Source organism: Bacillus sp. UNC437CL72CviS29 (genome assembly GCF_000482345.1).
In the GTDB taxonomy this organism is placed as follows: domain Bacteria; phylum Bacillota; class Bacilli; order Bacillales; family Bacillaceae_G; genus Bacillus_A; species Bacillus_A arachidis.
The window spans coordinates 1-85,079 of sequence record NZ_AXVB01000022.1 but is presented as its reverse complement, the minus strand read 5'-3'; the positions used below and the strand labels follow the sequence as shown (position 1 = coordinate 85,079).

The 85,079-nt window shown below is 35.7% G+C and carries 82 protein-coding genes, 8 tRNA genes, 2 pseudogenes and 1 riboswitch; of the genes and pseudogenes, 23 read left to right on the top strand and 69 right to left on the bottom strand.

Translation table 11 applies throughout. The features are described from left to right. Positions 1–18: 18 nt before the first annotated feature. From M014_RS0116825 to M014_RS0116810, 4 genes are all read right to left on the bottom strand, one after another. Positions 19–93, bottom strand: a tRNA-Glu gene (locus M014_RS0116825). Positions 94–100: 7 nt separating this feature from the next. Further along, positions 101–191 (bottom strand) — tRNA-Ser (locus M014_RS0116820). Positions 192–194: 3 nt separating this feature from the next. Next, a tRNA-Asn gene (locus M014_RS0116815) sits at positions 195–269 on the bottom strand. Positions 270–352: 83 nt separating this feature from the next. After that, positions 353–838, bottom strand: coding sequence for a SprT family protein (locus M014_RS0116810; RefSeq protein ID WP_026592776.1), 486 nt, complete (start codon positions 836–838; stop codon positions 353–355). Positions 839–1,093: 255 nt separating this feature from the next. On the opposite strand from M014_RS0116810, the gene cmpA reads away from it, so the two are divergent. Next, positions 1,094–1,210, top strand: coding sequence for a cortex morphogenetic protein CmpA (gene cmpA / locus M014_RS29275; protein ID WP_090694145.1), 117 nt, complete (start codon positions 1,094–1,096; stop codon positions 1,208–1,210). Between the two features lie 102 nt (positions 1,211–1,312). Here cmpA and M014_RS0116800 read toward each other — a convergent pair whose 3' ends face one another. The 6 genes and pseudogenes from M014_RS0116800 to acpS form a co-directional block, all read right to left on the bottom strand. Continuing rightward, entirely contained in the window at positions 1,313–3,481 is a 2,169-nt protein-coding gene (locus M014_RS0116800) for a Tex family protein (protein WP_026592775.1), read from the bottom strand. A gap of 65 nt (positions 3,482–3,546) precedes the next feature. Then, complete coding sequence (gene ndoA / locus M014_RS0116795) at positions 3,547–3,897, bottom strand: type II toxin-antitoxin system endoribonuclease NdoA (RefSeq protein ID WP_000635965.1); 351 nt, start codon at positions 3,895–3,897, stop codon at positions 3,547–3,549. A 4-nt stretch (positions 3,898–3,901) separates the two neighbouring features. Then, the gene (locus M014_RS0116790; protein WP_000004571.1) at positions 3,902–4,189 is read right to left on the bottom strand and encodes an antitoxin EndoAI; all 288 of its coding nucleotides are present in this window, start codon (positions 4,187–4,189) and stop codon (positions 3,902–3,904) included. Positions 4,190–4,502: 313 nt separating this feature from the next. Continuing rightward, positions 4,503–5,123: pseudogene (alr, locus tag M014_RS27115) on the bottom strand (alanine racemase); the annotation flags it as partial. Positions 5,124–5,243: 120 nt separating this feature from the next. Beyond that, on the bottom strand, positions 5,244–6,191 hold the full coding sequence (locus M014_RS0116775; protein WP_026592772.1) for a LolA family protein: 948 nt from the start codon (positions 6,189–6,191) through the stop codon (positions 5,244–5,246). Positions 6,192–6,347: 156 nt separating this feature from the next. Next, positions 6,348–6,707, bottom strand: a complete 360-nt coding sequence (acpS, locus tag M014_RS0116770) for a holo-ACP synthase (protein ID WP_026592771.1) — start codon at positions 6,705–6,707, stop codon at positions 6,348–6,350. A gap of 92 nt (positions 6,708–6,799) precedes the next feature. On the opposite strand from acpS, the gene M014_RS28555 reads away from it, so the two are divergent. Beyond that, the gene (locus M014_RS28555) at positions 6,800–7,360 is read left to right on the top strand and encodes a rhomboid family intramembrane serine protease (protein WP_081811071.1); all 561 of its coding nucleotides are present in this window, start codon (positions 6,800–6,802) and stop codon (positions 7,358–7,360) included. Between the two features lie 3 nt (positions 7,361–7,363). Here the strand turns inward: M014_RS28555 and uvsE are convergent, their stop codons facing one another. From uvsE to M014_RS0116695, 14 genes are all read right to left on the bottom strand, one after another. Continuing rightward, positions 7,364–8,326 (bottom strand): UV DNA damage repair endonuclease UvsE, encoded by a 963-nt coding sequence (uvsE, locus tag M014_RS0116760; RefSeq protein WP_026592770.1) that lies wholly within the window; start codon positions 8,324–8,326, stop codon positions 7,364–7,366. 93 nt (positions 8,327–8,419) lie between these two features. After that, a complete protein-coding gene (locus tag M014_RS0116755) occupies positions 8,420–9,964 on the bottom strand; it encodes a DEAD/DEAH box helicase (protein ID WP_026592769.1) in 1,545 nt (514 codons plus the stop codon). A 305-nt stretch (positions 9,965–10,269) separates the two neighbouring features. Beyond that, positions 10,270–11,646: a UDP-N-acetylmuramoyl-tripeptide--D-alanyl-D-alanine ligase gene (locus M014_RS0116750; protein ID WP_026592768.1), complete on the bottom strand. Its 1,377-nt coding sequence runs from the start codon at positions 11,644–11,646 to the stop codon at positions 10,270–10,272. A 62-nt stretch (positions 11,647–11,708) separates the two neighbouring features. Continuing rightward, entirely contained in the window at positions 11,709–12,797 is a 1,089-nt protein-coding gene (locus tag M014_RS0116745) for a D-alanine--D-alanine ligase (protein ID WP_026592767.1), read from the bottom strand. Between the two features lie 309 nt (positions 12,798–13,106). Beyond that, positions 13,107–14,381: an MDR family MFS transporter gene (locus M014_RS0116740; protein WP_026592766.1), complete on the bottom strand. Its 1,275-nt coding sequence runs from the start codon at positions 14,379–14,381 to the stop codon at positions 13,107–13,109. Positions 14,382–14,490: 109 nt separating this feature from the next. Beyond that, on the bottom strand, positions 14,491–15,906 hold the full coding sequence (locus M014_RS0116735) for an amino acid permease (protein WP_026592765.1): 1,416 nt from the start codon (positions 15,904–15,906) through the stop codon (positions 14,491–14,493). 329 nt (positions 15,907–16,235) lie between these two features. After that, complete coding sequence (locus tag M014_RS0116730; RefSeq protein WP_026592764.1) at positions 16,236–17,408, bottom strand: homogentisate 1,2-dioxygenase; 1,173 nt, start codon at positions 17,406–17,408, stop codon at positions 16,236–16,238. Further along, positions 17,374–18,330 (bottom strand): fumarylacetoacetate hydrolase family protein, encoded by a 957-nt coding sequence (locus M014_RS0116725; protein WP_026592763.1) that lies wholly within the window; start codon positions 18,328–18,330, stop codon positions 17,374–17,376. Before M014_RS0116725 ends, M014_RS0116730 begins: the two co-directional genes overlap by 35 nt. Before the next feature lie 79 nt (positions 18,331–18,409). Next, on the bottom strand, positions 18,410–19,528 hold the full coding sequence (gene hppD, locus M014_RS0116720; protein ID WP_026592762.1) for a 4-hydroxyphenylpyruvate dioxygenase: 1,119 nt from the start codon (positions 19,526–19,528) through the stop codon (positions 18,410–18,412). 364 nt (positions 19,529–19,892) lie between these two features. Continuing rightward, positions 19,893–20,006 (bottom strand): DUF3948 family protein, encoded by a 114-nt coding sequence (locus tag M014_RS0116715; RefSeq protein WP_035415253.1) that lies wholly within the window; start codon positions 20,004–20,006, stop codon positions 19,893–19,895. Positions 20,007–20,044: 38 nt separating this feature from the next. Then, on the bottom strand, positions 20,045–20,155 hold the full coding sequence (locus M014_RS0116710; RefSeq protein ID WP_026592760.1) for a DUF3948 family protein: 111 nt from the start codon (positions 20,153–20,155) through the stop codon (positions 20,045–20,047). Positions 20,156–20,231: 76 nt separating this feature from the next. Further along, positions 20,232–20,342, bottom strand: a complete 111-nt coding sequence (locus tag M014_RS0116705; protein WP_026592759.1) for a DUF3948 family protein — start codon at positions 20,340–20,342, stop codon at positions 20,232–20,234. A 77-nt stretch (positions 20,343–20,419) separates the two neighbouring features. Then, the gene (locus tag M014_RS0116700; protein ID WP_026592758.1) at positions 20,420–20,530 is read right to left on the bottom strand and encodes a DUF3948 family protein; all 111 of its coding nucleotides are present in this window, start codon (positions 20,528–20,530) and stop codon (positions 20,420–20,422) included. A gap of 301 nt (positions 20,531–20,831) precedes the next feature. Beyond that, on the bottom strand, positions 20,832–21,008 hold the full coding sequence (locus tag M014_RS0116695) for a hypothetical protein (protein ID WP_155924338.1): 177 nt from the start codon (positions 21,006–21,008) through the stop codon (positions 20,832–20,834). A gap of 75 nt (positions 21,009–21,083) precedes the next feature. Here M014_RS0116695 and M014_RS0116690 point away from each other — a divergent pair, with 75 nt between their 5' ends. Further along, positions 21,084–21,956: a Cof-type HAD-IIB family hydrolase gene (locus M014_RS0116690; protein WP_026592756.1), complete on the top strand. Its 873-nt coding sequence runs from the start codon at positions 21,084–21,086 to the stop codon at positions 21,954–21,956. Positions 21,957–21,994: 38 nt separating this feature from the next. Here M014_RS0116690 and M014_RS0116685 read toward each other — a convergent pair whose 3' ends face one another. The 5 genes from M014_RS0116685 to M014_RS0116665 all read right to left on the bottom strand — a co-directional run bounded on the left by M014_RS0116685 (position 21,995) and on the right by M014_RS0116665 (position 27,671). Continuing rightward, positions 21,995–22,960, bottom strand: a complete 966-nt coding sequence (locus M014_RS0116685) for an ABC transporter ATP-binding protein (protein ID WP_026592755.1) — start codon at positions 22,958–22,960, stop codon at positions 21,995–21,997. After that, positions 22,960–23,937, bottom strand: a complete 978-nt coding sequence (locus M014_RS0116680) for an ABC transporter ATP-binding protein (protein WP_026592754.1) — start codon at positions 23,935–23,937, stop codon at positions 22,960–22,962. The genes M014_RS0116685 and M014_RS0116680 overlap by 1 nt, the downstream gene beginning before the upstream one ends. A gap of 10 nt (positions 23,938–23,947) precedes the next feature. Next, positions 23,948–24,865, bottom strand: coding sequence for an oligopeptide ABC transporter permease (opp4C, locus tag M014_RS0116675; protein ID WP_026592753.1), 918 nt, complete (start codon positions 24,863–24,865; stop codon positions 23,948–23,950). 12 nt (positions 24,866–24,877) lie between these two features. Beyond that, complete coding sequence (locus M014_RS0116670) at positions 24,878–25,834, bottom strand: ABC transporter permease (protein WP_026592752.1); 957 nt, start codon at positions 25,832–25,834, stop codon at positions 24,878–24,880. A 109-nt stretch (positions 25,835–25,943) separates the two neighbouring features. Continuing rightward, positions 25,944–27,671 carry an ABC transporter substrate-binding protein gene (locus tag M014_RS0116665; RefSeq protein ID WP_026592751.1) on the bottom strand — a complete coding sequence of 576 codons (1,728 nt, stop codon included), beginning with the start codon at positions 27,669–27,671 and terminating at the stop codon, positions 25,944–25,946. A 436-nt stretch (positions 27,672–28,107) separates the two neighbouring features. Between M014_RS0116665 and M014_RS0116660 the strand changes: the two genes are divergently transcribed. Further along, positions 28,108–28,305, top strand: a complete 198-nt coding sequence (locus M014_RS0116660) for a hypothetical protein (RefSeq protein ID WP_026592750.1) — start codon at positions 28,108–28,110, stop codon at positions 28,303–28,305. Positions 28,306–28,321: 16 nt separating this feature from the next. On the opposite strand, the gene M014_RS0116655 is transcribed toward M014_RS0116660, so the two are convergent. The 7 genes from M014_RS0116655 to M014_RS29710 form a co-directional block, all read right to left on the bottom strand. Beyond that, positions 28,322–29,467, bottom strand: coding sequence for an ABC transporter permease (locus tag M014_RS0116655; protein ID WP_026592749.1), 1,146 nt, complete (start codon positions 29,465–29,467; stop codon positions 28,322–28,324). Between the two features lie 11 nt (positions 29,468–29,478). Continuing rightward, entirely contained in the window at positions 29,479–30,675 is a 1,197-nt protein-coding gene (locus tag M014_RS0116650) for an ABC transporter permease (protein ID WP_026592748.1), read from the bottom strand. Positions 30,676–30,690: 15 nt separating this feature from the next. Next, the gene (locus M014_RS0116645; RefSeq protein WP_026592747.1) at positions 30,691–31,623 is read right to left on the bottom strand and encodes an ABC transporter ATP-binding protein; all 933 of its coding nucleotides are present in this window, start codon (positions 31,621–31,623) and stop codon (positions 30,691–30,693) included. 139 nt (positions 31,624–31,762) lie between these two features. Beyond that, complete coding sequence (locus tag M014_RS0116635) at positions 31,763–32,425, bottom strand: response regulator (RefSeq protein WP_026592746.1); 663 nt, start codon at positions 32,423–32,425, stop codon at positions 31,763–31,765. Then, a complete protein-coding gene (locus M014_RS0116630) occupies positions 32,422–33,615 on the bottom strand; it encodes a sensor histidine kinase (protein WP_026592745.1) in 1,194 nt (397 codons plus the stop codon). Before M014_RS0116630 ends, M014_RS0116635 begins: the two co-directional genes overlap by 4 nt. Positions 33,616–33,787: 172 nt before the next feature. Then, the gene (abc-f, locus tag M014_RS0116625) at positions 33,788–35,662 is read right to left on the bottom strand and encodes a ribosomal protection-like ABC-F family protein (protein WP_026592744.1); all 1,875 of its coding nucleotides are present in this window, start codon (positions 35,660–35,662) and stop codon (positions 33,788–33,790) included. 124 nt (positions 35,663–35,786) lie between these two features. Then, the gene (locus M014_RS29710; RefSeq protein WP_016132219.1) at positions 35,787–35,921 is read right to left on the bottom strand and encodes an RAxF-45 family protein; all 135 of its coding nucleotides are present in this window, start codon (positions 35,919–35,921) and stop codon (positions 35,787–35,789) included. A 417-nt stretch (positions 35,922–36,338) separates the two neighbouring features. Here M014_RS29710 and M014_RS0116600 point away from each other — a divergent pair, with 417 nt between their 5' ends. Continuing rightward, positions 36,339–36,467, top strand: coding sequence for a hypothetical protein (locus tag M014_RS0116600; RefSeq protein ID WP_026592742.1), 129 nt, complete (start codon positions 36,339–36,341; stop codon positions 36,465–36,467). A gap of 164 nt (positions 36,468–36,631) precedes the next feature. Continuing rightward, positions 36,632–37,405: a DUF4931 domain-containing protein gene (locus tag M014_RS0116595; protein ID WP_026592741.1), complete on the top strand. Its 774-nt coding sequence runs from the start codon at positions 36,632–36,634 to the stop codon at positions 37,403–37,405. A 40-nt stretch (positions 37,406–37,445) separates the two neighbouring features. Here the strand turns inward: M014_RS0116595 and M014_RS0116590 are convergent, their stop codons facing one another. After that, positions 37,446–37,979: a transglycosylase SLT domain-containing protein gene (locus M014_RS0116590; RefSeq protein ID WP_026592740.1), complete on the bottom strand. Its 534-nt coding sequence runs from the start codon at positions 37,977–37,979 to the stop codon at positions 37,446–37,448. Positions 37,980–38,263: 284 nt separating this feature from the next. On the opposite strand from M014_RS0116590, the gene M014_RS0116585 reads away from it, so the two are divergent. After that, positions 38,264–39,910: a DUF2334 domain-containing protein gene (locus M014_RS0116585; RefSeq protein WP_026592739.1), complete on the top strand. Its 1,647-nt coding sequence runs from the start codon at positions 38,264–38,266 to the stop codon at positions 39,908–39,910. A 67-nt stretch (positions 39,911–39,977) separates the two neighbouring features. On the opposite strand, the gene M014_RS0116580 is transcribed toward M014_RS0116585, so the two are convergent. Both M014_RS0116580 and M014_RS0116570 read right to left on the bottom strand, forming a co-directional pair. After that, positions 39,978–40,742 (bottom strand): TatD family hydrolase, encoded by a 765-nt coding sequence (locus M014_RS0116580; RefSeq protein WP_026592738.1) that lies wholly within the window; start codon positions 40,740–40,742, stop codon positions 39,978–39,980. A gap of 562 nt (positions 40,743–41,304) precedes the next feature. Continuing rightward, positions 41,305–41,676 carry a YxeA family protein gene (locus M014_RS0116570; protein ID WP_026592736.1) on the bottom strand — a complete coding sequence of 124 codons (372 nt, stop codon included), beginning with the start codon at positions 41,674–41,676 and terminating at the stop codon, positions 41,305–41,307. A gap of 249 nt (positions 41,677–41,925) precedes the next feature. On the opposite strand from M014_RS0116570, the gene nirB reads away from it, so the two are divergent. The 5 genes from nirB to M014_RS0116545 are packed head-to-tail and all read left to right on the top strand — an operon-like array spanning position 41,926 to position 47,294. Beyond that, on the top strand, positions 41,926–44,331 hold the full coding sequence (nirB, locus tag M014_RS0116565) for a nitrite reductase large subunit NirB (protein WP_026592735.1): 2,406 nt from the start codon (positions 41,926–41,928) through the stop codon (positions 44,329–44,331). A 12-nt stretch (positions 44,332–44,343) separates the two neighbouring features. Then, positions 44,344–44,661 carry a nitrite reductase small subunit NirD gene (gene nirD, locus M014_RS0116560; RefSeq protein ID WP_026592734.1) on the top strand — a complete coding sequence of 106 codons (318 nt, stop codon included), beginning with the start codon at positions 44,344–44,346 and terminating at the stop codon, positions 44,659–44,661. A 59-nt stretch (positions 44,662–44,720) separates the two neighbouring features. Continuing rightward, complete coding sequence (locus tag M014_RS0116555) at positions 44,721–46,145, top strand: uroporphyrin-III C-methyltransferase (RefSeq protein ID WP_026592733.1); 1,425 nt, start codon at positions 44,721–44,723, stop codon at positions 46,143–46,145. Beyond that, positions 46,142–46,852 carry a sirohydrochlorin chelatase gene (locus M014_RS0116550; RefSeq protein WP_026592732.1) on the top strand — a complete coding sequence of 237 codons (711 nt, stop codon included), beginning with the start codon at positions 46,142–46,144 and terminating at the stop codon, positions 46,850–46,852. Before M014_RS0116555 ends, M014_RS0116550 begins: the two co-directional genes overlap by 4 nt. Continuing rightward, on the top strand, positions 46,845–47,294 hold the full coding sequence (locus tag M014_RS0116545) for a precorrin-2 dehydrogenase (RefSeq protein ID WP_026592731.1): 450 nt from the start codon (positions 46,845–46,847) through the stop codon (positions 47,292–47,294). Before M014_RS0116550 ends, M014_RS0116545 begins: the two co-directional genes overlap by 8 nt. 37 nt (positions 47,295–47,331) lie before the next feature. Here the strand turns inward: M014_RS0116545 and M014_RS0116540 are convergent, their stop codons facing one another. Together M014_RS0116540 and M014_RS0116535 are read right to left on the bottom strand one after the other, a co-directional pair. After that, positions 47,332–48,423 carry a hypothetical protein gene (locus tag M014_RS0116540; protein ID WP_026592730.1) on the bottom strand — a complete coding sequence of 364 codons (1,092 nt, stop codon included), beginning with the start codon at positions 48,421–48,423 and terminating at the stop codon, positions 47,332–47,334. A gap of 115 nt (positions 48,424–48,538) precedes the next feature. Next, positions 48,539–49,039: a YybH family protein gene (locus M014_RS0116535; RefSeq protein WP_026592729.1), complete on the bottom strand. Its 501-nt coding sequence runs from the start codon at positions 49,037–49,039 to the stop codon at positions 48,539–48,541. Positions 49,040–49,226: 187 nt separating this feature from the next. Between M014_RS0116535 and M014_RS28550 the strand changes: the two genes are divergently transcribed. Beyond that, positions 49,227–49,322 carry a DUF3948 family protein gene (locus M014_RS28550; RefSeq protein ID WP_081811069.1) on the top strand — a complete coding sequence of 32 codons (96 nt, stop codon included), beginning with the start codon at positions 49,227–49,229 and terminating at the stop codon, positions 49,320–49,322. A 70-nt stretch (positions 49,323–49,392) separates the two neighbouring features. Here the strand turns inward: M014_RS28550 and M014_RS0116525 are convergent, their stop codons facing one another. Continuing rightward, the gene (locus M014_RS0116525) at positions 49,393–49,998 is read right to left on the bottom strand and encodes a lysophospholipid acyltransferase family protein (protein ID WP_026592728.1); all 606 of its coding nucleotides are present in this window, start codon (positions 49,996–49,998) and stop codon (positions 49,393–49,395) included. Positions 49,999–50,291: 293 nt separating this feature from the next. Here M014_RS0116525 and M014_RS28545 point away from each other — a divergent pair, with 293 nt between their 5' ends. Further along, positions 50,292–50,387 (top strand): DUF3948 family protein, encoded by a 96-nt coding sequence (locus tag M014_RS28545; protein WP_081811068.1) that lies wholly within the window; start codon positions 50,292–50,294, stop codon positions 50,385–50,387. Positions 50,388–50,459: 72 nt separating this feature from the next. Here the strand turns inward: M014_RS28545 and M014_RS28540 are convergent, their stop codons facing one another. Together M014_RS28540 and M014_RS0116515 are read right to left on the bottom strand one after the other, a co-directional pair. After that, positions 50,460–50,600, bottom strand: coding sequence for a YrzO family protein (locus M014_RS28540; protein WP_081811067.1), 141 nt, complete (start codon positions 50,598–50,600; stop codon positions 50,460–50,462). 27 nt (positions 50,601–50,627) lie between these two features. Continuing rightward, positions 50,628–51,596 (bottom strand): DMT family transporter, encoded by a 969-nt coding sequence (locus tag M014_RS0116515; RefSeq protein ID WP_026592727.1) that lies wholly within the window; start codon positions 51,594–51,596, stop codon positions 50,628–50,630. 138 nt (positions 51,597–51,734) lie between these two features. Between M014_RS0116515 and M014_RS0116510 the strand changes: the two genes are divergently transcribed. Then, positions 51,735–52,601, top strand: coding sequence for a LysR family transcriptional regulator (locus M014_RS0116510; protein ID WP_026592726.1), 867 nt, complete (start codon positions 51,735–51,737; stop codon positions 52,599–52,601). 257 nt (positions 52,602–52,858) lie between these two features. Continuing rightward, the gene (locus M014_RS28535) at positions 52,859–52,963 is read left to right on the top strand and encodes a DUF3948 family protein (RefSeq protein WP_081811066.1); all 105 of its coding nucleotides are present in this window, start codon (positions 52,859–52,861) and stop codon (positions 52,961–52,963) included. Positions 52,964–53,027: 64 nt separating this feature from the next. Here the strand turns inward: M014_RS28535 and M014_RS0116495 are convergent, their stop codons facing one another. Continuing rightward, positions 53,028–53,975: a substrate-binding domain-containing protein gene (locus tag M014_RS0116495; RefSeq protein WP_026592725.1), complete on the bottom strand. Its 948-nt coding sequence runs from the start codon at positions 53,973–53,975 to the stop codon at positions 53,028–53,030. Between the two features lie 133 nt (positions 53,976–54,108). On the opposite strand from M014_RS0116495, the gene modA reads away from it, so the two are divergent. From modA to M014_RS0116460, 7 genes are all read left to right on the top strand, one after another. After that, on the top strand, positions 54,109–54,915 hold the full coding sequence (gene modA, locus M014_RS0116490) for a molybdate ABC transporter substrate-binding protein (protein WP_026592724.1): 807 nt from the start codon (positions 54,109–54,111) through the stop codon (positions 54,913–54,915). Positions 54,916–54,920: 5 nt separating this feature from the next. After that, a complete protein-coding gene (gene modB / locus M014_RS0116485; protein ID WP_026592723.1) occupies positions 54,921–55,598 on the top strand; it encodes a molybdate ABC transporter permease subunit in 678 nt (225 codons plus the stop codon). A gap of 509 nt (positions 55,599–56,107) precedes the next feature. After that, on the top strand, positions 56,108–56,959 hold the full coding sequence (locus M014_RS0116480) for a GRP family sugar transporter (protein ID WP_026592722.1): 852 nt from the start codon (positions 56,108–56,110) through the stop codon (positions 56,957–56,959). A gap of 159 nt (positions 56,960–57,118) precedes the next feature. Next, positions 57,119–57,922, top strand: a complete 804-nt coding sequence (proC, locus tag M014_RS0116475) for a pyrroline-5-carboxylate reductase (protein ID WP_026592721.1) — start codon at positions 57,119–57,121, stop codon at positions 57,920–57,922. A gap of 264 nt (positions 57,923–58,186) precedes the next feature. After that, a riboswitch (SAM riboswitch) is annotated at positions 58,187–58,291 on the top strand. A gap of 142 nt (positions 58,292–58,433) precedes the next feature. Continuing rightward, positions 58,434–60,074, top strand: coding sequence for a peptide ABC transporter substrate-binding protein (locus M014_RS0116470; protein ID WP_026592720.1), 1,641 nt, complete (start codon positions 58,434–58,436; stop codon positions 60,072–60,074). Positions 60,075–60,548: 474 nt separating this feature from the next. Further along, positions 60,549–61,016, top strand: a complete 468-nt coding sequence (locus M014_RS0116465) for a YusW family protein (protein WP_026592719.1) — start codon at positions 60,549–60,551, stop codon at positions 61,014–61,016. A 143-nt stretch (positions 61,017–61,159) separates the two neighbouring features. Beyond that, positions 61,160–61,375, top strand: coding sequence for a DUF3951 domain-containing protein (locus M014_RS0116460; protein WP_026592718.1), 216 nt, complete (start codon positions 61,160–61,162; stop codon positions 61,373–61,375). Between the two features lie 17 nt (positions 61,376–61,392). Here the strand turns inward: M014_RS0116460 and M014_RS0116455 are convergent, their stop codons facing one another. From M014_RS0116455 to M014_RS0116345, 24 genes and pseudogenes are all read right to left on the bottom strand, one after another. Continuing rightward, the gene (locus M014_RS0116455) at positions 61,393–61,896 is read right to left on the bottom strand and encodes a hypothetical protein (RefSeq protein ID WP_026592717.1); all 504 of its coding nucleotides are present in this window, start codon (positions 61,894–61,896) and stop codon (positions 61,393–61,395) included. Between the two features lie 301 nt (positions 61,897–62,197). Next, complete coding sequence (locus tag M014_RS0116450) at positions 62,198–63,760, bottom strand: LPXTG cell wall anchor domain-containing protein (protein ID WP_026592716.1); 1,563 nt, start codon at positions 63,758–63,760, stop codon at positions 62,198–62,200. Between the two features lie 278 nt (positions 63,761–64,038). Then, on the bottom strand, positions 64,039–65,298 hold the full coding sequence (locus M014_RS0116445; protein ID WP_035415248.1) for a multidrug effflux MFS transporter: 1,260 nt from the start codon (positions 65,296–65,298) through the stop codon (positions 64,039–64,041). Positions 65,299–65,516: 218 nt separating this feature from the next. After that, complete coding sequence (locus M014_RS0116440) at positions 65,517–66,176, bottom strand: 2OG-Fe(II) oxygenase (protein ID WP_026592714.1); 660 nt, start codon at positions 66,174–66,176, stop codon at positions 65,517–65,519. Between the two features lie 679 nt (positions 66,177–66,855). Beyond that, entirely contained in the window at positions 66,856–67,281 is a 426-nt protein-coding gene (locus M014_RS0116435; protein ID WP_026592713.1) for an ester cyclase, read from the bottom strand. Positions 67,282–67,315: 34 nt separating this feature from the next. After that, entirely contained in the window at positions 67,316–69,289 is a 1,974-nt protein-coding gene (locus M014_RS0116430) for a S9 family peptidase (RefSeq protein WP_026592712.1), read from the bottom strand. Between the two features lie 56 nt (positions 69,290–69,345). Continuing rightward, positions 69,346–69,536, bottom strand: a pseudogene (locus tag M014_RS30485) (TnsA endonuclease N-terminal domain-containing protein); the annotation flags it as partial. Positions 69,537–69,628: 92 nt separating this feature from the next. After that, entirely contained in the window at positions 69,629–71,431 is a 1,803-nt protein-coding gene (gene glmS / locus M014_RS0116425) for a glutamine--fructose-6-phosphate transaminase (isomerizing) (RefSeq protein ID WP_026592711.1), read from the bottom strand. A gap of 487 nt (positions 71,432–71,918) precedes the next feature. Continuing rightward, complete coding sequence (gene glmM / locus M014_RS0116420) at positions 71,919–73,265, bottom strand: phosphoglucosamine mutase (protein WP_026592710.1); 1,347 nt, start codon at positions 73,263–73,265, stop codon at positions 71,919–71,921. Continuing rightward, on the bottom strand, positions 73,258–74,694 hold the full coding sequence (locus M014_RS0116415) for a CdaR family protein (protein ID WP_026592709.1): 1,437 nt from the start codon (positions 74,692–74,694) through the stop codon (positions 73,258–73,260). The genes glmM and M014_RS0116415 overlap by 8 nt, the downstream gene beginning before the upstream one ends. After that, on the bottom strand, positions 74,687–75,514 hold the full coding sequence (gene cdaA, locus M014_RS0116410) for a diadenylate cyclase CdaA (RefSeq protein WP_026592708.1): 828 nt from the start codon (positions 75,512–75,514) through the stop codon (positions 74,687–74,689). Before cdaA ends, M014_RS0116415 begins: the two co-directional genes overlap by 8 nt. A gap of 575 nt (positions 75,515–76,089) precedes the next feature. Then, entirely contained in the window at positions 76,090–77,475 is a 1,386-nt protein-coding gene (locus M014_RS0116405; RefSeq protein ID WP_026592707.1) for a glycoside hydrolase family 1 protein, read from the bottom strand. A gap of 58 nt (positions 77,476–77,533) precedes the next feature. Further along, positions 77,534–77,851: a PTS lactose/cellobiose transporter subunit IIA gene (locus tag M014_RS0116400; RefSeq protein ID WP_026592706.1), complete on the bottom strand. Its 318-nt coding sequence runs from the start codon at positions 77,849–77,851 to the stop codon at positions 77,534–77,536. Between the two features lie 56 nt (positions 77,852–77,907). Then, complete coding sequence (locus M014_RS0116395; protein ID WP_026592705.1) at positions 77,908–79,209, bottom strand: PTS sugar transporter subunit IIC; 1,302 nt, start codon at positions 79,207–79,209, stop codon at positions 77,908–77,910. Positions 79,210–79,233: 24 nt separating this feature from the next. After that, complete coding sequence (locus M014_RS0116390; protein WP_026592704.1) at positions 79,234–80,025, bottom strand: histidine phosphatase family protein; 792 nt, start codon at positions 80,023–80,025, stop codon at positions 79,234–79,236. A 267-nt stretch (positions 80,026–80,292) separates the two neighbouring features. Continuing rightward, a complete protein-coding gene (locus tag M014_RS0116385; protein ID WP_026592703.1) occupies positions 80,293–80,595 on the bottom strand; it encodes a PTS sugar transporter subunit IIB in 303 nt (100 codons plus the stop codon). 432 nt (positions 80,596–81,027) lie between these two features. Next, positions 81,028–81,846 (bottom strand): MerR family transcriptional regulator, encoded by an 819-nt coding sequence (locus tag M014_RS0116380; protein WP_026592702.1) that lies wholly within the window; start codon positions 81,844–81,846, stop codon positions 81,028–81,030. Between the two features lie 339 nt (positions 81,847–82,185). After that, on the bottom strand, positions 82,186–83,079 hold the full coding sequence (rocF, locus tag M014_RS0116375) for an arginase (RefSeq protein WP_026592701.1): 894 nt from the start codon (positions 83,077–83,079) through the stop codon (positions 82,186–82,188). Positions 83,080–83,296: 217 nt separating this feature from the next. Next, positions 83,297–84,442, bottom strand: a complete 1,146-nt coding sequence (locus M014_RS0116370; RefSeq protein ID WP_026592700.1) for a glycerate kinase — start codon at positions 84,440–84,442, stop codon at positions 83,297–83,299. A 164-nt stretch (positions 84,443–84,606) separates the two neighbouring features. Next, positions 84,607–84,679: transfer RNA gene (locus tag M014_RS0116365), tRNA-Ala, on the bottom strand. A 10-nt stretch (positions 84,680–84,689) separates the two neighbouring features. Beyond that, positions 84,690–84,761, bottom strand: a tRNA-Gly gene (locus M014_RS0116360). Between the two features lie 5 nt (positions 84,762–84,766). Next, positions 84,767–84,842: transfer RNA gene (locus M014_RS0116355), tRNA-Lys, on the bottom strand. 5 nt (positions 84,843–84,847) lie between these two features. Then, positions 84,848–84,922 (bottom strand) — tRNA-Gln (locus tag M014_RS0116350). Between the two features lie 65 nt (positions 84,923–84,987). Continuing rightward, positions 84,988–85,071 (bottom strand) — tRNA-Tyr (locus tag M014_RS0116345). Between the last annotated feature and the right edge of the window lie 8 nt (positions 85,072–85,079).

Below are 85,079 nucleotides of genomic sequence, written 5' to 3'. Positions count from 1 at the left end.
GAGCTAATCCTCCAAAAGTGGTGACCCGTACGGGATTCGAACCCGTGTTACCGCCGTGAAAGGGCGGTGTCTTAACCACTTGACCAACGGGCCAATAAAATGGCAGAGAAGAAGGGATTCGAACCCTCGCACCGCGTTAGCGATCTACTCCCTTAGCAGGGGAGCCCCTTGAGCCACTTGGGTACTTCTCTGTATGGCTCCGCAGGTAGGACTCGAACCTACGACCGATCGGTTAACAGCCGATAGCTCTACCACTGAGCTACTGCGGAATAAGAAAGACAATTTACATCTTATAAAAATTCATATTGTAAGTCAAGTCATTTATACAACATCTTGTACAAACGTGACATGTTTATAATATACTGGATTGATTTTTAACTGTCAAGGTGTTTTTTATCTCTTTTAATTTCCCCTTACACTTTCCGCAAACATATCTTTTTGTATTGATTTGACGCCTTCTTAAATATTGAAGCGTACATTCCATGCATTCATACACATGTGTTTTAGGCTCTGTTCTCTCACCTGTTATTCTCTTACAAAATCTAGGGGCTCCAACCTCTTTTAATAACTGACGAAAATCTCGATCTCGATGTTGATACCCTCTCCCCATAATGTGCAAATGATAATGGCACAACTCATGCTTAATAATGCCAATTAATTCTTCTTTTCCATACACTTCGTAATGACGATAGTTTAATTCTATATTATGACTTCTGAGCAAATACCTTCCACCAGTTGTACGTAGTCGTTTATTGAACATTGCTTTATGTAAAAAAGCCCTCCCGAAATATTGCAACGATATTTCTTCTACAAGTCTTTGAATTTCTTTTCCATTCATTTTCATCCCCCTAAAAACTAAAAATAAACTTACACTTTTCTTCTTTCTTATACATATATTAAGTAGTACATATACCCATCCTCATTCAAAAAGCGCAACTTCTATGAACTAGCCTCTTCCACATCTATTCATGGAACTTCGCTAACCAAACTCTTATAAGCAGTTCCTAAGATTGAGCTTTTCACTTACTTTGAATCTTATCTTAGTGTGTAGGGAGCTGCTTGTTAGAGCCGGATTAAACAAGGAGGGATTCTTATGCCTACATGGCTCCGAAAACAAATGCAACGCGCATATTTCGAAAAAAACCGGTATCAAATTAAGTTGTTAAATGAGTGCTGGTTTTATTATAGCAGAACGCATCAAAATTCCTGATAAAGTGAATGTTTAATCAGTGGGGGCTGAAGAACCCCCACTATTTAAATTTTTACTAACATCCGTTCATGAAAAAAAGCAATGTTATACCTACTTCCATCATTATTCAATAGGTAACATCGATAAGGCAACACGCCCTTTCTTCATATCAACATCATCTACCCATACTTTTACAATCTGCCCGACAGACACCACATCTAACGGATGCTTCACAAACTGTTTGCTCAGTTTAGAAATATGTACTAAACCATCTTGTTTCACACCAATATCAACAAATGCACCGAAGTCAACAACATTTCGCACCGTTCCTTCTAACTCCATACCGCGCTTTAAATCTTCTAATTTGAGAATTCCCTTTTTCAAAAGTGGCTTTGGCAATTCATCACGCATATCTCGTTCTGGACTAATTAAAGCATCTATAATATCGATTAATGTCGGCTCACCAATATTCGTCGCTTGAGATAATTTAGAAAGCTCCACTCCTTCTAAACACTTTTGCAAATGCTGTTGTCCTACATCATCAATCGATAATCCTAAACTTTTTAATAATAATTCAACATTTTTATACTGCTCTGGATGAATACTTGTTCTATCAAGTGGATTTTCACCTTCTAATATACGTAAAAACCCAATACATTGTTCATACGTTTTAGCACCTAATCGTGGTATTTTCTTTAATTCTGTACGCTTAGTAAATTTCCCGTCTTCTTCACGTTTGTTTACAATATTTTTCGCAACTGTTTTTGATAATCCAGAAACGTATTGTAATAGTGCTACAGAGGCCGTATTCACGTTCACTCCTACTTGGTTAACAGCTGTTTCCACAACAAATGTTAATGATTCATTTAATCTCTTTTGTGATACATCATGTTGATATTGTCCTACCCCAACTGATTTCGGATCAATTTTCACAAGTTCTGCAAGCGGATCTTGTAGACGTCTTCCAATCGAAACGGCACTTCTTTCTTCAACTTGCAAATCCGGAAATTCTTCACGAGCTAAATCAGAAGCTGAATATACACTAGCACCCGCTTCGTTGACAATAATATAAAATACATCTTGTGGCACTAATTGTAAGACATCCACTATAAACTCTTCTGTTTCCCTAGAGGCTGTACCATTTCCAATCGCAATCATCTGAACTTGATATTTATCTATAATAGAAATAACTTTTTCTTTTGCATCTTCATACTTCCGAACAGGTGGATGCGGATAAATAACACCAATATACAGAACTTTCCCTGTATCATCTACCACTGATAACTTACAACCTGTTCGATACGCAGGATCTACCGCTAATACCACTTTCCCTTTCATTGGTGGCTGTAATAATAAATTACGTAAATTCTCAGAGAAAATATGAATTGCTTGTTCTTCTGCTGTTTCAGTTAATTCTTTTCGAATTTCCCTTTCAATTGATGGCTGTATTAACCTCTTATATCCATCTTCAATCGCTAATTGTACATATTCTGCACTTTTAGAAGAAACATCCCGAATCACCTTTTTATGTAAAAAACGAACAATCTCTTCAACCGGTGAGACAATAGAAACTTTTAGAACCTCTTCTTTCTCACCACGATTCATGGCTAATACACGATGAGGTACAACCCTTTGCAACGGCTCTTCATAGCCGTAATACATCTCATATATATTTTTTTCATCTTTTTCTTCATCTTTTACAGAAGACGCAATCATTCCTTTTCTAAAGGTAACATTACGAATCCAACTACGATACGCCGCATCATCTGATACAAGTTCTGCAATAATATCCTGCGCACCTTGCAATGCTTCTTGGACAGATTGCACTTCTTTCTCAGCATTAACAAACTCTTTCGCCTTAGCTTTTGGGTCTTCTTTCGTAAACAGAAGTAACCATTCAGCTAAAGGCTCAAGCCCCTTATCCTTAGCAATCGTCGCTTTCGTTCTTCTTTTTTCTTTATACGGGCGGTACAAGTCTTCCACTTCTTGTAGTTTTGTTGCAGATATAATATGCTGATGCAACTCTTCAGTTAATTTTCCCTTTTCATGAATGAGACGAAGAACCTCCTCTTTTCGATCTTCAAGTTGCATCATATATTGCCATCTTTCTAAGATGGCACGAATTTGTACTTCATCTAAAGAGCCTGTCCATTCCTTTCGGTAACGAGCAATAAATGGAACTGTGTTACCTTCTTCTGTTAATTGAATCACATGACGAACCTGCTTTTCTGTAAAGCCTAATTCTTTCACTAACATTTTCATTAACCCTTGCCGATTATCTACCATTTCCATATACAACCGAAACCTCCTCTAATAAAAAAAGTTGCCCCTAAAAAAGAGCAACTTAAACTGCCGATTTAAAAATCTATTAGTCCTAAACTAATTTGTAAAGCTTCATCTACACGACTCATCATCACCTCATCTAAATGAGTGATTTTGTCCGTTAAGCGTTGCTTATCGATTGTTCGAATCTGCTCGAGCAAGATAACAGAATCCCTCTCAAACCCGTACTTTTTCGCATCAATTTCCACATGCGTGGGCAATTTTGCTTTCTGAATCTGTGCAGTAATAGCCGCTACAATCACAGTCGGACTAAAACGATTCCCGATGTCATTTTGAATGACAAGAACCGGACGAACGCCTCCTTGCTCAGAACCAACAACTGGGGAAAGGTCTGCAAAATACACGTCGCCGCGTTTTACAATCAAAATATTACCCCCCGCTAACTAAGCGTTCTACTGTATGAGCTGCTTCATACTCTGCTAAGAAAGCTTCAGATGCAATACCAAGATTAATTTTTCCCATTTCAATGTACCCACGTCGCATTGATTCATGTTGGTAGCGTTTCTTCGTCTTATGTTGACGCAATAACAGTTGTGTTGCCTGGCAAATTAGTTCATGGCGATTCTTATTCTCTTGTTTTCCAATTCCGTCCAATTCCGTTACCACTTGCTTCGGCAACCGAACCACGATTTCAGTAGTTACACTTGATTCGGACACAAAAATACACCTCCACCGTCAACTACACACCCAAATATATATGACACCTATTGTAATAATACCATTGTATGGAGCCTGTTGCAAAGACTTCCTTATTCCCTGTTTATGTTTTCCAATTCCCCAACAAAACATTCACTTTCATTTACTTTTTATCTCTTTCTTAACAGAAAACAATGCGAACCTTCCATTAATGGAGGCCTGCAACATTCACCGATAGTCAACCCCCCACGGATTATTTTTATAGGTCATAACCATTATTAAGATGTTTATTTATATATCATTTAAATAGTTTATTACTTTTACCACTTCTCCATGCCGTATGAATAAATGTTGGGTTCATCCCAAATGCTTTCAACCAACTCAGTTGCTCTAAAAAAGTGTTATACTGCTTATCAAAGTAAGATATCTCCACTTCATCCGCTGTTGCAAAATGCGTATATACCCCTTCCAATTCTAAAAACAGGGCATCTTCTAAGCTGTTCAAGAATTCCTTTAGCTCTTTACATTCACGAATCCCAATCCTACCCATACCACTATCGAAATTAATATGAAACTTCATAGGGAACGGGCTATCCCAAATTTCTATCGCCTCTTCAACCCATTCCTTTTGAAAAACAGTTAGCGCTACATCATTCTCAGCAGCAACATTCACATCACATGGCGGTGAAGGACCTATTACTAAAATTGATGCAGTAATCCCAGCTCACCTAAGCACTAGTGCCTCATCTAAAAAAGCAACTGCTAATCTTGTTGCACCTGCTTCTAGCGCTGTTCTTGCTACTGGAACATGGTCATGTCCATATGCGTTTGCTTTCACTACAGCAAAAATCTCTACATCTTCTGGTACAATTTCTTTGATGTTTGTTACATTGTTATAGATTGCATCCAAATTCACTTCTACCCACGTATCACGGTAAAATGCTGATTCTTCCATAAAAAGCACTTCCTTGTATACGATATGCGAAGCTCATTCTTTTATATTCATCTTTTTATGAAATCCATTCCCAAAGACAAAAAAAAACGTGGCGCATATATATCACCACGTCTAAAAAGTTTATTTCACCTGCTTTTCTGCAACAGAACGAGCTACCATTAACAGCTCATCTGTTTTCAAACCTTTAGACACGAGCATATATTCCACTCCATTATGAGACCATGTTAGTGAGTCTTTTGTTAGCGCTCCAATTGTAAAGCCTAGATCAACTAACTCTCCACTTACACTTATTGACGCTGAAGCTTCAGCAACCTTCGCCTTTTCTTGTATCAATGTAAAGGATTTCTTGTTTCCAGTGTATGTGAGTATCGCACGCTTGCCACTTGCCGTCTTTAACTCTTTCTCTTCGTTTAAAACCATCCCCTGCGGAGTATCACTTGGATATAGAACAGCAAATGGTTTATCTTCTTTCGCAGTCGTTTGCACATCTACTTGTGCCCGAGACATATTTTGTTTCGTATCAAATGCACCCTTATCAAACTTTGTATCAAACTTCACTTTTGAGAATTCTACTTTCACAAAAACATTTTGATCATTATCCATCAATTTTACCGAAACAGGAGCTAAATCACTTTTATTAAATTTAATTTCTTGCCTCGGTAGCATATTTTGATGGTGATAATTCGTTTTTGTCTGAAACACATAATATTTATCCGTTTTCTTAAATGAAAGATTTTTATCAGTTAAAATATCTCTTACAAGTGATTCATATAAATAAGCCTGACTGCTATTTTGCGGCCAGTCGCTTTGGAACCGAAAACTTTTATTAAGGGATGGTGTTAATACAAATACACCTTCATTATTTCTTAAAATGATTTGACTCTGATCCTTCTTCGCATTCTTCAAATTCACACGATAATAAGAAGGTTCCTTATGCCACACTTCCACATTATACTCTTGTGGTTCATTCCCCGTTTTAATAGATAATTTTGCTTCAGCTTGATAACTCTTCATATTCTTAACCTTCGCTTCTAAATCTCGCAAAACATCTTCCTGCTTCTTTTCCATACAACCTGCTAACACGAAAACGGTCAATAAACCGACAATAACTAAAAATAGCCGCCTTTTCATCATTTCATCCCCCTTGCCCCTATAAATGAATGGAAGATACTTCTTCCTTATCGCTAACTCAAATATATGAGACAAAGATATAAAATATGCAGACTAGCGTGACGAGCTTTCTAAAACAACCTGAGCCACTGCAAATTCTCTACTATGGCTAATTGATAAATGAACGATATGCTCCGTATTCGCCGTGAGAACTGGTTTACCTCTTTCATCATTTTTTATTTCAATATCTAAAAAACTCACCTCTTTCCCAATACCAGTTCCAATCGCTTTAGAGTATGCTTCTTTCGCTGCAAACCTTCCCGCTACAAATTCTACAAGACGATTTCCTTTTAATTCAGAAGCAACATTACGTTCTTCCTCAGTTAAAATACGTTCCATAAATTTAAGCTTTCCATCTAGCATTTTTTCAATTCGATTTAGTTCGATAATATCAATCCCAATCCCTATAATCATTTCAACAGTCCCCTTCTTCTATTTATCTTCCTTCATTCATATTGTAAGAATAACAGAGAATCTTTCTGATGCAAAAGGAGTGAAAATATAAAATGCCCATGACACGTATTCGGACTACCTTACAACCTGTCGTTCTCGCTTTACTTTGCTTGCAACTCATCATGATGATACTAGGAAATTTTTTCTTCTCTACTTTAGCTGCTTACAATGAATATATTTCTAAGGGAGAATGGTGGCGATTTATAACCTCACTATTTATACATGTAGATTTTCAACACTTTCTTTCTAATAGCATTTGTTTACTTCTTCTCGGTCAATCTATCGAAGAACAGCTAGGTAGCGTTCGCTTCCCTATTTTATTTCTCACAGCTGGCATTAGTGGCAATATTTTTTCTTATATGATTATGCCTATCGGGTATATTCATGCCGGTGCATCAGGTGGAATTTTTGGGTTACTTGGTGCACAGCTTTTCCTTTTATATAGCCGCTCTCAATCTTACCAGCCAAAAGAGTTAGTTTTCTTTTCTGCAATTATCTTTTTATTACTTCTTTTCACCTTCTTTAATCCTTCCGCTAACCCTATTAGCCATTTAACTGGATTACTAATCGGTGGCATTTGCACCCCATTTTTAACAAAAAAATCGATGGTGTAGAGCTTATTTAATAAAAAAGCTCCCACCATCGATTATTTCCACCTCTGGTTTTGTACCAAGATCTCGTACTAGTTGAAATACCGACTCATCCTTCTTTTTGGCTTCAATCATACAATCAATTCGCGAAACGCTACCTTTGATCTTCTGTAAAAATGATAAAAATGTGTCTACATTAATAAAATCTGCGTGTGCTCTAGGGTCATTTCCTTCTCTCGGGCTGGAAATATGCATTTTGATTGGCAATAAAGATGTTTTCCAAGTATCCACTACACGTTCCCAATTTTCATACCAATCTTCTTCATCGTTATTCATCATATGATGATGCAAATCAAACACAACCGGAACTGCCAATTTTTCACCTAAATATAATGTTTCTTTTAATGAAAAGGTCGTATCATCATTTTCTAACATAATCATTTCTTGAATACTCACAGGAACGTTTGACCAATTTTCAATAAAACGTTCTAACGCAAGCTCTTTATCATCATATCCACCACCAACATGTAACACACAGCGATGCCCTCGCTTTATCCCCATTCCTTTTAGCAACTTTCGATGCATTTGAAGCGTCTTTATTGACTGTTTAAAAATGTTTTCTTGCGGAGAATTCAATACAACAAAATGATCTGGATGAAAATCGAGCCTCATCTTCATCTGATGTGCAAATTCACCTAACGCTTTTAAATTCTCCTTTAAGGGACGAATATAGTTCCAATCCAGCAATTCTTCATGATTTGCTAAAGGAATTAATTTTGAGCTAAGCCGAAAAAAAGATATATCATGCCCCTTATTATGTTTTAATAGCCGCAAACAATTCTCTAAATTAGAATTAGCAATTCTCTCAAGTTTATGAATCGCCGCTTCTCGATCCTTCATACGCTGAAACTGCGCATATGTCATTGTTTGAGACGGAGATGCATTTTTCAAGTGTACACTCATTGCCACATAGCCAAGTCTTACAAGCATAAAACACCTCTTTTCTATACAACTTACTATGTAGTATGTACAATTACATAAATAAAAAAAGAGAATGTCCTTTTGGGACATCCTCTTTTTTTATTAAGCTTGTGGTTTACGGCTATGATGTTTTCTTTCGCCACGTCCATTTGAAGATCCTGGGCGACCTTGACCTTCACCTTTACGACCACCACGGTTGCGGTTACCATCACGGTTACGATCACGATTACGACCATCTCCGCCGCGTCCATCACGACTACGGTTACGGTTACCATCACGGTATCCACTTCCGTTACCACCGCGTTTTTTAGAACCGCCACCTCTTGAAACAACTGGTGGTTCTGATGTTAAAGCGATTGGAGTTGTATCTGGCTCTTTTGTCATCATTTTTAAAGCAGCAGCTACTACTGTTACAGAGTCATTCTCTTCTAACATTTCTTCTGCAATACGCTTGTAGTATGATAAGTTATCACTTTCAATTGTGCTTTGAAGTTTTTCTGCAATTAAACGCTGTTGACCTTCTAATGCTTCGTCAAGTGTCGGTGCATTCATGCGGTCCATTTTACGTTTTGTTGTACGCTCGATATTTTTTAATTGTCCTGATTCACGTGGTGTTACAAATAACATTGCAATACCTTTTTTACCAGCACGACCAGTACGACCAATACGGTGAACATATGATTCTGGATCTTGTGGAATATCGAAGTTATATACGTGTGTTACACCTGAAATATCAAGACCACGCGCCGCAACGTCTGTTGCAACAAGCACTTCAATAGAACCTTCTTTAAATTTACGTAATACAGACATACGTTTCGCTTGTGTTAAATCACCATGAATACCTTCTGCTGCATAACCACGTAAGTTTAATGCTTCCGATAATTCATCAACACGACGCTTTGTGCGACCAAATACGATTGCAAGCTCTGGAGATTGAATATCTAATAAGCGTGTTAATACGTCAAACTTTTTCTTTTCTTGCACTTCTAAATAGAACTGCTGAATGTTTGGCATTGTTACTTCTTTTGCTTTTACTTTAATGTGTTGAGGTTCAGTCATGAAACGCTCAGCAATGCGACGGATTGGGTCTGGCATTGTTGCTGAGAATAATAATGTTTGGTGTGTTTCTGGCACATCTGTTAAAATTGCTTCAATATCTTCAATGAAGCCCATGTTTAACATTTCATCTGCTTCGTCAAGAACAACAGTTTCTACGTTTTGTAGACGAAGTGTTTTACGGTTAATGTGATCTAAAATACGTCCCGGCGTACCAACAATAATGTGTGGGTGTTTTTTTAGAGCACGAATTTGGCGGTTAATATCTTGGCCACCATAGATTGGTAAAATACGAACGCGTTTATGCTTACCAATTTTGTAAAGCTCTTCTCCAACCTGAATTGCTAATTCACGCGTTGGCGCGATAACAATACCTTGAACTGATTCTTTATGTGTATCCACTTTGTCTAATAGTGGCAATCCAAATGCTGCTGTTTTCCCTGTACCTGTTTGCGCTTGCCCAATAATATCTTTACCTTGCAATGCATGTGGAATTGTTTCAGCTTGGATCGGCGTAGCCTCTTCAAAGCCCATACTTTCAACAGATTGCAGTAAAGACTCACTTAATCCTAATTCTCGAAATGTTGTCAATGTTACTTCTCCTTTTCTATCCTATACTTATCATTTAAAAAAAGGCATTTTCCGAACTTGCGGAAAAGCCCTTTTCCTGAATTCTCACGTATATAAACGGGCGTATATTCTTCACGAAAATACTTCTAAACGTTATTACACTTTATCAATTATAAGTTTTGTATGTGCAAAAAGCAAACCCAACTGTTACCTTATTTCATATAAAGAGCTTTTTTCTTTACTTTTATTTTTCATTTTTTTACTGTAAGCGCTTATTAGCAGTTTCCACTATTTTTGTATCTGTCATCCCTATTTACACACACCAATTATTTCAACATCGTAATAACTTCTTCTAACTTCATTCCACGAGATGCTTTCACTAATACAACGTCTTTCACATCAATGATTGCTTTTAAATCTTTCACAAGTTCTTCTTTATTGTCATATGCTTTTACACGTTCATTAGGGAAGTTAATTTTTGCCCCTTCAGCAATTTGAGTACCTAGTCTACCGTACGTAAATACATAGGAAATTCGAGCTGGATCAATTAGCTTACCTACTTCGTAATGAAATTGCACTTCTTGGTTTCCAAGTTCTAACATATCACCAAGAACAACAACTTTTTTAGAAAATCCATCTAAACCATTCATTAAATGAAATGCAGCTTCCATAGCTGTTGGACTTGCATTATATGCATCATTAATAATTGTTAACCCATTTTCTGCTTTCACAATTTCCATACGCATGCCTGTCATTTGAAGTGTTACTAAACCCTGTTTCATTTCTTCCCATGTTACACCGAAGTATTTTGCAATCGCCATTGATGCGAGCGTATTATATACATTATGTTTCCCAAGAACCGGAAGATAAAATACAATATTCTCATCCTGATTCATTTTAAAATACGTCCCCGTTGCTTGCAATGTTACTGAAGTGGGATAATAATCATTTGCTCTCGCATCACCAAATGTAACAGTTTCTGCTGATAGATTCATCTGTGGAACACGATTTGTTAATAGAGGTTCATCCCCATTGTATACAAATACTCCACCTTCTTGTAAACCAGTCACGATTTCAAGCTTCGCCTCAGCAATCGCATCACGAGAACCTAAATCCATCAAATGTGCTTCCCCAATATTGGTAATAATCGCAGCATTAGGGCGAGCTAACTTAGATAAAAATTCAATTTCACCTCGGCTAGACATCCCCATCTCCAATACAGCCATTTCTGTATTTTCTTCTAAGCTTAAAATAGTAAGCGGCAAACCGATATGGTTATTAAAGTTTCCCTCTGTTTTTTGAACCTTAAATTTAGTTGCAAGGAGGCTTGTTACAATATCTTTCGTAGACGTTTTACCATTACTTCCTGTTACACCTATAACTTTCACATCTAGCTGATCACGATAACTTTTCGCTAATGTTTGCAACGCGGATAGAGTATCCTCTACAAAAATCACCGGTATATTAGTAGGTGGATTTTGTACATCCTTTTTCCAAAGTGTAGCTATAGCACCATTTTCAATTGCTTTCTCTACAAAAGAATGTCCATCGAAACGCTCGCCCTGAATCGGAACATATAAATTACTCTTTTCAATTTTTCGTGTATCAATTGATACGCCCTGTACTATAATTTCGGCATATTCCTCTACTAACCCTGTACCATTCGTCATTTGCTCAATTTGTTTTAACGTTCGTTTTATCATAAAAAAACACTCCTTACATAGAAGAAACACTATTCTCTTGAATAGTGCTTCCCCCTTTTTTGTTAGATTGTATATTTAATTTTTTTCTTTTCTTCATGACGCTCAATCGCCAAACGAATTAATTCTTCAATCAACTCTGGATAAGGTAAGTTAGTATGTTGCCATAATAATGGGAACATACTAAATGGCGTAAATCCCGGCATTGTATTTACTTCATTAATATATACTTCCCCATCTTTCGTTAAGAAGAAATCCGCTCGTGTTAATCCAGCACCATCTAATGATTGGAACGCAAGAATTGCATCTCGTTGAATCGTAGCTGACTCTTCTTCTGTAATTTCAGCTGGAATAATTAGCGCTGTATCACCATCAATGTATTTTGATTTATAATCATAAAATTCTTTCTTAGGTACAATTTCACCTACAACAGAACATTTCGGCTCATCATTTCCTAAAACGCCAACTTCCACTTCACGACCAACAATATTTTCTTCTACAATAATCTTGCGGTCAAATTGGAACGCTTCTTCAAATGCTTTCTCTAATTCTTCACGATCTTTACATTTATTAATCCCAACACTTGATCCAAGGTTTGCTGGTTTTACAAAACATGGGTACCCTAGTTTTTCTTCTACTTTATCATAAGCTACTTGACGGTTTTTCTCCCATATACTACGAATGAAAGATACGTACTTCGCTTGTTTTAATCCAGCTTCCGCAAAGATATTTTTCATAACAACTTTATCCATACCAGCAGCTGATGCTAATACACCATTACCAACGTATGGAATGTTCATTAATTCTAACAGCCCTTGTACCGTTCCATCTTCACCATTTGGTCCGTGTAACAATGGGAAAATAACATCAATTGCCTCTTCTTGCTTAGAAGAAGAAACAGGGATGATTTCTGAACTTAATGATACTGGAGAAATTGCATTCTCCTCTCCGTTCATTTGTAATGCCTGCACACTCGTTACTTCACCTTCAATGCGCTCACCACGCATCCATTGGCCTTGCTCTGTAATATAAATTGGATGAATCTCGAATTTTTCTTGATTTAATGCTTTAATCGCAGCAAGAGCTGTTTGTAATGAAACTTGATGCTCTGCTGATTTTCCACCATATAATAAACCTAATTTAATTTTAGTCAATGAAATCACCCTAACCAATTGTTTTCATTTTTCTATTTTAGCACTTTTTATAAAAATAGGCAGTCCTATTTAAAATAAAGTGAAACTTTTCTCAGCATTGACCTTACTTCCCTTAAATAACAGGATAAAATGCCAATCCCTTGAATGACAGAACTCACCAATCGGAATTTTACGGGCAACCCGCTACAAATAGCGGGATAAACAGTTATTCTAATTCCATATCTTTCCTTGCAACAAAGTTATGACCTATTCTAGTTATGCACCTATATATATGAAGAAATACCGCTTTATGTGTATGTCACCTATTAATTATGAGGATTGTTTCACCACATCTTCCTTTTGTCTTTGTTCCACAAGGCGATCTAAAGAAATATATACAAGACCTGCTATTACACATCCCACTCCTAAAACCGTGAACAACAAGTGCCCTAGCAATCGATCTAGTAATAATCCGCCAAGAAGCGGGCCGAATGCATTCCCTGTAATCCACTGTAAGCTCGCCGCCCCCATATATGTTCCACGTAAATGCTCTGGTGCTAAATTTGCAACAAATGTCATTTGTACAGGCGACATAATCATTTCACCTAGCGTATATACTGCATAAACAACAAGTAATGTTATTAAAATAACCGTAGCATTTGCTCCAGATTCACCAAACCACTTAGGTAACCAACCAATGAAAAGCAATCCAATTCCAAATAAACAAGCTCCATATAACATCGTCTTTCCAACCGGTTTATCTGTTGCCCATTTTGAAATTTGAAATTGGAATAAAACAACTAGAAGTCCATTTAAAGCCATTAAATATGGATATGGGTTGTTTTTACCAAATATCTCTTTCATTTCATTATCAAAATGAAGAGGGAGCATACCTTCTGTTTGTGAAAAACCCATGGAAACAATAATACCCGCCAATAAATAAATTATGAGTACCTTATCCCTCAGAACAATTTTCCAAACCGATTCTGATTCCTTTTTCGTATCCCCTCGCTCTTTCAATGCAGCTTTTGGCATGGTTTCTTGAATAAGCATTAACACAAGAAGTGCATAAAATAGCATTGTAGATGAAGCAATAATAAACACTAAATTTTTGGAAAGCACAACTACCGAAGCCCCCATAATCGGCCCGATTGCTGCCCCAATATTATGTCCCATTCGTAATAAACCGTACGCCTCTGTTCTCTTGTCAGGTGCTGTCACGTCCGCTACCATCGCCGATGCTGCTGGATGGAATAGCGAGTTACTTAATCCTAAAAAAATAGACAGAATAGCATAAGGAATAAACCCTTCTATAAATAAAAAACCAAGCATTAACAATGCATTACTCGCCATCGAAAATATCATAATGGGTTTTCTACCATATATATCAGCAATTCTCCCCCCTATTAGAGAACCAAAACTTGCTGCAATGGGAGAAAGTGCCATAATGACCCCTACTTCTAATAAAGAATCTACTTTATCTTTTAAATATAATGCAAAAAACGGCATTAACATCATCATTGCAATTCCATTCAACGTTTCCCCTATAAAACGAATCCACACGTTACGATCCATCGCTTGTAACTCACGCCACGTCTTTTTCATTTACAACACCCCTTTAATCAGCCACTCCTTATCTTATATCAATATTAGAAAACTGTAAATTTTCAAAATAAAAAGATCCGTTCTATTCTATTTAGAACGGATCCCTCTCCTATAAATTTGCTACATCTTCCTTATCTTCTTTATTATTTAAAACACTATGCTTCCGACTATATAAGAAGTAAACCGCTACACCAATCACCATCCAAATACCGAAGCTCATCCATGCGGTTCCTGATAGTTGAAGCATTAAATATAAACAAAAGATAACTGTTAACGCAGGTAAAACTGGCACAAGCGGCGCTTTAAAAGCACGTGGTAAATCTGGGTGTGTTTTTCTCATTACAATAACAGCAACAGCTACAAGTGCAAATGCGGATAATGTCCCCATATTTACAAGATGGGCTAGTACATTTAAATCAATAAGACCTGAAATAAGCGCTGCTATAATACCTGTTGTCCATGTATTTAAAAATGGTGTTTTAAATTTCGGATGAACTTTCGCAAGACGCTTCGGCAGTAATCCATCACGACTCATTGCATATGAAACACGTACCTGCCCATACATCATAACTAACATTACAGTTGTAATTCCTGTAATTGCTCCTACCGAGATAACACCTGCTAAACCATCTTGTCCAATAAACTGAAGTGCAAAAGCTACCGGATCAGAAATATTCAGCTCACCATAAGGTACAATCCCTGTCAAAATAAGTGAAACAACGATATAAAGAATGGTACAAATGAGTAAGGATGCTATAATACCAATTGGTAAATCACGTTGCGGACGTTTTACCTCCTCCGCTGCTGTCGATACAGCATCAAATCCAATGAATGCAAAGAATACTGTTGCAGCCCCAGCCATTACGCCATCGAGACCAAACGGCATAAACGGTGTCCAGTTTTCCGGCTTTACATAAGTAAAACCAGCAAAGATAAAGAGTAATACAACTGCTATCTTAATAAAAACCATAATATTGTTTACGCGAGCACTTTCACGTACACCTCTAGATAAAAGAACAGTCATAATTAAAATGATAATGACAGCTGGTAAATCAATAAGGCCACCCTTTCCCGTTCCAGGAGCAGAAGATAGAATGGTCGGAATGTGAATTCCAAAGCCTTTTAATAAAGATTGGAAATAAGCAGACCATCCATTAGCTACCGCAGATGTTGCTAATAAATATTCCAACATTAAATCCCATCCAATTAAAAATGCAAATATCTCTCCCATCGTCGCGTATGTATACGTGTAAACACTTCCCGAAACGGGAACAGAAGATGCAAATTCTGCATAACAGAATGCAGCAAAAGCACAAGCTAATGCAGCTATAGCGAATGACAAGATGATAGCTGGTCCAGAATGTTTCGCTGCCACAACACCAGTAAGAACAAAAATCCCCGTTCCAACAATAGCCCCAATCCCAAGCATTGTTAAATCTAGCGCTCCCAATGTTCTTGCTAATGTTTTCTGTTTACTTTCCTGCAGTAATTTTGCAATTGGCTTTTTCTGAAAAATTTGCTTCATAGCATGCACCTCTAAGTTTCAATTTTCTGAAATTTAATTATTTTTATTTTACTTACAACACACTTCTTAGTCAATACCTTTGTCGGAATAAACAGAAAATTATATAATCAACAAGCAATAAACAATATGTAAATACTGTATATAACTATATCTCTATATCTTTTTATGATTATTTTTGATATTCTATAAATTGTCGATTCCAACTAAAGAAAGAGGCAAACTCATTTTATGAGTATGCCTCTTCTTATCTAGCCATTTGCGGGCAGTATTGCTACCCGTGAGAGCTAATAATCAACTGGGAATAGACTCCCACTGATTAGAGTTTCACTTTATTTCGTATTATATGAACCCTCTTCAATCCAGCTATACATATACTTCTCATCTTCCGTCGCATGTGCTTGTTTCACAATACGGAGCGGACGGAATGTATCGATCATAACCGCTAATTCAATTGTTTCTTTTTTCCCTAAGCTTGCTTCTGTTTTTCCAGGATGCGGTCCGTGTGGAATACCACTCGGGTGGAGTGTAATTGAGCCTTCTTCTACGCCTTTTCTGCTCATAAAGTTCCCTTCTACATAATAAAGAACTTCATCACTATTTACGTTACTATGATAATACGGTGCCGGGATTGCCTCTGGATGGTAATCATATAAACGCGGCACAAAAGAACAAATAACAAAGTTATGCCCTTCAAAAGTTTGATGGACTGGCGGTGGCTGATGAACACGGCCAGTAATCGGTTCAAAATCTTCTACATTAAAGACCCAAGGATATAAATATCCATCCCAACCGACAACATCTAACGGATGATGCTGCATAACATGCTTATGCATATAACCTCTCGACTTTGTCATCACGACAAACTCGCCTTTTTCATCGTATGTCTCTAACTTCTCTGGCCCCCTGATATCTCTTTCACAGAAAGGACTATGTTCTAACAATTGACCATACTCATTACGATAACGACGCGGTGTTGTAATTTGGCTATTTGCTTCTACAACAAGAAACTTAGACTCTCCCTCATCTGGAATAACTCGGTAAATTGTTCCGATTGGGATTGTTACATAATCACCTTTCCGGTAATGAATCGTTCCGAACATCGTCTCAATTTTCCCAGTTCCATAATGAACAAATAACATTTCATCTCCATCACCATTACGATAGAAATAATCCATTTTTTCTGTTGGGTTAACAACACCAATTAACAAATCTTCATTTCCTAATATAAAATTCCTTCCGTTTATCACATCTCCAGTTTTCTTGTTTTCTTTCGTACGAAAGTGACGATGGGCGAGCGCTACGTCTTCTTCATACTGCAACTGACAAGAATATGCTAATGCAGCATGCCCTACTTCTGTTGGCATATAATGATGATACAAAATAGATTGTGTACCAGAGAAACCTTTCGTTCCCATCACCTGTTCACGATAAAGTGATCCATCTTCTTTACGAAATTGTACGTGTCGCTTATGAGGAAGCTCCCCCATGTGACGATAATACATGCCCATCACCTGCTTTCATTTCTTTTTTCACTGTATTACGCATTGTGCCTAGCCCAGTGATCGTAAGTTCTACAACGTCACCATCTTGTAACCACTTTTCTGTACCAAGTTCTAAAATACATCCAGTTCCAACCGTGCCAGAACCGATTACATCTCCTGGGTATAAGGTAACATCCTCTGAAGCACGTTCTATCATTTCTGCAAACGTATAGTAAATGTCTCGGAAATTCCCTTTAGACAAAAGTTCTCCGTTCACATGAGCAGTCATTTCTAAGTTATAACGTTCACCAGTGCGATAAACATCTAATTCCTCTTTTGTAACAAGATAAGCTCCTAATGAAGTAGCGAAGTCCTTTCCTTTTGCTGGACCGAGTCCTACTTTCATCTCCTCGGCTTGCAAATCTCTTGCACTCCAGTCATTCATAATACAATAACCGAAAATATATTCTTCTGCTTGTTCACGTGAAATATTTCTTCCTTCTTTCCCAATCACACAAGCAATTTCTAATTCGTAATCAAGCTTTTGGGATTGTTTCGGGCAAGAAACAGAAGCTTCCGGCCCAATAACGGCACGGTGATTTGTAAAATAAAAAACAGGAATATCATACCACTCTGGAACGACATCTAAACCACGACGCCCACGAGCCGTTTTGACATGTTGTTCAAACGCATAAAAGTCACGAATACTACCTGGATTTGGAATGGCTGCACAAAGCTCCACATCTTCCAGTGAGTACACACCACTTGTTGGTTCTCGAATACCACGCACTATTTCTGCATACTCATCCGCTTTCTCTAAAAAAGCGAGCATAGATGAAGGAAGAGTGCCATTACTTGCTATATTCATATCAATTACTTTGTCACCTTCAAGCCAACCAGCACGCATTCCCTCTGAAGGAAGACGAAATGTAATAAATTTCATCACTTTCCCTCCTTACTGTTCATATAAAGTACAACTTGAATCAGTGGGAGACATAGCTCCCACTGATCAGTAAAAAATTTTATAGATTTCCACGTCGCTCTTGTTCTCTTTCAATGGATTCAAATAATGCTTTAAAGTTTCCTTCGCCAAATCCACGAGAACCTTTACGCTGAATAATTTCGACAAATAATGTTGGGCGATCTACAATTGGCTTTGTGAAAATTTGTAGTAAGTAGCCTTCATCATCACGATCTACAAGAATCTTAAGCTCTTTTAACTTGTCAATTTCTTCATCGATTTTCCCAACACGCGCCGTTAACTCTTCGTAATACGTATCTGGTGTATCCAAAAACTCCACTCCGTTTGAACGAAGCGCTTCAACTGTTTTCACAATATCATTTGTTAATAACGCAAGATGCTGTACACCCGCACCATTATAAAACTCTAAGTACTCCTGAATTTGTGATTTTCGCTTTCCATCTGCCGGTTCATTAATTGGAAACTTAATACGACTTCCATTTGTCATAACTTTTGACATTAATGCGGAATACTCTGTGCTAATATCATCGTCATCAAAATGAATCATTTGTTTAAAGCCCATAACGTTTTCGTAATAGCTAACCCACTCTTCCATTTTTTCAACGTTGCCGACAACGTGGTCTACAGCGATTAATCCTGTTTCTTCACTCGGAATATTAAATTCAACTTCTTCATAACCAGGCATAAATTTACCTTTATAATTTTTACGCTCCACAAGGGTATGGATTGTATCACCATACGTACCGATAACCGCCTTTTTTAATGTCCCATGTTCATCCGTTAATTCTTCCGGTGGAGCAATCGCAACAGCACCTCGTTTTACAGCCTCTGAATAGGCCTTTTCAACATCATCAACGAGTAAAGCTACATCTTTTACTCCATCACCATGGATCTTTACAAATTCCGCAATACGGCTATCACTATTTAAAGTCCCAGACACAACAAAACGCATGTTTTTTTGCACAAGAACATAAGAAACCTTTTCACGGTTTCCTGTTTCTAATCCAGAATAAGCAACAATTTTAAATCCGAACGCTCTCGCAAGGTAATAGCTTGATTGCTTTGCATTTCCCACATAAAATTCTAAATGATCAACATCACGTACCGGAAAGAAATCTTCCATTTGTGCAGCTAACGTATCCATAGATTTTTGTTTCATAAATTCCTCATCCCCCTGTAAATAAATTGAATGTTACATACTGAGAACTAATCGAAAGCGCTTCCAAATACCACTTAAAAAATAGTTAGCAAGCTAACAAATTTCTAACTTTTAAAATTTTCTATCTTTTCTGTTAAATACCTCTTTTTTCTTCCATATAAAATTCGACTTTTTTCTCTTTAAGATAACAGGGAATCCATGCATATAAGGATATAATTTACTGATGTGGATCTAGAACAAATAAAAAACGATTAGAATACAAAAAAGACCCTAACATATTAACTACCTATAATATGTTAGAGTCTTTATTTTTTTTGAATAATGGTACGAATAATATATGAGAATTCCCTCTTATCTATACCTATCATACTAATACATTTGCAAGGAATACAATAAGCGCTGTTAATACTGCTGCTCCACCTGCTGCCCCTAATAAATCCATCTTTGTTACTTGTAATACCTGTTCCATACTCCTCATTCTCCTTTCAGCTTTTTGTAACTCTTTATACTATTCTATTATACTAATGCACTTGAAAGAAATACGATCAATGCTGTTAATACTGCTGCTCCACTCGCTGATCCTAATAAATCCATTTTTGTTAGTTTTAATACTTCTTTATTTTCCATTTCTCTTATTCTCCCTTCAATTCACAACTATTTTTCCTGTTGTAATACTTATTCCACTCTCTGTACAAAACCTCTATTATACTAATGCATTAGCAAGAAATACGATCAATGCTGTTAATACTGCTGCTCCACTCGCTGATCCTAATAAATCCATTTTTGTTACGTGTAATACTTCTTTGTTTTCCATGCTTTTCATTCTCCCTTCCGTTCACAACTTTTTTATTTGATACAATAATCCGTTCTACTGCTTGTACAAAGTTTCTATTATACTAAAACGTTAGAAAGAAGTACGATCAATGCTGTTAATACTGCTGCTCCACCTGCTGATCCTAATAAATCCATTTTTGTTACTTGTAATACTTGTTCGTTTTTCATGGTTACTCTCTCCTTATCAATCGGTATTTATATGTAATTTCTAAGAAATGATTAATTCATAGTTTTTATCTTAACGTTACATTAAATTAATTCGTGTAACGTTTGTAACATTAATGTAACATAACTTTTTTCATACTGCAATATAAATACATAAAATTTATTACATTTTTTTTACGATACGATCAAAAAACATTTATAAATCCCTTTGTATGGCGTTTTCTAACACGCACACGTTTGTAACATTAATGTAATATTTGAGTTACAAAACGCAATAAACGTAGCAACAAAAGTATGGAGTATCTCATCTACTACTTTTTGTTACAAAAATATCATCCTTATATTCTCTTTCTACACTATTTGAGATCTTATCCAACGGAATATCTATCTTCTTCATAATTTGCAAGAATGAACGCTCTTCCATTTTTTCTATCTCATCATACCCTTTCGAAATCGTTTTAAAGATTTGTTTCATTAACATTTCCATAAAGCCCAAGATAAGTTTATATGTTTCCTCAAGATAACTATGTATAATAAAAGCAAAGAGGTGGTCAGTTTGAAATTAATCGCACTAGATATGGATGGTACACTATTATCATCTAACCTTGAAATCTCCAAAGAAAATTTACAAGCTATTCTTGATGCTAAAGCAGCCGGTCATGTTGTCATGATTTGTTCTGGTCGTGCAAAAGAAGATGCCTTAAAACTATTGGAAGAGTACCAATTATCACTTCCAGTTGGAGCAAGCAATGGAGCAATTGTTTACGTTGATGGAAAAGTAATTAACGCACGTTGTTTACAAAATGATAAAGTATACAAGCTTGCTAAATTACTAGAATCTGAAGGTTTTCCATATAAGCTGTACACAAATAAAGGCGTTTATTCTCCTGATAATTGGAAAGAACAAGTAATGCATGCATTCGAAAAAAATAAACATACGCTGGATGTTACAATTGAAGAACTTGAACGGATTACAGAGAAGCAAAAAAAATCGAAATTAATTACCGATTTTCAAAAGATCGAAGACGTCGTAAATAATCCCGAATTAGAAATATCGAAATTCTTTATTTTGACGTTTGATGCAGAGCATCGCTCACAATTACTGCAATCTTTACAAGAAGATAAAGAAATTATGGTTACAGCATCAGCTCCGACGAATTTAGAAATTATGGACAAACATGGTCATAAAGGAAATGGATTACAAGAAATGGCATCTTATTTCAATATTCCACCTCAAGATACCATTGCCATTGGGGACAACTTTAACGATGTACCAATGTTAGAAGTAGCCGGCTTATCGGTTGCGATGGGGAATGCTGAAGAAGATGTAAAGAGATTATGTGATGTTGTTACATTAACAAATGATGAGCATGGTGTTGCACATGCAATTGAGCAGTATGTACTAAAACAGCCATCAGCAAGTAAATAAGAGAAAAGGACTCTTCCGTATTTGGAAGAGCCCTTTTTTTACACATGATGACAGGCAACAAGATGTCCTTCTCCAACATCACGGAATTCCGGCACTGCCTGCTTACAAATATCTGTTACAAACGGGCAGCGTGTATGAAAACGACAGCCTGATGGTGGATTTACTGGACTTGGAATATCTCCTTGAAGAATAATTCTTTCACGCTTAACAGTTGGATCGGGAATTGGTACAGCTGATAACAACGCCTTCGTATATGGATGAAGCGGATTTGCAAACAATTCATCACGATTGGCTGTTTCCACGATGGTCCCTAAATACATAATCCCAATTGTTGTACATAAGTGTTCGACAACACTTAAATCATGTGAAATAAATAAATAGGATAAACCCTTTTTTTCTTGTAATTCACTAAACAAGTTTATAATTTGTGCTTGAATAGATACATCTAACGCTGCAACAGGTTCATCAGCAACAATAAATTCTGGATTTAGTACCATCGCTCTTGCAATGACGATACGCTGACGTTGTCCCCCAGAGAATTCATGCGGATAACGATCAATATGATATGGTGCTAAACCACATAACTCTAGTACTTCTAGCACTTTTTCACGAACATTCTCTTTCGTAGCTAAACCATGTGCTAACATTGGTTCACCAAGTGCTTCTCCAATTCTCATTCGTGGATTCAATGAACTAAATGGATCTTGGAATACAAGTTGCATATTAGGACGATGCTTTCGCAATTCCTCTTTTGATAACACGTGAACATCTTGCCCTTTAAATTTTACTTCGCCCTCTGTTTTTTGAACAAGGCGCAGGATAGTTTTCCCAATCGTCGTCTTTCCACTTCCCGATTCACCTACTAGTCCAAACACTTCACCCTTATTAATAGTGAAGCTTACCCCATCTACTGCTTTTACATGCCCAATTGTTCTACTAAATATGCCACCTTTAATTGGAAAATACGTTTTTAAATTCTTTACCTCTAATAATGGTTCACTCATTACTCAGCACGCTCCTCATATAACCAGCAAGCTACTTTATGATGATCTTCATGTATCAAAAGACCGGGTGCTTCATTTTTGCATATTTCCATGCAATGTTCACAGCGACCACTAAAGTAGCAAAATTCCCCTAAGCCAACTAAGTTTGGAACTTGCCCTGGGATAGAATAAAGTTTATCTGTTCGCTTTCCCATTACTGGTTTTGATTTTAGTAGACCTTTTGTATATGGATGTTTAGGATTTTGAAATAACTCTAGCACAGGCGCTTCTTCAATTACTTTACCACCGTACATAACTACAACATAATCTGCCATTTCTGCTACAACACCTAAATCATGTGTAATTAATAAAATCGATGTTTTAAATTCTTCTTTTACCTGTCTCAGTAAATCTAATATTTGTGCTTGGATTGTAACATCAAGAGCCGTTGTAGGCTCGTCAGCAATTAATAGTTTAGGATTACAACTCAGTGCAATCGCAATCATAATCCGTTGCAACATTCCACCACTTAACTCGTGTGGATATGAATGCACAATTTCATCGGCACGTGCAATACCGACCTTACGAATCAATTCAATTGCTTTTTTATACGCCTCATTTTTACTAAGCAATTCATGTTCCCTTAACGTTTCTACAATTTGTTCTCCAACAGTAAATACTGGATTAAGAGATGTCATCGGTTCCTGGAAAATCATCGCAATCTCATTTCCTCTTAAACTGCGAAGTTCCTGCTCTTTCATTCCTAAAAGACTTTTGCCTTCATAAAGGATATCACCACCAACAATACCTCCAGATTCAGCAATGAGTCCCATAATAGATAAAGCCGTTACACTTTTTCCGCATCCTGATTCCCCCACTACACAAACCGTTTCACCTTCTCGTACAGAAAAGCTAACATGATTCACAGCTTTTACTGTACCTTCCTCCGTATGAAAGTGGGTTTGTAAATCCTTTAACTCTACTACTGCTCTACTCACGCTTCCTCACCTACCGCTTCATCTTTGGATCCAATGCATCACGAAGTGCATCACCAAGTAAGTTAATTGATACAACTGTTATAAAAATCGCAAAACCGGGCGGAATCCATAACCATGGACGTTTTTGGAAATCAATTAATGAGTTTGCCGCACTAATCATATTTCCCCATGATGGTGTTGGTGGAACAACCCCAAGGCCTAGATAACTTAATGCAGATTCACTTAAAATAGCTCCCGCTACGCCTAACGTTGCCACAACAATTAATAAAGGGAATACATTCGGAATTAAATGATGTAAAATCTTTCGATAATCCTTTAATCCTAATACATCAGCAGCTTGCATAAATGATTGTTCCCGAAGTGTTAAAATTTGCCCTCGCACTAAGCGTGCAAGCCCCGGCCATCCAATCAAACTTAGCATAATCATAACAACATAAAGTCGATATTCAGATGGAAGTTTCCATTCTGATAAAATAGCACCCATAATGATAAGTAATGGCAATCCTGGAATAGACATTAACACATCCGCAATACGCATAATAATATGATCTACAACACCACGATAAAAACCAGATATAGCCCCTAATAACGCGCCAAGTATGACAGATAGTACCATCGAAGCTAAACCAATTGTTAATGAAATTCTTCCCGCCTGCATCAATCGTGTTAAAATATCTCTTCCAAGCGGATCTGTACCAAGCCAATGAGAAAAACTTGGTGGCTTATTAATTTGTGTTACTTGAATTGTTCCAGAAACATATGGTGAAAAAAATGGCCCGATAAAACAAAATACAAACATAAAAATCAAAATATAAAATCCAAATAGCGCTAATTTATTTTTCTTAATTCTAGTAAATGCCTGTCGCCATGGTGAAGTTACATTTCCTTTTTTCTTATTTTTCTTCTTTACTGTTACAATAGTCTCCATCTTTCTCCCCCCTTACTTTAATCGAATACGCGGATCGACAATCGCATAAACGATGTCCGCTAAAAAGTTTGCGATAATTGTTAGGCAAGAGAGAAACATTGTAAATGCCATTAATACTGTATAATCTCGAAAACTCAACGCTTCTAATTGAATGGTCCCAATTCCTGGCCAATTAAAAATTTGTTCAATAATAATTGCACCAGAGAACAATCCTGGTAATTCAAATGCAAGCAATGTGATTGCTGGTAAAATCGCATTTTTTAGTGCATGTTTATAAATAACGACTCTTTCTTTCAACCCTTTTGCCCGAGCAGTTCGGATATAATCTTGTCTTACAACTTCAAGCATTCCCGTTCTAAAATAACGAGTCAATGAGCCGACACCAAGGAGTGTTAAAATAAACACTGGCAAAATCATGTGCCTAAGTACTTCCAATATGTACGTAAAACCTGTCGAATTACTTCCTATATTAATCATCCCACCAATCGGTAATACATGAAGATCAACAGCAAATACTTTAATTAAAAATAGACCGATAAAGAATGATGGAAATGACATCGCTGCAAAAACACCGATTGTTACCAGTGCGTCAAACCATGAATGTTGCTTTGTTGCTGAAACAACCCCAACAATAAGTGCAATAATCCAAGTAAAAAATAAAGCTGCAGCAGCAACAATGAAGGTATTCCAAATAAATTTATTAAGCAATGATGTGACAGGTTCTTGATATTGCAACGAAAAACCAAAATCACCATGTAGTGCATTACCTAACCAATGAAAGTATCTTTCTAGAATAGGTTTATTTAATCCATACAATTCTCTTAATTCCTGTGCGCGTTCTGGTGTTAACTTTGGATTCGAATCAACATAATCGCCTGGCAGGAGGGCAAATAAGAAAAAGATAATAATAGATGTACCAAGCAATGTAGGAATCATTTGTAAAAACCTACGAATGATATATGTTTTCACCTTTTGTCTCCCCAATCATATTTACTTAAAAATAGAAGAACATTTTTTCAAAACAGCAAGAACTAACAACTGTATGAAAAAACGTCTTCTATTCATTAATTACTTATCCCTATTGTTCAATAGATAAAACAGGTAAGTTTGAACTAATGCTATCGTATTTTTCTGGATTAATTCCTTTTACACGTGAATTGTGTGCTGAAATGCTTTTACGGTAATTTAATAAAATGACAGGGGGATCATCGCTTAATTCTTTATATAATTCTTTATAAATAGGTTTTCTTTTTTCAATATCTACCGTTTCAATACCTTTTTTAATTAATTCATCTACTTTGGGATTACTATAACCAGCCGAGTTATCTGGATGCGTAGATTCAAACTCATCTACAGTTTCACTCGGATCAGAAATAATAGGTGTCGCAACAGCTGCTAAATCATAATCAAACTTTTTAAGCTTCGAAACAAGTGTATTAAAGTCCATGATTTCCGGATTAAACTCCACACCTAACGCCTTATAATTCTCTTTCGCAATTGGTATAAATACCTCTTCTTGCTTTCTTCCACTTGCCGCATAATAACTCAACTTTAATTTCTGTCCATCTTTTTCACGAATGCCATCAGATCCAACTTTCCAACCAGCTTCATCTAACAATTTTTTCGCTTTCTCTAAATTGTACTCATATTGATTTATACCCTTATCATCATATGCCCATGATGTCGGTGAAATCGGTATATTCGCAACAGAAGCATTCCCTTGGAAGTATGTATCTACATATTTTTTACGATCTAATCCGTAAATAAGCGCTTGTCGTACTTTTTTGTCTTTTAAATATGGCTTCTTATTATTAAGGTAAACGAATGAGTATGAGCTCACTGTTTCAATATTGAAGTTAGCAAAGCCTAAGCTCTTTAATTGTTCAATGTTGTCATTATTAGCAGCAAACCCATCATAGTCGGTTTCTCCTGTTTGGAATAGCTGGAAATTCGTGTCTGGTGTTGTAATTTTATAAATAAAGTTTTTAACTTTTGGTTTACCAGCATAATAATGTTCATTTGCCACAAATCGTACTTCTTGACCTGGGACATACTTTTCAAATTTATAAGGCCCTGCCGCAATTGGTTTACCATATAAATCTTTTAAATAGTTTAAGCTTGTATTTTGCTTATAATCTTTTCCATAATAATCCTTAGATAAGACAGGTCCCCCCAAGCTTACTAATGCTTGTGAGTTTACTTTTTCTGTCGTAATTTCAATTGTTTGTGGATTAACTACTTTAATTCCTTCAATAGACGTAGCTTTTCCTTCTTTATAATTTTTTCCGCCTTTAATTGCATATTGTAAAATATCTGTACCACCCTCATAAGCCTTATCATGTAGCAATGTTAATGTAAATGCCACATCATCTGCTGTTAACGGTGAACCATCACTAAATTTTAAATTTTTTCGTAAGTGGAACGTGTACTTTAATTGATCAGAAGATACATCCCATTTCTCTGCAAGCTCTGGAACTGGCTTCCCTTGTTTATCTGTTGATACAAGAGACGCAAATATAACTGATGTTACGTTACCGTCCCAACCATTCTCTTGGAAATATGGTAAGAACACACCACCAGGCTTTGAAATTCCTACAATAAGTGTATTTTTTCTCTGCTTCGCTTTCTCAGGATTTTTCGACTTATCTGTCGCTGTAACCTTCTCTATCTTTAAATCTTTTACATCCTGTTGTTTTGCTGGTTCCGTTGAAGCCTTATCCTCCTGTCCCCCACAAGCAGATAACACAAGCGAACTACTCAGTAATACTGAAAATACACCAGCCCATTTTTTTGTCTTTTTCTTCATTGTCCCCACCCTAACTTTTTTTAATAATTACACTTTATGAACTGCTTGCCTTATGTATACCTCCCACAGCAACATTTTATAACACATCGGAAAAGTCGGTTTTAAATACAAAAAAATAGATATTTATGAGGGGTAACATCTTTATTCCAACTTTTCCGGTAGACTTTATGGTTATTAGATTATACCCTTCATAATATTTTGTCAATTCTTTCTACACTAAATATTTCAATAACCTTCACGAAAATGTTGTTAAATCTTTAATTTGGGTAAATTTAATAATATACCATATATTTTCTACCTATATAACGAAGTAGTAGCCCCCTTTACCCTGTCAATTATTCATTTTATACGCACGAAAGAAACTGTTTAAAAATCAGTCTATTATTCCATCGACAGGCATAGGCTAATAACAAATTACCAAAAAGGGGGCGAAAATATGGACAAACTATTCCTATATGTCTTGCACTATGTTGCTTTGACATTCATGATAGTCGGGGCATTGCTACTGTTTCCGTTCTTCCCAAAGTTCGTCCTCTTTTTAGCATTTCTCTTTATGCTCGGAATTGCAATTAGCATTTCTATAGGAGAAGACGATACACAAAAAGAAAGCAGAGTTCAGCGTTCGAAGCTGTAAACTCTGCTTTCTTTTTTCAATCATAACGTATTCTTGTTAAACCAACTATGAAGAATACACCAGCAAATAGCATAAGTATACCAACATATCCTGCTATATCTGCTAACGTTCCTCCTCTTGCAATCAATTCGGTAAACCCGCGCATTGCCCAAGTTTGTGGAACAAAGTTTGCTACTTTTTGCATCCATTCAGGTTCAATTTCAATAGGCCAATACAACCCACTAATCATACAAGTTGAAACAACAACGAGATTACCTGAAGCTGACTGCTGATCCGTTGTCTTCACAATACTGGCTAAGAATAAAGCTAAACCAATGACTGCTAGTAATAATACCGAAACAAGTATGATCGTCCCTAATAAATTTCCCCACTGTACACCGAACAGGACATTCGTTAATACCATTAAAGTACCAAATTGAATCCATCCGATTAAAAAGAAAGAAAGTATATATCCTCCTAGTATTTGAGCCTTTGAAACAGGCGTTCCTAATAGACGATACCAAACGCCCAGTTGTCTTGCTTTTAAAATTGTTCCTGTTGCACTTAGCATTACAATCATTACAAAAAGAATAGAAAATCCTGCAGCCCGCCCTGTTACGTTATTCATTTTTTTCTCCCCTAGTGCAATGGATTCTTTTTGAAGTGAAACCGGTTCTACCTTTGTATGAATCGTTTCATACACCTTCTCCCAAGACATCCCCCCTATTTGCTCTGAATCTCTTGCTGCCGCTACTTCTATTTCCATCTTTTTTATTGCACTTTGTAATATCTGTTCTACAGATGCTCCCCCGGTAAAATCAGCGCTCGATTGAAATTTAACCTTCTCTATTTTCCCGGCTGCCATACTCTTTTGAAAATCTTTTGGAATTGTCACAATACCTGAGGACTTCTTCTTTTCAATTTTCTGTTTTGCTTCTTCATACGTTACCTTCTCTATAGAAATTAAATCACTTTTCTTTATTTCTTTATAATAGGAGTTAGATAATATAGATCCATCTTGATCTACTAAACTAATATTCACTTTCGTATTTCCACTCTCCCCTAAAAGCCCTCCAAAAATAATTGTAAAAATAATAGGCATTCCGAACATAAGCATATAGCTTTGTGGCTTAATTAAGATTTGTTTTAACTCTAGCCAGCAAAGCGCCCAAATTTTTTTCATGATTTCTCCCCCTATCTCATACGCAAACGGAAAGTTCCGATGATAACGGATATAATACCCACACTAGATAAACTTAAGATAACTGGAAATAACGTATACCACGATGTACCCGACATGATATTTAAAAAACTTGTAAGCGCCCATTTATTTGGAGCGATATTAGCAATGGTTTGCAGGATATCTGGAAATGTATAGATTGGTAACATAGATCCTCCTAGTATGGCTAACAACTGAATTCCGATTCCCCCCATTAAATCCGCTGTTTTTTCCTCACGAATAAATGCTGCGATGAGCATAGATAAACCTGCTACGCAGATCCCATAAGAAATTCCGACTACGGTAACCTGGGAGATATCTTCTCCCCAATTCACATCAAAAGCATAATGAGTAGCAACTACAAATACCTCAAATTGAAGGTATGCGAACAATAACGTTCCAAAAAACTTCCCTATGAGAATGGCAAATGAACTTGTCGGTGTACTTAATAGCCTTGCTAATGTTTCCGTTCGCTGCTCTGTTATAATAGATTTTGCTCCAACTGTTATGTTAAATAATAAAAACATGACTAACATTGCCGCAGCATAATATTGCATCGCAGCAACTGTTTTTGGGCCGACTGTTCCTTTTTCAATTCCCTCTATATTTGAAGTCGCTACTGTTTGTAGATTAGCGCTTACCTGTTTTGCAAACTGTTCAATATTCTCCGGCCGTGATTTTGCTAGATCTGTTACGACGGTCTCAGTAGAAACTGCAACTGTTTGCACACGCTCTGAGAAAGAACGGATAAACGTTTCAGCTATTTTTGCTTGTATATCTTTTGATGGATCTGTAATTAATTTTGCTTCTTTTAATTTTCCGTGTTGTATATGTTCACTCCACCCATTCGAAATCATAATTCCAACATCAATTTTCTGCTCTCTTATCATATCCTCTAACTCTTTTTGTGAGGTTACGACTTCTATCTTTACATCATCTTTTATTTCCTTTGACTGCAATACATCTTTTTGAAATATATCTGCAAACTCATCTGTTCCTTCTTGATAATAACCAATTACTGTTCTAGGTAATCCTCCACTATCGAATGTGTTACTTAGTGCTGATCCTAAAATAGCCGTTAATAGAAGTGGCATAAGTAACATCATCATAAATCCACGTCGGTCTATTAAACGAATTTTTAAATCTTTCCATGCAACAATAAAACTTTTCATGAGTTCCTAACCTCCTTAATCACGAAGTGAACGCCCTGTTAACTGTAAAAAGAGAGCCTCTAAATTTGGTTCTTGCACTTCAAGCTTTAAAATTTGCACATGATTTTCTACAACTACCGAAACAACTGTACCGACAGCTTCTCCATTCTGTAGTCCAATATCAAACGTATTTGTATCCTCTTCGATGACAATCCGTTCTACAGTTGGTATTTCTTTTATTTTCTGCAGCAGCTCCTCTTTATAACGATTCAGTTGTAACTTCACCATAAAGCCATCAGCAAGACGATTACATAGCTCCATTTTCGTTCCTAATGCAATCACCTTTCCATGGTCAACAATAGCAATTCGTTCACATAAATACTCCACTTCTTCCATGTAATGGCTCGTATAAATGACCGTCATACCTTTCTCATTTAATCCTTTTACCGTTTCTAGAATATGGTTCCGTGATTGTGGATCAATCCCAACCGTCGGCTCATCCATAATTAATAACTCTGGTTCGTGCATAAGTGCCACACCTATATTAATCCGGCGTTTCATTCCACCTGAAAATGTTTCAATTTTTTCTTTTGCTCGATCTTGTAAACCAACATATACTAATACCTCATCAGCTCGTTTCTTCGCAATCGCCCCACTTAAACCATACATTTTTCCCCAAAAGATTAAATTTTCTTTGGCTGAAAGTGTAGGGTATAAGGCAATATCTTGCGGAACAATACCAATCTTCCTTTTCGCATCTAATGGATATTCTTTTACGGACTTCCCTCCAACTTTGATGTCGCCACCATCATATGGAATCAGCCCACAAATCATTGATATTGTCGTTGATTTCCCTGCACCGTTTGGGCCAAGCAAACCAAACGTTTCCCCCTTCTTCACTTCAAAAGATACATTCTTTACAACTTCTTTCTTCCCAAACGATTTTGTAATATGATCTACGACTAACATGTCGATTCAGCCCCTTTACATTCATCTTCAATCTCATTGTAAAAAAACATCCTCTTTCTTCCATCATCCTTAAGATAGAAATACAAAATAAAAAAAGTAGCGTAATCTGCTACTTTTTGATTCTTCTCTATGCCAAAAGTCATGTGTATGTTGTAATACCATATCTCACCGCATATATAGCGGCTTGTGTCCGATCCCTCAGCTCTAGCTTACTAATTAAATTAGAAACATGATTTTTTACAGTCCCCTCTGTAATGAACAATTTTTTAGCAATTTCTTTATTGCTCAATCCAAATCCAAGCTCCCTTAATACATCTACTTCGCGCCCTGTTAGTTGTTCCATTTGCTTCGGCTGATTTTCCTCTGATATATCCATTGTTTTTGTTCTTTTTAATTCCTTCACAATTTGAGCTGTTGTATCCTGCGGAAGAACAGCCCCTCCTCCATAGACTGTCAATATTGCCTGAACTATTGCACCTGTCTCCATGTCTTTTAATAAATAACCGCTTGCTCCTTGTTCCAAAGCTTCAAAAATAAGTTCACTATCATTAAATGTCGTTAACATAAGAACCTTCATGTCAGGAAACCTTTTCCTTATTAAACGAGTCCCTTCGACACCATTGATACGAGGCATTCGAATATCCATCAAAATAATTTCAGGTTGTAATTTTTCTACCTTGTCAACCACTTCATCTCCATCACTAGCTGTTCCTACCACTTCAAGTTCTGGACGTAAATTTAATAGCATTGCTAAACCATCACGAATAAGTGACTGATCATCAACGATCATAATACGAATCATCTTGTTCCTCCTACTATCCATATCTTTTCCTTCAGTGGGAACTCAATCTTTAATCGAAATCCCTTTTCCTTTTCGCTCTCAAATCGAATCATGCCGCCATGTTCCTCTACACGTTCTTTCATATTCATTAATCCAAAACCAGGACTCACTTCATTTACACCGATGCCATTATCAGAGATTGATAATACCACTTTCTCATCCAGGCAAGATAACTTCACTTCACATAAACTAGCTTTTCCATGGCGTTTTGCATTCGTTAATGACTCTTGCATAATACGCAACAAGGTAGGCTGTAATGACAACGGAATGATAATTGGATCTCCTTGTAAATGAAAAGCTACTTGTACTTTTGTTACCTTTGAAAAATCATGTAGCATCCCCTTCATACCTTCTATGATGTTTCCTAAATCCTTTTCTTCCTTCAGTGCACGGACTGACGCCCTTACTTCTTGCAGGGATTTTCTAGCTAATTCATAACATGTATGTAAAACTTCTTCTGTAACATCCGATTTTTGCTTCCATAAGGCTTCCGCAAGTTGTAACTGAACAAGTAAAGCTGTCATATTATGACCAACTGTATCATGAATTTCTCGGGCAATATCGTTCCTTTCCCGTACTGCGGTTAATTCTTCCACTTCCTTCGCATATAGCTGTAGCTGTTCATGTGCTTCTTTTAAAGCCTTGTGTGATAATGTCAATTTTTCGTATTGATCATCGACGGTTTGATGGGCCACTGTCAGCTTTTTAATTAGGTTCCCGGCTAAAGCACTGAAGACAACGAACATAAAATTAATAGCATTACTATCCACTTCTATCTTTCCAGTATGTTGATACGTATATAGTAAAATAGCAAACCAACAAACAAAGAAAAAAACAATAAAAAAATATACAACTACTTTCCGCCAGTTATGAATAAACACACCTACGGCATCAATCCCAAATATAATTAAATATAAACATGTCTCAGGAAATAAGAAACCTAATAGTGCTGTAACTACCCCGTTTGAAAGGAATACATAAAATTCTCCCCTTCTCCCTTGATGTGGTTTGATCAGTAAAATGTGATTTATAACATAAATTAAACACGCAATTCCAACAAAGATTTGTAAATTTTCTGTTTCACGTGAAACATGAGTTATATATACCATGCAAATCATAACAATTGTAATGATACGTGCGTATCCTAACATAAAATTCTCCTCGCATTTTTGAAATATTCTTTCAGTCACACCAACATTTTGAAAAGTGTTTTCATAATATAACTGCAAGAAAATTATACTATTTTCATTTTAAGCTAAAGGGTAGTCATACAAAACAAGCCACCCTCGCATATTCTACAGGGATGACTTGTTTTCCTTTTATCTATTCCATCACACTATCCAATCGATTATATAATTCCGCCCGTAATCGTTCTTTTTCCTTTTTTTCTTTATATAACTGTTCGAGTATTTCAACATTGCTTGTTTCTTCCATTGCACACTCCAGCATATATATATCTTCTTCTATATATATTAGCTTATCTTCAATTTCTTCTACACTACTCGCTTCTTTCTTCTTTACATTCATCACCTTTATTTTTGGAACCTCTTGTCGTTTCACTTCTTTTTTCTCTATTCTTTCTGCCCATTTCTGACGTGCCCAAGCATAATTCCCAACAAATTCAAACAATGTGTGCTCATCAATCCAATATGTTTTCTCAAACAATTTATTTAAAAAGTAACGATCGTGTGAAACAGCAAGGACTGTTCCATTATATTGTTCGAGAGCTTCTTCTAGCACTTCCCTTGATTCAATATCAAGATGGTTTGTCGGCTCATCTAACACAAGGAAGTTTACATCTTGATACATAAGCTGTGCCAACCGTAATCTCATTCTTTCACCACCGCTAAGCTGATTAACCTTTTTAAAAACAGCTGGACCATAAAATAAAAAGCGAGCTAATATATGGCGAGCTTCTCCTTCTGTTACAACTACATGCTCCCTAAATGCTTCCAATACATTATATTTCACGTTCTCATATGCATGCTGCGATAAATAACCGATCTTCACACCACTACCAATTCGAACCTCGCCAGCATCCGGTCTCATTTCCTCTAACAATAGCTTTAATAATGTTGTTTTCCCTGTACCATTGCGCCCAACAATAGCTGCTCGCTCTTGAAAACGAACATGTAAATTTGCTTTCTGGAATAAGGTACGATTAGCAAAACCTTTACTAACTTCTTTCATTACAACAACATCTTTTCCACTTCTCTCTTGCCCTTCAAACTGAAGTCCCATCTGCTTTCTTTCTAAAATTGGCTTCTTCAATTTTTCCATCCGTTCTAACGCGCGCTCCATATTTCTAGCACGTTTATGCAATCCTTCATTCGGCGGATTAGCTTGATTCGCCCATTCTCTTAAGCGTTTAATTGCTTCTTTCATTTTCTTTATCTTCTTTTGTTGTTCCTGATAAGATTGAAATTCTTGCAGTAGCCTTTCTTCCTTTTCCTTCACAAACTGCGAGTAATTGGTTTGATACACATGAAGTTCTCCATCTTCTAAATCAAAAATTTTCGTAACAACTTCATCTAAAAAATAACGATCATGCGAAATGATCACAACTGTTCCCGTATACTCTTTCAAAAATTGTTCAAGCCACTCTACCGCAAATAAATCTAAATGGTTTGTCGGCTCATCTAACAGGAGTAAGTCCGGTTTCTGTAATAGCATATAAGCAAGACTTACTTTCGTTTGCTCCCCACCGCTCAACTCAGTGAAAACTCGAGAAAATAGCTCCGTTACTTGTAAACCATTTGCTACCTTCATAATATTTGCCTCTATTTCATAACCGCCTAAAAACGAAAATTGCTCTTGTATTGCCCCATACTTCTCCATTAACCTTTCTAAATCTGTTGAATCCTGTTCCTCTGCCATACGTTTCTCTAAACTACGCATTTCTATCTCTAGTTCTTTCTCTTTTACAAAGGCAGAGCTTAATACATCATATACAGTTATTTCATCATCAAACTTCGGAATTTGTGCTACGTGACCAATACGAGTTCCTTTCTTCATATGAATTACACCAGCATCTACGCCCTCAATTCCTGTTAACAACTGAAAAATCGTTGTCTTTCCACTACCATTTCGTCCAACTAATCCAATTCGTTCGCCACTCTTTATTTCAAGCGATATATTTTCAAATATGATGTTTCCACCAAAAGATTTCGTTACATTATTTACATTACAGATTGTCATTTTCCATACTCCTTTCAACGTAAAAAACCATGAGGAAAGAAACTTTCCCCATGGTTTTTGGCATAGAAAAAGGAAGCAAAATAGCCCCCTTTTCACACGTCTTATAAAATGGGTGAAGAGATTTCTATCGTTCAATAGCTACTATGCAATTACTAAAAAAGGGCATACGTATCCCGTTAGCAATCACATCATGAAAAATCGCACGACAAAAATAGATAAAATCTAAAAATTTTGCGCGCGCAGCTAAAGAACGTTTCATCTCATTCACTCCTTTCGTACGGAATTTAATACTTACTTCTTTATTATACTTTCCCATTTGATGTTTGAATAGTCATTTTTCTGAAAATAATGAAGATAGACTAAACATTTCAACAAATTACATCCAATCTTACAAAACTGTTATGTTCACGTAATGGAAAGCGATAGTACGAAATGACTCCTCCTTATACAATAAAGATGTAAACAAGAGACAGATAACGGGAGGAATTAATCATGATAAAAGATATCGTAAAAGCAATCTTCGAGGTATTAGTAAATGGACAAGCAGTTGTAAAAGAACTAAACCTACTATAAAAAGGAGTGAATGAAAATGATGAACATGGTAAAAATGATTCTACATGCTTTAATTGACGCCAAAGCAGTTAGCCAAGAATTAAATGAACAATAGAAAGGGGAAATGAATATGAAGAAAGCCATCTTTACAATTGTAGGTACAATCTTTGCCTTACACACACTGAAAAATAGAAAAAAGAAACAGAATGAAAATACGCTATATTATCCATACACATTATTACAGAAAAAATAAAAGACCAGATACCCTCATATAATTAGGATATTTGGTCTTTTGTTTTTTCTATTAAAAGTTGTGGCCCCTTCCTTCTCATTTTCTCACTATAAAGGATTTCTCCTTTCTTTTCACGAATATAGTAGACGGGAATTTTACATATACTTTCAAAGGGGCATATACGAATGGATACACAACAACTTTATTTTTTAAATGATATCGGCAAGCAAAAACCGGAAAGCATCCGTAATAAAAATACAGCTTGTCCTTTTTGCGATACGGAAAACCTTACTGATCTTTTAGAAACAGACAGCTCTATCATCTGGTTAAAAAATAAATTTCCAACACTGAAAGATACGTTCCAGACAGTTCTTATCGAAACGGATAATTGTGATGATCATATTGCGACCTACACATCCGAACACATGAGAAAGTTAATTCGCTTCTCTATTAAACATTGGCTAGCGTTAGAAAATAGCAATAAATTTACATCTGTTATTTTGTATAAAAATCATGGTCCATTTTCAGGTGGAAGTTTGCATCATGCGCATATGCAAATCATCGGAATGAAATATGTAGACTACCAGGAAAACATAGCACCTGAAAACTTTCAAGGCGTGACTGTAAGAAAAGACGACCAAATTGAACTTAATATCTCTACACGACCAATTATTGGTTTCACCGAGTTTAACATTATCATTGAAGACATAAAAGCAATCGATATGATGGCACATTATATTCAGCAAACTGTGCGTTACATACTAGCAGATTTTCATAAAGGATGTAGCAGCTATAACTTATTCTTCTATCATCTTTCCGGAAAGATTATTTGTAAAGTGGTTCCTCGTTTTGTTGTTTCACCATTATATGTCGGTTACAAAATTCCACAGGTTTCTACCAAATTAGAAGATGTAAAAGAGCAACTTGAACGATATTTTATACATACAGATAAAGAATAATGAACTTTCTTCATAAAAAAACAGAGTAGGTGTTTTGCACCTACTCCTTCATTGTCCCTTTATTTCGATAGTACACGTCCTCTAGCCCAACGTTATACTTCATATTTTGATCCGTCCACTCAGTCCCTAGATTGCCAGGCCAACCGGACGTATTTGCTATATATTTTAGTAATTCAAGGTCTGTCAGTCCTTTTTGTACACCTCTTTTATACCCTTTCATTAAATGAGGCATTGCAATTTGGGCATTTGTCCGTGGATCTTTCAACTGCTCGTCCGTTAAGTTATCAGGAGCAAGCCCCCCACCTCTATGTAACTGAAACAATCCAAAAGAAGTGCCATTGTCTCCAACACTCCGTGGGTTGAAACGACTTTCATGCTCGGCAATTGTAAGAGGTATCCATTCTGGCAGATTTACTTTCTTTGCTTCTTCAGTAATAATTTGCTTCATTTGTTTTACTTCCTCTGAATCAACATAACTTGTTTGATTCATGAATCTTTCCATTCCTTCAGACTCTCCTTGAAAATACAAATACACCCCAAGAACAACTAAAAACCCTACAAAGAATTTTTTCACTACCTCTACCTCTTTCTATGCTGAAATTTGTCCCCTTTCAGCCTTTCCTTACAATCACCTGCATTCTATTACTCTTAAATCATACCAAACAATCATCCGCCTTCATATCATGCTTTAGACTGGTTTTCTGAAAAACAAATTATGAAACTTTATAAAAAATGTAACATTCCTTCCCATCTTTTCTATATGTAATGTTTTCCAATATCCATTTCAAATGGATTCCATCTTTTCCTTTATATATAATTGTAAATTGAATTCCACACAAAGAATAGGAGACTATCTACATGAAAAGAAAGTTATTACTTTTTCTCACTACTTTACTACTCATTCCTATCCATACCTCTGCTCAAACAACAAAAAAACCAAAAGTATTGGTTTTATACAGCGCAGAAAACGGACAAATTACAAATGATATACAGATTTTAAATACTTTAATAGGCCATTTTACAAATGATATAACCATAAAAAATTCAAAAAAAGCAAATGAAGTTACTACCCCTTCTTATACGCATGTGATTTACGTGGGCGAAAAAAAAGAGCAAATCTCTGCTGAAACGAAACAATTTCTAGAGAGCTTTTCAGGGCCTGTACTATTTCTTGGTCAAAACATAGAACAATTACCTAATCGTTTTTCTTTTATTACATTAAAAAAAGAAGATATAGGAATTAACACTATAACGTACCCAACACATCAACTTAAAAATAAATTACATGAGGAACGATTAATTAGACAACTTGATACAACCGAAAAACCTCTTGCATATGCGCTAAGCTCAAACGGGACATATCCCTTTATCGTGAAACAAAATCAATCCTATTATGTAGCGACATCTCAGCTTTTTGATTGGACATCTCATTATGTTGGTGAAATGCTCTTTTCTTATTTTCAGCAAAGTCCTGAAACAAATAAACATAGAGCTTATTTACGCTTAGAAGATATTCATCCGGCATCAGATATAAAACAATTAAAAGAGATTGCCGAGTTATTAAAGGGAAAAAAAATCCCCTATATGCTCACTGTTATCCCAGTCTACACAGATCCAGATACAGGAAAAATAATCCATTTACAAGATAAACCAGAATTAATAGACGTATTACGTTTTATGCAGGACAACGGTGGCTCTATTGTGATACATGGCTATACCCATCAATTTTATGATAGTGAAACGGGTGAGGGTTTTGAATTTTGGGATGTAAAAACGGATCAACCTATCCTTTATCCCAATCATGAACAATTGAAAACGAGACAGGATTTTGAATCAGATGCTTCTTATAACGAATACATAGAAAACGGTAAAAAATTCGAAGAAACATATATAACAGAACATATTGAAAAAGGAATTGAAGAACTCACAGCAGCTAAATTATACCCACTCGCTTTTGAAGCACCGCACTATGCAATATCACAAAAAGGATACGAAATATTATCACGTTACTTTTCAACTTATATAGGGCAATTACAATTAGGTGATACAACATGGAAAACTATGCACTCACCAGCCTTTACAAGTACACCATCATTTTTGCATGGAATGAAGTTGCTTCCTGAAACAGTCGGTTTTATAGAAGAGGGAAACACTCATGCTTCTACTGAAATGAAGGAACGTGCATTATCATTTACAAAGCTATCAGATGGGATAATCGGTGCCTTCTATCATCCATACTTAGGGATTAAACCTTTCAAAGAACTATTAAGTGAATTAGAAAGTATTCCAAATATAGAATGGATTGATTTACAAACAGAATCGAATAAAGTGAAGACGAGGGATATCCACATTACTTCTAATAAAGATGGGATCGAGATTGATAAGCCTTTTTCCTTAAGCAACACGATGAACACCCTACAAAAGTATGGCTTTTTTCTCATCCTTGGAGTTTTCTTGATTGTATTTCTTTTATTAATACAACGTGCAAAACAACTTGAATCCTAGAACAATCCCAAGCATCAACTCGTGCTTGGCATTGTTTATTCCAAATATAAGCGAGACCTTTTATCTACTACCTTTTCAAATAAAATTGAACTGTATTTTCATAAATTTTCTCTGCAACCTTATCTATAGGAATATTTTTTATCAAACTTATTTCTTTTAATACATCTTGAATCATACTTGGATGCGTCATGACATTCTCATAAAACCGCCATGGTCCATCAGTTTCTACCATTATATATTCTAGCGGATAGAACGATACGATTTTTCTAATTTTCTCCTTCTGTATAATATCCGGTGTAATAGAAATGTAGTATCCATTTTGAATCATTCGTTCCATCGTTTCATTACTTCCCTTAAACCAATGAAAATGCGCACGTGAAATCTCATACTGTTCAAGTACATCACATACAATATCAGCATCTTCATAAACTGCATGTAACACAATTGGTAAGTCGTACCGTTTTGCTAAAGCCACAAACCTCTCTAATATTTCAATGTAAGGGTCTATTGCAATATCTTTCTTTTCTTGCCGTAAATAATATGGTAAACCAACCTCCCCTATCGCAACAAGTCGTTCTACATTTGCTTCAATTAACTTATAAATTTGTTCACATTCTTTTTTATTAATCATCTGTTCTGGATGAAACCCCAGTGCCGGATATACAAATGGATATTGTTTTGCTAAAGATAATGTTTTTTGACAAGAATGATAGTTCATTGATACTGCAACTAATCCATCAATCTCACCACTTCTTTTCACATCATCAATTAATTTCATTTGCTCTTTATTCTCATATTGGTCCAAATGTATATGACTATCAATCCACTTCATTCCTATCACCTCTCACATCTATTTTAATATGCTATTCCACATGAAAAGCAATAAAAAAACAAGAAGGGATCTCCTTCTTGTTTTATCATCTATATTATTTAACAATTAAGTTTGTAATTATATCAAAAAGTCCAATACATATTGCGGCAACAGTAAAGTAGCTACAGAAATCTTTTATCTGAAACTTCACTACTTCTTCTTTTCGCATCCCATTCTTCTCCCTTCTTCGTATCTCCCTAATTTCTTATCTTTTTCTATTATGCAAAAAATATGACAAACAAGCCATCGAATTAACTTACGTAAACCTTACAATGTTGTAAGGTTTAAAAAAATAGCCCCATCTCTCTATGAGATAAGGCTTATTCAATAGTTAGTTGGTTTTCAAACATTCATCATCATTTCAAACAGAAAGTTATATTTTTAAACCTTCTACTTGTATTGTAATAGAATTCATAAATAACAACTATTGAATTATCTTACACATACATTACAAAACTGTAAGGTACCTGTAATGTAATTCAATAGTTACTCTTACAAGTATTTCACACATGAAAAGTTTACTTTATCTCGTCTCTATAATCTTACTTCTCGCCTGCACAGGTATATTTTGAGGCTCAATCTCTACTAACGATTCACCATAACGTCCTTTTGCGAAAACTTTCAATGTTTCATCCTTTTTTAGCATATGTTTTACAGTTTTCTTTATCTTTTGTTCTCTTCCTTTTTCGTCATATGCAACAAATTCATATTCGTACCAATCATCGCCAATGTGCTGACCGATACTATTTACAACCGTATAATATTCCTTCGTTTTATAAAATGGATTATATTTATCAATTACTGGACCAAACTGTGTTGGTAGGAGCAGTACAATCGCAGCTACTATCGCAATTCCAGTAATAATCACTCGCTTTTTTACTTTTTCCCACCCCAAGGTAGTAACCTCCTCACACAATATGTGTTCTATAAACTTATTTTAAAGAGAAGCGCTCAATTATGCCATTCAATCCTCTTACATTTCCCTTACATTTTTGTAAGAATTCAAGTGAGGTTTTATATTATTTTTAACAATTTGTGAATCCTCCAAAACTGTGATAAACATCACACCCTCCATTTTCCAAAGATTTTATAATACGAGTATACAAGATTGTTAAACATTTCACATTTAAGAGGGGAAATGAATATGAAAAAACGTTTAGTCATGATCGGGAATGGCATGGCCGGCATTCGCTGCATTGAAGAAATTTTAAAACAAGATACGAAGCTTTATGACATTACTATTTTTGGTGATGAACCTCATCCAAATTACAATCGTATTATGCTATCTCACGTCTTACAAGGAAAAACAAATATCCAAGATATCATTATGAACGAATACAGTTGGTACGAAGAAAATGATATTACACTTTATACAAATGAAAAGGTAAAAAATATTGATCGTGAAGAACAAGTTATTGTTACAGAAAAGAATCGAATTGTTATGTACGACAAACTCATTATTGCAACGGGCTCTAGCGCTTTTATTTTACCTATTGAAGGTTCAGAACTTCCAGGTGTTACAGGTTTTCGGACAATAGAAGATACCCAATTTATGATAGATGCTGCTAAGCAATATAAAAAAGCCGTTGTCATTGGCGGAGGATTGCTCGGTTTAGAAGCAGCACGCGGGCTTATTGACTTAGGAATGGATGTACACGTTGTTCATTTAATGCCTTACTTAATGGAGCAACAACTTGATGCTAAAGCTGCTTCATTACTACGTGAAGACTTAGAAGCACAAGGCATGAAATTTCTTATGGAAAAGAAAACGGTGAAAATTCTTGGTACTGACCATGTTGAAGGAATTCAATTTGAAGACAATAGTATTGTAGCATGCGATTTAGTGGTAATGGCTGTTGGAATACGACCTAATACACAGTTAGCAAAAGATGCTGGTTTAATTGTAAATCGCGGCATCGTTACAAATGATTACATGCAAACAGATGATGAATCCATCTATGCCGTTGGTGAATGCGCAGAGCATGATGGTATTACTTATGGTCTTGTTGCTCCTCTATATGAACAAGGAACCGTATTAGCAAAACATATAACGAACTCACAAACAGATGGATATGCAGGAAGTATTGTGGGTACACAACTTAAAGTTGCAGGATGTGATTTATTTTCTGCTGGACAAATTTATGAAGATGATAGGGCAAAAGCAATCTCCGTCTTTAATGAATGTACTCGTTCCTATAAAAAAGTATTAATTCGTGACAATAAAGTCGTTGGCGTTGTTTTATATGGAGATACTGCTGACGGTACACGCCTCTTTAGTATGTTAAAAAAGGAAGAAGATATACAAGAATACACACCAGCTTCTCTTCTTCATAGAGCTGGCGAAGAGAATGGCCTTGACGTTGCAAGTATGAGTGCTGACGACACTGTTTGTGGATGTAATGGTGTTACAAAAGGAACAATTGTTCATGCCATTTTAGAACAAGATTTAAACACCTTTGAAGAAGTAAAAGGGTGTACAAAAGCTGCTGGTTCATGCGGAAAATGCCGTCCTATTGTCGAACAAATTTTATCCCATACACTCGGTGATAGCTTTGATGCATCTGCTCAAAATGTAGGTATGTGCGGATGTACAACTTTGTCGCGTGACGAAGTTGTCGCAGCAATTCATGAGAAAGGATTAAAATCACCAAAAGAAGTACGAAACGTCCTTGGTTTCGCACATGAAGACGGCTGTTCCAAATGCCGTCCTGCATTAAACTACTATTTGCGTATGGCACGTCCAGAAGAATATGCAGATGATAAATCATCCCGCTTCGTTAATGAAAGAATGAACGGTAATATTCAGCATGATGGCACATTTTCCGTTATTCCTCGTATGTACGGCGGTGTTACTACTGCAGATGATTTAATGAAAATTGCTGAAGTTGCGAAAAAATACGATGTGCCGCTCGTTAAAATAACAGGTGCAAGTCGAATCGGCTTATACGGTGTTAAGAAAGAGGATTTACCAAAAGTTTGGGCTGACCTCGATATGACTTCTGGTTATGCCTATTCGAAATCCCTTCGCAATGTAAAATCATGCGTCGGTTCTCGTTTCTGCCGCTTCGGTACAAAAGATTCATTAGGCCTTGGTATGTTACTTGAACAATCGTTAGAAATGGTAGATACACCGCACAAAATGAAAATGGGTGTAACCGGTTGTCCACGTAACTGTGCAGAAGCATTAACGAAAGACTTCGGTGTCGTTTGTGTTGAAAATGGATTCCAACTTTATATTGGTGGTAACGGTGGTACAGAAGTTCGCGAAGCTGATTTTGTAATGATTGTCCCTACAGAAGAAGATGTGCTTCGCATCGCTACAGCTTATGTACAATATTACCGTGAAACCGGTATTTACGGTGAACGAACAGCCCCTTGGGTAGAACGAATGGGATTAGATCATATAAAAGAAATGCTGCAAGATGAAAACATGGTCACTACGCTAAATGAACGTTTCCAGCAGGCCCGCAACACATATGAAGAAGCTTGGGGACAAGCGCTAGAAACCAAATCATTAAAAGCCATGTATGAAGTAGAAACTGTAAAGTAAGGAGCGATCTACATGTTGCAAACAAAAGAAAAAATAAAAATAATGCATGCAGAAGACCTTCCAGTGCAAATCGGTAAGGAAGTGCGAATTAAAGATATATCCATCGCCTTATTTCGTCTTTCAAATGGTGATATTCACGCTGTAGAAAATCGGTGTCCTCATAAAAATGGACCTTTAGCTGAAGGGATTGTTTCTGGAGAATTCGTCTTCTGTCCATTGCATGACTGGAAAATTTCATTACTAACAGGTGAAGTTCAAAAGCCTGATGATGGCTGTATTCAAACATATGAAGTAGAAGTTATTGATGGTGATATTTATATATACATGTAGCTTGTACAAGGAAGCCCCTTTTAGGCTTCCTTTCAAGTAAAAACAGATGAGGTGTAGAGATGAACGGATACGTATATTTAGTTGGCGCGGGACCTGGTGATGAAGGACTGATTACAAAAAAAGCAATAGATTGCCTAAAGAAAGCTGATGTTGTTTTATATGATCGCTTATTGAATCAAAATTTACTTCGCTATACAAAGCCAACATGTGAACTCGTATACTGCGGGAAAATGCCAACGAATCATATTATGCGACAAGAAATGATTAACGCTCATTTAATTCAGTTTGCAAAAGAAGGTAAAACAGTCGTCCGCTTAAAAGGCGGAGATCCATCGATTTTTGGCCGCGTTGGCGAAGAAGCGGTAACTTTAGCAGCAGAAAACATTCTATACGAGATTGTTCCAGGTATTACATCTAGTATTGCCGCTAGTGCGTATGCCGGCATTCCTCTCACCCACCGAAACTACAGCAATAGTGTAACTTTGTTAACCGGTCATACAAAAGGAGCGATTAGCGCCCAAGTAAATTACAGTGCTCTTTTAAATAGCGATACAATTGCCTTCTACATGGGGGTTAAAAATCTACCCGTAATTTGTGAAAATTTATTACAAACAGGAAGAAAAAAAGATACACCAGTAGCAGTCATTGAATGGGGTACAACTGGAAAACAACGAGTTGTTACAGGTACACTCTCCACAATCTTGGATGATGTAAAAAAAGAACAAATTTCAAATCCATCGATGACAATTGTTGGTGAAGTGGTGTCCTTACGAAAACAAATTGCCTGGAAAGAACACAAGCCACTACACGGAAAAAAAGTTTTACTTTCCTCTGCAACAAACAAAACAAGTATACTAGCACAAAAGTTACAAACAGCGGGCGCAGAAATACATCAAATACCAACCTTCAAAAAACAAGAATATGTATTAACACCTGCGCAGATTAGTGAAATTTTTAATGCTGAGCGCCTTGTTTTCTGCTCAGCTGAAAGTGTAGCAATCTTATTCCAATCATGTGCACAATATCAAAAAGATATTCGTTCCTTACAAGCAACATTGCAGTATATGAATGTCGCTACACAGAAAACACTTATGCAGTATGGGCTTTTAAGTGTACCTGCAACACTTAAAAACGAAACAACCGTATATTTAGGGCGAAATATTAATCGAATTGCTATCATTCAAGAAAAAATTGGTACAGGTTCTTATATCATGACACATGAATATAAAGTTGATCATCGTTTTGATGAGATTCATACACGTACACTGACTGAATTCTCATGGGATAGCATCATATTTGAAGGCCGTGCCGCAATTGATACGTTTATAACAGAAGTAAACCGCCTTGGCTTCACAGATATTTTGAATTTACCATTTTCCTATATCGATGCACCTACTTTACAATATGCAAATAAAGTCGGATTCCATCATATCGATCATCAGCTGCAAGCTATCATCGATGAGAAAGAAGTGGTGGCACCATGAAAGGCATCGTTTATATTGGACACGGTAGCAGGTTACAAGAAGGCAATGAACAATTTATTCACTTTGTTAAGTCCGTTATAAACGAGCGAAGTGAAAACATCCAAAAAATTGGATTTCTTGAGCTAACAACCCCAACCGCCCAAGATGCGATTGTAGAAGCAATCACTGAAGGTGCAACTGAGATTTTAATTGTCCCTGTTTTATTATTTGCGGCGGCCCATTATAAGCGTGATGTTCCTTTTGAAATTGAAAAAATAAAAAGGCACTATCCACACATTACAATTTCAGTTGTACCACCTTTCAGTACGCATCCGCTTATGATTGAACTTGTAATAAAACGAATACGTGAAGCTATGCCCATAGAAAGTAGTGAAATCTTACTTGTCGGCCGTGGTAGTAGTGATCCTCAGCCTGTACATGAATTAAAGCAAATTGGATTAGTAGTCGAGCAAAAACTCTGCTTGCCTGTTTCCTGTTCCTTTTTAACAAAGGGAACACCTTCTTTTACTGATGAACTCAAGGAAAAGGCAGCATCTGCAAGGCATGTATATGTCATGCCATATCTTCTTTTCACCGGCTTATTACTTCAGAAAATAAATCGGTATGCAAACAAATACCCTAACGTTACAACTTGTAATTGTCTTCAATTTGATTCCTACATGAAGGCCGCTTTATTAGAACGAATGGAGGGATACATATATGCATAACATGTATCCTATTATGTGTAATCTACAGGGCAAAAAGGTTGTGATTATCGGTGGTGGAAAAATTGCATATAGAAAGGCAGCTGGATTAAAAAACACAGGAGCTTTTGTCACTGTGGTGAGCCCAAATATTTGTGAAGAAATGAAGACCCTTCCCTATATTAAATGGAAACAAAAAACATTTGCAGAAGAAGATATTAAAGATGCGCACCTCGTCTACGCTGCTACAAATCACCATGATATAAATATGATGGTTAAACAGGCCGCACACGAATTTCAATGGATTAATGTCGTAAGTGATGGTAAAGAATCATCCTTCCATACCCCCGCAGTTATTCGCAGTGATGAATATGTAATAAGCATATCCACATCGGGGAAAAGCCCCTCCTTTGCAAAACGAATCAAACAAAAACTAATAAAGAGCCTTACTCAAATTATAAAATAAAAAAGATGAACGAATCCTCTCGTTCATCTTTTTTATTTTATAACGTATTTACATCCTTTTTGCTATCTTGCTCTTTCTTTTCAGGCTGATAGAGAAATACATGCTCCTCAAATCGGCTTTTTTTATCGCCTTCAAAAGTTGCTCCAGCTACAAATTTAATAGCAAACTCTTTTGCCTCGATCATTGGAAAACTGATTACATACTCTTTTGCTTCACCATCTTGAACATATACATCATTTACTCTCGGTAGCTTATCGCGGTCTAACGGAGGAATTTTTTTACCATCTTGTATAATAACTGTACTGTTTGGATACGTATCCATCTTCCGTCCAGTTCGGTTCTCAATCCTTACTTTTAGTGTAATTCGATCCCCAGTTAATTTTTTATAATCAAATTCGCCTTCTAAAATTTGTACAGTATACCCTTCAAAATCAATTCGATTTCCATTTACAGTTGTTCCGCCTTTAATAACGTCGGCATTCTCGACATATTTCGCTCTTATACTTTCAATTGATTGAGGAGGTTGATTTTGATTACCTTTCTCCTTCAAACTATCCTTTTCTTTATCTTGAGCAGCAGGAGATTTTGAAGAACTTGTACTACCTTTAGTACTACCTTTATTTTCATTCGCTGAAAATAATTCATTTAGAGATTTAATTTCTTTTCCATCCAATGTTTTTATCGATTTTATTGCCGTACTTTTTATTTTCCATTTTTTACCCTCTTTATCAAGTGTATGCACGGATTCAGTTACATTATCTTTATAATACTCATTTTTCATTCTACTCTTTGTTTCTTGTTTCACTTCTACAGTTGCATAATCATCCGAATAAGAAAGTACTTTTACCTTTTTTAAACTGGCTTTTAAATCAAGTGCTTCAAACATCTGTTTTGTTGTTTTTTTTGAAATTTCATAACTATAAACCTCACTCGAAAGCGTGTCTAGATATCCGTCCAAGTCTTCTTTGTTAAATGCTTCTACATTCTCTTCTAATGCTTGTTTCACTTCTTTTTCTACATTACTCTCTTTAGGCTCCGCATTACTTTTTGTAGAACATCCCATCGTCCCAAGTAATAAGACACCCGCTAACAACGACATTCCCCACTTTATATGTACTACTTTTTTCATATTAAATCCCCTTTATTTTATAGAATTCAAAATTAATTAACAATATGAACTTTTCTGTTATTTTTAGATGCACGCTATTACTAGATTTCCTCTTTCTTTATTCCACATTTTAATGTTAAGATTCTTTTTTAGTTCTCTCTTTTAATAAAGACTTCCCATCCAATGTCTCAGCAGTTAACATCCCTTGACTTGTAATGACCCATTTATCCTTTTCCTTTTCTAATACAAAGCGCGTCTTTACAACATTATCTGTATACTCTACACTCTTATCCTTATTTTTAGCTGTTGTTTTTGCCTCTATTGTTGCATATTTATCATTTATAGATAAAACCTTCATCCGATCAATTGTAATTTTGACATCATACTCATCTAATAAATTCTCATTCTCTTCTTTTATTGCATCATATACAAATATATCTTTCGAATATGTTTTCATATAAGCATCAGTATCTTTCTGATTAAATGCTTTTACTTGGTCTGAAATTACTTTTTCTACCTCTTTTTTTGCTTTTGCATTTTCATCTTCTTTCTTTTTTTCTACACCACAGCCACTTATCCCTAATGCAAAAACCATACAAGTTAATACTCCGTATTTTTTCTTACTTAATTTTCCCATGATGTTCCCCCTTTTAATTCCCTTAATATTCCACCAATATAGTTTATCATAAAAATGATTACTAAAATGAATTATCTCTTACAAAAATGTAATCTTTCTGTAAGCTAATTCGATAGTGACTACTCTCTATATCCCATACAATTAAGTCAGAAAGTAACAACAAACATTCGAGTAAGGAGAGAATATAATGAACAACATTACTTTTAACGAATTTGACTTTATTGGACTAGCTAGCGGCTCTGCTCTTCTTACAGCTTTCATTTATGCTGCTACGCTTATATAATTTTGTGTCCCCTTCTCCTTTATATAGATAGTAATAGAAAAGACGACCGCCTATGCCCGGTCGTCTTTTCCTATTTGCTATTTTTTTTCAATGTTTCTGTTAATTTTTCAAATGTTTCGTTCAATTGATCCGTCATCATTTTCATCGCTGTTTTTCGATCCACTGTTTCTCCCACTTCCGCTTGAATTGGATCACCGAAAATCAATTGTGCTCTTTTCCCTTTCATTAATTCTTTTACACTAGAGGGCCCAACATAAGCAGCTGGCACTAACGGAACATTAGAACGCATTGCAATTGTAACAGCTCCCGCTTTCAAAGAAACATCTTCTGTTGATCTCGTTCCACTTGGAAAAATCCCTACTACTTTACCTTCTTTTAATAAACGGGAGGGAATTTTTAGTGTACTTGGCCCTGGATTTGCACGATCCACTGGGAAAGCATTCACATTCTTAAAAAACCAATTTGTAAACTTGCTTTCAAACAATTCTTTTTTCGCCATATAATGAATTTCTGTCGGATACATGCCTGCAGCTAACATTAAAACATCCATAAAGCTTGTATGTGTACAAGCAACAACATATGGTCCTCCTTCAGGTAACTTTTCTTTCCCCTGAATCTCTACTTTTCCAACCGTTTTAAATATATATTTCAACGAAAATGTAATTGGCTTATACATTCGTTTCGTTCCTTTCTCCATATCAAAGGTTTAATCATTCTCTTACAAGAATTATAACACTAAGTTTTAGTAGTTGGTATTAAAAATAAGTGACAATTTGTAAAAATTAATTCTTACAAAAGTGTAATCTTTCTGTAAGCTAATTCGATAGTAACTGCTCTCTACATTTTATACAATTAAGTCAGAAAGTAACAAACAACCATTTGAAAAAGAGCAGACACGCATGATGTTCTCCGCTCTGATCGATGCAAAAGCAGTTACTCATTCATTAAACAAGTAAGGAAAGAATATCTATGAATAACATTACTTTTAACAAACAAGATTTTATTGGATTAGCTAGCGGCGCGACTCTTCTTACAGCTTTCATTTATGCTGCTACGCTCATATAAATTTGTGTCCCCTTTCCCCTTTATATAAATAGTAATAAAAAGACGACCGTCTATGCCCGGTCGTCTTTCTTATTATGCTTTTCTTTCATGTAATTCTTTTAACAATTTTATCATTTCTGCTTGTTGTTTTATCTTCTTACGGCCATTTCGATTAATCGCTGCAAGCTCACCGGCAATTCCAACAGCAAAGAAAAACAATAAACTTTCTAACATATAGAGATCCCCCAAATGCATTGTCTATTAGACAGCTTGGCGTAACTGCTCCTCTTGCAAAATATGCTTATTTTTATTTTCTTCTTTACGCTGACATACATTATTTCGGATGAGTGCTGTAATAACAAGCAGTGTTCCTACTATATCAAAAATTGTTATTTTATATCCTTGTATCATCATAATGACCAATGTAGTAATTGGCACAAAGTTAATAAATAGAATCCCGTTTATAGATGATAAAATTTTTACGCCGTAGTTCCAAGTAAGCAGTGCTACAATACCTGGTAATGTCATCATAAACAATAAATCGTACTTGACGATAGAAATCGTTTCCACACTCGGTACCAGCACATATCCTAACATTGTAATTATCATCGTTATGACACCTGTTACAGCAGTCCCAAATAAACACGTCAATGTAGAATAGCGAAGTGTCGACCAGTCACTAAAGGATTGACCCCCCATCGTATAAACTACCCATCCCACAACACCGATAAAAATAAATGCTAACGAAAACAGATTATCTTTCAATGTAAGAAAGAAACTCATATCACCTTTCGTAATAACAAAAACAGCTCCAATAAAAGCTATGATCATACCTGTCATCATATATTTTTTTGGTTTGATATGCTTACATCCCCATAAGATGCAAATTGAAATCATCGGCATAAGTGCTTCCATAATAGATGCTACCATAACCCCAGGTTTCCCCATTAACATTTGTCCTAAGAAAACAAGTACATTATATACAGTAAATGCCATTGTTCCGAAGAAGACGAGTAGCTTTCCTTTTCCTTCTAAACGAAATGCCTTCTTGCCTTCTTTCATCAATAATAGTAAAACTAACGCTATCGTTACTGCCCCGTAACGAATGAATGAAAAATAAAATGGATCTATATACTCTAGTGCATGATCTGCAACTGGAAACATTGCTCCCCATGACATGCTTGCGATTAAACACGCCAGCGCTCCTATCATCATTTGGCCTTTTCTCACCGTAATCCCCCGCTTCTATGTAACTCTTGATGCATTGCACAATGAGAATTGTAAAAGAAAAAATATATCACGTAAAATGATTCAAAATGATGTTAACTATCATTTATAATGATAGTTAACATCGAGGAGGAATACGTAGTGGAATTACGAGACTTACAAATCTTTCAAAGCGTAGCAAACCACGGCAGTGTTAGCAACGCAGCAAAAGAGCTGAATTATGTACAATCTAATGTAACAGCACGCATTAAACAATTAGAAAATGAGCTCAAAACACCCCTTTTTTATCGCCATAAAAAAGGGATGACATTAAATGCAGAAGGCAGAAAAATGCTTGTTTACGTTCATAAAATTTTGCAAGATATTGAAGAATTAAAACAAGTATTTCTAGATAATGAGACTCCATCCGGCATTTTAAAAATCGGTACAGTCGAAACAGTACGTACGTTACCTACTATCCTATCTTCTTATTACAAAAAATACCCAAATGTCGATTTATCACTGCAAGCTGGTTTAACAGAGGCGCTTATTAAAGAAGTAATCGATCATCAATTAGATGGCGCTTTTATATCAGGCCCTATTAAACATCCATTATTAGAACAATACGATGTTTGTACAGAGCAACTTGTCCTCGTCACACAAAATAAAGCTTTTCATATAGAGGAATTTATTACAACGCCACTTCTTGTCTTTAATCAAGGATGTGGATATCGTTCCAAACTAGAACGCTGGCTCAAAGATGAAGGATTGCTTCCAAAAAGAATTATGGAATTTAACATACTAGAGACCATTTTAAATAGCGTTGCACTCGGCCTTGGGATTACACTTGTACCACAATCGGCTGTTAGGCATCTTTCTACTATGGGCAAAGTTCACTGCCATCCGATCCCTGAAAAGTACGGGAGCATTTCAACTGTCTTTATACGCCGGAAAGATGCCTATATGACAAATTCGATGCGTAGCTTTTTAAAAACAATTGAACAGCATCATCATATCAATATGCTTTAAGAGACATTCTTACACGAATGTCTTTTTTTCTTACAAAACTGTAATTCTTACGTAAGCTAATTCGATAGTTACCCCTGCCTATATTTCATATAATTAAGACAGAAACAGGGCAACAACAAACATTCGAAAAGGAGCGGATACGCATGATGAACAAAATGAAAACAAACAAATTTCTAAATACAATGAGCATGGTGCTATCCGCTCTGATCGATGCAAAAGCGGTTGCGGCTACATTAAACAAATAAGGAGAGATTACAATGAACAACATTACTTTTAACAAATTTGACTTTATCGGACTTGCAAGCGGTGCAGCTCTTCTTACAGCTTTTATTTATGCACTTGCTCAAGGACTTGTCTTATAAAATTGTTTCCCCTATCCCCTTTATATAGAAAAAGCTGCTCGTCTTATATAGACAAGCAGCTTTTTCAATTTGTTTCATATATAATTTGACCTGTGTTACTTATATCATATCCGCCAATTGCTCGCAGTTCATTTTGAAATTCTGTAGATTGTAATATTTCTTTCACTGCTTCAATAAGTTGTTCATTTTCTTTATTTTTTAAGATTACCAAGTCATATTGTTCTTTCATCAGCGGAATAAAATCTACATTCACAATTTGCGCTACCTTTTCTGAACCTACGCCAACATCAGCTTTTCCGTTAGCAATTTGCGAGGCAATTCCAAGGTGATTTGACTCTTCCCAATCATATCCTGGAATATTTGCTTTCGCTATATTTTGAATTCTCACTTGTTCATCTACTAACACTCGAATTCCTGATCCTTTTTCACGATTCACAAATTGAATCGATGAATGATTCAAGTCAACCCACGTTTGTATTCCTTTTGGATTTCCTTTTTGGACATAAAACCCTACATTTCTTGCTAGTAAGTTTATAACAATACAAGGCTGTCCAACTAAAATTCGTTTTACATACGGAATGTTATATTCCTTTGTATCACCATCAAACAAATGTAAACTAACGATACTTCCTTCTCCTTGAGACATTTTAATTAAGCTCATTAAACTCCCCTGATAAGCTCGGAGCATACTAGAGCCTGGTAAAAGTCTTTCAAGATGCTTCGCTAGCATATCTAATGTTAACTCTTGCCCACTAATGACACAGGAAGCTTTTCCATCCTTCTTCTCTATTTTTATAGAAACATCTTGAATCTTCCCAGTTTTCATTTGCTTAATATATTGTTCTAAATCCGCTGCATCAATGCGCATTTGTCTACCAACTCTGTAAGAAGGGAGTTTACCTTTTTTAATTAAATCATACACTGTTAACTTTGAGACTTTTAATCGGTTTGCTACTTCTTCCGTTGTGTAGGAATGATGATCCATAGACGATTCCTCACTTTCTCTTTTCATTGTAACAAAGAAAGAAAATTTCTCCTATATTTTCAAAAAGTGATTTACTTCACATTATATTTAATTATATCTATTTATAATTAAATATAATTAGTTATAATTAAACAGAAGAAAGAGAAAGGGGATTTTATTTATGAACAAATTTACATTACGGTACATTGGGGTATTCATGCTTTCTTTCCTTCTTATATTTAGCACTGCTTGTACAAGTGGAGAAAAGAAAGAAAAAACAAATGCTAAAGAAAACAAAACAGTTGAACTTACAATATCTGCAGCTGCAAGTTTACAAGATGCTTTCAAAGAAATCGAAAAACAATATAAACAAAAAGAACCCAATATAAAGCTTTCCTTTAACTTTGGCGGTTCTGGTGCACTTCAGCAGCAGATTGAACAAGGCGCCCCTGCTGATTTATTCTTCTCTGCAGCAGAAGATAAATTTCAAACACTTGTAAAAAAAGGGATTATTAATGAAAAAGAGGGGAAAAATCTTCTTGGAAATGAACTTGTTTTAGTCGTTCCAAAAGAAAGCTCTATTAAAACATTTCAAGAGTTGAAAGAAGATAAAGTAAAGAAATTAGCAATCGGTACACCTGAATCCGTACCAGCTGGAAAGTACGCAAAGGCTTCTCTTACACATGAAAATCTATGGAACGATCTACAAAACAAAATTGTATTTACAAAAGACGTCCGCCAAGTGTTAACATATGTAGAAACAGGTAATGTAGACGCTGGTATTGTATACAAAACTGATGCTCTTATTTCAAATAAAGTAAAAATAGCTGCTGCAGCACCCGCTATTTCTCATGAACCTATCCACTATCCTGCAGGAGTTATAAAAGAATCCAAGCATAAGAAAGAGGCGACTTCATTCTATGAATATTTACAGTCAAAAGATGCACAATCTATCTTTAAAAAATATGGATTTACAATCCTCCCTTAACTACTATGACATTTGATACACTTTGGTCGCCTGTTTTTCTTTCTTTACGAGTGGCCGCACTCGCTACCATTATTGTTATGATTTTCGGCACAGTTATTGGACGAGTGTTAGCGCGCTCTTCGCGGCGTTATAAAGTGTTGTTAGAAACTATTTTTCTATTACCAATGGTGCTTCCACCAACTGTTATTGGTTTTTTTCTCATTATTATTTTCGGGAATAACAGCCCGGTTGGTAAGTGGATTGAATCATTATTTCAACAGTCTATTATGTTTACATCGTGGGCTGCTGTCATCGCTTCAACAATCGTTTCATTCCCACTTATGTATCAATCGGCAAAGACAGGATTTTCTATTGCAAACGAGCAAATTGAGGATGGTGCCCGTGACCTTGGAGCTAGTGAATACCAAGTCTTCGTACATGTCACATTACCACTGGCATTCCCCGCATTACTTAGCGGAATGATCTTAAGCTTTGTACGTGCAATTGGGGAATTTGGAGCAACACTTATGTTTGCTGGTAACATTCCAGGAAAAACACAAACAATCCCTACAGCCATTTATATGGCAATTGATGCAAGTAACATGCAGTTAGCTTGGACACTAGTTATCATAACAGTTGGTATGTCACTCATTTTCTTACTATGCATTCAATTCATTAATAAAAGAATCACTTCTTTAAAGTAGCTTTCGACAAAAAGCTGCTTTTTTATTTCCCGAAAAATAAACTATTTTGTAGAATGAAATACTTTGTTCTCACCTTACAAATTTGTAATCTTACTGTAAGCTAATTCGATAGTTTCTATTACCCGTATTTTATATAATAAAGTCATAAAGTAAAGCGAATGGGAATTGGATTGTCCCCCCTGCCCATTAGTAAAAAATTAAGCAACTTTATTTCCCCAATCCCCTTTATAAAGAAGACCTCAAATTTGAGGTCTTTTTTCATTTAAAAAATAACAGAATCTTGATATTTATAGAAATATACATTCTATTTGAATTTACTTTCAAAAAAGGGCACTTTCCTGTTATCATATGAAGGTGTTTGAAAAGATGAAGAAATGAAAACGCATTTATATCGTAAATTCTTCATCCTGTTTTAGCGATCGGTAATCTTCTACTTTCTAGGTGGGAAATTACCGATCGGTAGAACGAACTTAATTATATCAGTATAACAAAAAGAAAGGAGTCTTGTAATGGACATTTTACTAGCGCTTCTTCCTGCACTTGCATGGGGAAACATCTTATTAGTAAGCGTAAAAATGGGCGGTGGTGCATATAGCCAAACGGTGGGTATGACAATCGGTGCTCTATTCTTCGCAACAATCATGTATGTATTTACTCAACCAGCTTTAACGATGACAATCTTAATTGTCGGCTTTATTTCAGGTCTATTCTGGGCTTTAGGACAAGTAAATCAATTAAAAACAGTTGAAAAACTAGGTGTTTCAACAACCGTAACGATTTCTACTGGTATGCAACTTGTTGCGACTTCTATCTTTGGAGTTATTGCTTTTCATGAGTGGACTACTACTACTACGATTATTATGGGAACGATTGCAATTCTGTTAATTGTAATTGGTGTTGTCTTTACTTCATTAGATGATAAAGAAAATGCACAGCCACCGGGACAACTGAAAAAAGGACTTTTAACTTTAATTGTTTCTACTTTTGGTTACCTTGTATATGTAATTATCATTCGTTGGTACAATATCGATGGTTGGTCTGCTATTTTACCGCAAGCAGTTGGTATGTTTGTTGGTGCAGTGGTACTGACAGCTAAACATAAACCGTTTAACAAATACGCAGTTCGTAACACATTGTCTGGTTTACTATGGGGAACAGGGAACTTATTCTTACTTCTTTCATTACCACGAGTTGGAGTAGCAACAAGTTTCCCATTATCTCAAACTGGTATCGTTATCTCTACATTCGGTGCAATTGTCTTCTTAGGAGAAAAGAAAACGAAACGCCAAATGGTATTTATTGCACTAGGTAGTGTTTTAATTATCGGTGGTGCCGTTCTACTTGGTATGACAAAAGCATAATTACACAAGCTATGAATCAAACCCTCGAAGCATATCTGCTTCGAGGGTTTCCTATTATTCATTATGAAACTCTCTTTATAAGACTTTTCTTTTTACAACACTCTCTCCAAAATGTTATCGTTTTTTATACCATATTCTAAGCAGGAAGGAATAAAGGATATGCCAAAGAAAAATAGAATTTTATTTATTGGTGCCGGTCGTATGGCGGAAGCAATCTTCGTAGGACTGCTTAAAACAAGTAATGAACACATCGAAGAAATTATTGTATCCAATCGAAGTAACATAGAGAAACTTGAGCAATTAAAACAAAAATACGGAATCTCAATTATACATGATTGGAAACCGTGCATTAAAACAGTAGATACTATTGTTTTAGCGATGCCACCAGCTGCACATGAGCAGTTATTAGCGGAATTATCACCTCTTTTGACCCATCAGTTCGTCGTAACAATTGCCGCGGGAATTGGTCCATCTTATTTAGAAGAAAAACTTCCTCAAGGTACACCCGTTGCCTGGATTATGCCAAATACAGCAGCAACGATTGGAAAGTCTATCTCCCTTTATACAATGGGGCACTTCCTAAATGGAGAGCATCAAGAAACACTGCAACTACTCTTAAAAGGAATTGGCACATCCCAGCTTTGCACAGAAGAAGAAATTCATCAGCTTACCGCTGTTACTGGAAGTGCACCTGCCTTCCTCTACCACTTTGCTGAAAGCTTAATTGAAGCAACAAAAAACTATGGAATCGATGAAACAACAGCAAAACATCTTGTCATTCAAATGATTGCTGGCTCTGCTGCCATGCTAGAACAGGATCAAGACCCAGCTATGCTTCGTGAACAAGTGACAACACCAGGTGGTGCAACTGCAGAAGGCTTAAAAGTTTTATATGAATATAATTTTTCGAAATTGCTTCATCAAGCAATTGAAGCAACAAACAAAAAAGCTAGTGGGAAATAATTACGACATGAAAAGGCTGTTAAGCACTGAAGATATGAAAGCAATTCATTAAATGAAAATCACCGCATTAGTCCAGGCCTTGATAATTTCGACTTTAAAAACGTGAGCACTGTGTAATGACACAGTGCTCTTCCTTTTTATGTCCTTGTTTAAAAAACTGAAAATTTAAACTATATTTCATTTCGTTGACAGTCAATTCATCAAGGTGTAAGATTTTGAATAATCAAAGAAACAAAAAATTAATACGAACAATTATGTTTACTCATTGTATCAAGAGAGGTGGAGGGACTGGCCCTTTGAAACCTCGGCAACAGGTTCAATTTGAATACTGTGCCACTTCCTGCAAGCATTATGCTTGAAAGATAGAATGAGGGACTTCGTTTATATACAGGTACGTGCCTTGTAAACAAAATTCCCTCTTTCTCGATAAGAAAAGAGGGAATTTTTCTTTCCCTCAAAGTTGTTCATTAACCATTTTTTAATACCCAAACAATTTAGGGAGGAATTTTACATGAAAAAAAATTTTGTACCTGCTGTTGCATCCGTTTTAGGAGCAAGTATTTTATTAACAGGATGCGGTAGCTATAAAGAAGAGGCCAACGGAGCAAACGCAAAAGATAAAGCTCCTGATAAACAAATATTGAACTTAGCCACTGGCACAGAAATACGTACAATGGACACTGCACGCGCTACAGATACTGACTCTGGTCAAGCAATGAGAAACGTATTTGAAGGTTTATATAACCTCGGTGAAGGAAATAAACCTGTTCCTGGCGTTGCAAAGTCTCATGAGGTAAGTCCTGATAAGACAAAATATACATTTCATTTACGAAATTCAAAATGGTCAAATGGCACACCTGTCACAGCGAATGATTTCGTTTTTGCTTGGCAACGTGCAGTTGACCCGGCAACAGCTTCTGAATATGCATTTTTATTCTTTGATATAAAAAATGCAAAAAAAATTAATAGTAAAGAGCTTCCGGCTGATCAGCTGGGTGTAAAAGCAATTAATGATCATATTTTTGAAGTTGAATTAGAGCGTCCAGTCCCATACTTTATTAGCTTAACTGCATTCCCAACATTCTTACCAATTAATGAAGAATTCTTTAAATCACAAGGTAATAAATATGCATTAGAAGATAATAAGCTTATCTATAATGGAGCCTTTACACTAAGTGATTGGAAACATGAACAAAGCTTTAAATTCAAAAAAAATACCAACTATTGGGATAAGAATAATGTGAAACTTGAAGAAATTAACTTTAATATTGTCAAAGACCATTCAACAGCCGTTAACTTATATGAATCAAAACAAATTGATCGACTTACTTTAACATCTGATCTTGTTGATAAATATCGTAAAGATAGTAACTTTAAAGAACGTCCTGATGTTGGGGTACAATTTGTACGTATGAACCAGAAAAATAAAACGCTACAAAATATAAATGTCCGCCAAGCTATTGATAAATCGATAGATAAAAAGGCATTTGTAAATATTCTCTTAAATGATGGCTCTCTTCCTGCTTATTCTCTAGTTCCAAAGAATTTTGCAAAGGGACCAAATGGAAAAGATTTTCGTGAGGAGAATGGCAATTTAACGAAAGAAAATACAAAAGATGCTCAAAAATCCTGGAAGCAAGCAAAACAAGAATTAGGTTCTGATAAAATTTCAATTGAATTATTAACAAGCGATAATGACCTTTCGAAAAAAACTGGTGAATATTTAAAAGAACAGCTAGAGAAAAATTTAGAAGGATTAACAGTAAGTATTAAGCCTCAGCCACGCAAACAACAAGTCACATTATTATTACAAGGAAATTATGATATTGCTATCGATGGTTGGAGCCCTGATTTTGCTGATCCAATTACATTCTTAGAGTTATTTACAACTGATAACCCATATAATTTAGATCACTATTCCAACAAAGAATTTGATGACTTAATCCAAAAAGTGAAAACCGACTTAGCTGGTGATGAAAAGGCACGTTGGGAAGCCTTGAAACAAGCAGAAAAAATCTTATTTAAAGATGCCGTTGTCTCTCCTCTTTACCAAAATGGAACAACATACTTAGAACGTTCCTATGTAAAAGGAGTGGTTGAAGTTGATTTTGCGGGACCACTTAACTTCAAATGGGCTAACATTGAAAAATAAAGTGAAGCGTAAATGCTCAACATGTTATTAACCAAGCAATGAACAAAAAAGCGTATGTAAATACTATCTTGAATAATGACGCTATTCTTGCCGCTAATTTGTTCCTGCTAAATTTGTAAAAAGCCCTTATGGAACATACTTCTGTGTAGAAAATGACGCATTAGTAAAGCTTCAATTATAAGAGAACAGGGTATCCTTTTGAAGGATACCCTGTTTCTTTATGCTTCTTTAACTATGCGTCTCTTTAATCAGAAGAATACCCCCCACAGCGATTAAAGTTACAATTTGTTTGGTGACAATTATAAATAATAGAGAAATAATATTCTTTTTTAAATTCCCATCACCAAATGCTATTTTGAAATAACCACTTGCTGCATACATTACGGGAAATAATTTATTCGAAACACATACATAATTACATAAAAATGGGAAAAACTTATATAGAAGGAACGATACACTAAGGAGGAATATATAATGAGAATTCTACTTTCGGCTTTATTAGCACTTATGCTAGTACCTGCGTTAACAGGTTGTACTACACCAAAAAAGGAAACTCCAACTTCTGATAAGAAAACAACAGACGAAGCTAAAAATGAAGCACCTCAAGACTTAAAACTTAACTTTAACGACTTTCACCTAAATGCTGACTACCAAGATACGAAGAAAGATTATGAAGCGGAGTACAAAAATAAAGGTGCCGACAAAAAGATGGAAGGAAAGATTGAGGATCACAAGACTGATGTAAAACTAACAAGTGACAAAGCTATTGCCAAACTCAGTCCACTTCTACAAAAGTTAACATTTGATAAAAATACACCTGACCAAGAAGTGATTGATCAAGTTGTAGACGTATTTCAACTTGATAAAGATTACCAAAAATTCGATTTAGAAGTTGTTTTCTCAGATGGAACGAAGAAAGAGTATAAGAAGGAAGTAAAATAAAGAAGTAGGCGATTTTGCCTACTTCTTTATTTTTTCACCACATATCGTAAATTAGGTTTAGAATCACTAACATATTCTAGATCAAATACAGATGATTTTTGCAAATAAGAATATAATTGAAATGAATAGAAAGGAGATTAACCATGGATCCATTACTTATGGCAGTTATAGGATTACCATTAACAATCGTAATATTAGTTGTAATCGGCTTCTATAAACTATTTGTAAAAAAGAAAAATATCACTTCCTTTTATACCCCGTTTGATAACATTACCGGCCAAACAATTTCAGAATTTCACGAGGAACAAAAACTCCTAGTAGCTGAGGATGAAGATGAGGATGGAAAGAAGAAAAAATAACCTTGCGCATCGCAAGGTTATTTTTGTGCTTCTTTTTGAAAACGTTTATAGTACGTTGAAGCTGTTGAAAAGTGAACTTCTATATCACGAATTAATGATGATTCCTCATCTTTCGCTAATTTATCTAACTTTTTCATTGCTTGTTCTGTCTCATTTAAGAAACCAACATATAGCTCATGTTCTTGCTCTTTTGACTTAGGCACGCGAATTTCTTTACGCATATGATCAATATCCTCTAGCATACTTTTCGTTACCCTTTGAACATCTTCTTTAAACTGCGCGTGCCCTAATGCCTTCCCGCCTTTTTCCTTTGCTTCTTCCCATAGTTTTACCGCTTCATTTAATTCTTTGTTCATTTTCTCATCGTACTTCTTATGCACATCACGATATACTTTCATATCTTCTTGCTGCTCTGCCGATTGTTCTACTTTTTCTTTTGGTTCTTTTGTATCCTTGTTTCCATTACACCCTGCTAAAAGAAGCATGCTTCCAAGCAAGGCAATACTCCACACTTTCTTCATCTCTTACTCTCCTTTTATCTACATCTACTACTTATCTCCACTTGCTATTATAACGAGAACCATTCAAACTTTGCACTTATGATCCCATTTTTATACACACATCACCATTTTTGTCACAGTATCGTCACTTTATATAGCCAGTATCTCCATAAAGTGAGACTTTAATTACTCCAGAAATAGCGGAAGAAATGAATAATATGATATAGAGCTATTAAATCATGCATTCAAAAAACAATAAAAAACCCGGTAATATACCGGGCTCTCTTAAACGGAAAAATCAGATATGTATTTTTACCGCTTATTATTTATTAACAGTTGTACGACTGCGTTTATATACAAAAGCACCACCAGCAAGCATTACAACGCCAAGTAATGTCAATAAGTTATCACTACTTGAAGCACCTGTTTTTGGAAGAGATTTTGTATGATCTACATTCGTTGTTGTAATAACATTTGTTGGTGTTGGTGTCGGTGTAACCTTTGTTTGTTGATTATTTACCTGATTTGGATTTGGTACTTGTGTATCAGGCTTGTTGCCACTATTCCCTTTACCATCACCATTATTATTTCCACCTGTATTCTTATTATCTTGTTTCTTACAGTCCTTTTGTTCTACTTTCTCAATTGCTACTTGTTTTGTAATTGTTTGATCTCCACGTTTTGCTGTAAATGTAACTTTTAAATCCTTTAAATCTTTAGTTGTTTCTCCAACAACTTGGAAATATAATGCGGATCCTTCTCCACCTTCCATTGCTTTAACTGGAACTGTTGCTGTATTTCCATTCCATTTAATATCTAAGTTCATTGTTCCTTTACCAGTTCCACCTTGCAAAGAACCATCTTTTAGATAATCCGGAATTTCTCCTTGTGTATAATGATCTGGAATTGTTAATTTAATATCTTGCGGAACATCAATTTGCACATCAAAGCCCTTTAACTCATCCATTGTTAAATTTTGAGTCGTTAATAAGAAATCTAATGTAAATTGGTTTTCCTTTAAATTCGGCACACAAGTTGTAGCTTTTGCCTTACCTTCAAAACGTAAATCTTTATTCATCTCGGAAAAATCAATATTCGCACTTCCTTTAATTTTGCCAAGAGGTTCATATCCATCTTTATCAATTAAATATAGTTCGAGATCTTTATTTACTTCTTTTCCAGCTACATTTCCAAGTACAGGTATTTTCACATCTTTTTTAACAGTTTGTCCCGGTTCCATATCTGGTAATGGCAGTGCGATAGCTTCAGAACCATCTTCAAGTTCTAATAAACGAACATCTTTAAATTCTCCATCTAGTCCCTTAGGGATAGCAACACCAAGATATACACCACTTACCTTTTCTTTTGAATTATTCGTCACATTTGCAGTGACATCTAATACATAATGATTTTTTTCTGCATCCCATTTCGCTTTGCCTGCCACACTCCCACTCAATTCAGCAGTAGATATCTGAGTATTCTTTTTTACTTCTCCTACTGGAGGTGTATTTGCTGGTTTTGATTGATTTGCAGCTTGTGTTTTTTCTGGTTCACTCTTCACATTCGACTCGTTCTTTTGTTCTTTTTCAGCTTCTTTTACTGGTTCAACTTTCTTCTCTGGAGCAGGCTGTTGTTTTTGTGAGCCTGTCTTCTCTTGTTGTTGTACATCTTTAGATTCTTCTTTCTTTACTTCCGTATTACCTTGTTTCTGCTGTACTTGCTCACCGTTTACTGTCGGATTCTTGATGTCATTTTGCTTTGTAGTTACCTTTTCTTGATTTTGCATCTGTGCTTCTTTTACAACTTCCTCAGGTGCCGCCAACGCCACAACAGGAGAAAAAGCTAAAAGTGATACAAGAGTTACGGCACTTACTTTCTTCAGCATACTAACACTCCTTATCTCATTTTTGTCCTAGTTTATGGATTTCATAGTTTCATTGAATAATAAAATACAAAGAATTCCATAAGTTAGATCCCATATCCATTATAAGGAAATAAGTGAACAAAAACAATTAATTTATCGAATAATGCGATTTTTTAGATTCTATATATTCACATTTCAACCAAGATCTTTACAGCCTTTATTGGTGAACCATATTTTATTTGGCTACTTGTTCGTTCAGAAACAATAAAAAAAGCTGCAACCATACGTTGCAGCTTTTTTTATTCCTCTAAATCTTGCTTTTCTTGCAGTGCAAACTTCTTTTCACTAGGCTTTGCCATAAAGATATAACATAAAACTGCTCCCACTTCACATAAAGCAATCACAATTCCCATAGGAAGTGCTGTATTACTGCCTCCAATCCCTACTAAAGGCGCAACAAGCGCTCCAGAAATAAACTGTAACAATCCAAGCAACGCTGAAGCTGTTCCAGCAGCTTGTTTTTGATTTTTCATCGCTAGTGAAAAACCTGTCGTTGATACAACCCCAACGCTTGATACAACAAGGAATAATGAACATAAAACACCAATTAATCCAATTCCTAATACAATTGTGAGAAGTAAGGAGATACCACCAGCAGCTGCAATTCCAATGCCAGCTACAAATAAAGCTTTCTCACTTAGCTTCCCTGCCAAACGGCCGGTAATTTGGCTGGCAATAATAATACCAATACCATTAATAGCAAAGAATACGCTAAATTCTTGCGGTGATGCCCCGTATATATTTTGCAACACAAACGGAGAACCAGAAATATAAGCAAACATTGCCGCTGACACTAAGCCCTGCGACAAGGCATACCCCATAAATAAGCGATCTTTCAGCAAATTCCTATATGTCGCTAATGTTCCTACTAAACCGCCTGTTTCCCTCTCTTCAAGAGGTAATGTCTCACGTAACACAAACGTAGCGGATACTAACATAAATATACTTATCGCTCCAAGGACGATAAAAACTCCGCGCCACGATGTAAATTGTAACAATTGTCCTCCAATAATTGGCGCTAAAATTGGTGCTGCTCCGTTTACTAACATAAGCAGCGAGAAAAATTTTGTCATCTCAGAACCTGAGTACATATCACGTACCATAGCACGAGATATAACAATACCAGCTGAACCTGAAGCTCCTTGTAAGAAACGTAAAAGAACTAGACTCCAAATAGATGGCGCAACCGCACAAAGTAAAGAAGATGCAACATACATAATAAGAGCAATAATAAGCGGTTTACGCCGTCCATAAATATCACTAATTGAGCCAACAAATAATTGTCCAACCGAAAGCCCTAATAAACATGCTGTTAAAGTAAGCTGAGCAAGAGAAGCATTTGTTTGTAAATCATCCGTTAATTTTGGCAACGAAGGCAAGTACATGTCAATGGACAATGGCCCGATTGCTGTTAATGTCCCTAATACAAGAATCATCCATAACCTGTTGGCTTTTACAGGTTTATATACATCGTGATTAATTTCATTCACTTCCATCATTCACCCTTTCTATTATAAGTTCTAAATTGTAACAATTACAGTTACAACATTGATGTACGTCAAGTATATCGTACTTTTCTATATAACGAAATGAAAAAAGCGATAGAGTCTCTATCACTTTACTTTTCCGTTTCTATCTGTGTTGCTAACAATCGCTCCCTTTTCTTAACTAAACAAGAAGTCGGAAAACGATAACAAACTTGTAATTGAGTGCTATCTTAATACAAAGGTCTTTTTCTTATCCATTGCGTCGCAACCCATTTTTCACCTTTAATAACAGGTTCACCGCCATGTAGAGTGAGCTTGTTTAATGATGCATCCTGATAAAAATATTCGAAATATACCGCCATTCCTTTTTTCGGAGATACAGAAAGATTGAGTTTGGGAAAGACAGTCTCTCCGCCTTCTTCTACATGATTTAGGTACATGACAAGGGTACTAATACGATTATTGTTTGCTGCCGCACTGTTTTCTGCAAAAAAATCATAATGCGCTTTATATTCTTGACCAACTGTATACTTTAAAATATGTAACCCTTCCCCATTTTCAACAGGAACATTCATAATTGAAGCGATTCGTCTTTCAATTCTAGTAACGACCTCACTTTCTTCTAAAAACGTACCACTACTCGTCCGAATGTTATTTATTTCACGCGAAACACCAATTTTAGAACGTTTCATTTTATTTTTAGACATTTCAATTAACGTTTCACACTCTTCATCACTTAATACATTTTCTAACACGACAATAAGAGGCTCTTCTAATCTTGAAATAATTTGGATTTCTCTATCTTCTGTTACAATTGTGTTTCCAATGTGGTTAAAAATCGTTAGTTCCTTATTTTCAACTCTTTGATTTTCCATTGTTCTTCTCCCCATCTCTCTTAAAAATGATTAGACATCATAAATATATCATACTTTTCTTTCTATTCTCCCTTTTTTAAAAATTAAGACGAGGACTGTTATGTTGTATTCCAATATTCAATTAAAGAGCATTTTAGATCGAGAAATAGTTTTTGTAAAAGAGTAGTTAATAAAAATCACCTCATAAGCTTTTAATTTATAATAAACAAGAAGAATCCACCAAAAAGGGAACTACCCCCTGTCAAGTAGACAGTAAAAATACTCCCCTTAGATAAACAGATTTTTATTTTTTATCCGTCTACCTAATAGGGAGCATATCACTTTAAATCTGCTTTAAAAGATTCCAATTATTATACCGTAATTTTCACTGCTCTCACTCTTAAAAAACAAAAGCATCCGTTCACTTGTTTTAATACTAAGCAAACGGATGTTGAACTTCTATATTTAAACGACTTTATTGTCACTCTACAATACATGTAGCTTTAAAATAAAGTTTAAATAAACGAACAAAAGAAAAGAGCGTATTAAAAAAAGATCGATCAAAACATGCTCTTCTTGTTTTAATTTGAATGATTCTTTTTAAAAAAAGTTTAATCGTTTTGTACCCCTTATTCAACAGAAGTACTCCGCTTAACAAGATTTTGTTAACAAGTTTTGTTTAGTGCTTTATTTTTCTAATACTCTTAAAAATTAACTACTGCATATTTTTATTGAACTCTAATTGATTTTGAATTCCTGACCTATCAATTTGAATCCAATACTCTGAAATTTTCCCATCGTCTATTCTATACACCGCACTTGCCATTTGAATTATTGGGAGTCCTGTAGGTTGATATCCATCGATTTCTCCTAGGTGTGTACCTACTTGTTTCCAACGTACATATACTTTACTTCCTTGTACTAAAAACTCTTGAATTTCTAAAGAAAAATTACCATATACTTCAATCATCTCTCTTACATGTTCAGCATAATCTTTAGGAGTTCTGCAAACTGTTTGTTCTTCTTCAGATACAATTTGATGTGCCAATACTTTTTCTGCCATTAATTGATTTGAATAGTCAGGATTATTCCCCGAACGTACTTCTTCAAAAAATTTTCTAACAATTTGTTCTGGCGTCATTTAAAAACCCTCTTATTAATAAATCCAATATTAATCATAAAACCCTAAAATCTTTCATACTTTCTCCAAGAATATAGTGTGAAAACCACATCAAATTCTGCTTCATAATAGCCACATTAATTCCTGGCTGATCAGAACTATATGCCATTCCTTTAAATATAATTAATTCTGTATCAACTTCCATATCCCTTAACCCTTGATATAGCTCATATGCATTTGGAGTTGGAACTCTTGCATCCTTTTCACCATGTTGGATTAAGGTGGGAGTACAGGCTGATTTAATATATTTCATTGGTGATGTTTTAGTATATATCTCTGGATCATTCCATGGATTATTTCCTAAATACATCCTAATAAAGTAAGGTATATCTGTATTTACATAATGGGTACTCCAATTAGTAATGCCACCTCCAACTGAAATAGCTTTAAATCTACTACTAAATGTAGAACAGAAAGCTGATATATATCCCCCGTTGCTCCATCCCATAACCCCTACTCTATCTTTATCTGCAATCCCTTTGTCAACTAGTTTATCCACTCCAGATATAACATCATCGTAGTTAGCAATTCCCAGTTTTCTATAGTTTGCTTTTAAGAATTCATTACCATAACCAGAACTTCCCCTGTAGTTTGGTTCTAAAACTATAAAACCTTTTTCGATAAACTGTTCAATAGGATATTTCTCATTAAAACAGTCTGAAAATATTGGAAAGGACGCCCAAGCCGGACCACCATGGATTACCACTAATAAGGGATATTTTTTATTTGCGTCAAACTCTACTGGGGTTGATAAAACTCCCTCTATTTCAAGGCCATCACTACTTTGCCATGAGATTATCTCCCTGTTACTTTTAAGCTTTCCTTTGAAAAAGCTATTTTCATTCGTTATTTTTTTATCGTCTAAATAGATTTCAAAGGTTTCATTTATTATAGCCTTATTATAAGATATATGATTTCCATCCCTTGTTATAGAAGCATCCACTATAAAGCTATCTACTTTTTCACTTAACATTTCCACAGTGCCATCCTCAGATAACAACGCAATAAGATAATTCGTTTTATTCTGCCATCTAATTAAAATTCCTCTAGCTGTCCACCGTAATGGAATAACCGTACTATCAAAATCTGTTAAAGGTTGAATTAGCTCTCCATTATTAATATCATATATCTCTAATGTACTGTCTTGTATATGGGTCTTATAGTAATCCTTCTCCCTTATGCTTGCTGAGTAACATATTTTGCTTCCTTCAGGAGAAAAGCAAACGCTCCCCCCCAACAACTTATCTATATTCATCTTTTGTAGCTCTCCAGCTTTAATATCTAATATGTATAGATCTCCATTAATATAATCTTCCATATCTGGGCTTGGTGTAGCCATAAATACAACCTTTTTCCCATCATTTGAAATATCAAATTCATGGATATGAAAATCCTTCCCATCAGTTAGTTGATAAACAACGCTATTTTCGTGTTCATATTTATCATTTTGTATCACTTTTTCTATTTCAATGTAATATAAACAATTATTCTGGTATTCCTTACCTATATGATGGAAATTTCCATATAGTTCCTTACGTTTCTTTATCACCTCAGATTCTTTTGACTGTGCAACATAATAAAAACCCTTGCCAGTAGACTCCCATTTGAAATTACTGACCCCTTCTTTTTCATCAGTAATTTGAACCCCACTATAACCATCTATTGACTTAACAAAGATCTGATTTTTCTTATTATCCCCGTCACCAACTGGGCTAAGGTATGCGATATTCCTAGAATCTGGAGACCATAATGGGTATGTACTATCTATATCCTTAGTTGTTAATGGGTAACTCTGCCCCTTATCTTTTTCATATATCCATACATGATTCCTATATTTATTGTCTTTCCAGTTAGCTGTCTTCTTGACAAATGCTACGTTTTTGCCATCATCACTTATGTTTATATCTGATAAGGTTGGCAATGAAATAATCTCTTCTATACTTAGATATGTTTTTTCATTCATTTTCATTAATAAACCCCCTCTTAATGTCTAGTAATCTAATTTGTCCAATTATTCAGTTAAATAAATATATTTTTCCCCAAGTCCGACAGAAATTCATGCTGTCTGTTTGTTTTTATTCCTTTTAAACGAGTTGAACGACCCTTTGAAGATACATCTTGAATCTTTAACCAAGGTTTATAATCTACTCCATACCGGTTCCTCGACCTTGTTTAATCCACTGTTCGATCGCAGATATTCTTTTTCTTTTCGACATAAAAACACCCCTTTAGATAATCATATCTAAAGGGGTGGAAACAGTGCAACTTTATTTCAAATCTACAATACAATTATTAATTTCCCAATCTCCTACTCAACAGTAACAGACTTAGCTAAGTTACGAGGCTTATCAACATCACACTCGCGGTGAAGCGCTGCGTAGTATGAGATAAGTTGTAATGGAACAACTGCTACAAGCGGTGCTAATGCTTCATGTACAGCTGGTAGTACGAAGCTGTCGCCTTCCATTTCTAAGCCTTTCATTGAGATGATACATGGGTTTGCTCCACGTGCTACTACTTCTTTTACGTTACCGCGAATTCCAAGGTTTACGTGCTCTTGCGTAGCAAGTGCGATAACTGGTGTACCTTGTTCAATTAACGCGATTGTACCGTGTTTTAATTCTCCACCAGCAAATCCTTCTGCTTGGATGTAAGAAATTTCTTTTAGCTTTAACGCACCTTCTAATCCTACGAAGAAGTCTACGCTGCGTCCAATGAAGAAACAGTTGCGTGTTGTTGCTAAAAATTGTTTTGCAAGTGCATCCATTTCTTCTTTTTGATCACAAAGTACTACCATTGCATTCGCTACAAGACCTAGTTCGTGTGTTAAATCAAAATCAAGAACTTCGCCTTTTGCTTTCGCAATATCAGCTGCTAGGATTGAAAGCACTGCAAGTTGAGCTGTGTAAGCTTTCGTAGAAGCAACTGCGATTTCTGGCCCTGCATATAGAGGTAGTGTATAGTCAGCTTCACGAGAAAGCGTAGAACCTGGTACGTTTGTAATTGTTAATGCTTTATGACCCATTTCACTTGTTTGTACAAGTACTGCACGGCTATCTGCAGTTTCACCACTTTGTGAAATGTAAATGAAGAATGGTCTTTCTGTTAATAATGGCATATTGTAAGAGAATTCACTTGCTACGTGTACTTCTACAGGTACTTTTGCAAACTTCTCGATGAATTGCTTTCCAACAAGACCAGCATGGTAACTTGTTCCACATGCAATAATATAAATACGATCGCTATCTAAAATCGCATTACGGATGTCTCCATCTAATTCGATTTCGCCATTTTCATTTTGATATTTTTGAATGATATTACGGATTACAAGTGGTTGCTCATCAATTTCTTTAAGCATGAAATGAGGATATGTTCCTTTTTCAATATCACTTGCATCTAATTCCGCTGTAAACGGTGCACGTTCAATCGTTTCACCTTGTAAGTTTTTAATTGTAATGCTTTCTTGTGTTACAATTACCATTTCTTTATCCATTAATTCGATAAATTGATCTGTAACTTGTAACATCGCCATTGCGTCGCTCGCAACAACATTAAAGTTGTCACCAACACCTACTAATAGCGGGCTTTTGTTTTTAGCAACATAAATCATGTTTGGATTTTCAGCATCAAGTAATCCAATCGCATAAGAACCATGTAAAATGGATAACGTTTTACGGAATGCATCTTCTACACTTAACCCTGTGCTTACTTGCTGTTCCATAAGCTGTACGATAACTTCTGTATCAGTCTCACTTACAAACGTTACATCTTGAAGATATTCTTTTTTCACTAATTCATAGTTTTCAATTACACCATTATGAACTAGCGTAAAGCGCTTTGATGTACTTTGATGCGGATGTGCGTTTACAGTGCTTGGAACACCATGTGTAGCCCAGCGTGTGTGACCGATTCCCACGCTTGCTGCCACGTTCTCGTCTACGATTTCACGAAGTTTTGCAATACGGCCTTTTTCTTTGTATACAACAATACCGTTCTCTGCCTGTACTGCAATACCTGCTGAATCATATCCGCGGTATTCTAGTTTCTCTAAACCTTTTAATAAAATTTCCTTTGCATCTTGCTCTCCAATAAATCCTACGATTCCACACATGTTTAGTCGCCGTTACAAATGCTTACATTGCTATGCGAACATGTAACGACATAGTCCGATCCCATTCATTATTTAAATATAAAAAACGGATTACATATTGCTAGCCCTGTAAGTCTGTAACGGCTTTCACCTTCCTCTCGATTGGGTTTCAGTCCGTATATACTTATACAGCTAGTATTCATCCGTTCCTTTTCTCTCATCAAACCTTTACCTTTGTCCACCGAGTCACCTTGGTGATTTAAGTAAAAGCTTTCGGTTGTGATGAACAACCGGGAGTCATCCGCCGAAATCTCGATAAAACTCCTCCTCGTCAACTACACAACTTGTAGTTCTGGCGCTTTTATAATTCCTTATATTTACTTTGAGAAAAAGAACAAGACCATCTTATAACAAACAACATAAACCGTCAATGAAATTTTTTCATTGTCTATAAAACATATGAAAAAGGAGCACAAATCGTGCTCCTTTTTCATATAAAATCAGCTAATTATTCAGCTCCAACTTCAGCTTTCACAACTTCTACAATGCGATGTACATATCCATCACAAATTTCTTGTGTTGGTGCTTCTGCCATTACACGAATAAGTGGTTCTGTTCCAGAAGGACGAACAAGAATACGGCCGTTTCCGTTCATTTCTTCTTCCACCACACGAATAATTTCTTTAATTTTTTCATTTTCTAATGCTAATTTTTTATCCGTTACACGAACGTTTACTAATAGTTGAGGGAACTTTGTCATTTCACTCGCAAGCTCAGACAATGGCTTTTTCGTCATCTTCATAATATTTACAAGTTGAAGCGCACTTAACATTCCGTCTCCAGTTGTAATGTAATCAAGTAAGATAATATGACCAGATTGTTCCCCACCAAGATTATAACCGCCGCGCTTCATTTCTTCCATTACGTAGCGATCACCAACTGCTGTCTTATTACTTGTAATACCGTTTGCTTCTAGTGCTTTATAGAATCCTAAGTTACTCATAACAGTTGAAACAACTGTGTTATGTTTTAACTGACCAGTTTCTTTCATATATTTCGCACAAATGTACATAATTTGATCGCCATCAACAATGTTTCCTTTTTCATCTACTGCAATTAAACGGTCTCCATCGCCATCAAATGCAAGTCCAATATCCGCACCTTTTTCTTTTACTAGTTCAGCTAAAACTTCTGGATGTGTAGAGCCAACACCCTCGTTAATGTTCATACCGTTTGGTGATGTTCCCATCGTAGAGATGTCAGCTTCTAAGTCTGCGAATAAATATGGTGCTAAAGAAGACGTTGCTCCGTGTGCACAATCTAAAGCAATATGTAAACCAGAGAAGTCTTCTTCTACAGTTTGTTTAATGTATTGTAAATACTTTTGTCCACCTTCGAAGTAATCGTTCACTTGTCCAAGCTCTGTTCCTGTCGGACGTGGTAATTCATCTACTTCTTTATCTAATAAAGCTTCAATTTCTGCTTCTTGTTCATCAGTTAGTTTGAATCCATCTGAGCCAAAAAATTTAATTCCGTTATCTTGCACTGGGTTATGAGATGCTGAAATCATAACACCCGCTTGTGCATCTAGCGCCTTTGTTAAATACGCAACCCCAGGAGTTGAAATAACACCAAGACGCATAACTTCTGCTCCAGTTGATAATAGACCTGCTACTAATGCACCTTCTAACATGTGACCAGATACACGTGTATCTCGGCCAATAATAACTTTTGGACGATCTATATCTTTTGTTAATACATATCCTCCAAAACGTCCAATTTTAAATGCTAGTTCAGGCGTCAATTCCTCATTCGCGACACCGCGCACACCATCTGTACCAAAATATTTACCCATTGCTATTCGCTCCTTTTTCTTGCTCTTTTTGATTTTCTACTTCATTCTGTTTGCCTTGTTCCTTGTCTTTCTCATTTGGTTTTTCTATTTCATTCTCTTTGTCTTCTGGTGAATCTGGTTGTTCTGGTTGTTCTGGCCTTCCTTGTACTTCTTGCTCTGAATTTTCTTTTTTCACAAGGGTTACCTTTGCATTTTTTTGTTTTGTCTCTATTGAAACATTATTAGGGCCGCTAACCTGAATTGGAATATCGTGTGTCCCAGAAGATAGATTTTGTAGATTAATTGACGCTGTTATTTGTTCTGCTGTTATTTTATCTACTATACTGGCTTCTCCTGAAATATCAACGCTTATCTTTCCACCTTGTGGAGAAAGCAATTGTAAGGTGAATTCATCTGACAATCCATTTTTTCGTATAGAAATGCCCTCTATTGTCTTATGCTTTGTATTTTTTTGCTTTTGTACTTCGACGGAAACTTTCACTTGACTAGGGTTTACATTTGTTACACCTTTCGGTAATAAAACAGAGGCATCGAATGTTGTAGATTCCGTAATTTTACTAAGATCTACTTCGACGCCCTCCAAGGACTTTATAGTGTCCAAAACATCTTTTGGTCCTGATATTGTCACTTCATTTGGTTCGATACCGATTTTTGTAACAGCTAACCCTTCAGGTACACTTCCTTTTTTTGAATAAGTTAGTGGCACAGTTTTTTCAATATTATTTGTCGTAGTTGGATTTGAAACTGGGATCGTAACACTTACTTTAGAAGGTGTTGTTTGTAAGTCTAGTTTCTTACCATCTTCATCATATAGTACAATTTCGGCTGTCTTTGTTACTGTTTTTGTTATCCCCTTCAAATCAACATATGCCCTGACAAGAGCAACTTTTGCTAGCTCCTCTTCTGTACCAATAACCTCAACAGTTCCTGGTTTAATAGTCGGCTTTTCAACCATACTACCTCCTGGCATTTGACTCTCATTCGAATACTTCACTTCCACAGGAAATGACTTCTTCGCCTTACTTTGGATTGTAACTTTAACTTTCGCCGGTTGAACCGTTACTTTTAAGTTATTTTCCATCCCGGTATACTTTAAAGGCACTTCGTATGTTCCTGTAGAATATCCACGTAAATCTACAGATACACCAAACTCACGTTGTGACCTTGCTGCAGTAATTACGTTTTTGGGTCCTTCCAATTTTACTTTTACATACTTTGGAATACCACTTACAATATATTTATCTTCATCATAGTTTACTGCTACTACAATGTTAGACACTGTTTCTGTTATATCACTTGTTGGAAAAGGTGATGCATTCTTATTCTCTGTCATGTTTTTATCCGACAAATTCGTTGACATGTAAAGCATTAACGCCAATAGTAATGAAATTCCTTTTAAAAACCAGTGGTTCTCCATCAGCTTATCCATGACGCTTTCTCCTCCAATTCCAATTCCATAAAGATGAAGAAGTTGTCTTCACATTCCCACTGAACTCTGCTAAAAGCATCTCTTTCAACTGTTCGACTTTTAAATCACGATGTAATTCCCCATTTTTAGTTAAAGAAATTTGACCTGTTTCTTCTGATACAACCACTGTAATGCTATCAGTTACTTCACTAACTCCCATCGCAGCTCGGTGACGCGTTCCTAATTCTTTTGATATGAACGGACTTTCCGATAATGGTAAGTAACAAGCTGCTGCTTTAATCGTATTCCCTTGCATAATAACCGCTCCATCATGAAGCGGTGTATTGGGGATAAAGATATTAATAAGCAGTTCTGATGACACATTAGCATTTAAAGGAATCCCGGTTTCTACATAATCTCCCATCCCAGTCTCTCTAGATAATGTAATAAGCGCACCAATGCGTCGTTTACCCATATATTCAGTTGCCTTTGCCACAGCATTCGCAACGATTTCATACTCTTCTTCTTCCTGACCAATTGCACGAGAGAACAAACTTCCTCTTCCTAATTGTTCAAGCGCTCTTCTAAGCTCGGGTTGAAAAATAATAATCACTGCTAGGAATCCCCATGTCAAAGCTTGGTCCGTGAGCCACTGCAACGTATGCAACTCAAATAAATAACTTAATATACGGACGATAATAATAACTGTAATCCCTTTCAAAAGTTGAACGGCTTTTGTACCTCGGATTACATGAATTAGCTTATATATAACAAACCACACAACGGCGATATCTAATATCGTACTGAGATATTTCAAAAAGTTCATATCTCCAAAAGGCATGCTAACCCTTCCTCCTACTTATGAGCAATTTTATCCATATACTGAAATATTATTATTCTGCTCTATATGTATGTATTTACAACAACTAGTTAATTATACCATACATGAAAGAAACGACAATTACAAACGACGTTACCCCTCATGGTATAAATTGGTAAGATGTCAAACTTTATTGTAAGGCAGTATAATATAACTTATTATTATACTCTTATTTTAAAATAAAAAAAGAAACGTTTCATTAAATTTAGGTAACATGTAAAACAGGAGAGTCATTCTATTCTAGGAGCTAATTATCCTTTTGTATTTAAAATAGAAGTTGAGTGTAGTAAATACTATAAAATGCAGATAGGTACATTTGTTTTTATATGGAGAGATAGAGTCTGCGTGTAAAGATCTTAAAGCAACAATAATAACCTGTAAACATTTTCGGGTGAGATACGATTAAAGATGCATAATAAGGAAAGCCTTCTTATGAAAGTTTCAGAGATGGATGTTGATAAGAATAGCAAGGATACACTTCCATATAAAACACCTCTACCACAGTGCTGAGCACTGTGGTAGAGGTGTTTTATACTTTAGCGTTTTTTACCATTAGATGAGATAACTGTTTTATACCAATAAAAACTCTTTTTCTTTATTCTTCTTAAGTCTTTTAAATCATTTTCACCACGATTTACATATATAAAACCATATCTTTTCCTAAAACCTTGATGAGTAGAAATTAAATCAATTGCTGCCCATGGACAATAACCAATGACATCCACGCCAGCTACAATTGCCAATTCCATTTGTTCTATATGTTTACTTAAATACTCAATTCGATAATCATCATGAACTGAACCGTCTTCATTAACCTTATCATATGCACCTATTCCATTCTCTGTAACAATAATAGGTAGATTATAACGATCGCTAACTTCTCTTAACGTAACACGGAAGCCAATTGGATCAATCTCCCATCCGAAGTCTGTTAATTCCAGATATTCATTATCATCACCCATAAAGAAACCTTCTTCACCTACTTCAATTTGTTGATCACCACCGCTATCAATTACAAAATTCTCATCATACTCACTAACGGTTATTGAAGAGTAATAGTTAAAAGCAATATAATCTGGTTTGGAGCTAGATAAAATCTCCATATCTCCATCTAATATGACAGGTTCGATATTTTTACTTTCCATAAAATTCCAAGCTGTTTTGTTATAACGTCCATGTACAGCCATATCTAGATATAGCCAATTTCGAATTGCATTACAATTTTGAGCTGCAATAATATCATTAGGTTTACATGTTTTAGGATAAACATAGCTAATATTGGGTGCCGGCCCAATTTTAGCATCCGGTATCATCTGATGACATAAGTTAGTAACTTTAGCCTCTGCTAAGAGCATATGATGATTTTGTTGATATAACTCTTTTTGAGATAATACAGATGTACCAATCGCTCCACCATGTAAAATCATCATATTTTGCTCATTAATTGTTAGCCAATGCTTAACCCGATCACCAAAACGTTCAAAAAGAATTTCACAATAATTCACAAAAGCATCAATGGTAGAACGATTGCTCCACCCACCATTTTTCTCCAATTCATACGGCAAATCAAAATGATACATCGTCACTAGTGGTATTATCTTATGTTTCAGTAATTCATCAATTAAATTACTATAGAACATAACGCCCTTTTCATTTATTTCTCCCACACCACTTGGAAGAATACGTGTCCAAGCTATGGAAAAGCGATAAGTTTTTAATCCTAGTTCGGAAAAAAGCCTTATATCTTCTTTAAAGTTATGATAATGGTCACTACAAACTTTAAAATCAGATGTGTCTTCAGGAATAGCTTTCATATCTTGAATAGAAAGCCCTTTTCCATCTTCATTATAGGCACCCTCTACTTGGTAAGCACTTGTGGAAGCTCCCCATAAAAAGTCTTTTTTAAATGTAGTCTTAAGCATATTCTTACCTTTCCTTACCAAATTTAATTATCCACCTTATTTATCCATAGATTAATAATCATTGTTTTTCTGAAATTTTTTCATAAACACTAATAAACTCTTCTGCTATTATCTTAAATCCTTCTGCACTCATAAGTTGATCTTCAGCATGAGCTAATAATAAACTTACTTCTACTTTTCCCCCACTTGCTTCTTTACTAATTAGTCCAGCATGTGCCTTATGCCCTTGAATAAAAGATTCAGCACCTTCTTCGATCAATTCTTTTGCCCGTTCGAAATCACCCTTTTTCGCTTCTTGTACTGCTTCAATATATGATGAACGAGCACTACCTACTGCAGATATAATTTGAAATACAATATATTCATGTTGTTCCATGACTCTTCCTCCAACACATTTTTATTTTTTAAATACACATTTCATACTTAGTATTATTAGTTATTTGTTGCTGCTTTTTGTTCTGCCTCATAAGCTTTCTTATCTCCAATTTTAAAGAACGGATAATATAATAAAATCTGAGAAATAATGATGATAATGGTCATTAAAAGAAGTAACCATCCACCAGAAACATAAGCTGCAAAAGGCGCAGGTGTTACCCATGGTAATTCTATTAGTGGATTATAGGTAGATAGAATCCCGGTGATCTTTAGGAAAACAAGACCGATTAACCCACCAACTAATGAAGAGGTTACCAATGGAATAAAATAGATTGGATTTAGGACAAGCGGCAACCCAAAAACAAGCGGTTCATTTATGTTAAAAATATTTGGTACAATACCGATTTTCCCGAGCGATTTATATTGTTCTGATTTCGCAAATAACATATTTATAGCTAAACCTAATGTATTTCCTGTTCCACCAACTACAACCGCAAAGTGCATAAGGCTAAATGCTAAATAAGGGATTTCTGAAACAGGTGTTCCTGAAGCAAAAGCTGTAATAGCTGCCGTAAATAGAGGAGCAGTCGCACTATACCATACATTTATGATTGGTGCTGGATGTAAACCAAAGAACCAACACAAATTCATAAACGTAAATATACCAATAACCGACCAAACAGAAGATCCAATTACTTTTACAGGTAGTGATACAACTTGACTAACAAAATTAAAGATATTTTCATATGGAGTATAACCAAATATCACTCTGACAAAGAAAATGATGGTAAAGATAATGATTGAGATAAATACTGGATTAATTGCATCAGCTACCATAGGTGGTACTGATTCCGGTAATTTCACCCCAATATTTTTTCTTGTTAATGCACAGTAAAGTTTACTTGTCAAAACACCAACAAACATTGCTACAAATATTCCGTCACTTCCTAAATATTGAGTGAGGATAGCTGGAACCTGTTCTTCTCCTACCTTAACAGACATTGGCATTAAACATAGGAAACTACCTAATGCAATTACGCCGGCTACCATTCCATTCATGCCTTCTTCTTTCGCATAAGAATAAGCAATAATTACAACCATATAAACAGCTAACAAACTCAATGTTGCACTTATCATATCTTGCATATGTGTATATAAACCAGCTTGATTAATTAGATCTTTCCACCATTTAAACGGCAAGTTACCTAAAATAGCGAATAATGTAACACCGATAGTAACAGGAATTGTCATCATCATCCCTGATGTAATTGCGTTGACAACTTTGCTATTTCCGAGATAATTTGTCAGTGGTGTAATTATTCGTTCTAGTCCGTTTCTCGTCATCTCTAAAAACTTCATGTTTACCACCCATATTTTTAGATTTTATTTCGTTTTCTCTTTCCCCTTTTCAACATAGCTCATATCGTTTACAGACTGAACTGTATATTTACCATCTTTATATACAACTTTTGAAACACTTGCATTATCTAGACCACCATCAAGATTATTAAGTGATTCAGGAGAGATTGTATATAACAGCGCCATTAACGATATTCCATGTGATACAACAAGTGCATTACCGCCTCCCTCTTTAGCTACTTCTTCTACAATTTTATCGATTTCTTTTCTTACCCTTTTTGAAACTACTTCCGCACTTTCGGCCTGTTTACTTTTATCAATCTTAGCTGCAGTATTAAGCATAATATCAACATCGAAATTATTCCTAAATTCCTCTAATGTCATATTATTAGCTTTTGCAAGTGTCTCGTAAAAAGTATGATTCAGTTCTCCTTCAAACTCACCAAAACATACTTCCCGCAAGTTTTTCCGCTGAACGATATCTATGTTTTTATTTTTGTTTTGATCTAGCACGATCTTTGCAGTTTCTACAGCGCGTCCACTATCACTGCTATACACTTTTTCAAATTGTACTCCTTTCAAACCTTTACCAAGGTACTCTGCCACTTCAATTCCATCTTTAGTAAGAGGCGCGTCAGCCCACCCCTGTACTCTATCAGTCGTATTCAGCATCGTTTCCCCATGCCTTACCAAATAAAGTTCAACAGGTTTTTCTTCTTTTTTCTCTTTCACTTTTTGGTCTTCATTTGCTGAACATCCAAATAATGAAACCGTTAAAGAAATTAACAAGCAAATTGATAATATTTTTTTACTCATCATGAAATCTCCTTATGGGCTTATAAAAATAGGCATGCACCACTCACATGAGTAGAATGATATTTTTATAATGAAGATATTTAAAAATGATTTTGACTGATTAAACAACCAATTTATTATTTCTCTATCCTGCAAGGCTCCCTACTACCACACATAGAATTGGAAATTTCCTTATCTATTTCAGACGATGATCTTCCTCAGAATATGTACTTTTCATAACTGAATAAATCGTCTAAAGCTCGTTAATCGTTCTCAACGTATACACTTTTAATCGCCTAAAATATTTTTCACTTGTTCAATTACTTTTTTTCCATCTAACATGCCATAAGCTGACATATCAATCACTTCAATAAGCTTTTCTGGCAATTGACCTTTCACAGTATTTAAAGCATATCGAACCTGAGGTCCTAATAAAATAATGTCTGCCGCTTGTCCAACATTCTTTGCTTCAGCTAATGGATAAGCATTAATTTCACATTCATAGTTTATTTCTTCTGCGTATCCTCTCATTTTGTTCATCAACATACTCGTAGACATACCTGCATTACATAAAAGAACAATCTTTTTCATATTTATTACCTCCACTGTTCACTATTATTGAAAGCGCCTTCATTACAAGTTCACTATAAAATATGGTCTAAGACCAGGGTCAATATCTTTTTGGAATTTTGTTTACCTTAAATTTTCTATATACATAAAATGAATTGAATGCGAGCTGAAAAGTACATGCTTTTCAGTTATCAAAAAAACAGTAGTTCAATTACGTTTAAACTACTGTTTTTTAATGTTCTCACTTTTCACACCAACAAATTAAGTGCTAATCATTGAATATATTGAGTTGTCTCTTTACAACAGTTAGTCGAATGCCTTTAAAATAGATCATTCAAATTCAATTTGAACAATGGACTTCTATCTTCCCTAGTTATATGGAGACTTACTTGCCAATTTCACTCTGCAAAGGTTAAATAATTTCCATAGAAACAAGAAAAATCTATACCTATTTTACTTTTCACCTTTACTTATAATAGGAAGCATAATGATATAATGTTCAATTACCCTCTCTTGCTCTTTTGTCTCACAAACGTATCGACATAAAATATCCCCGTTAAGATTATAGCCAAGGTTCTCAATGATCTGTAATGGTTCTTCTAAAATTAGGTTGGATAAGGGCTCATTCGCCTCTTTTTCATATAAATAATTCAAACACTCCCCCATATCAACTTGTAAAACTGATTCATCAATAGGCAATTCGTATTCTCTCATTTTCATTTCAGGGATGGCCATTACCCAATAACTGTCACAAATCGTTTTCAGTTTATATTGTTCAAGTGGAATGTATAGTGCTGGATAGACTGTTGGCAAAAATGATAGCCATTCTTTTAACAGAGGATTTACACATAATGTTCCTTTATCTAAATGAATATGTCTTAGAAGATAATAGGTTTCAGTTGACTCTATAAACCATTGTCTATCTTCTTTTTTATATTTTTTTAATAAGCCCATAAACTCATTAATTTGTTTTATTTCTAATTCCAACTTTTTTATTGTTTCTTCTTTTTCAGTTATTTTGTCATTGCATTTTTTTATCATGTCATCTAATTCTAAACCATTAAAAATAGATCCAATTTCCTTAACATGAAATCCCATTTGGCGGAAATTTTTAATGGCTAAAAATATTCCAAAATCCTCATATGTATAAAATCTAAAACCCGTATCTTTATCTTTTTGCGGTTTTAGGAAACCCTTCTTTTCATAAAACCTTAGCGCATCTATCGAAACTCCAAATTCCTTTCCTACTTCTCCTATTTTATATTTCTTCACATATATCACCTCCAAGTCCATAGTTCCTGCTATCATTATTTAACAAATACCTTCATAAACAGTGTAGCAAGTTTTAAAAACAATTACATAAAAAATAGACAACTTAACGGACACAACACAATCGTTTCTCTATCAGATATTACCGAAAGAGTACCCCTACTTCAAACGAAGTGAAGTGGGGGAGTATTCATTAGAAAACTCCCGATACCATATACTATATTTTAACAAGACAATAAAAAGGGATGAACAGATTGTACATATCCAATTTGTTCATCCCTTTGATTTTATTAACTTAAGCGCCTATTATTTAAATATAATTAGTCGCCGTTTGTCTTACATTTATTTTAGTTTTTCACCGAATAAAGAACCCATTAAAGCTACCGCTGTTGTTGCTGTTCTGTTTTTCTCATCTAAAATCGTATTTACTTCCACAAACTCAGCTGATGTAATAATATCAGCCTCCGCTAGCATTTCCATTGCTAAATGACTTTCACGATAGGATAGTCCACCAATTACAGGTGTTCCCACTCCTGGTGCATCATGTGGGTCTAGTCCATCTAAATCTAATGATAAATGAACACCATCTGTATGTGATAAGTATGCAATTGTTTCTTCCATAACCGCAGTCATACCCATACGATCAATTTCATGCATTGTAAATACTTTAATTCCTTCATCGCGGATGAAGTCTTTTTCTCCCTCATCTAATGCACGTGCACCAATGATAACGACGTTTTCCTTTTTCACTTTCGGATACGCCTCGTATAAATTCACTAATGAAGGATGACCATAACCTAAGCTTGCTGCAAGTGACATACCATGAATATTTCCAGACGGTGACGTTTCTTCTGTATTTAAATCACCGTGTGCATCATACCAAATTACACCTAAATTTTTATAATGCTTTGCTACTCCTGCAAGTGTCCCAATTGCAATACTATGATCGCCACCTAGTACAAGTGGAAAACGACCTTCTTCTATAATATGATCAACCTTACCTGCTAATTCATCACAAACTTTTGCAACTTGTGTAAGGTTTCTTAAATTTGTATTTTCAGCTACTTCTTTTTCTCTCTTGATACAAATATCCCCAATATCTTCTACGTCATATCCGATGTTTTGAATTCTTTCAATTACTCCCGCATAACGAATTGCACTTGGGCCCATATCAACTCCACGACGCATCTGTCCTAAGTCCATTGGAACTCCAACGATTGAAATTTCTTTCTTCATAGATAGTCTCCCCCTTTTATGCCTTCACTAAATATTTTAAATCTTTTATATACTCTGACTCAACTCGACATTTTTTTGTATGTATATACACCTCATTCACTAATATCTACGTAGAAATCTATATTTTTCGTCTGTTTTATGTATAAAATAAACCGTTTTCTAAAAAATCTCATTACACATGTACACATAAATAATGAAAAATAAACGTCTCCTATAATTAGAGACGTTTTCCTGAAGCTATTTTCCATACAGATGCGATATTCCGCGCAGTCATTTCAATATTTTCTCTTGCTGCTATATATGCTTCCTCTAGTGTCATTGGACTTGATGTGGCAGCAAACACAGCATCTATTCCTTCTTTATAAACTGAAATGTGATTCGAAAGTACAGAACCCCCAATAGCTATAACAGGTATATGTAGTCTCTTTGCACGTCTAGCAACCCCAACTGGTGCTTTTCCATAAGCGGTTTGCACATCTATTCTTCCTTCACCTGTAAGAACAAGAGTTGCTTCTTTTATATGTTCATCAAAATTTGTATAGTCTAATACAATTTCAATTCCCTTTCTTAATTGACCTTGTAGTACAGCAACAACTGCAGCTCCTAATCCTCCCCCAGCTCCTGCACCCGGTATCTCTTCCACATCAATGTGTACATGCCGTTTTAATACATAGGCATAATGCTTTAAATTATCATCTAACTGCGTGATCATTTCTGGACTTGCTCCTTTTTGCTTTGCAAATACAAAAGATGCTCCTTTTTGTCCTGTTAAAGGATTGTCTACATCACATGCCGCTTCTATTTTCACATGCGCTAAACGAGAATCCAACTTAGCTAAGTCTAAAGAATCAATAAAATGTAAATTTCCACCGACAGGTTCTATTATTCGTCCATCTTTCCTTAAAAACCTTACACCTAGGGCTGAGAGCATGCCTGTCCCTCCATCGTTCGTAGCACTTCCGCCAAGCCCTAAAATAATATGCTGTACACCTTTATCTAAAGCATCTAATATAAGCTCTCCCGTTCCTTTTGTTGTGGCGATGAGAGGGTTTCGCTGTTCAACCGGAACATGATGCAACCCCGACGCTGCTGCCATTTCAATAAACGCTGTTCTTTTATCTTGAGAAATACCGTAGAATGCATCTACACGTTCACCAAGTGGACCTGTTACGTAAAGTTGAATGATCTTTCCTCCTGTAGCATCAACAAGAGATTGAACGGTACCTTCTCCTCCATCTCCAATTGGAAGTTTCACATACTCAGCTTCAGGAAAAACTTTAGTAAACCCTTTTTCAATGGCCTTACATACTTCTATCGCTCGTAAGCTTTCTTTATATGAATCAGATGCAATAACAATTTTCAACACCTATTCCTCCCTTCCCCCGTATCCACACACGCTTTAATTCAAACCTTATATTTTACTCTATTTTTCTATTGTAAACGAAATAAATGGAAACTTTTCCTTATTAAAGCAGAATAAACAAAAAACCTTACATCAAAAGATGTAAGGTTTTTTCTAATTTATAATGGAGCCTAGCGGGATCGAACCGCTGACCTCCTGCGTGCAAGGCAGGCGCTCTCCCAGCTGAGCTAAGGCCCCGAAGTAAAAAAGCGGAAGACGGGATTCGAACCCGCGACCCCAACCTTGGCAAGGTTGTATTCTACCACTGAACTACTTCCGCGAAAATGGTGAGCCATGAAGGACTCGAACCTTCGACCCTCTGATTAAAAGTCAGATGCTCTACCAACTGAGCTAATGGCTCGTAAATGGCTGGGCTAGCTGGATTCGAACCAGCGCATGACGGAGTCAAAGTCCGTTGCCTTACCGCTTGGCTATAGCCCATTAATATTTACTAGTATGCTTGTCTTTTCAAAAAAATAAACCTTTATCAGGTTGTTTTTTTAAAATGGTGGAGGGGGGCAGATTCGAACTGCCGAACCCGAAGGAGCGGATTTACAGTCCGCCGCGTTTAGCCACTTCGCTACCCCTCCGACATTAT

What these genes read in the sequence shown, in the direction of transcription:
- M014_RS28545 (WP_081811068.1), top strand. Translation starts at nt 50,292, where the DNA reads ATGAATAACATTACTTTTAACAAACAAGATTTTATTGGATTAGCTAGC.
- M014_RS29710 (WP_016132219.1), bottom strand. Translation starts at nt 35,921, where the DNA reads ATGAAACGTTCTTTAGCTGCGCGCGCAAAATTTTTAGATTTTATCTAT.
- M014_RS28550 (WP_081811069.1), top strand. Translation starts at nt 49,227, where the DNA reads ATGAACAACATTACTTTTAACGAATTTGACTTTATTGGACTAGCTAGC.
- M014_RS0116775 (WP_026592772.1), bottom strand. Translation starts at nt 6,191, where the DNA reads ATGGAAAAGAAGCAGGAAGATGTTTTGCGAGATTTAGAAGCGAAGGTT.
- M014_RS0116445 (WP_035415248.1), bottom strand. Translation starts at nt 65,298, where the DNA reads ATGATGGAAGTGAATGAAATTAATCACGATGTATATAAACCTGTAAAA.
- M014_RS0116635 (WP_026592746.1), bottom strand. Translation starts at nt 32,425, where the DNA reads ATGATTCGTATTATGATCGTTGATGATCAGTCACTTATTCGTGATGGT.
- M014_RS0116705 (WP_026592759.1), bottom strand. Translation starts at nt 20,342, where the DNA reads ATGGAAAACAAAGAAGTATTACACGTAACAAAAATGGATTTATTAGGA.
- M014_RS0116540 (WP_026592730.1), bottom strand. Translation starts at nt 48,423, where the DNA reads ATGAAAAAAGTAGTACATATAAAGTGGGGAATGTCGTTGTTAGCGGGT.
- M014_RS0116750 (WP_026592768.1), bottom strand. Translation starts at nt 11,646, where the DNA reads ATGATAAAACGAACGTTAAAACAAATTGAGCAAATGACGAATGGTACA.
- M014_RS0116470 (WP_026592720.1), top strand. Translation starts at nt 58,434, where the DNA reads ATGAAAAAAAATTTTGTACCTGCTGTTGCATCCGTTTTAGGAGCAAGT.
- M014_RS28535 (WP_081811066.1), top strand. Translation starts at nt 52,859, where the DNA reads ATGAACAACATTACTTTTAACAAATTTGACTTTATCGGACTTGCAAGC.
- modA (WP_026592724.1), top strand. Translation starts at nt 54,109, where the DNA reads ATGAACAAATTTACATTACGGTACATTGGGGTATTCATGCTTTCTTTC.
- M014_RS0116415 (WP_026592709.1), bottom strand. Translation starts at nt 74,694, where the DNA reads ATGGATAAGCTGATGGAGAACCACTGGTTTTTAAAAGGAATTTCATTA.
- M014_RS28555 (WP_081811071.1), top strand. Translation starts at nt 6,800, where the DNA reads ATGCCCATGACACGTATTCGGACTACCTTACAACCTGTCGTTCTCGCT.
- M014_RS0116595 (WP_026592741.1), top strand. Translation starts at nt 36,632, where the DNA reads ATGGATACACAACAACTTTATTTTTTAAATGATATCGGCAAGCAAAAA.
- M014_RS0116525 (WP_026592728.1), bottom strand. Translation starts at nt 49,998, where the DNA reads ATGTATAAGCCAATTACATTTTCGTTGAAATATATATTTAAAACGGTT.
- M014_RS0116665 (WP_026592751.1), bottom strand. Translation starts at nt 27,671, where the DNA reads ATGAAGAAAAAGACAAAAAAATGGGCTGGTGTATTTTCAGTATTACTG.
- M014_RS0116725 (WP_026592763.1), bottom strand. Translation starts at nt 18,330, where the DNA reads ATGAAATTTATTACATTTCGTCTTCCTTCAGAGGGAATGCGTGCTGGT.
- rocF (WP_026592701.1), bottom strand. Translation starts at nt 83,079, where the DNA reads ATGAAGAAAGAAATTTCAATCGTTGGAGTTCCAATGGACTTAGGACAG.
- M014_RS0116450 (WP_026592716.1), bottom strand. Translation starts at nt 63,760, where the DNA reads ATGCTGAAGAAAGTAAGTGCCGTAACTCTTGTATCACTTTTAGCTTTT.
- M014_RS0116655 (WP_026592749.1), bottom strand. Translation starts at nt 29,467, where the DNA reads ATGAAAAAAATTTGGGCGCTTTGCTGGCTAGAGTTAAAACAAATCTTA.
- M014_RS0116685 (WP_026592755.1), bottom strand. Translation starts at nt 22,960, where the DNA reads ATGAGTGAACCATTATTAGAGGTAAAGAATTTAAAAACGTATTTTCCA.
- M014_RS28540 (WP_081811067.1), bottom strand. Translation starts at nt 50,600, where the DNA reads ATGTTAGAAAGTTTATTGTTTTTCTTTGCTGTTGGAATTGCCGGTGAG.
- M014_RS0116645 (WP_026592747.1), bottom strand. Translation starts at nt 31,623, where the DNA reads ATGTTAGTCGTAGATCATATTACAAAATCGTTTGGGAAGAAAGAAGTT.
- proC (WP_026592721.1), top strand. Translation starts at nt 57,119, where the DNA reads ATGCCAAAGAAAAATAGAATTTTATTTATTGGTGCCGGTCGTATGGCG.
- M014_RS0116715 (WP_035415253.1), bottom strand. Translation starts at nt 20,006, where the DNA reads ATGAGGAGTATGGAACAGGTATTACAAGTAACAAAGATGGATTTATTA.
- M014_RS0116695 (WP_155924338.1), bottom strand. Translation starts at nt 21,008, where the DNA reads ATGTTAATGAAACAAATCTTTAAAACGATTTCGAAAGGGTATGATGAG.
- nirD (WP_026592734.1), top strand. Translation starts at nt 44,344, where the DNA reads ATGTTGCAAACAAAAGAAAAAATAAAAATAATGCATGCAGAAGACCTT.
- M014_RS0116535 (WP_026592729.1), bottom strand. Translation starts at nt 49,039, where the DNA reads ATGGGAAAATTAAGTAAGAAAAAATACGGAGTATTAACTTGTATGGTT.
- M014_RS0116740 (WP_026592766.1), bottom strand. Translation starts at nt 14,381, where the DNA reads ATGAAAAAGACGTGGCGTGAGTTACAAGCGATGGATCGTAACGTGTGG.
- M014_RS0116700 (WP_026592758.1), bottom strand. Translation starts at nt 20,530, where the DNA reads ATGAAAAACGAACAAGTATTACAAGTAACAAAAATGGATTTATTAGGA.
- hppD (WP_026592762.1), bottom strand. Translation starts at nt 19,528, where the DNA reads ATGAAACAAAAATCTATGGATACGTTAGCTGCACAAATGGAAGATTTC.
- M014_RS0116430 (WP_026592712.1), bottom strand. Translation starts at nt 69,289, where the DNA reads ATGAAAATGAATGAAAAAACATATCTAAGTATAGAAGAGATTATTTCA.
- M014_RS0116495 (WP_026592725.1), bottom strand. Translation starts at nt 53,975, where the DNA reads ATGAAAAGAGAAAGTGAGGAATCGTCTATGGATCATCATTCCTACACA.
- M014_RS0116550 (WP_026592732.1), top strand. Translation starts at nt 46,142, where the DNA reads ATGAAAGGCATCGTTTATATTGGACACGGTAGCAGGTTACAAGAAGGC.
- M014_RS0116660 (WP_026592750.1), top strand. Translation starts at nt 28,108, where the DNA reads ATGGACAAACTATTCCTATATGTCTTGCACTATGTTGCTTTGACATTC.
- M014_RS0116395 (WP_026592705.1), bottom strand. Translation starts at nt 79,209, where the DNA reads ATGAAGTTTTTAGAGATGACGAGAAACGGACTAGAACGAATAATTACA.
- M014_RS0116435 (WP_026592713.1), bottom strand. Translation starts at nt 67,281, where the DNA reads ATGACGCCAGAACAAATTGTTAGAAAATTTTTTGAAGAAGTACGTTCG.
- M014_RS0116460 (WP_026592718.1), top strand. Translation starts at nt 61,160, where the DNA reads ATGGATCCATTACTTATGGCAGTTATAGGATTACCATTAACAATCGTA.
- M014_RS0116465 (WP_026592719.1), top strand. Translation starts at nt 60,549, where the DNA reads ATGAGAATTCTACTTTCGGCTTTATTAGCACTTATGCTAGTACCTGCG.
- M014_RS0116710 (WP_026592760.1), bottom strand. Translation starts at nt 20,155, where the DNA reads ATGGAAAATAAAGAAGTATTAAAACTAACAAAAATGGATTTATTAGGA.
- acpS (WP_026592771.1), bottom strand. Translation starts at nt 6,707, where the DNA reads ATGATTATAGGGATTGGGATTGATATTATCGAACTAAATCGAATTGAA.
- M014_RS0116580 (WP_026592738.1), bottom strand. Translation starts at nt 40,742, where the DNA reads ATGAAGTGGATTGATAGTCATATACATTTGGACCAATATGAGAATAAA.
- nirB (WP_026592735.1), top strand. Translation starts at nt 41,926, where the DNA reads ATGAAAAAACGTTTAGTCATGATCGGGAATGGCATGGCCGGCATTCGC.
- opp4C (WP_026592753.1), bottom strand. Translation starts at nt 24,865, where the DNA reads ATGGAGACTATTGTAACAGTAAAGAAGAAAAATAAGAAAAAAGGAAAT.
- M014_RS0116405 (WP_026592707.1), bottom strand. Translation starts at nt 77,475, where the DNA reads ATGCTTAAGACTACATTTAAAAAAGACTTTTTATGGGGAGCTTCCACA.
- M014_RS0116650 (WP_026592748.1), bottom strand. Translation starts at nt 30,675, where the DNA reads ATGAAAAGTTTTATTGTTGCATGGAAAGATTTAAAAATTCGTTTAATA.
- abc-f (WP_026592744.1), bottom strand. Translation starts at nt 35,662, where the DNA reads ATGACAATCTGTAATGTAAATAATGTAACGAAATCTTTTGGTGGAAAC.
- M014_RS0116455 (WP_026592717.1), bottom strand. Translation starts at nt 61,896, where the DNA reads ATGAAGAAAGTGTGGAGTATTGCCTTGCTTGGAAGCATGCTTCTTTTA.
- cdaA (WP_026592708.1), bottom strand. Translation starts at nt 75,514, where the DNA reads ATGCCTTTTGGAGATATGAACTTTTTGAAATATCTCAGTACGATATTA.
- M014_RS0116810 (WP_026592776.1), bottom strand. Translation starts at nt 838, where the DNA reads ATGAATGGAAAAGAAATTCAAAGACTTGTAGAAGAAATATCGTTGCAA.
- M014_RS0116400 (WP_026592706.1), bottom strand. Translation starts at nt 77,851, where the DNA reads ATGGAACAACATGAATATATTGTATTTCAAATTATATCTGCAGTAGGT.
- M014_RS0116545 (WP_026592731.1), top strand. Translation starts at nt 46,845, where the DNA reads ATGCATAACATGTATCCTATTATGTGTAATCTACAGGGCAAAAAGGTT.
- uvsE (WP_026592770.1), bottom strand. Translation starts at nt 8,326, where the DNA reads ATGCTTGTAAGACTTGGCTATGTGGCAATGAGTGTACACTTGAAAAAT.
- M014_RS0116800 (WP_026592775.1), bottom strand. Translation starts at nt 3,481, where the DNA reads ATGGAAATGGTAGATAATCGGCAAGGGTTAATGAAAATGTTAGTGAAA.
- M014_RS0116440 (WP_026592714.1), bottom strand. Translation starts at nt 66,176, where the DNA reads ATGGGGAGAAGAACAATGGAAAATCAAAGAGTTGAAAATAAGGAACTA.
- M014_RS0116585 (WP_026592739.1), top strand. Translation starts at nt 38,264, where the DNA reads ATGAAAAGAAAGTTATTACTTTTTCTCACTACTTTACTACTCATTCCT.
- M014_RS0116600 (WP_026592742.1), top strand. Translation starts at nt 36,339, where the DNA reads ATGAATATGAAGAAAGCCATCTTTACAATTGTAGGTACAATCTTTGCC.
- M014_RS0116735 (WP_026592765.1), bottom strand. Translation starts at nt 15,906, where the DNA reads ATGAAGCAAATTTTTCAGAAAAAGCCAATTGCAAAATTACTGCAGGAA.
- glmS (WP_026592711.1), bottom strand. Translation starts at nt 71,431, where the DNA reads ATGTGTGGAATCGTAGGATTTATTGGAGAGCAAGATGCAAAGGAAATT.
- cmpA (WP_090694145.1), top strand. Translation starts at nt 1,094, where the DNA reads ATGCCTACATGGCTCCGAAAACAAATGCAACGCGCATATTTCGAAAAA.
- glmM (WP_026592710.1), bottom strand. Translation starts at nt 73,265, where the DNA reads ATGGGTAAATATTTTGGTACAGATGGTGTGCGCGGTGTCGCGAATGAG.
- M014_RS0116480 (WP_026592722.1), top strand. Translation starts at nt 56,108, where the DNA reads ATGGACATTTTACTAGCGCTTCTTCCTGCACTTGCATGGGGAAACATC.
- M014_RS0116730 (WP_026592764.1), bottom strand. Translation starts at nt 17,408, where the DNA reads ATGTATTATCGTCACATGGGGGAGCTTCCTCATAAGCGACACGTACAA.
- M014_RS0116390 (WP_026592704.1), bottom strand. Translation starts at nt 80,025, where the DNA reads ATGAGTAAAAAAATATTATCAATTTGCTTGTTAATTTCTTTAACGGTT.
- M014_RS0116555 (WP_026592733.1), top strand. Translation starts at nt 44,721, where the DNA reads ATGAACGGATACGTATATTTAGTTGGCGCGGGACCTGGTGATGAAGGA.
- M014_RS0116385 (WP_026592703.1), bottom strand. Translation starts at nt 80,595, where the DNA reads ATGAAAAAGATTGTTCTTTTATGTAATGCAGGTATGTCTACGAGTATG.
- M014_RS0116630 (WP_026592745.1), bottom strand. Translation starts at nt 33,615, where the DNA reads ATGTTAGGATACGCACGTATCATTACAATTGTTATGATTTGCATGGTA.
- modB (WP_026592723.1), top strand. Translation starts at nt 54,921, where the DNA reads ATGACATTTGATACACTTTGGTCGCCTGTTTTTCTTTCTTTACGAGTG.